This is a genomic window from Scytonema sp. PCC 10023 (assembly GCF_963920835.1).
In the GTDB taxonomy this organism is placed as follows: Bacteria; Cyanobacteriota; Cyanobacteriia; order Cyanobacteriales; family Nostocaceae; genus Kalymmatonema.
In genome coordinates this window covers 57672-154760 of record NZ_CAWUDP010000010.1, presented here as the reverse complement: position 1 = coordinate 154760, position 97089 = coordinate 57672, and the positions used below count along the sequence as shown (strand labels likewise).

The window sequence follows — 97089 nt, the reverse complement described above, 5'->3', positions numbered from 1 at the left end:
CTCCCCGTGAAGAAAGAAGTAAATGTCTAGACTTGTCTAGCTTTTATATAGCAGACTTGCATTGACTAGCAAACGTTGGACGGGGTGCGTCAGCAGGAATGATATAGCAATTACGAAGGCTACAAGCATTAATCTGACAACTACGAGACTTGTACCAGTCCTTGCGTTCAGCTAACGCGTGGTTGTAAACCCGTCTATGGGTTTCTAACCATTCCTCAAACATTCCTATTTGATTTTGCGTCGGCTTCAGCTTGAATTCGTAAGTCAGATTAAACACTTTTATCACCGTTCGGCTGAGGCTCACCTTGGCGTTGCCTCCTGACTATATTATACGTCTAATTCTAATAATCGTCAAAATGGTTTTTAGGACGGAGAATAAATTCCCCTGCCGCTACACCCCCATAGCTAGAAGCGCTTGGGCACTGCGGCGAATAATCTGGTAGAAGGGATGCTGTATGGAGGTAGGCGCAATGGCGAATGACCGACAAGACAAGTCTGGCTTAGGACAGCAGTTTGAGAAACTCAAGCAACAAGTCCCCATCAGTTTAACTCCAACAGCGATCGCCCCTTTGGATACTGTTGGGCGCGTTTTTGCAATTAAACGTATCGGTGTGATTAAGCAGTTAGAGTGCGATCGCTATCCTATACCAGACAGCAATGCTACTAGACCTTAAACTTCCACAATGGGGGTTTGAAGTTTTTGCTTGGATAAGACAAAAATCTCATGGAAAACATCTACCGATAGTGGTGTTAACTTCTTGAGAGCAGCTGAACATTAATCGAGCCTATACTCTTGGAGCAAACTCCTATTTATTTCAATCCATGACAGGACTTTTTTTGTAATATTTAATACAGAATTAAGTCAAAGAGTGTACAACAGATGACAAGGAGAGCTTTGCAACAGAAAACAATTTTAGTCGTTGACGACGAATCGTCCGACCAATTTCTGATTCAAAGGGCGTTTAGTCAACTTAGTCAAAAATTTGATCTACAAGTCGTCGAAACCGCAGAAGATGCGGTTCGTTATTTGGAAGGTAAGGAACCCTATCAGGATCGGGGAAAATACCCCTTACCCGTTTTGGTTCTGCTGGACTTAAAACTTCCTGGAATGTCAGGTTTGGATTTGCTCAAATGGATACGAAAACAATCGTATTTAGAGGAGTTAGCAATTATAGCTTTGACGGCTTACGGTAACCGTGAGTTACCGCGCGCGTATGACTTGGGTATCGATTTTTATTTGCTTAAACCAATACAAGCTAATAGTTTGGCTGAAATCTTATATGGACTTGGCTTATATGATAATGATGGTCAAACACAGTGAGCTTTCACCTTTCAACCCGTAAAGCTAAATTTCTACCGTCGATTTCACAACGACACCCAAAAGCCAATACCGTTCAGTTAAGGATTTTGGTGAGATTGGGCGATGTGTAGAGACGAGAGGTGGCGCGTCTCTACATTATCGTCCTCATAAGGGTTCTGGTCTACCAAGCGTATTGCACTATAGTTGCTTTATGCTTGTGCTGCAGAATCAGAATGATTCAGGGCATAACGACTATTCAATGACAGCATTACGCGTGAAACACCGGTGGAGAGAATGCTGACACCTACCAATGTCCCAATCACCCAGGGTGCATTGAAGGGCCACTGGAACCAAATCATTGCGCCTAAGAGCAGGGTAATAACGCCGTTACCGAGTGCCCAAGTCCAGTTCTGTTGCGGACGTAACCGGAATGCGAGAACAAGCTCAAATACACCTTCTGTAAGCAGAAAGCTACCTAACAATAGAGTCAGTGTGAGAACTCCTGTTAAGGGATAAACAAACAGCATCACGCCTGTTGCAAAGTAGAGGATACTGAGTAGGAGTTTCCAAACAAAGCCTCCTTCATGGCGGGTTTGAAACGCATAACTCAGCTTGGCTGCTGCAGAAGAAATCAGAATTAAAGCAATCCAAGTTTCAGCGAAAATTGTTGTAACTGTAGGCACAGCAAATGCTGCAATCCCTAAGACAGTCAGGAGAATGCCAATCAACAGCGAGTTATTCGTAGCCTTGTTGATATCACCCTTGTTGATATCACTCTTGTTGATATCACCAGAAACGTTGGTTGTCATAAAAATCTTTTCCTTGTAGTTTATTGAACTCTATGATTTAGGCTAGAAAATTTCTCAAGAACTTTATAGAACCCTAAGATATAAGCTGTACGAGCCTCTACCCCTCTAAAAACAGATGTATTAAAAGGCAAGAGGAAGTATGTTATCCCTCCACTCTCCTACCTAGCCATATTTCCAGGATGAATTCTCCCCATTCTTCTGATGTCATTTATAGGGACGAAACGGCACGATCGCAACATACAGGAAAACGACTCCTGTTTGATCTATCAAGAAGCGGAGGAATGGAATGTCTTCACCTGGATTGGATACGTCTAACGCCCTAGTGGCTTTGTCCAACAATTTAGCTGACACTGTAGAGCAAGTTGGGGGTGCTGTTGTTGCCGTGAATGCTGGTACGCGTATTTCTCCTAGTGGTATTCACTGGCGCAATGGTATCATCGTTACTTCTGACGAGTCACTCCAGCGCTATGACGAAATCACAGTCACTCTATCAAATGGTAGTACTGTACCTGTCACAGTTATAGGGCATGACTCTAGCACCGATGTCGCTGTCTTCAAAATAGAAAATGCAGACATCCCGGTGGCGAACATAGGCGATGCCAAAACACTAAAAGTTGGTCATTTGGTACTGGGCTTGGGAAGAAGTAGCGAAGGTGACATCCGAGCAGCTATGGGTGCAGTAAGTGTTGTCAGCGGTGCGTGGCGGAGTATGAGTGGTGGTAATATAGACCAGTTCATTCGTCCAGACATCAGGCTTTATCCTGGCTTTGCAGGTGGACCACTCATCGATGCTGCGGGTTCTGTGGTAGGTATGAACACATCGGGGCGACGTGGGACAGCTCTAACTATACCAGCCTCTACAGTCAATCGAGTGGTTGATCAGCTGTTCGCAAAAGGACGCATTGCACGCGGCTACCTTGGTTTAGGGATGCAACCCGTACGCTTACCAAAGAACCTGAAAACGTCACTCAATTTAACTTCTGCTGCTGGAGTGATTGTCGTTAATGTAGAGCCAAATGGACCTGCTGACAATGCTGGTGTGCTGATTGGTGATGTATTGGTAACTTTTGATGCAACTCCTGTAAATGATACAGGTGATGTGTTGGCGCTTTTGAACAGTGGCGATCGCGTTGGCAAAACTGTCAAAGTGCAGCTGCTCCGAGCTGGTGCGTTAGTTGAGTTAGCAATAGTAATTGGCGAAAGACCGATGCTTTGAAGAGTAGAAAGAGATGAGGGAGATGAGGGAGATGGGGAAGATGAGGTGATGATTTTTAACCTTTACTTCTCCAAAGTAAAAAATACCAGCTTAATGCACTTCAGCGGAATATGAGTATTGCAACAATGACACGCATAACTGATGAATTGGCTACACTGGCTGAAAATCTACGCAAAGTGACTGTGAAAGTCCAAAGTAGCTCTTATGGAGGTGGTTCCGGCGTTCTTTGGCAATCTTCCCTTCACCCCCTCCAACTCCCCCGCCAGCAGAGGACAGATAAGGATAAACTTTTATTGCCGGGGACTGAGGGGGGTAGTTTAATTATCACGAATGCTCATGTTGCTACCAACAATAAAGCAACTGTGGAACTGTGGGATGGACGGGTATTTGAGGCTGTACGTACCAATATAGACCCCACAAAAGATTTAGCTGCTCTTAAAATTGATGCGACTGACTTACCGACTGCAACTATCGGCAATTCGGATGCTTTGCGAGTGGGAGAATTCGTCTTGGCTGTCGGAAATCCTTTTGGTGATAGCGGTGCTGTGACAAGCGGAATTATCCACGCGAATCATCAACGTATGGTTATGGCTGATATTCGGCTGTTTCCTGGCAATTCTGGCGGTCCACTTGCTGACTGTCTTGGACGAGTCATCGGGATTAACACCATGATTGTAAACGGTTTGGGTGTGGCGATACCAAGCCTTGCTGTAGAAGGTTTTTTGCGTGGAAATCGTCAAAAGCTTGGTGTCACTGTGCAACCTGTATATGTAGAGACGCGACGCCAGTCGCCTGCGGAGGGAGACCCTCCTGCAGCGCTGGCTCGCCATGGCGCGTCTGTACAAAACAGCGGTGGGGCGTCTGTACAAAACAGCCATCGTGCATCTCTACAAAACAAACGCACCTTAGGTTTATTGGTGTTGTCTGTCAATTCTGGAAGTGCTGCTGAAGCTGCTGGTGTGCTTGTTGGTGATGTCCTTATGGGAGTCTCAGGACAAGATTTTACTAGGCTTGATGATTTAAGCAAGTATCTTGAGCGTACCGACAGCACCAAACCGCTACCGTTACAAATCCTACGCGGCGGACGACAGTTAGTTTGCCAGGTGGCGGAGGTGGTATGATTCGGGTGTTTGTAATTGCTGCTTCCCCAGTGGTGCGGGCTGGATTGTCAGCTGTAGTGGCAAGCAGTTCCAAACTCACAGTTGTGGGCAGTGCATCAGATTTGGATGCACTTACAAGGGAATTTGAGCAATTACAACCCGATGTTGTGCTGCTGGATATGACTGGCAACTTTCAGGAATTAGTCTGGGAATTGCTTTCCTCACAACAGCAGCAAGACCCAGTTGCAATGATTGTTCTTGCTGATGTCGATAGTATAGACGGGAAAGCAGCACTGCGTGCTGGTGTACGCGGCATATTGCCAAGTACTAGCACAGAGTCAGAAATTGTCGCTGCTGTTGAGGCGATCGCTCTTGGGTTAGTGGTGCTGCATTCTGATACTATCGAGTCTCTGCTTCCTTTAAAAGAGTCGAGTGTGCGGCAAAAAGAAACCGCAAATCCTGTGCAAGCACTGACACCACGAGAAATAGAGGTTTTAGATATGCTTGGTTCTGGATTGGGTAATAAGGCGATCGCCAAACGTTTAAACATCTCAGATCATACTGTTAAGTTTCATGTCTCATCTATTTTTCAAAAGTTGGGTGTCTCGACACGTACAGAGGCTGTTGCTGTTGGTGTAAGGCTGGGTTTGATTATGTTGTAAGACTACTTTAATCCCAACTTAAGCCAAGAAAATACTTGCCCAACTGTGAAGCGCAACGCCTGAAAATTCTGGCAGTGGCATCTTTGCATAAAAAATCAACAGATTTTTCTAAAGACATATGTTAATCCCCTATTGAGTAAGTCTTAAGGGGGATTTTCATAATATCTATTATTAACATAAGGTTAAGTATACTTCGGTTTTCATGGAGAAGAGTTCGTTTTTGAAAGTTGTGGGAGGAGCGCCATTGAGCCTAAAGTTGGAGAGAAAGTGGTGATTCTACGTCCAGCATATGTAGCTGGACGAGTTGGGAAAATCTGTGCCAAAGAAGTACTATCAGGCGCTCACCCTAGTGGACGCTGGCTGATTCAGGTAGATTCAGAAGACATTGTGGTGTCTTTGAGCCCAAAAGAATTTGAGCTAGTCAACGATGATTTTGAGATACTTTAGGTTATGTCTTTTGTTATGTCTGATGATCCGTTGCCAATTCCCAATTCTTTTTTGCTGCGTTTGAGCTGTTTCCAAAGTGCCTTAATCTTGTCATAAGCTTCTTGTGGTGCTAATTTCCCTGATGTTTCTAAACAAGTGATATAGCTCACCTTCTGAGAAAATTCTTGGAGATTGGCGTTAAACACTAGATTTTCTGGTTTGATTTGACCGTAGTAGCGAGCCTGAGGGTAGAGAAGTTTTTCCTTGTCTCTTTGATTAGAGTTTTCCATGAATCTACCTCCTATTTAGAATTTACTTTAATTGTATTTAATTTGAATTTAACTTAGGTAAAATTTATAACAAGCTAAAACAGTAATCATTACGTTGCATCCCCCTAAAGAAATACTTTTACCTACTTAGTAGGTAAAAGTATGAAAAATGAGAGCGACAAATAATTTCTTCTCTACATCTTGTTTTGATTAACCTGTATTCTAAATTAACCGTTTGTGTATAAGCTTTTCCGATTATTTCACCACAGGTTCGTTTTTTAACCTAAAGTTAACAATTAAATACAATAAGTCGGGAGATTAACCGTATTTTTGAAGGCTTATAAGACTATAAACAGGGGAAGCCTGATTTCTACTGGGATTCCAATCTCGACCGAGTGCAACGTAAACGCAACAATCAAATGCGCGACGCCATTAACAAAGCAGCGCGGTTCATTGTTAATCGATGCTTAAACGACAAGATTGGCAACATCATAATCGGCTGGAATGATGGTCACAAAGTTGGTTCTGATATGGGTAAGGTTAACAACCAAAACTTTGTCCCCATTCCTACGGGACAGCTGATTGCACGGTTAAAGCAACTGGCTAGTGAATATGGAATCGTGGTCACGATTACCGAGGAAGTGTACACAAGCAAAGCCTCATTCTTAGATGGCGATAGTCTCCACAAATTTGGTGAAAAACCCACATGTTGGAAGCCATTAGGAAGGAGAGTAGAGCGTGGTTTGTATAAAACAGCCACGGGCTTGTTAATCAACGCGGATTGCAATGGTGCAGCCAATATCGCACTATAAGGTGCAAAACACAGCTAGGTATCAACCTAGTCGAGGTAGTTAGGGCAGTTTTGACAATGCCACAACGATATGACTTGTTTGATCGCTTAAACAAATCATATCGTAGACGCAGCGTTCGCGAAGCGTGTCCCCTTGGGACTCAGTGGGTCTTATAGCCAGTGCTGCAACAGTCTAGAATCCCCCTTTTTCTAAAAGGGGGAGATGTCAAAACATGGCAGCGTTAAAGATAATCTAGCGACCTTTAGATTGTTTCCACCCAAGCCGCTGGTCAATTGAAAGAAAATATACCACCAAAGATAATTTGGAGAATAGGCTTTGTTAAGGGGTCACCTTGTGACAAACCGTAACCGAACTGTATTAGATGAACGTCACCCACTGGAGAGAATACCTGAGAAAATGGTAATCGCAACTGCTTTCAGTGATACCTCATCGTGAATCCTACAACTCCAGCAGCAACCCAGTCGCGCAAAGCCGACCATATCCGCATCTGTTTAGAAGAAGATGTACAATTCCAGCAAACCACAAATGGACTAGAACGCTATCGTTTCACCCATTGTTGCTTACCCGAACTCAGCCTAGATGAGATTGACATCAGTACTACCTTCTTGGGGAAACAGCTTCTTGCACCACTGCTGATTTCTTCTATGACAGGAGGAACCGAACAAGCGGGAATCATTAACCATCGTTTAGCGGAAGTTGCCCAGCACTATAAAATAGCGATGGGTGTTGGTTCTCAACGTGTGGCGGTGGAAAAACCTCAAGTTGCTGATACCTTTGCTGTTCGCAAGTACGCCCCTGATGTTCTGTTGTTTGCCAATTTGGGTGCAGTCCAACTGAATTACAGTTATGGTTTGGATCAGTGTTTGCGAATTATTGATATTTTAGAGGCTGATGCCTTGATTTTGCACCTTAACCCGCTACAAGAGTGTATTCAACCTAAAGGTGATAAAAATTTTAAAGGATTACTTGACAAAATAAATATTTTATGTTTAAAATTACCAGTACCCGTAATTGCTAAAGAAGTGGGCAATGGCATTTCTTGGGCAATGGCAGAGAAACTCATCGCTGCTGGAGTCAAGGCAATTGACGTGGCTGGTGCTGGTGGCACATCTTGGGCAAAGGTGGAAAGCGAACGGGCAGAAAATTCTTTGCAACGCCGTTTGGGAAGCACATTTGCAGACTGGGGTTTGCCAACGGCGGAGTGTATTACTAGTATTCGTGCGATCGCTCCTGATGTACCTTTGATAGCCTCGGGCGGATTACGTCATGGATTGGACATAGCAAAAGCCCTGGCACTGGGAGCAGACATTGCTGGGTTGGCAATGCCTTTTCTGCAAGCTGCTGCTGTTTCAGAAGCGGCTGTTTCGGACTTAGCTGAGGTGTTAATTGCCGAAATCACGACTGTGCTATTTTGCACTGGTAACGCTACACTAGAACAACTGAAGTGTTCCAAAAGTTTACAAAAAATAAAATAATAATAAGAACCCTTAGTTTTTAGGTTGTTGGGTGATAGATGTGAACAATTGAATCTAATAGAGTGGAAATATTAAAAAGATACAGGGTGAAGTCATTAGTTCTCAATTCCTAAGTCTAAGCACTAATGACAAAGATGTAGAGACGCGCCATGGCGCGTCTCTACAATAACAAATGACTAATGACTAACAACTATGCGTAATTTTCTCAAACAAACTTTTGCCAGCTTACTCGGAAGCCTACTGGGGCTGTTCATTTTCTGCGGTCTGGGAACGACTGGACTATTGTTGCTAATATTTGCAGCAGCTTCATCCAAAGATACGGGTCCTGTTGTCAAAGATAAGTCAGTGCTGGTTTTTGACTTGTCAACAAACATCACTGATGGGGAGCCAAATTCTAGCGAATTTCTTGAGAACGCATTATCAGGTGAAGAGAACAAAAGCATGTCACTCCGCAGTGTTTTGAACACGTTAGAAAAAGCACAACGTGACAAACGAATTGTGGGAATATATTTAGATGCTAGCCGCGCGACAGAAGGTATAAACACTGGCTTTGCCACTCTTAAGGAAGTTCGTCAGGCGTTGGAGAAGTGCCGCGCTGCTGGGAAAAAGATTGTGGCATATGGCATGGATTGGGGGGAAAGAGAATATTATTTAAGTTCGGTAGCTGATAATATTGTTGTTAATCCGTTAGGAGCAATAGAAATTAACGGTTTTAGCACGCAACCGTTATTTTTTGCAGGAGCATTAGAGAAGTACGGTATTGGGGTTCAGGTCGTACGAGTTGGCAAGTTTAAAGGAGCAGTTGAACCGTATTTACTTACAAAGCTGAGTCCAGAAAACCGTGCACAAACTCAGCAATTGTTGAATGATGTTTGGGGTGAGTGGCGTGCTACGGTAGGAGCAAGCCGCAAAATGAACCCGCAACAATTGCAGGCGATCGCCGATAAACAGGCTTTGTTGTTGGCAGATCAAGCCAAAACCAATCGCTTGGTGGATAAGGTCGGGTATTTCGATCAGGTGGTTGCTGAACTCAAGGAGTTAACCAACAGCGACAACGAAGATAAAACATTTCGTCAAATCAGCCTCAGGGAGTATGCAGCAGTTCCTGGCAAGTCGTTTGGTGTAGAACGCGACTCCAAAAATAAAATTGCAGTAGTTTATGCAGAAGGTGAGATTGTCGAGGGTCTAGGAGATGGTGGAGATGTAGGAGGCGATCGCTTTGCCAAAATTTTCCGGCGACTGCGACAGGATAAAGATGTTAAGGCTGTCGTCTTGCGGATCAACAGCCCAGGTGGTAGCGTCACGGGTTCTGAACAAATGCAACGGGAAGTCCGGCTGACGAATCAGGAAAAACCAGTTGTCGTGTCGATGGGTAATGTCGCCGCCTCTGGTGGCTACTGGATTGCAACAGACTCCAAACGCATTTTTGCTGAACCAAACACAATTACAGGTTCCATAGGTGTATTTGGACTACTCATGAATGCCCAAAAGCTAGCCAATAACAACGGTATCACCTGGGATTCAGTGAAAACAGCCCGTTATGCTGATAATCAAACAGTTGCTCGTCCCAAATCACCGGAAGAATTGGCACTATACCAGCGCAATGTTAACCGCATCTACAGTCTATTTTTGAATAAAGTAGCACAAGGTCGTAAACTCCCACAGCAAAAAGTGGCTGAAATTGCTCAAGGACGAGTTTGGTCTGGTGCAGCGGCGAAGCAAATAGGTTTGGTGGATGAAATTGGCGGTTTGGATGCTGCTATTAAATACGCTTCTAGTGCGGCGAATCTGGGAGAAAATTGGGAATTGCAGGAACATCCCAGAGGAGGCACTCTTAAAGAACGCCTGTTTGGACGAGTTAGTGAAGAAGCGCGAACTGCTTTAGGAGTGGATAAAGCGCAACTCAAAGCACCAGATCCGTTAATGGCTGAATTCCAAAAACTGCAACAGGAATTAGCAATATTGCAAAAGATGAACGATCCACAGGGTATGTATGTTCGCTTACCCTTTAACTTACGGATTGAGTGATATGTAGAGATTGGAGGGCAAGGGAACAAAAGGAAAAGGAGGAATTTTCTCCCTCATCCCCCTCATCTCCCTCATCTCCCTCATCTCCCTCATCTCTCTACTCTCGATAAAGAATGAACACCCAGCTGACAAGAGCCGCGTGGATGTGTAAAGTAGTTGTGGACTACTTACCATGCACAACAATTTATGCAACTGCCTAAAGACGTAAAAACTAGACGCCTTTTGCTTCTCGTTGTTTCCTGTAGTTTAGCTGGTGTGATTGTAGGAGGCACCACAAGTTGGGCAGAGAGCAATTCGTGTTTGCAAGCCAGTACAGTTACTAGTGAATGTCTGACCCAAGACCAAACGAGTAGAACTATAGAGGGAATGAGTACCGGTTTGATAGTTGGGGCTGGGGCGGCTTTTGGTGCAGCATGGCAACATCGGCATGAAGATTAAAAGCGCTGATTATACTTATTAACTTGTAGCTGCGCCCAAGCGCAACTACAAACTCATTACTTGAAGCAAATTAGATGCGTTTACCCTAGCGCTGAATATTGGCATCTTTTAATTCCAAGTCTTTGCGTAGCTTCTCGTTTTCTTTTACTAGCTGATTAATGAATACTTGGTCAATCAGGTCGATGTTAGCGGTGGTGTAGACGTTGACGCCGCGCTGTTGAGGTGGTTTCTCGTTATATCGGCTTACGTACAACTGCTCTAACTTGCGCCCGACGTCTAACAGCTTAGACTGAGTACAGTTTAACTGTAACTGCTGACACCTTTCACTAATAGTGATGCGAGGAGCTACAGTACTTACTTCTGCATAGGATTTTTCGGCTACAAAAGCTGATGTGCAGGTCATAAGCAAAGTTGCAAATATCACAATGACGGTTTTCATATCTCAGTGCAATGAGAAAACTTATTTCATCACCTACTGTAACTTACGAAAGCACCATAGCAATCCTCCGCAGATCCCCGACTTCGTAAAAGTTGTCGGGGATCTTGTTTCTCACGTTCAAAGCAGCAGGCAAGCTAGGGCTTATGATTTAAGATTGCTATAGCAACTGCCGTAATATTTATGCTGATCGTAGTCTATACCAGGCTCAGCATAGTCAGGACTTACGCAAAGTCGAGAATGTCATACTGAGCGAAACTGAGTGTAGCGTAAGCGCAAAGCGCACACTTCGTAAACGCGCAGCGTGTGCCCTTGGCACTCAGTATCTCGGAGATTATAATTCGGCGTTCTACATTTCTGTACTAATATTTGACATACTCCCCAACTATCACGGTATGGGGATTCTAGGCTCAAACAACAATTGCAGGCGTTGCCCGTCTTACCGAGTCTCACCTAACAGTTGATGCCCCAACTGCACAAATATTCGCGCGCTGCGTTCTCGTCCCTCCCGTTCACTGACTGACAGGAGGGACAACGCCACTCCCTAACGGACAAATCGAGACTTTCTAGAACGTATCCACAACTAGAACAAGTCTTACTAGACGGATACCATTGATCTATAAATACGACTTGCTTCCCTTTTTTCTTGGCAATCCACTCCAGAATTTGCAAAAACTCTCCCAAAGCCAAGTCTGATATCTTGCGTCCCCAAAGACGCTGCATTCCTTTGAGATTGAGTGTTTCAAAGCACAGCACATCAAACTTATTGGTTAGGTCGTGGGCTAACTTCCACTCACCTATCACGTCTACGTAGGGAAACATCCTCATGCTTGCGTACCAGATTCTTTCTGGCTCGCTCCCGATTGGATGTTCGCGTAGCGTCTCCGAAGGAGACACCTTTTAACTTTTTTGAGTGCTGTCTACTCGCTTTCTTGATACTGTTGAGAGACTGCTTGAGGAATTGAGGAGATTCAATGCTGGAGCCATCCGAGCAAGTGAGAAATACCCGCAAGCCAAAGTCAAAGCCCGCTATTCTACTAGTCGTGAATTTGATTTCTGGTTCAGGTGTGTCGTCAACTATAACAACCATAAACAATTCACCTAATGGTGTGCGCTTGATGGTTAGTGTTTTGACTTTTCCTTCTATCTCCCTAGATTTCCAAAATTGATAAACCTTCTGCCCAATCTTGACCCTATTACCACCTAAAAACTTGTACCCTGCTTGCTTTAAGGTGAATGATTTATACTTCTTAACTTTTTTGAACCCTGGTGGACGAACCCCCTTCTTATTGTGCTTAAAAAACAATTGGTATGCTTTCGAGTGGGCGTTGACAGATATCCTGGACTGCTTGAGAACCTACCAACTGCCAAAATGGGTTATGTTTCCGCAACTTGGCAATATGAGATTGAAGTTTCGTACAACAAAGAGTGTTTACCCCACATTCGGTAGTACCGTTTGTGAAGGGCAATGCAATGGTTATAAATTACCCCAGAAGCGTTAATTGACTGCTTGAGGTATCTATTGCGCTTGTGTGAGTACAACTTAAAATTCAGTGTTTTCATGATATTATTGTACACAATAAAGCTGTACAATAATATGAAAAAACGATGCTTATTTTAGAGTAGAAGAATACGAACTTCAAATTCTTGAAGACTACTGCTTATCCGTTGGTAGAACAAAAACTGATGTGCGCGCGAGAACTCATAACTAAGCCTAAAGACAAAGAGAAAGCCGCTCATGCGCGGACGGGGCTTTAAACCCAAATTTTCGGTAATAATGTTGAACCAGGAATGTTTCCTAGACATTCTAATGAAATAATATCACCAGCCTGAAATAGTAATTTTTCATAACGTAGTAATATTGATGGAATTAGCAGTTGCAGAATTATTACCAATGCAGTTATTAATACACCTAGAATTACTGTTCGGAGAAGTCGCGATCGTCGAGTCGGTACTCTACTGGGGAAATTCTTCATTTCTTGCCAAGTCAGCGTCTCAAAAGTAGGATTCTGGCAAATCACTGGTAACCAACTAGCACAAGGAAAGCCATTCTCCAACCCCTGAAGTCTTTCCCGCGCTTCTCGCACAGCCAGATAAAATGGTTTTCCACCCGCAAAAGCGACGAAAAAGTTTTTCAAAAACTCCTGTGCGACTAAATCAGGCACCCCTTCCCGCATCACAATCATTTGGGGAATATTCAAATCAGCTAAATTTCGCGCTAAACCAATGCCATCACAGGAGTTGAAAATTGCCAGTTTTAAACCGCGTGTAATTGCTGTCTTAAGTGCATTCTTTAATTGGGAGATTGTTAGACTCTCGTTTTGATTAATGTAAATTTCCCCTATCTCCCCATCTGCAATACTAGCGGTATGTCCTGCAAAAAACAGAATATCCCAATTCTGATTCCACAGTTGCTCGTCAAGTTCTTTTCGTGTAGGTTCGACAAGAAACGTAGTTTGAGTATCTGTTAAACCTTGCAACCAAGAACGGTCTTTATTAACGAACACGACACTTGTGACCGGACTGCTATGCCCCTTCCAAGTCTGGAGAACCTGCCCGTTTAGATTCCACAGTTTGACGCTCGTGTCCTCACTACCAGTGGCGATCGTCGAAGCATCCGGGCTGAACACGACACTTGTGACAGGACGGCTATGCCCCTTCCAAGTCTGGAGTTCCTGCCCGTTTAGATTCCACAGTTTCACTGTGTTGTCAGAACTACGAGTGGCAATCGTCGAAGCATCCGGGCTGAACACGACACTTTCGACCGAATTGCTATGCCCCTCCAATCGGTTGTGTTCTTTCAATCCGTAAACAACCTGTTGCAGAGTAGCAATTGTTTTTGTGCGGTTATCGGCATTGACAGCATCACCATATTTTTTCACATTTTTCCCTGCTTTCAAGCCGGATAATAAAGCTTCTAGTTCTACACCTGAGGTAAAAAGATTTTCTGTGGTCAGACTTTGAACTAAAACCTCTGCATTGACTCGCCGTTTTTCTGCTTCTGCTTGGGCGGTAATTGCTTTGCGTTCACTTTGTCTAGCATTGTTTCGCTGCTGCTCGGCTATCTGCCGTTGGAAAGTTTCAGCTTTTCGAGCAGTTTCTGCTTGCCTTTTACGTTGTTCAGCAATCTGTTGTGCCAGTTTAGCTTGGCTTTCTCCTTTTTCAGCTCTTTCACGCTGCTGTTGAGCATTCTTTTTTTGGTTTTGTGCCTCTTGGGTTTCTTGTTCTGCTCTACGCTGTTGTTTTTGAGCATTTTGAGCTTGCAGCTTTGCCTGTTGACGTTGCTTTTCTGCTTCTCGCAAAGCTGCTTGAGCTTGCTGACGCTGCTTTTCTGCTTCTTTCAAAGCAGCCTCAGCTTGTTGACGCTGCTTGTCTGCTTCTTAACGTTGCTTTTCTTCACCTTGGAGAGCTTTTTCAGTACTCAGGCGTTGTGTGTTAGCATATAGCGCCATCCCTGTCATTGAAATTGAAAATATCAATAATCCTACAATATAAGGAAGTACAGGCTTATAACGCTCCCAGAAATCCCGTAATTTCAACGGTAAATGCTGATTAACCCACTTTAAATTAAACACTCGTTGATAAATGGGATTTCGTACTTTCAACATCCCATTCTTCCTTTTAACGACACCCGATAATTTCAGGTGAGATTTGATGATTGACTGTTCTTCATCAGCAACAGCGCGTTTTCCTCGCCGAATTTCGCGATAAATAGTTAAAACAGCAGCTTTGTCTGGTGCGCGTTTGGTCAGCATATCACGCACAAACTGCAAGTTATTATCCTGCTCACTCATTGCACCGAAAAAGGTGCTACTCACTATGCGGTCAATATCAGCTTTTGACCAATTTTTCTGGGATTGCTGGCTAATAATATAAAAAAGACGCTGCGATAAGTATGGATGTCCTTTTGTCCAAGAGAGTACCCACTGCAACACCTGCTGTGCTTTAGGAGTTGACAAACCCAATCCCTCTGCCAGCGGTTTTGCTTCCACGAAGGTAAAATCTGTCAGGTCAACTCGCTGACCAATATTAAACGGTGTCCGCTTTGGAGCACGTATCAAATCACCGGGAGTTGCGACACCAAATAAGACAAAAGAAAGCCGCGAAAATTCTGAGAAAAAAGCACGAGAGACGTAGAGATAGCGAATCGCTGCATAAAAATCGTCTGTAAAATCTAGACTAAGAGTGGTATCTATTTCATCAATAAAAATTACCACTGGAGTAGTGATTTCAACTAACAACACCCGCTGAAAAAATTCTGTCAACCGTTGTGTAAAACCGAGATGCGCGTGTGCAAGCCACCATTGGTGTACATCGGTATCCAGCATCAATTGTTGTTCTATCTGAATGAGTAAACCTAGATACCACTGTTCCGGATTTGTGACTTGTGTCCCTATCCCCGTCAAGTCAATCATCACTGACTGAATCTTTTCAGTTCTCAGTTGACGTGCAGTCCGCACCATTAAACTAGATTTACCCATCTGGCGCGGTGTGAGAACATAAGCAAATTTTCCTTCTCGACACAGTGCTAACAGTTCCTCATCTGCACGTCTTTGAATGTAAACCCCACTCCGGTTTGTCTGCACTGTTCCACCAACAGTGTAAATGCTTGCATCAGCCATGCAGATTCTCCCGGAAATATTCGGCGTACAACTGACAACGTGGTAGGGCTGACTGTCCAGATGAACGTACCAATCCAGCACCCCGCAACCGCCAGAAAATTTGCATATCCGGACAGATATTTTGGCTGATGACAAGCTGCAAACCTTGTATCAATTCTTGCTTATCATATAAGAGTGATAGCAGCCGCCGCAGATGATCCCCAAAAGGTCCATTCGGGGCAGTAGCATTGGTAAATAACTCTGTTAAAGTGATTTGTCCACTTGCAACTAAGTACAGCGCCTTCCGCACCAAGTAAGGATGTCCACCAAGCAAGCGAAGCAATTGTTTCAGCGAGTTGGCGTCGAAGGGTAAATTATGACGACGATTGAGTTCGGCAACCTGTTCGGGTGTAAAATCTTCTAGTTCAATGATTTGCCCAACATTAAACGGAGATTGGTTCAGGTCATCAATTAACTGATAAGGTTCTGTAGAAGTGACCAGCACTAAATCTAATTTGTCTAAACTAGGATAAATCGCACGGCTATTATGCCAGCTACGCAACATCCCAAAGAAATCATTGCGTCCGTTGGTGTCAAAAACTCTATCGACTTCATCCATTGCCAATACCAATGGATGTCCCAATGGTTTTAAAATATGGCGTTGTAAGTAGCGATCGCAACGCTGAATTGTCGTTAAGTTGAGACGAAAATACTCGGACACTTTGTCTTCGAGTTCCAGCACATCGCTTATCCAACAACAGAAGTGACGGAAGAATCGTTCCTCATCGTTGAGTACAGAATTGTTCAACTGTTGAAAATCAAGATAAGCAACTCGCTTACCCGCATTTCTCGCCGCTTGAATTATCCGCATCAATAATGAACTTTTCCCAACTTGCCTGGGTCCTTTGATGGGAATCGTTACACCAAGCTGTACGATGGTTCTTAGTGCGATGGCACGGAGTGCCCGCCAAGGGCGATCGCGTCGGCGTTGCGTTCTACATAAAATGCCGATTCAGGTTTCATCGTCCCGGATGGCATTTCTAACACCACTGGCTGTGCAAATGGAGTTGGTGGAAGTAATTGCTCAGGTTCACTTTTCTTGAGTAAATTAGTCTTAGCTTGTTGGTCAATGCTTAGCGAACCACCATGAATTGCTTGCCTTAACTCTTCTATGAGACGCGATGTATCCTGCGGACTTTCCCAAAATGCCCAGTTGATATGGTTCAAGTAGATGCTGAGGGGATGGGGAAACGCTTCTTGATACGCTAAACGCACTGGGAGAATAACAGGTTTTCCTCCTTGCGATTGTGCTAATTCTACCGCAAGGGAGATTTCCCATTGCACCATTTCGCTATTAACAGACTGCTCAGACAGGAAAACGATGAGAAAATCAGTACTTCTTAATTCTGTTTCAATGCATTCTGCCCAGCGCTTGCCTATCAACGTTCTTTGGTCAATAAAGACATTGTGCTGTTGTGACAATTCCTGGTAAACTTGAATCGCGACAGGTTCATCCGGTTCAACATTGCGCTTGTAACTGATAAAGACGCGCTGTTTTGAAGGTGAAGAAATTGTGTATTGAGTGGGTTCATCTGATGTAACATTGTCGTTTAAGTTGTCATTTGAACTTGGTTGGTTAGGGAAATCTGCATAATCTCGCCAATTTAGACTTAATTTCTTACAAATCTGGATAAAAGTCTTACGGTCAACTGGTCTAAGATTAATAAAATTACTAACCGTCGATGCTGCGATACCTAAATCCTCGGCAAAATTCTGCTGACTGAAAAACTCCCCAAGCAGACGTTGTAGAACTTTTTGTTGTTTATCTTTCCGCAGAATGACCGAGCGTGGCATAGGTTGTTTGCGAAAGGCTATAAAACTATAGTTTATCGGATACTTATAAAATGAGAAGGAGTCAGAATTCAGAATACATTGGTCAGAATACCCCACGCTCTGTACCGGGGGTTTCAGATACGATGCGCCCCGCATTTCTATTCCTCCATACTTGAAAGCAGGGGCTTTAAACCCTCACCGTATCGCCAGTCGTACAGGAGTCATTCTGACGGATGACGACTGACACCTTCGTTCTTCTTCGGTAAGGTACAGTTAGCCTCAAGTCGAATCTAACTCGAATTTCTCATGGTTGAACTCAAATTCGGTCATGTTTTGAGCTAGGTATGTTAAATGATGTAGTGCATCAAGTAGTTCCTATGTAAAGGGAATCAATCATGACAGAAAATTATGAGTATAAAGTCGGAGGAAGTTTAGGAGAAAGTGCACCAAGTTACGTTGTTAGACAAGCTGATTATGACCTGTACCACAGCTTAAAAGCAGGGGAGTTCTGTTATATTTTTAACTGCCAAAAATGGGAAAAACCAGCTTGATAGTTCGGACAGTAAAAAAACTAGTTGCAGAAGGTTTCGCTTGTACTTCTCTTGATTTTTCGGTGCGAGGGAGTCGAAATGTTAACTCAGAACAGGAGATTCTTCGTTTCGCGCTGAGCGCAAAGCGCACGCTACGCGAACGCTACACTCAGAATGACAGTTTTTCGTTAAAATGCGTAAGTCCTGATAGTGATCACGAGTCGTCCAGATTCGGTACAATAAGCGCGCTAGCTTGTGCGCGGTAGCCGTAATCGCTTTGGGGACACCTTTATTAACTAAAAGACTATTAGGGCTATATTGACCAAGAAAGAACTCAGGAGTCAGAACTCAGAAGTCAGAATATTAAATGCGTTTTCTCGTGACGAATTAAGAGTTCTGGTTCCTAAGTATTGGTAGGCGTGCCCCCGGATTGATCCGTGGAGAAAAAGAAAATTTTTCCATTCTTAAATCCCCAGTCCTTCCATCCGTGGGGCTTCCGTGAGCGTCAGCCGAACGGATATTCTGAGTTCTGTGTTCTGTGTTCTGTGTTCTGCGTTCTTTTTAAAACATTTTATGGAGAAAGCTTCTAATTTATTACTTAAAGTTTCGCGCCGTTTATTTAAAAATCTAGATGAACAAGAGAAATTTGTTGAGGCTTTAATTCATCCTCAACCTTTCCATCCCTGCATTCTTTGGTGTCAAGAAAAGCCGGAAAAATCTCCCTTTTCTGTGGAAACGCCCACGGCTTGGCAACCAGAATTCATAGACCGTTTATCCTTTGGAGAAAAACCCGGTCAACATCCCCTGCACGCACAGGGATATTTTTATTGTCTAGATTTTTCTTCTGTATTTGCGGCTTCTATTTTGTTAACAATTCCTAGTCCTGTCAAGTTAGTTTTTGATATGTGTGCCGCACCTGGAGGAAAGAGTGTCTTTGCTTGGAAAAGCTTGCAGCCTGAATTGCTCATAAGTAATGAAGTCATTGGCAAACGCTTAGGAATGTTAATTTCTAATTTAAAGCGTTGTCATATTAACCCCTCTGCTGTGGTTAATAAAGATTCTAGTATTTTAGCTGAAAGGATACCTTTATCTAGTGATTTAGTTATAGTAGATGCGCCTTGTACTGGGCAATCTTTACTTGCTAAAGGGGAGAAAGCACCAGGATGTTTTCATCCAACAGCTATTAATAAGAGTGCAAATCGGCAAAAGAGGATTATAGCCAATTCTGCTCAAATTGTGGCACCGCAAGGGTATCTTGCTTATATGACTTGCACCTATTCTCCTGAGGAAAATGAGGAAGTTTGTGAATGGTTTTTGGAAAGGTTTCCTCAGTTTAAAGCGGTGGAGATTAGCCATTTACAAAGTTATCAATCGCATTTAACTTCTGTGCCTTGTTATCGGATGTTTCCTCAGGATAGGTTGGGCGCAGGTGCGTTTACAGTGCTGTTTAAAAATACTCAAGAGGGTGAGAGAAAGGAGATAGATGTAGAGGTTTTATCTACGATTTGGATGAACACAAACCGCGAGGACACCAAGGAGTAATATCATATCTGGAAGTTCGTAGTGAGGACTTTAGTCCTCTCCACTAAAGCAAGGACTAAAGTCCTTACTACAAAAATCAACCACAGATAAATACAGAAAAACACAGATATGTGAGATTTATCTGTGTCTATCTGTCAATACGGTTCAGTTAAGGATTTTTAGTGGGATTCGCTTATTTGTAGAGACGCGCCATGGCGCGTCTCTACATTATGTTCCTGATAAGGGTTCTGGTCTGATCACCAAGCGTATTGGTCTATCTGTCAGAAGCACTTTGCACGAGGCTTCTGCTAAATAAAATTTTTAGCTAGCTACAACTTGAATGTTGACTGTTGCTGTCACGTCAGCATACAGCTTAATTTCAGCCTCATAAGTACCTAACTGACCAATATCGGGTATGGTAATACCACGCCGATCTACTTCCAGTCCTGTGGTTTGTTGAATCACATCTGCCACGTCTTGGCTGGTGACAGTACCGAAAATAGCTTCGCCTTCACCAGCCTGCTTAGCAATTTTGAAGCTTTCAACTTTTTCCAAAGCTGCTTTTTGCTCTTGAGCCTGTTGCTTGAATTCTAATTGCCGCTGGCGTTCTAACTCGCGGCGACGTTCGACTTGCTTAAGAATACCAGGAGTGGCACGAGTTGCCAAACTTCTGGGAATGAGATAATTACGAGCATAGCCAGGAGCAACTTCTACTAAGTCGCCAGATTTGCCTAGCTTGATGATATCTTGAGTTAAAACTAACTGTACACGTTTCGCCATCGTTGTTCTTTTTTCTGTGCTTTCTCTAAAATCTTAATTGCTTGGGCAACAGCCGGATAGTTCACCTGAGTGTAGCTGTCTTCCAAGGAGCTTTGCGTATAGCCCGAAACTTACAAATCATAGCGAAATGCAGGGCGCGATCGCAACTCTTCCCTGCACGAAAAATCAATTTAGTGTCAGAACTCAGAAGTCAGAACTCAGAACTCAGGAGAAAAAACTTACATCACCAAGGTTTGAACCTATTTCTAACTGTATAGTTATTTCTGTCGTCCTATACTACTTTCTGAGCGTCCTTGTATTGTATTCTTTAGACAAATATGTAGAGACGCTTCAAACAGCGCGTCTGTACAATGACTAAAATTTATCTTTCATTCCTCGTATCCACGCAAAGGTTTGCACCGAGTCGCGATTGTTAGCAGCTGATTGTAATGCTGGTTGCTCCCAGCGTAAAAACGGATTTGTGCGTTTTTCCACCCCCAAAAGCGAGGGAACAGTCGCTTCTTTCCGACTCCGGGACGCCTTCACCTCATCGTAACGGGTTTGTAAGTCGGCGTTTTGTGCATCTACGGTGAGGGCGAATTTTAGATTGTTCAGAGTGTATTCGTGGGCGCACCAGACGCGGGTATCATCAGGTAATGAGCGGAGTTTGCTTAAGGAGTCTACCATTTGCGTTGGTGTCCCTTCAAACAAGCGACCACAACCACCAGCAAACAGAGTATCGCCGCAGAATAACTCACCTGTCTCACCTGGGTTTTCTGGAGGAAAATAATAGGCAATATGAGCGCGAGTATGTCCAGGAACGAAGATTACCTCAGCTGTTCTTTGTGCAAATTGGACGCGATCGCCTTGTTGTAAAAACACTTGCTGTCCTGGTATTCTCCCTTTATCTTCAGCCCCACCATAAACTGTCACATCAGGGAATTGTTGCATCAGTTCGCGGTTCCCTCCTACATGGTCATTATGATGGTGTGTGTTAAAAATCGCCACCAACGACGCCTTTAATTCGTTCAGTTTCTGCAAAACTGGTTTTGCTTCGGCTGGATCGACAACAGCAGCAATATTTTGGTTTGGATCGTGCAGCACAAAGATGTAATTATCTGAAAGTGCTGCTAAACGGATGACCTGCATTTCCTCTGCCTCCTTATTGAAACACTCGTCTTGCTGGTAAAGTCTCGTTCGGACGCAAATTCCATTCGCCTAGGCAATCTTGCACAAGTGTCATCTATCATATTTTTTCTTTGACGAGAGCTTGAACAGCCCATGATCCATCATAATTTATGACCATACTTTTACTGAAAACCTATTTATCCCTGGTACTAGTGCAGCGTAGTGGAAATAACTATCCACTTGAAAAAGCTTAAAAAGCTTACTGTACAAGCAATATTCCTACCCTACGGCAATAGCTCTGCCCTACAGCATAGCTGAGGAATTGCACTACTACCATCAATTTATGAGTAAAATTTCTCTGGGAGTAACAGCAAATACAAAGTTATAGTTATTTCGTTTATTTTGTCTTTTCAAGATACTAAAATTTTGCAGAATTAGGAACCAAATAGCAAAAAGCAATATGCAATGAATTATACTCTATAATAATGCAAAAATACTATGTTATACCTTGAATGTAGAAAAAAAGTTCATGAAATCTTAACTAAATAGGTTTCCGGTTAGAAATATGTTAGTCATATCTGCAAAATCTGGACAATTAGGCAATAGGCTGCTACTTTTTGCTAACTTTATAGCTTTCGCTAAAGAAAATAAATTCACAGTATTGAATCCAGCATTTGAAGAATATGCTGAGTTTTTTCAGTCAACAGCTAAAGATTTTCTCTGTTGCTATCCTGCTCCTCTATTGTCAATACCAGGAAATAAAAAAATACGCCAATACTACTATAATTTCAATCGTTCTCTAGCTGAAAGCGGACGCTTCAATACCATTGACATTAAGCGAGATAAACCATTTAATTGGAGTCGGTCTAATATAGTTGAACAGTTAAAACCGAAGTCACTCAACTTCTTCAAAGGTTGGCTATTTCGAGATGGATGGTTTGTCGATGAGACAGCAAATCTCCGGAAACACGGTGATGCTATTCGTGCATACTTCCAACCTCTAAAAAAATATCAAGAAAATATTGCAAAACTGATATCCAGTATTAGGAATGGAACGGATATCCTCATAGGAGTTCATATTCGTCAAGGAGATTATCGACAGCATCAAGATGGCAGGTATTTTTATCAAGCTCACCAGTATTTAAAGGTTATGGAGTCAGTGCGATCGCTATTTCCTCATAAAAAAGTCACTTTTTTGATTTGCTCTAATGAGAAGCAAGAGGCGGATTCTTTCCAACATTTATCTTATGTCTATGGAAATAATCATATTATTGAGGATATGTATGCCTTAGCAGAATGCGACTATATTATAGGTCCTCCCAGTAGTTATACTATGTGGGCGTCTTTTTATGGAGAACGACCACTTTACATGATTAGGGATGTGAATAAAGCTTTAGAACTTAAAGATTTTGTTCATTATTATCAATGGCAAGGGGTGTTTCACTATAACGATGACTGGAGCAAAAGTTTTTGGGAATGGACGCATTAATAATTCAAAAGTCAAAATTCAAAGTTCAAAATTATCTCGATACATATTAAATGTCTAAAGATTTTATGGCAAAAGAAAGGAGAGGGTTTATTACAATCTTGACAGGTCTTTACTCTTTTCAAGATTGTGTTCATTTTTTAGCTGCAGTCAGGAAGTTTCATCAAGAACCAATCATTATTTTAATTGACCGTGTACCCAAAGTTCTATATCCTTTGCTTCTCGCTTTTAAAAATATCATCTTGAAACCGGCTCCCACCAATGAAAATACAGTTTTGGCATCACGACTAGCAAAATTAGCTTTGTATGAATCTTCGGAATTTGACAAAACAATCTACTTAGATTCCGATATTTGCTTACTTACAGATATTAATGATGTCTTTGAGTATTTGGATGATTATGATTTTTTATTAACTGAAGATGTACAACCTTATATTGTTAAAGCTACAAATTTGTTAAGAGGTAATCAACAAGAAAATTTACCCAATGTTTTGCCAACCCTACAATCTGTTGGTCTACCGCTCAAGGAAGATAGCATTCAGTATAATGGCGGTTTTATGGCTTTTCGCAAAACAGAAACGACCAAGGTATTTTTTGAGGAATTTAAACGTTATTTTGAAATAGTGAAAAACAATCAAGAGAAATTGTTATTAAAAGACCAAGGGGCTTTTGCTTCAGCTATTGAAACTGTCCGCCCTAAAATGAAAATACTACCACCTACATACAATTATCTAAGTAAATGGAAGGATTATTATAAAATTGAAGGACAAATTAAGGTGCTTCACTGTACTTATCCTTACAGACCTCAGTACGCTAAAGACATTACTCGTTCTTTTTATACTAGAGTATTTGACAAATTGGCAAAAGTATTTTTACCCAATCAAGTGAGAAATCCTTGGCGTGTTAAATAAAAATAAGTATTGCCATGCAATATTTTTTTTGATTACATAAATATAATGAGAACAAAAGTTTCACTAGTTGTGAGCGACCTGTCCGGAGGCGGAAGTGTTCGGGCATTTTTACTAGCTCAAGTACTTAAAAGTCTTAATTATCAAGTAGAAATTGTCGGTTTTCTTTACGGAAAAGAATTGTATGCAATTCCTCCTTCTGGAATTGAGATTATTTCCATTCCTGGTACAAATTATCCTAAGTTTTTTGGCTCCATTCCGAAGCTTTTAGAAAAATTAGATGGAGATATTATTTATGCAGTAAAACCCAAGCCGACAAGTTTTGGTGTACCTTTACTTAAAAAATTCAGGACTCGTCGTCCTTTACTGTTAGATATGGATGACTGGGAACTGAGTTGGTATGGTGGTTTTGAATGGAAGTATCATCCTAGTCTTAAGCAATTTTATCGGGACATTTTCAAAAAAAATGGTGCATTGAGATTTCCCGATCATCCTTTGTATCTACAGTGGATGGAAGCAAGAGTGCAAAATGCAGATGCACTAACTATAGATACTGCGTTTCTTAAAGAACGTTTTGGCGGTGTTTATTTGCCTAATGGCAAAGATACTGCAATGTTTGATCCTGATAAATATAACCCAGAAGCAAGCAGAGAACGTTATGGTCTTTCTGATTATCGAGTTCTCATGTTTCCTGGCGCACCACGACCTCATAAGGGGGTTGAAGATGTTTTAATGGCGTTGGATCAGTTGAATCAGCCAGATATAAGACTCGTCATTGTCGGTGGTAGCCCTTACGATGATTATGACGATAAACTCATTCAAAAATGGGGACGTTGGATTATAAAATTACCAAAATTCCCTGTGGAGGTTATGCCTGAAATTGTAGCAGCTGCTCATATCGTGGTTGTTCCTCAGCGAGATACTCTGACTGCTCGCGCCCAGTTTCCGCTAAAGTTGACAGATGGAATGGCAATGGCTAAACCTGTATTGTCAACACGAGTAGGAGATATTCCAGAAATTTTAGGCGAAACAGGTTATTTGGTTGACCCCAGTTCTCCGGAACAAATTGCAGAGCAAATTCAGTGTATATTTCAGGATTTAGAGTCAGCTAACGAGCGAGGCTCAAAGGCGAGAGCAAGATGCATAGAAAAATATAGCATAGAGACTATGGGGTCTACCTTAAAGTCGGTGATTGCTAAGTTGTGAGCTAAAAGATAAGTTCTGTTTTTCATTTGAGATGAAATGATTGAAAATAAGTTCACAAATAATAAGTACATTGTGATAAACATTCCTGATGTCAACCAGTAAGCTACTACTAAGATTTGCTAAACCTTATCCAGTTGTAATTTTCCTAACAATTCTCTTAGGATTTTCTGGAGCTTTATTTAATGGTGTGAGTACGGCTCTGATTGTGCCTGTGATTCTCAGGATTGTAGGACAAGAAGTAGATTTAAGCGGTGCTCCTGACATTATCAAAAAAATCATGTATCCATTTGATAATATTCCAGAAGATTACCGCTTATTGGTCATGGCGGGGGCAATTATATTCACAATTTTATTGAAAAATTTAGCAAGTTACGCGAGTACGTTGGCTTCTAGTAGTTTAACGCGTCGGCTGACTTCTGATATGCGTGAAGCAGGCTTACAGTTATTGCTAGAAATCGATATAGATTATTACACCAAGATGAAAGTTGGTGATTTAATTAACAGCCTTGGTGGAGAAATTGGTCGTGCCGCCACTGCTATAGGTAGTATAGTTAAGTTAATTATTCTTGGAATAACAATTCTAGTTTTCGTTGGCTTACTGCTGTCAATTTCTTGGGAATTGACAATTGCTTCTACAATTTTGCTGTCTCTTGTAACGTTAGTCAACCAATATGCTATTTCCCGTTCTAAGAAGTTTGGCAAGCAGCTGAGCGATATGTCTAAAGCATATTCAATCTCTGTGCTAGAAACCCTCAACGGAATTCGTTTGGTGAAGGCAACGGGTAATGAACAAAAAGAATTTTATCGGATTAAGAAGCTGATTCGCGATCGCGAAAAAGCAGATTTTCAGTCTCAGATCAATTCTGAGGCAATAGCACCCGTGAGTGAAGTCATGGGTATTACAGCCATACTCCTGATTGTCTTTTTAAGTCGCACGTTCTTTGCACAGCAAATTACGTCGCTTTCCGCTGTCATGCTCACATATTTATTAGTCCTGTTGCGAGTACTACCTTTGATTTCTCAGCTTAATACCATTCGTAGTAGCTTTGCCAGTACCGCTAGCAGCGTGGAAGTTGTTGCTGACTTTTTACGTCTGGATAATAAGCCGTTGATGGGTAACGGTAAAATACCGTACACAAAATTACAAAAGGGAATACATTTCAAGTGGCTTTCCTTTGCCTACCCTGGTCATGATAAGTTAGTGATAAAAGATGTAAATTTATACATAGCGCGCGGTACGACACTGGCTTTGGTAGGAAGTTCTGGTGCAGGTAAATCGACACTGGTAGACCTTTTACCCAGATTTTATGATCCCACATCTGGCTGTATTACTATCGACGGCGTGGATTTACGCGATTTCGAGTTGAAATCGTTGCGAAAGGCAATGGGAATTGTCAGTCAAGATACCTTCCTGTTCAATGATACAGTGCGGAAAAACATTGGGTATGGACGACCGGAGGCGACAGACGAAGAAATCATGATTGCAGCCAAGCGGGCAAATGCTTATGAGTTTATTATCAAATTGCCCGAGGGATTTGATACCTTGATTGGCGATCGCGGTGTCATGTTGTCTGGAGGACAAAGACAACGCCTTGCTATAGCGCGTGCTTTGCTACAAGACCCAGAAATTTTGATTTTAGACGAAGCAACCAGCGCTTTAGATACCGTTTCCGAACGTTTAGTCCAAAGTGCGCTGGATGATTTGAGTCGCGATCGCACAACTTTAGTGATTGCTCACCGCCTTTCCACAGTGCAAAAAGCCGACCAAATCGCCGTACTCGATCAAGGACGCGTGGTAGAGGTGGGAAACCATAAAGAACTTTTACAAAAAGGTGGTTTCTACTCGCGCCTGTACGCAATGCAATTTGCTGACAAGTCAGAAACAACTAGCAAACGTAAGCAAAGCTTAATCCGCGTTTCTCACGAAATTCGTACACGGCTTAACTCAATGCTTGGCTTTTTACGCTTATTAATTGATGATATGGCAGACAATTCCCAAGAGCGGCAGGAATTAATTGAAGAATCCTACAAATCTGCCTTGAGAATTCTCAATACTCTAGATGTTTTTGATGATATTGTTAACCTACAGAAAAACTGGCAATTTTCAGCAACAGAAGAAAATAACGGCGTCGCTCCGGGACATGACACTTTGAAGGTTGTAACTGAGGAGCTGAGAACAAACCTTAATCCTATGCTTGGCTCTCTCCGCTCCCTTGCCGATAATTTAGTAGACACGCCCCAAAAACAAAATCAAATCCTTTCAGAAGCTTATCACTATGCTATGCATCTACTTGATAAATTAGAGCATTTTGAGGATAGTGTAAAAGTCTAAAATTATGAAAAATGCTGCTTTTAAAAAATATTATATTTTTTTTATTAGAGAAGAGTTACCAAAACCAGAAGCTCACTTAGTTCAGTCTACAAATTCGGCAAACGCTGCTGCAAACTTAGGTTACTTAACGATTTTGGTCTATCCCTACAAAGGATTAGCAGCATTCAACCCAATTGATTTAGTTCTGCCTTTTCGTCCTAGAAAAACACCAAAAAGTTTGGTGAAATATTACAACCTCCAAGACAAACTAAAAGTTGCTCCTCTACCGATGCCTTGGCCCATCGATTATTTGCCAAGCAAATTCACAGACTCTAACACCATCGCTTCCAAGTATTATTTGCCGTTTCACATATTGCCCCAAACCAAAATTGTCCACAGTCGGGACTGGAACTTTGTGAAAGCTGCTGTAAAAAATGGAGTTCCAGCAATTTACGAACACCACCACCACGAAGAAAAGTTATTTGAACCAGAAATAGTTAATAGTCCGCTGTTTCAAATTTCTATCACAGTTGCAGATACAATCCGGGAAACCATGATTCAAAATGGTATGCCACCGGAAAAAGTCATTAAGTTGCACAATGGCTTTAATCGCCTGTTTATGATTAGGCATCCGGAAAAAGCAACCCAGTGGCGTCAAAAACTTTTGGTTGATGGGCGCTCACATCTAATCGTGTATTCGGGAGCACTACAGCAATTTAAAGGCATCGAAATCCTGATTGATGTAGCTCGTCAAATGCCAAATGTTCAATTTGCTTGTGCAGGTGGCAAGGAAAACGAGGTAGTACACTATCAGCAATTAGCAAAAGAAAAGCAGGTGAACAACATTATATTCTTGGGCTACATCTTACAAGAAGATTTGGCATCTTTGCTCCAAGCAGCTGATGTTTTAGCTCACCCTCATTGTTCGGGAAAAGCAGCGACATTCACCTCTCCTCTAAAATTGTTTGACTACTTTGCCTCTGGAACTCCGATTGTGGCGACGGAAATTCCCTCGTTAATCGAGTTTAGAAATACGAAGGCGATCGCTGCTTGGTGCGAACCAGATAATCCCAGTAAATTTGCTCAAGCAGTGGCGCAGGTTTTAGAAACTTATCCTAGGAAAATAGAAGGTTACCAAGATAGTGTCAATTTTGTTAAGCAGTTTTCTTGGGAAAATCGAGCGGCAAAAATTTTGAGTTACGTTGATGAATCTTTTCGTCCACCTCTTGTTGCATAAGCAATTCGTAACAAATAACAGACGCGCTATGGCACGTCTCTACAACTAAGACGCGCCATGGCGCGTCTCTACAACTAACACCTAACAACTAAAAAAATGGCTATAAAAACTGTTGGCATGATGAGCAGCTATCAAAATCTTGATAAAAGATGCGATTGGCTGTGGCAACAAACGCCTCATCAATTTGGTGTATGGGGCAGTATACAAATGCAGACGCTTGCACCCAAGCCAGATTTTTTGCTAATGTATCAATTTGATTTTCCCCAACCTACACAACAGAAATCTTGGTTAAATTCGTTTCGTAAACAACAGCAAAAATCTCAATTAAACATCGATTCTTTACTACGCGGCGTCAGCAAAGAACGGGTGATTTATCTGCTCCGAGAACCACCATTAGATGAGGTTGTTGAAAGAAACAAACAGAATTATCAGCAGGCGCAGAAATATTGTGGCTACGTTTCCGGACCCGATGATTTTGCTCCCACACCTGATTATATGCCTGCAATTTGGTATCACAGCAACTCATTTCGTGAATTAAATGAAATGCCACCTCCAGAAAAGGTTGCATCTTGCAGTTGGATTACCTCTGGAATCAGCCGCACAGCTAACCATCGCCAACGATTACAGTTTTTGCAGTCCTTACAAGCCAGTGGAATTAAGTTTGATTTGTACGGGCGCGGCTTACCTGCATGGGCGACAACACCACGAGAGTTAGGTAACAAATGGTATGGCATGGCACCCTATTATTACAATCTGGCGATTGAAAACTATGCCGACAATAATTGGTATGTCAGTGAAAAACTTTGGGATGCAATTCTTGCATGGTGTCTGCCAATTTACTATGGTGGGCCAGCTGCTGATAAATTATTGCCACCAGGAAGTTTTCTGCGCTTACCCAGCTTGGATGAAAAAGGCATTGCCTACATACGAGAAGTAACTGCTACCCCTGATGCTTGGTATGCAGCAAAAGAAGCGATAAGCGAAGCCAGACAAATTATCCTCCACAAACTAAATCTTCTCAACTGGCTTTCAGAATTTGTTGCCAAATTCTCGTAATGAGTTTTCATATCATGTTCGTATTTGTAGTAAGGACTTTAGTCCTTGCATGACACCAAAGAGGACTAAAGTCCTCACTACGAATTTCCTTTGTCCCCTTCTCCAGAAAAATATGGATGGTATTTGTACCCTCGCTAATGACCGAGTTTACGACCAACTCGTTGCCCTACTTAATAGCATTGAGGCAATTTATGGGCAAAAAATGCCCGTTTGCGTCTATCCCTACGACGACAACACAGCCCGAATTGCTGCGGAAATTGCTCGCCGCCCTAATGTACAACTTTACGATCATCAAGATTCAATTCAGCAATGGGATGAGTTTGTCCGCAATATTTGGGATACTCATCCTACCGCGCAAGAGCATTGGCGGCAAATTGGTAGTGACAAATATTATCGAGTCGGCACCCATAGACGTTACTGTGCCTTTGATGCTCCTTTTGACCGCTTTGTATACATGGATGCTGATACTTTATTAATGAGTTCCTTAGAGCAAGTTTTTGCTCAACTCAATCAATATGACTGGGTGGTGTATGACTTCCAGTTTAAAGATTTATCTCATGTCTATAATACCTCATCGACTAAATTAAGGGAATTATTTACACCAGAAAGACTGCAAACAAAAATATTTTGTTCGGGCTTTTATGCCTCCAAAAAAGATATATTTGATACTCACAAGCGTTCATGGCTGCTGGAGAAATTGCGACAAGGAGAAGCAGAAATTCTTTATGATATGGCTCCTGACCAAACAATTCTTAACTACATGGTCATGCGGTCAGGCATCTCTAGCTATAATTTTGCTCACCAGCTTATTGAAAGTGAAAAAACTGGCTGTTGCGTTACTTCTTCTCATTTTCAAGCAAAAGACAATATCTTGTATGACAAAGGTAATCGGTTAACTTATATTCACTATATCGGTTTGTCGTCTAAGTTATTTAGTCGGGTTTGTGCTGGGGAAAATATTGATTTCCCTTACCGGGAAATTTTCTTGCACTATCGCTATCTGCACGAACCAGACAAGCGACCAAAGTTCAAGAGTAAGCCCAAAGCTTACAATGCACCTCCGAGTTTAGCTACGCGAATTTTAAGAAAGATAGGATTAGCAGGTTGAGGATTATTCAATGACTAGGGGAATTTATATTATTGCTAACGATAAGGTGACTGACCAGGCGATCGCACTACTTAATAGTATCCGGTTGCATGATGCAGAAACACCTATTGTCATGATTCCTTACGATGACAATTATCACAGCATTGCAGATACACTTAACCAGCATTATGGAGTAAAAATATACGAAGACTTAGATTTTATCGATAGATTATCAAAAAAATTACATGATGTTTTTGGAAATAAGTTTTTTGCCCGTCCCAATCAATTTCGCAAGCAAGCTTGTTGGTTTGGACCATTTGATGAGTTTTTGTACATAGATACAGATATAGTTGTCTTTGAAAAAATCATTGACAATCTTAACTATCTGGCTGAATATGATTTTATTTGTTGTGATTATCAACACGCAGGAGGCATTAAGAATGTCTTCACACAGAAAGTTTTAGAAGAAAAAGTATTTACTGAAACTGAAGTTAAAGATATTTTCAACGGTGGTTTCTGGGGTTCAAAGAAAAACACTATCTCAGAACAGGATTTGTATGAAACCTTTGCCGAGTGCGCCGCCCATCCAGAATACTTTGATTTTTCCCAAAAAACTTCCGACCAACCGATTATTAATTATATGCTCCTCAAACGGATTCCACGCCGCTTCAACATTGTCTGCCGGAAAGGGAAAGCACCAGGAAATTGGGGAGGAAGCCCTCATTTTCAGACTCAGGGAAATATACTGATTGACCCTTCAGTTAATCAACCCCTACAATACCTTCACTGGGCTGGTATTCGGATTGAACCTGGTTGTCCCTACTGGAATATTTGGGAATATTACCGCAATCTTAATCCTGCACTCCCACCTGCAGTTTTCCCACCAAAAGCAAAGAAAAGTCAGTGGCAGCAAACATTGGATAATCTAAAGAATCAATTAAGGCAAATCAAAGCTAAGTTATAGCTATTTCCATAGCTTATCAGTAGGATAGCCACTGCCCACCTTATCAAAGTGGCTGACTCAGATCTTGCACCCAACAAGAGCCAGAGGCTCTAATATCTCGTTACCAGGTTGAACCTGGTAACGAGGGTTTGGAGCCTCTGACGACTCACTGTTGCAACTCTTGCAAGATCTCAGCTGAAAAACTTGAAAAATTCTGCCTGGTTTTCGAGATTAAACAAGAGTGCAAAAGCCAATTCTATAAAAATGAAACCACCGATTAACACTAGTTATTCATCTGTGTCCACCCCCCTCATTCCCCCCTCTTGAGGGGGGAAGACAGAGGAAAAACTTTTATTTATTGTCCATCTGTGGTTCTAAAATCTAAATACGGACTTTTGCAAAAATTTTATTATATGTTGCTAGGGTTATCCCTACATGACTTGGTTTTTAAGGTCTTAAGCATTCTTTTAAGTGAGCTTTTCCTAACGCACCTGATTGCTTGAGGGACATCTAGCCACTGGCGTTTTCTTTGATTTGCTTCTGGATAATCTTCCAAAACATTTTCGACAGGCAACAAAAACATTCTGACTTGGTAAATATTGCCCCGTTTACGATACTTATAGATGCCAATTTCCTCAGTCTCCACCTGACCGACAACTCCAGCTTCTTCCCACGCCTCTTTTGCTGCTGATTCGGGTGGACTCATTCCATTGGAGATACCCCCTTTCGGAACGACCCATTCTTGACGGTTACGGGTTGTAATCAGCAAAACTTCAATTTTTCCCTTTGTGACTCGATATGGAATTACCCCAGATTGCTTAAGTACTTTATTATCTTTTTGGCTCATGCAATTCTGATTCCTTTGATATCAATGTTGTTTTTCTTAAAAAAGTACCTTTTTGCGGATGTCCTTGGCTTTCTATCAAAAGAAGAGTTTAATGTTAAGTTTTTATGTAATCATCTATACTAAATTTAAGACTTTATACTTAGCTAATGTCACGAAACTGATTTCTCAAACGTAATATATGCTTAAGATAACTGCTAAAACTACCAATGCTCAGCAAATATCTACCTTAAGGTAGTTTTTCTTACCCTATCCTCTTAGCTATAATCTCTACGATATGATGCTAGCAAGGATAATAAATGCAGAATGTTATGAGTCAAAAGCAAAAATCTTTTTGCTTCTGCACATTAGCCTTGGGCAAAAAGTATCGCCTGCTTGCTCAACAGTTAGCTAAGGATTTAGAAGAAAATTCGCCAGGCACTTCCATCGTAATTTACACAGATGAACCAGAAGATTTTAAAAGTTACGGTAATACTTTAGCCTATAAACATCAACAACAAGGCATTCTTCTTTGCTATCATGATAAACGTTTTGTTCTAGCCAAAGCTTTATCAAATTTTGATGCTGCTATTTATATTGATGCAGATACTAGAATATCATCTAAAGTTTCGGATAATGTAGACTGGCAACCTGGAATTACGGCAGGTCATTGCGAGAATTTAATTGAACATATCAGCAAATATAGCCCTGAGAGATTAGAAGCTTTCAAGAAGGTAGCATCAAAGTTAAATTTACCTTTAGAAAATACTCAATATATCGGAGAATCTTTATTTGTTATTGCTCGAGATGAGGGAAGAGAAAGCAAATTTTTCGAGCAATGGGGGATGATTGGCAGGTATTTGGAATTGAAAGGCATTCACTCTGGCGAAGGCAATGCTATGGGATTAGCTGCTGCTCAGGTAGGATGGACTGTTAAACAAGAAGGTTGGCAAGCAATTAAACAAGCTGTTAAGCATATAGGGGCTTCTATGACCTACACGCAGCAAACATCTTGGGATAAATGGAAAATGAGGCTTGGTTATCACTACCGACTCAATTTAGCTAGGCTAATGGCATTGAAAGATTATGACTTTTTCTATAAATAGATACAAAATTAATGACCATCTTTATTTCTTTCTTTATCACTGAGAGTTGATTTATAAAGTAAATTTTAAGTAGGGGAGGCAAAAAGCGGTGTGGATGTTCCTCCCGCTTTATTGCCGTTGCGTTACGGCTTTAGCAAGGGCGCACCATGTTACAGCAGAATTCAGAAGTCAGAACTCAGAAGTCAGAACTCAGAAGTCAGAAGTAAAAAGGGCTTAGAGTATGGCTTTTAGACCTCAGTATTGTACTTCAATTACTTGCAATGTACTGTATATGCTGGTGCGTTAGGCGCTCATGCCATGTTTTTCGTTACAAATTATATCGAAAGGGTGCGCCTAACACACCCTACAAAAATTTTATTTTTACTTTATAAATGACCTTTGACTATCGGTAGTAGAAATCAAAATTCTTTAATGCTTGAATTCTTAAATTCAAAATATTATAAGCAAAATTCATAGTTTTAGCGATTTTCTCTACAATTCGTTCAAACAAAGAGCGATTTGGGTGTTCCAGCATTTGCTGCTGCTCAAAATAGACCGACATTTCTTCCATGTTCGACTGTCCCTTTTGAATTTTAATGAATTCGGTTCTATCCTTAAAAAAGGTAATGCCCTCCATCGCACTCCATCTTACTGGCAAACCTGCCTTAGCAGCAGCCAAACCTATTGCATTTCCTTCTGCATCATACACTCCATTTAATTCATAATATAGTGCCATTTTTCCCCATTCCCTAAGAAACTCTATCTCCCTTCCAGAATCCTTTGTAACGGCAAACAAATACTCGTAAACAAATTTAACTTCTTCACTTTCTAGTTGTAAATTTAACTTTTTTGCAGCTTTATGAGTCACTTGAAACTCTTGATAAAGTTTGGAGTTAGCAGTTCCAGCAATAACTTTGGCATACTTTTTGGGTATACTCTCACACCCTCTTGCCGTTATTCCTGGTAATTGAAGCCATGTGATATTTTGTGGAACAACTGGTGCTAAAATTCTCATATCTGCATCCATAAAAATGCAGGAATGAAACATAAATAAAGATTTTTCTATAACAAATCTTTTATCATGATAAGATTTAACACCTTGTTGTCTATGTTTAAACGCAAGAACATTAGATTGCTTGCTAAAATCGTCGGGATGATCAGTTAAAACGACAAAAGAGGTGTGAGGTGAGTATTTCTCTATATCTTTTGCTAATAACAATGCAAGACCACGATATTTTTTACCCAATGCTAAGGTACAAAAGCAAAATTTTGGTTCTGCTTGAGTCATAATTTTTATTTAAAAAAAGTAAATGTTTTAAAAAATTATCTAATTATATTCTTTATTTGTATAGAATACACCTATCTAATTAGGTATTTTTGATTTTTAGTAATAAAATAATGATTATATAAAAATATTTTTAAATATAAATAGGGCAGGCACTGTCCACCCATAAATCAACTGGTTAGCAGCGCCCACCCTATATGTAGATAGTCATTCTACTAAGAATCTAAATCTAGAGCTTGTATTCCTTGGCGTTCTACGAAAGCCAGCATACTTCCCAACTGGAACCAAATGAGCAAGCAAGTCAGAATAGCGACTGGTACACCAACTGCATAGGCAAGTAAGGGCGGAAAGCCAAATATCTCAAAACCTGAACAGAGAAATAGACCAATACCAGCAGTTATTCCTAAAAATGGTACAGACAAATTTCTGCTTGCTATACGAGATCCAGAACTTTCTGCACCATCGTTTTGCCATTTCTGCACAATTGATTTAAGTGTTCCGGCTAACGCTGCACCCGAGGCTAATGCTGCAAACAATCCAACAACTAACAGAACATAAGGCGGTTGTTCAGGGTAATAGTACATGAAAACTCCAGATGGGTATTGGGTAAGGAATTATGAATTAGAAATTATGAAGATAAAGAAATTTTTTCATAATTCATGCCTGATAATTCATAATTATTTCAAGGCTCTCGGTAAAATAGCAGCGACTCCGTCTCTGGAAAAGTCTGTTAAAACTCCAATCGCTACGTTTAACAAGCGAGTTGGTTTTAAGTCATCTTTAACCAGATCCCACAAGCGTTGGACTTCTTCTGTATGAAGGCGATCGTCTTCAGTCAAAGCAAGCACCAACTGTCGCCGGAGAAATTTGCCTTCATCAGACAACAAATATTGCAATCCCAATTGAGCTGTGGGTAATACGTCAAAGTTACTATCAGTACGGGCGATCGCAATCAAATTCTCTAACCGATGCCACTGGAACTTACCATCTTTGAACAGCACATTGAGCAACCGTCGCCGTAGTGCTGGAGATTCTCCTGTTAGCAAGCGCCTTGCCACATAAGGATACGCCACTTCAACAAGCTTGAATTGGGGATTGAGGCTAAGAGCAATTCCTTCCTGCGTCACCACAGAACGAATAATCAAAGCAAACTGTGCGGGGATGCGGAAAGGATATTCATACATCAGTTCCGAGAAATGATCAGTAATCGTTTTGAGGTTAAAATCCCCGACGTTTTTGCCAATAGCATTATCCAGAACTGTTTCTAATGCTGGTATAATCGGGCGAATATCCGTATCTGGAGTCAGAAAACCTAGCTTGACAAAGTCTTGGGCTAATTCGTCGTATTCTTTATTAACTACGTGTACGAGTGCATCTACCAGAGTTTCTTTTGTGGTTTCATGCAACTGATCCATCATCCCAAAGTCTATGTAAGCCATACGACCGTCTGGCACAGCAAATAAATTGCCTGGATGGGGGTCAGCATGAAAGAAACCGTGTTCTAACAGCTGCTGCAATCCTGCGGTCACGCCAATTTGGATGATTCTCTCTGGATCTAAACCTGCTTCGCGGATACTGTTTGTTTGAGTGAGTTTGTAGCCGTTAATCCACTCTAGGGTTAAAACATGGGTATTGGTGTAACGCCAATATATACCTGGTACTTTCACCTGCAGATCGTCGCGGAAGTTATTAGCAAATTTTTCCGCGTTGCGGGCTTCGTTGATGTAATCTATTTCCTCAAATAACTTGGTGCCAAACTCGTCCACAATCATTGTCAGGTCATGACCTAAGTTTAAAGGCAACCAAGGACCTAACCAACCCGCCGCCCACCGCAAAAGATAAAGGTCAAGTGTGAGACTTGGGCGTAAGTTGGGGCGTTGTACCTTCACCGCTACTTCTTCGCCGCTGATCAAACGACCACGATAAACTTGACCTAAGCTAGCCGCAGCGACGGGAGATGGGGATAACTCGCTAAAAATTTCGTCAATTGAACGTTCTAGTTCGCTTTCGATAATTTTGTAGGCGAGTGCATTATCAAAAGGTGGTAACTGGTCTTGCAGCTTCACGAGTTCGTCTAAGTAATCTTTACGAACCAGATCTGGTCGCGTTGACAAGGCTTGACCAACTTTAATGAAGGTGGGACCGAGGCGGGTCAGCAACTGCCGCAATTGGATAGCTCGTTTGAACTTATTTTGCTCCTCTTGATTTTGCCATTCATCCCACTTGAGACTAAGAATAAATACCGCAAAAGACCAAATAATCTTGATTGCCCGCGCCCAAGCGAGCCAGGGACGGTAGCCGTAGTAACGGGCGATCGCCTTGGGGTCGTAGCGTCGATTCTCTTGTTGTGTAAGGGTCTTTTCATTCACTCCCTTATCTTCCTCTTATATTGAAAAAGGTTTTGCTTTTTTTGAGCCGAACAAGGGCATCCTTCAAGCTAAATAATTGCTTTGTAGCCATTTCCTGTGTTGTCCCTTGTCCGAACAGGCTAATCTTTACTTAACGTTACTTTTTATCTTTTATTTTATATTAGTACATAAAAGTATAAATACTTATTTTACCTTATAGAAAAAATGTTTATTTCAGTAAGATAATCATATAAATGTGCGCTTTTTATCTTAAATTCTGGCTATCAAAAGCTATAGAAAAACCTAACTTCAATTCTATTGACAGAAATAACCCTTTCTGTTAGAACAATAATAACGTTGAAAGGTAGTATACTTTTACACTCAGATAATCTTTACCTGGAGTGAGGTTGCCCCAAGGGTACGTAACAACAGAAAAAATAAAGCAAAAGTACCCAATCACTAAAATCTTGGCATTTCTATTCATCTTTTAAACAGGCAATGTGTCCGTTGCAAATAGAGAAAAGAAGTACACATCCATGAAACTTGTGGAGGTGGGATTGGTTTGTGTGGTTGCACTCTTTGTTGTAAACCACCTCAAACTAAAAGTTTTCTTTTTTGTGTAAATTTTTCTTTATAGGAATATAAAGAAAAATTTGCATTACGTTGTGTACGATGTTACGGACTCATTGACAGACATATTATTTGATGAGCCATGCCAAGAGGTAGCACTATTGCATTAAATCATTGAGGAATGGCTTTTTCATGAGCATTATTCAACCTCTGACAAGCCGTAAGTGGCTGCTTTACATAGTTGCATTTCTCACTAGTGTCATTGCCGCTCTAGTTATTGGCTGTTTTGCAACCCCTAGTTCCAGCCAAACCCCGACACGCGACAAATTTCTTTGGCCATTTGCATCCACATCACCTTGGAATATGCCAATTGGCTCAAAGGCACGTTACATTCCCGCAAACATTGGAAAAGCAGGCTACGCTGGGGCAGATAGGGAATATTTCTTCAAACTTAAGGATGGAGATCCGTTGCGTCCAGTTTATGCTCCTGGTGCTTGGGGTGAAGGACGCTGTACAGGTAAGAAATATTTGGATACCAAGCTACCAATTCCAGACGATCTCATCGTTCCAGACGCCACGAGCAAACCATATAGCACGCCTAACAACGCATCAGCCTTTCTGATGCCTAATGGAAGAACCCTAGTGCAGCTTGAACCTCTTGCTCGCTGTCAAAAGGCAGGTTCTATCTATGGTTGGCGTTTTCCAGATGTTGATATTTACGGCGATGGGATAGGGGGAGCACATTTTGGTTCTGGTCTTTCTTCGATTGGTGGTTCTATTCGCAAAGGTGAACTCACCAGCAACCAACCAATTCGTCACGCCTTAAAAGTTGTCATTTGGGGGAACAAATACCTCTACTACTCTGGGTCTAATCGTGGGTACCGCTGGCCCGCAGATCGGGCAGATGGCAATGCAGCCAAGCAATACCACGGTAAAAACCCCTCTTTAGTACAGGGGTCACTGCTGGCAATTCCCCCGAATGTAACCGAAAAAAATCTCAACTTGCAAACACCTGCTGGGAAAAAATTGTTTCGTGCGTTGCAAGATTATGGTGCTTACGTTGTTGATGACGCAGGCTGGGATGCTCACTACTTTGCAGTCGAAAAAGGAGTCACAGAAGAGTTTCGCAAATCTTTCGGCTACGATTTTGAGGGTTCAAGTGGTCCATTTTATGAAGACTTTATGAAGCTGTTTCAAGCATTTTCCATTGTTGATAACAACGGACCAAAGAGCATTGGTGGTGGTGGAACTCTCCGTGTCGCTCTTGCTCCGCCTATTGGCAACTAATGAGCGAGTGGACAAATCCATAAGGGGTGGCTGATGCCGTTTGATTAGAACCGGAAAAATCCGCGTTCCCTTATTACTGATTAACTGTTGATGCTCCCACGGCTACCACATTAGAGCGAACCTAAAATATGGTAGCTGTGGGATTCTTGGCTCATCGAGTCCAACCAATCATTTTCCTGAGAAATCAAACTTGTCTTTGAGTCCACCGAAAATATAACGACTTTTAGTGCTATGAAGAGTTTGAAAAAGGTCTAAAACAGATCGATTGCTCATAGTATAATGTTTTGCCTGAAGTTTAAAGCGATACTTCCAAAGATTTAGCTAGTTTAACCACGTCAAAACTTTATAATTCTATAAATCTATCTTTACTAAACTACAAATGTTTACAAGTTTGCACTACCTTGTGTACGATCTTACGGATTCATTGGCAGCGACATTATCTATCAGGCATGCCAAGAGCTAGCAGTACCACGGTAAATAATTGAGGAGGTAAATAGTTGAGGAGTGGCTTTTTCATGACCATTATTCAACCTTTGACAAGCCGTAAGCGCCTGTCTTATACAGTTGCATTTGTAGCTGGTGTCATTGCCGCTCTACTTATTGGTTGTCTGGCAACCCCTAGCCTAAGCGAAACCCCGACACGCGACAAATTTCTTTGGCCATTTGCATCCACATCGCCTTGGAATATGCCAATTGGCTCGGATGCTCATTACATAAGCGCAAACATAGGAAAAGCGCACTATGCTGGGGCAGATAACGAATACTTCTTTAAACTTAAGGATACAGATCCGTGGCGTCCAGTTTATGCTCCTGGTGCTTGGGGTGAAGGACGCTGTACAGGCACGAAACCTATGGACATCTGGCTGCCAGTTCCAGACGACATGATCATTCCAGACGCTACGAAGTATCCATATCACACCCCTAACAACGCATCAGCCTTTCTGATGCCTGATGGAAAAACCCTAATACAGCTTGAACCTCTTGCTCGCTGTCAAAATGCAGGCTCCATCTATGGTTGGCGTTTTCCAAATGTTGATATTTACAGCGATGGGATAGGGGGAGCACATTTTGGTTCTGGTCTTTCTTCGATTGGTGGTTCTATTCGCAAAGGTGAACTCACCAGCAATGAACCAATTCGTCACGCCTTAAAAGTTGTCATTTGGGGGGAAAAATACCTTCACTATTCTCACTCTAGTCCTAATCCTGGGTATCGCTGGCCTGCAGACCGGGCAGATGGCAATGCAGCCAACCAATACCACGGTAACAACCCCTCTCTTGTACAGGGGACACTACTGGCAATTCCCCCGAACGTAACCGAACAAAGCCTCAACTTGCAAACACCTGCTGCGAAAAAGTTGTTTCATGCCTTGCAAGATTATGGTGCTTACGTTGTTGACGACGCAGGCTGGGATGCTCACTACTTTGCAGTCGAGAAAGGAGTGACACAAGAGTTTCGCAACTCCTTCGGCTACGATTTTGAGGGTTCAAGTGGTCTGTTTTATGAAGACTTTATGAAGCTGTTTCAAGCATTTTCCATTGTTGATAACAATGGACCAAAAAGCGTCGGTGGTGGTGGAACTCCCCGTGTCGCTCTTGCTCCGCCTATTGGAAATTAATTAGCGAAAAAGACAAATCAATCAGGAGTGGGTTATGCTCACTCTAAAAATGCTACAACCAACAGGAATTTACCTATTGACACTCCCCTGCCGTCCATGCAAGGGGATTCTTAAGACATCACTACCTTAATATCCTGATTACTCAGGTTCCCAGGCTCAGTACGTTTGCCCTTCGGGTTCGCAGTCGCCTGGCTGTCGCGAAACCCTCCTGCAGCGCTGTCTCACCGCAAGGGCGTACTGATGTCTCATAGCCGTTGTTTCGGGCGTTTAAGTTCCGAGGAGTCCCCCCGTACTATAGAGAATGCTCTATCCCTGATGGTTTTTGCAGCACCAATGTCGGCATTTGTCATGTAACCACATTGAGTACAAATGAACTTCTCACCGTCACGATTTGACTCGTCGATGTGTCCACAATTACGGCATTTTTGGCTTGTGTGTTTTGGATTAATTTTAATTACAATTTTTCCTTGCTTTACAGCCAGATACTCAATCTTTAAAATTAATTCAGCCCAACTTGCATGACTAAATAGAACGGTTTAAGCCACCCAAGTGCGTCTTTGCTACTGACAAGGCGATGATCTACAGGAGCTGCCCTCCATGGCGATTGCGATTCGCTTCTGTGGCAAAGCCAATCGCGCTTTTCTCCCGCGCTCGCGATGCTCCCGTTCGGCGCAGCCGTGCCGTAGGCATAGGGAGCCTTTGCAAGGCGCGATCGCGCCTTGGCGGGGCTACGCCCATCGCCCTTTGTTCTACTCTGTATTCAGCACCGATAAAGGCAAACTAGACTCATTATGAGTTACATTAATCTCTAAGAAAGCGCCAGCCTCGTTATAAATTATTAATATCCCTGAACAACTGACTTACTCAGGCTTGGTTTCAAAAACAAAGGTTTAAAGATGTTGAATTCATCAGAAACACCTATTATTGCCACAATTGTGCTGGCCGCTTTCGGAATTTTAGGTTGGGGCTTTTATCGCGCTAGACCTTATGGCAAACTGGGAATTTTAGCCTGGTTACAGTCGGTGGTATTGATGGGTCCTTGGTTGTTATTTTTTGGCTTGTTTGCTGCAGGGGTTTACATCAATATAGTAGGCATATTGTTCTTGTTGGTGGCATCCACTGTTGTGTACATCTTTTTAGGAAGACAGTTGCGAGCCGCCGGACAGGATGCGATACTTAGGCAACGAGCAACTCAAAGGCTTGAGGCTGATGCCTCACTACAAGCCAGTCCCACAGATAATTCCACCGCTCCGGAAGGATCTGCACAATTAAAACTTGAAGTTCCGCCGATACCTGAAGAAGACTTAAATATCATTAAAGGTATTTTCGGCATTGATACATTTTTTACCACAGAAACCATTGCTTACCAAGAAGGAGCCATCTTTAAAGGAAATTTGCGAGGAGAGCCAGAAGCGGTTCATAACCGTCTCACTGCGAGTTTGCGAGAACGAGTAGGTGATAAATACCGTCTTTTTTTAGTGGAAAACACAGATGGTAGACCCGTGGTGATTGTTCTTCCTAGCCGCAATGACCCTCGTCCGATGACCTTACCACAGAAAGCCTTTGCTGTTATCCTGCTGGTGGGAACAATCGTCACGAGCTTGGAGACTGGGGGCTTACTCCTGAATTTTGATTTCTTTACCAATCCAGAACGCTTCCAAGAAGCTTTACCCATTGCTGCTGGTGTCTTAGTGGTTTTGGCAGCTCACGAAATCGGTCATTGGTTACTCGCCCAGCGTCACCAAATCCGCCTCAGCTTGCCTTACTTTCTCCCCGCTGTGCAAATCGGTTCCTTTGGTGCTATCACCCGCTTTGAATCTTTGCTACCTAATCGTAAAGTACTCTTTGATATTGCCTTAGCAGGACCTGCGGCTGGAGGAATTGTATCTTTATTAATGTTGGTGGCTGGATTACTGCTTTCTCATCAAGGTAGTCTATTTCAATTGCCAAATCAGTTTTTCTCTGGTTCAATTCTTGTAGGAACTTTGGCACGAGTTATCCTCGGTTCTGCAATACAATCACCTTTGGTAGATGTACATCCACTTGTGGTGATTGGTTGGTTGGGCTTGATCATTACTGCTTTAAATTTGATGCCAGCAGGTCAACTAGATGGTGGTCGCATTGTCCAAGCGATTTACGGACGCAAAACTGCAGGACGAACAACACTAGCCACACTCATTGTGCTGGGGTTAGTGTCTCTGGGTAATTCTTTTGCTATGTACTGGGCAATTGTGATTCTGTTTTTACAACGAGATTTAGAACGTCCCAGCTTAAATGAAATCAGTGAACCTGATGATGCACGCGCTGCTTTGGGTCTTTTGGCTTTGTTCTTGATGGTTGCTACTCTCCTTCCACTCACTCCCGGTTTAGCTAGGCGTTTGGGGATTGGCGGGTGATGCATAGGGTGGGCTGCAAGGCTCACCCTATAAAATTAAGGTTTCCAACCAGCGAGTAGATTCGGATAAGCAGCTGGTGCGGGGAAAATTTTCTGGAAACCAGATTGACGTTGCTGTGATGTTTCGCCAGTCATGTTCCACAGAGTTTCGTAAAAAAAGAAGGAGACTCCAGCAAACTTACGTTCTCGCACTTTTTGTACTTGTGTCTGTATTTGTTGCATAGGTACATATTTGCCTTTTAAGCCAGACATAATGCCTATGCTCACTGGAATATGACTTTGTGCTGCTTTCACTTCTGGGTTCTCTAGTTCTTTAACGAAGACATCTGGATCATCACGGTATAGTTGTATAATCAGTTCTTCAACAAGTCCCAACCGTTCCCACTGTTCCCAGTCTGCTAAAAAGGATTCGTAGGAAAAGCGCTGGGGATTAGGCGATACAGAGACAAGACAATTTTTTTTAGTCGCTTTGATGGCTTGGAAGACCCGCTTCATGTAGTCAGTTATTTTATTAGCTCTCCAGCGTACCCATTCTGGATCTTGAGGATTTGTTGCAGGAGCTTGACCACGGTGTTCTTTTTTGTACAATGCAACTGTGTAGGCGTCATATCCCAATTCGGCAGGCAAGCCAAAATGGTCGTCAAATTGAATGCCGTCGATGTCGTAGTTTCGGACGATTTCGACAATTAAATCTTGGATAAATTGTTGAACTTCAGGGTGAAAGGGATTGAGCCAAACTCGGTCGTGTGTGCCTTCTTTCCAGATTTTGCTACCGTCGCGGCGACTGGTTAGCCATTGCGGACGATTTTTGGCTAGTTGTGAGTCAGCTGGTGCCATAAAGCCAAACTCGAACCAGGGAATGACTGTTAAGCCTTTTTGATGTCCGACTGTGGCAATTTCTTTGAGTATATCTCGCCCTTGCAGTTTCGGGGCTGGGTCGAGCGATCGCCCGATCACTCTTTGTGCTACTTTGCTGGGGTACAGTGTCCAACCCCAATTCCATACTGTGGGATAGACAGTGTTAAAGTTAAGATTTTTCAGGCTTTGCAAAGAGCCTTGGAGACGATTGCGATCGAACAGCACATCGCTATCTATATTAGTTAGCCACACACCCCGTAACTCAGACATCTGCGGACGGTAAGGAGTATTTTTTTGAGCATATAAGGGAAACGACAGCAACACCGCAGCTACCATGCTTAGGGCTACCACAAGTGCAAAAAATCCCTGTTTTTTGATTGCTTGAGCTTCCCGAACTGGAAATATATTATACCATTTGAACAATCTTTTCATCATCTACTTGTTAGAAAAGTTAAATTTTGTATGAGAAAACGATCAGTAATGACTTAGGTCAGTGGGCAAAAGTTGCTCTTACGCCTGCGTATAGCATTCCCACTGAGGTCAAGCATGATTCATGATTGTTTATCTTTTTTTAAGATTCCTGGTTTTTGCGGTGAAGTTTCTCCTATTTATTGATTTATACTACTACTGTTAAATGCCGTCACTGTAAATATCTTGATAAAAGGCGGGCAAAAGGCTGACTCCACAACAAATGTATTTAAGTAAAAAAAATGACTACAAAACAACTCGCTAAGTAAGAATTGCTGCATAAATCCTTTACGGCTGGGTGAAGCAAAACGCTTGCGAAGTCATACGTGGAGACACAAAGAGTTCCCTTTTATGAATCAATACAGTTCAGTTAGTGGTGTTCGGTTACGGAAGATCCCCCAACCCCCGATGCATTAGGGGGCTTAATTCCCTCCTTTTTAAGGAGGGTTAGGAAGGTTTAACTTTTATCACCAACCGTATTGCTTTATGAATCCGCTTGATTTCTTCGTGGCTCCTTCTGGGTTCCTAGCTGCGGAATTCTGAGTTCTTTTCCATCCAAATCACCCACTCAGGTGATTCTCCTGGGCGAAGTATTTTCACCCAGCATAAATTTAGTATAGAGAAGAAGGAACAATAGACAATCATAGTAGCGTCTATCTTCACATCTGCCTCGTCAAACAGGCGCTTTAATTATCCCAAGTCCTTCTTATTATATGGGATGAGAAAACCATTTGTTCTTTTCATAGTTGCTAGTTATTAGTTTGTGTCCGTTTGCTCATACTAATATCTATTAACTCATGTACAAACGTTTAATATCATGTCCGGCTAATTAGTTATGATTCCCACGTTAATTGCACCCCACCCCTTAATCCCCTCCCCGCAAGCGGGTAGGGGAAGTGAAGCGCAGCTTTACTGTGGTGGGGTTCTTAGGGTAATAATAAGTATTTAACCGGACTTGATATAAGTTACTATTTTCGCTATAGCTAAAATTATTATATTGCTATGAAAAACACTCTAAAAAATTATTGTACTACGAAACAAGCGCGAATATTCACAGCGTTAGTTTTATCTGGAATGTTATCTATTGGTAGCAGTTTATCAGCGATAAAAAGCGCAACGGCTGCTCCAGCAAACTACTTTGCCCAAACAGGTAACGAAGTCCTAAAAGAAAACATTAAAACAAACAGCTTACCGAGCCGAGTTGCTTCTGCGGTACTGCGAGATTTATCTGACAGAGAGCAAATTTCCGACAGAAAAGTGGAAATCATTGATTACACTCAACGGACTTGGCGTGACGGATGCATGAATTTGCCAAAACCTGACGAATTTTGTACACAAGCATTAGTTCCTGGTTGGCGCGTTGTCCTTTCAAATGGTAGTCAAACATGGATTTATCACACTGATAATAACGGGCGTTCTGTACGTTTGGCAAATCCTTATATTCTGACAAGAAATCTGCCACAAAACTTTCCAAACTATATAGAGGATGCTGTTCTAGAAAATGCATCTGGGCGTTTGAATTTACCAACTTCTCGGCTAAATATTATTCAAGCTCAAGAACGGACTTGGGGGAATGGTTGTTTGAACTTACCAAGACCAGATGAAAGCTGTACCCAGGCTTTGGAAAAAGGTTGGCGGGTCGTTGTCAAAGCACCTGACCAAACCTTGGTTTATCACACCAATACAACTGGTTCCAAAATTAGGTTGAATAAAAAGGAAAGCGAAGTTAGTGAAGCCAGATTACCTGCAAAAGTCAGAGATGCGGTATTGCGTCGAGCAAGTGAAGAGTCGGGTTTACCTCAAAGGTCGCTGAGTATTGTTGAGTCTAAACCAACACAATCGACATATGGCTCGCTTTGGCAAGTTACAGTAGCTGCTGGGCTAAATCGTTGGGTGTTTGTCACTGATGACAAAGGTTCCCGAATTCAGCTTTCAAGCCAGTATGGTGAAACGCCTAATGCTAACTTACCCAGAGATATCGCTGAGAGAGTTTTGGTACGAGCCTCTAAGCGTTCACAAGTGCCAATTTCGCAATTACGGATAGCTGAGGTGGAACGGCGACAATGGCCCGATAGCTGTTTGGGTATAGCAGATCCGGTGGCTTTATGCGCCGCAGTTGTTGTACCAGGTTGGGAGGTGACTGTGAGCGATCGCCAACAACGCTTGGTTTATCGCGTTAGCGAATCAGGTACTGTTATTTTAGATGAAAAAGCTAGCTCAATTGCTGATAACAACACACCGCTCAAGCCAATTTCCATTCCTAGAAGTGAGTTACCACTACCTTTGGATAGCGGCATGATTTTTCGGCAAATCTCCAGTGGTGGCTTTGCTGGTAGAACCTACGAAACTGTTTTGCTCGACGACGGGCGTCTGATTCGTGTTCGGATTGGTGATAGCAATGATTCTGAACGTAGCGTTCGCCGCATTCCCTTAGAACAAGTCCAAAGGTTTCAGCGATTGCTAGAACAGCAAAGCGATGAATTCAACAATGTGAGTTATCCAGCACCAAGAGGCGCTGCTGATTACATCACCTACACCCTCACCAGCCGCGATGGTACGGTTAAATACAACGATGTTTCTCAAAAGAGCTTACCCGAGGATTTAGGTGTCATAGTCAACACTTGGAAGCGGATAAGCACAACCTATCAGTAGGTGTAATGTCGGGGCGCAAGGTAGCCCATACGTGTCAACTTAACGTTCAAACGTTTATTCCAGGTTGATTTACCCCACCCCTTAATCCCCTCCCCGCCTGCGGGGAGGGGCGGTTTTGGCATTAGCCAAAGCCGGGGTGGGGTGAAGCAGCTTCGGGGACAAGTATCAAGGCATGATGTTAGTTTATTCCAGGTTGATTTACCCCACCCCTTAATCCCCTCCCCAAGGCATCGGGGAGGGGCGGTTTTGGCGTTAGCCAAAGCCGGGGTGGGGTGAAGCAGCTTCGGGGACAAGTATCAAGGCATGATGTTACGTAATTACAAAGCTTTCAGCTTAAGTTGACACACATGGGCTACCTTGCGCCCCGATATTCTACACCCTGTCAAAACTACGGTTTATTCGTCGGAATAAGTTGCATTTGATTCTAGGATATAATATCATATGTTTCGTAGTCGATAATACTTGCAATCGATGAGCAATCAGACTGGACACGTACACCACACTTGGGTACAAACTCTTCATCCTGTAAACTCAGATTTGAGAGTGCAACAAGTACAAGAGAAAGAGCCGATGTTTTACTATTTTGCTTACGGCTCGTGTATGTGTCCTGTTGATTTGAAGCGCTCCCTTGGTGAAAATACGCACGCCTATGTCATCGGTCATGCGACACTCAAAGGTTATCGACTGGGATTTTATCGTCTTTCACCTAGTCGCAAATGTGGCGTTTTGGATGTGGTGAAAGACCCCAAAGCGAGTGTGAATGGTGTACTCTATCAGCTACCTTGGCGATTAAGCGAACACTTAGATAAACGAGAAGAAGTTCCGCATGGTGGTTACCGCCATGAATTTGTAGATATCCACTGCAAAGAACAAGTATATAAAAATGTGCGTACTTACGTGGTAGTAAACAAACTCTTAGAGGAAGCCGCCCCCAACGACTGGTACTTTAATGTTGTCCTGCGGGGCGCTGTCACTTGCGGATTGCCAGAGGAATATTGCTGGAGTTTGTTTAACCATATGTACAAATTGCAACAGCGCCATCAGGCACAACATTGGGTGCGATCGGCTTAGGAACGAGTTGAACTGGGGATTAGGGATTGGGAAGAGTATTGCCCAGTACCCAGTCCCCAGAGCAATTAAAGAATAATGTCCAATTGGAAGTAAGCGACATTTGGAGTGTTTTCCTGTTTCTTTGTGATATTTTATGGGGGATGTAGGGAATCGCTCAAACCCTTATTCTGTCGTTGTATCCCGCAAATGCCTGTCCTGGTAAGGATTTGAAGTGTCCGTGATGTTGATTTATTGAGAATTTTTATGAATTATTTGCTCTTAAATTTGACACCCACAAATTGGGGGGTGTAAAATGCTCTTGCCACAAGGCTTGTAGAAGCCAAGGGTTTGACTCTTGTTAAAGAGAAAAGGTGCTGAAACCAATGCTAATATTTGGTCAGCGTTTAACCGATTTCTTGTTTGACTCTTGTTAAAGAGAAAAGGTGCTGAAACGCACCGGAAAGAGTAATAAGAAGAGCGCCAACAGGTTTGACTCTTGTTAAAGAGAAAAGGTGCTGAAACAAGTGTGTCATCGCGAAATGTATTATCGATGACAAGTTTGACTCTTGTTAAAGAGAAAAGGTGCTGAAACAAAGCAGATGCTTGAGAAGCGGAAGAAGCTAAAGTAGTTTGACTCTTGTTAAAGAGAAAAGGTGCTGAAACAGTGATGGAATTCTTCTCTCTTGCTCATCTTTCTCTCGTTTGACTCTTGTTAAAGAGAAAAGGTGCTGAAACTAACTATTTCTCTAAACTCTTCGGTGAGTTGAATTAAAGTTTGACTCTTGTTAAAGAGAAAAGGTGCTGAATTCTGTCGCTTTTTTCAGCACCGAATTTTTATTAATCTTTGGTTATTTTTAATCACAAAAGCTATCAATTAAAACGCTATGTTTGAAGCTATTTACTCCAATATTTAAACCTTTTGAGTTAATCGGGAAAAATCATGTTGCCGTTACCAGAAACATTACCTAAGTGGTACACAGTTGAAGACACTCAAGAAAGAGGATGGACACCTGAAACTAAAGATATTATTGAAGGCAGTGGCAAGCCAGAGGTTATTAAGGCTTGGAAGAATGACCTGAATCTACAAAACTCGAAAAACTTCACTGTTCGGCTTGATAGATTGCAAATTATTAGTCCCATTCAGGTGGGAGGTGGCAGTGTTTTTGAAGGCGGTATACTACCTGCTCAAATCGGTGGTGTTCCCTGCATTCCTGGTTCAAGCATTAGAGGTGCTTTACTAAAGTGGATAAAAGCGAAATGGGAAGGTTTACTAAGCAATGAAAGGGATTTTTGGCAAAGTTTAATTACTGAGGATTTGAGTGGTTGGCGACCTCGCCAGATTCGTTTTGAAAGTATTTTTTTTCAAGACTCCCTCAAACCCTTTCCCTTACACGCTCAACAAAATTGGCAAGTTTTTAATGAAAAAAGTAAGCATTTAAGCATACAATGGCAGTTAGTACCCGAACATCCACCTAGACCTAATTCAAATAAATTCTCGCTGCAAGTTTTACTCAAAAATAATCACACAACTGCACAAAGCCAACAAAAACAATGGCTGGAAACTCGACTAAAAGAAATGCTGCAACATCAAGGGATAGGACGTGGCACAGCATCGGGTTTTGGTCGATTAGCGGCATCAATTCCATCAGGAAATTGGCAAATTAGACTAACAGGGATGAAACCTTGTGTGCAACAGCAAGATAACAAAAAAAATCAATGGGGGAAATATCGCTGGAGTCCACAAGTGTTGCGTGCTAACTTACGTGGCTATTTCACTCGTTTGGCTCTTTCTGTGTTAGGAAAGGAAAATGCGCTGGAGCTAACTAAGAAAATTTTTGGTGGACTGAATTCTCCCGCTAAGTTGATTTTGACTAGTTACTTGTTGCCGTTTCAGAGAGCACTAGTTGGACAGGATTTGCGTGATAAATACACTAATATTCCGGCTCAAGATGCTCACTCTACTTGGCTAATTAATGTCGATTGTCATAGCAATTTTCAAGCGTTAATTGGTGCATTGCTAAACTTAGCCAGCAGGTTGGGTGGACTTGGTGCTGGTTGGCGTAGACCTCCCCATGAGTTAGAACGTTTTCGGGGATTCCGGGGTAGTGAATTTACTGTTACACCAGCAAATTTAGAGGAACCTTTAAATCAGTTAATCAATCGCTTGCAAGAGATGATTCGGAATTTAGCCCAGGAATATGGCATATCTGTTTTGTCTAATCCTGTTAAAATTTCTGGTAGCATTATTAGTATCTGGCAAGGAAAAACAAACTTGTGGGAGAAATTGGTGCATGGTGTTTGCAGGAGTGCAGATAACCCAAAGAATCCCAATCCAAATCGACCTTGTTGGTGTGGTAATTCTGAAGACCGTCCATCTGGCTATGCAGTACGACAACATGAAGATTTTTGTTTAGTTACTGTATTTGATCCACAGGTGGAAGCGACATTGAACCGTTTGGGGTTTCAACCGATCTGGTGTTGATCATTGCTTTGCCAATGTTGCGCGGATCAGGAGAAATGGCTGAAATGACGAAACTTCGTTGTCATCCGCGACGTAGACCAGATAAGCGTTTCAGATAATTAGACCTGTGCAGTTCTGGCAGATTGTAGTGACAATTATGGGGTTCCGCGCAAATGGCGGCTGGACACTAGGTAGGATAAGGGTTTGAATCAGGGTAGTTGCGACCTCTTTTGAAGAGGAAAAGGTGCTGAAACTTGTAGTCTTAAAAGCGGCATTCCGAACAGTTGCTGATTGAAGTTGCGACCTCTGTTTAAGAGGAAAAGGTGCTGAAACTACAGTTCGTGTGTCATGATTAAGTTAACGTTATTTGTTGCGACCTCTGTTTAAGAGGAAAAGGTGCTGAAACCTACCTAATGCGTACTGTCGATTCTCAGTACATCGTTGCGACCTCTGTTTAAGAGGAAAAGGTGCTGAAACATTGTACGGCACTAGTAATGGATTTGGGTAAAACGGTTGCGACCTCTGTTTAAGAGGAAAAGGTGCTGAAACGATATCCGTCTGTTGCCGCCGAATTTCCAAAAAATAAGTTGCGACCTCTGTTTAAGAGGAAAAGGTGCTGAAACAACTTCGGTTGCGATCGCCCTACAACTTTACAAAGAAGTTGCGACCTCTGTTTAAGAGGAAAAGGTGCTGAAACAAAAATCTTTTGTTGAAAACTGCCAGGATAAATCGTTGCGACCTCTGTTTAAGAGGAAAAGGTGCTGAAACAGATAAAGCGTAATCGAGCGATCGCGGCTGCTTGTTGCGACCTCTGTTTAAAAGGAAAAGGTGCTGAAGAATTGCAGCACCAAAAATCAAGTCATACCAAAATAAAAAGAAGCGAAGTCTTTTACCCGCTTCGCTTCTCTAAATTCAATACGGTTCAGTTAAGGATTGTGGTAACAATTCCACACGTGTAGAGACGTTGCATCCGAGAGTTCTACATTACCATCCTGATAACAGTTTTGGTCTTATCTGAACTGTATTGTCTTTAAATTACTAATTGCCAACCTAAAATTACAGCGCATTTCGCATGATTAAGGTACACAAGGGCGGGCAAGATGCCCACCCCACAAGATTTGTAATCTTAAGTGTGTACTTCATTTACTTGCAAAGTACTGTATCAATACCTTAACATCAAAACTCCCAGCCATCTAAACCGAATCATTACTATCTTGAACATCTTTTAATCGCATCGTCCAAAACTGGATGGTATCAGCGATTTCAATCAATAAATCCGTTAATAATACCTGTTGATTAAAATTTAAATTCCTAAATCTATCCTGAAAATCAGCCGTTGTCATCTCCGGCTCAATTTTTAAATCATTACCTACAATCTTACACAAAACCACCCGTGCAACTCCCCAAGCAAAATAACGCCGTTGTTCGTCTGAACCCGCTTCTGCATCGGGTATTATTCCATCTTTTAAAACAGGGGAACGCGACATTGCCCAGAAGCGTTCCATTCCCCAAATTGACACATAATCAGCAATACCACTTGCTGCACCTTGCCAATCTTTTAATTTTTCAACTCCTGTTTTCAACAGTTGAAAAACTTCTCTATCTAATTCATAAGAGCTTACGGGCATAATTCACTCCTCGCCTGCAAATGGAGAAATACAAATTCGTCCATAACCAACGCTCCACAACCCACCAAGATAATGTTCATTCCTTAAAAATTGCTGCCACTTCTCCAAATCTTGAGCTTTATCTCCTCTGGTTGTCCAAGAAATCATAAACACTGCTTGTGGAGGAATTCCTTCAACAGCAAATAAATTTTCTACTAAACTTCCTTTCTCATTTTGCTCATCTAAAAGCTTGACTCTGGGCTGACGTACTAAACCCATATCTACAATTAAATTAATACAGTCATCTGGCACAACAATTCGTCGGTTTTGTGGTACTTCTGCATGATTAGGAGCAGGTAAATATTTGTCGCAATATTGCACATTGGTTAACTTGAGCCAGCGCAGATAAACAGTTTTATTCTTAAGTTGCGGCTCAGTGATATACACTTGATTATTTGCTAAATTAACAGGTGGCTTTTGGCATAATTGCTGAAATCTATTTAGCCAACTGGGGCAACTCACCCACCAATTGCCATAACCCAAAACATGAACGGGCCACCATACAGGCCATCCCCAACCCAGAGAAATATTGCCGCGAGTCATGTCATTCTTATCCCCCCCAAACCAATTAAGAACGAAAGGTTGGAATTCTTTTTCATTTTTGGCGTGTTCTCGCAATGCACCGCGCAGGGAACTACCTGGAATCGCCGGACTGCGGTCAGGAAGGCGAAATATAGGATTATTATTACCGCGACTGCTGCTATCTGCACCGCCAATATGAACTGGTTCTCGACAAATCAACCATTCAATTGTCATTTCGTTGAGTCCTCAAATAACCACAAATGTCCGTACCCCAAAACATGACGATTAAAGTTATCTGGTAAAGGAGCAGATTTTTGCAAAGGTGCAACTCCTTCCCACAGATAAACTGCACCTGCGGGGGTCATCCATTCACCAGGTGTTAACACTTGCACCCTTTTTTCTTGATCGTGGCGATCGCGTACCCGTTTCCATGACTGCCAAGGAACTCCTGTTTCAGCAGCATAAGCTTTAATACCTTCATGCGGAGGGGGGTAGGGAATAGAAACTTTATCATTACCTTTTTGCCACAATGCTGCGGTGAGTAAAATTGCTCCTGTGGCATTAGGACATTCTGCTTCTAACCAACTGTCCATAACTCGCACGGGTGTAATGACAACAGGCGTTCCCCCCGCACCCAAAAAACTCCAGTTGGAGTCGGGAGGCGTATAGTTGCCAATCACTTTTACCAAAATTGACCAACCTGGGTTCATGAGAGTGGTCATTTCTGCAAAAAAGCCACCCTCATCTTTAACTTGAAAATCTTCTCGGCTATTGTGACTTAAGGTCAGCGTTTTCCAAGGCGGTTCTTGTAATGGTGCATCCCTCAATTGCCCTGTTTTCCAAAAAGTCTTGAGACTGTTCCCCCGAATCAAATATCTCCCGCCAACAATTTCAATTTCTTTACCTTGATGTTCCGGACGCACCCGCCATTGTTCATCCCGCCATTGGATTCGGAAAATTTCTTTGGGAATCGGTTCTGGCGATACTAACCTGTAGACTAGCAGTGGTAAAGTCACATAAATATCTCGCCCAAAATACCAAAATGGTCCCCACAGTTGACAATCCTTCGGTAAACTTAAGCAAGCTGCTAATTGATGCCCGTTGGGAGGCCAACGGCAACCAACTTGTCCGCTATTTTGTCCAATGGGAGTGAGATTACCAATTGCCACCGTTCCCGCTGGGGTAATTGCATACCATCCTGTCATTGCTGTTCCCCGCTAATTTTTTCCAGCCATTTCTGGCGTTCCCGTTGTTGACGCGCTAAAAATGCTTTGAGGCTAATCCAATTTATCCACCACTGCCAATCTTTGATTTCTTTCTCAAACTCTTGCCTGTGTGCCAATACCTGTTCCCAAGTCAGAGGAATTCCCACACTCGCCCATAAAGTTTCAATCAATTCTCCTACAGTAAGGATAGAGACATCTCGCAAACGCGAACTTTCCAAGTAAAAGAGCAATTTTTCCCAACGGTTCAATTCAGTTTGGTCTGTGGTGATGGGTTCAATAGGCATTAATAAGTTCCACAAAGCCCAAGGACAAACCCACTCTAGCGACTGCCCACTATTAAATAACACCCTCAGGCAAACACGGTTTCGTCCTTGATTTTTGGCTTCCTTGTATGCCTGATTCAACCCTCGATGCCAAAGGGATTGAGGAATTCGCCGCTGGGCAATAACTATGCCCAAACTGAAATTCATTTGTTTCCCTGGCACAGGATAAATTTCATCATCCTGATAACGTACCCACCCATCTACAAACGGTTGCAATGGCTGTGTTAAAGGTGTAGTTTCTCCTGTCCACAGCCGATGTAAATTGCTAGTCAGTGCAATTGCTTCTGTCAGGGGACCTAAGAGTAAAAAATCGTCTCCTCCAGCAAAGATGACTTTGCCATGATGATGTTTTTCAGTGAGGGAATACAGCAGTTTATTCCACGAACTAAATAGCACTGACAAATCAAGTATATGTGGAAGTTCAATTTTCCTTGGTGAGTTGGCTGGCACAATGACAGGAGTCATTCCTAACTCATATTTGGCACTTATTTCTGGTGTGGGATGCCACTGCGACCAAAGTAACTTTAGGGTTTTATACTGTTCCCCGGATAACCATTTGCCCATATTGTCGCCATCGCCCCGCCAGCCTACCGTCCATTCAATTGTGCTTTCCCAACCTTTAGGAACCTCAGTCTCCCAATCTGAGAGTACGGTATCCTCAATGTTGCGCCGTTCTAAAACTCGCGGGTGAGCAAAAGCAGGCGATCGCTGATCGACTTTTGGCATTCCCCATTCATAACTGGGTTTGCTGCCCAAAAAGTATTCGTGCCACAATTCAACCTCTTGATTCCAAGTTTCAGCACCGATGTGCTGAGTTATCCAAGCAGCGGCTGCCGCAGTACGGTCGGGGAAGCGTCCCCAAGGACAAGGCGGCGGCGTTTTTCCCCACAAACGCTGTAAAGTTGGTTGGATAATTTCTGGAACTGACGCTAAACGCTTGACTAACTCAATGCTGTTAAGGCGATCGCTGCTAGAAAACAGCCCTGATAACCGAGTTTTTTCTGTCGCTTTTTCTTCCCACCATTCCTTGATTTGGTTATCCGGTAATCCCCAAGTTCCTCCCTGAGTAATCAACCGTAAGCCTGGATGCCAAATCGACAAACAGCCATCACTAGGACTGGTACGTCCTCCCCACCATGTACTTTGCCATTTTCGACCAATCTTTTCTGACTCAATATATTGATGTAAACTATCAATATCTTCAGCAATTCTGTCAACTTGTAGCTGTCCTGACTTGGCATAAACTGACCAAAAATACTGATGGTCATGATGGATGACACGCCATCCTTGACCATTCAGCAAGTTTGGGTATTTTTTAATAACTTCCTGTTCCAAGCCCTCTAGAAAACGTCCCCATTCTTGATTAATTACTAGCTGGACATTTTCTAGCCAATTTGGTTCTTCTGGGTGCAAACCTGTAATCACATTTGGCAGTTCAGCTTGCCAAAATCTTTCTGCATTTACCGAGTTTGAACCACCAAACCACTTTATCAAATCAGAAGAATTATGCAAGGGTAGCAAAACTTTACCACCATACTCTTCCCATCTGTAAATTAAGACTGCTGAGAGATAGTGACACAACCAGGAAGCTACAGCCCAATCTCTCAGTCGTTGTCCACCTCCCAAGAAGGTTTGAACAGGACCAAAAGTCAGGACTGCGACTTGAGTGAGTTCAGCTTTATTAGCAAATTCAATTTGATTGCAAGCTTCCTGAGTTGCTCCTCCTCCCCACCAAAACTGACTTTTCATGTATTGAGAATTCTGCCATTTTCCACTAGCAGGATGAATAGAAATAGTAGGAGTATCTTCAGTTAAAGTTTGGTTGGGATAGAGCTTTTGTTGTTGAGTTAACCAGTCTTTTAGATCCATGATTACAGTTGATTCATTATTTCTGAAACGCAAGCGCTATAAACTTTCGCTCTTGTATCCACTTCAACAGACACCCCTGCTAGCCCAATAATATAGTTCAACCAGTTAACCGCTATTTGAGAAGGATGATCTGGGTCAGTAACGCCGTTGTTAAGTTCCTTTGTCTTCTGGTCTAAAAGCTCGTCTATGCTATCCCCTATTAAACTGTGATAAAGCGAATTTCTTAATGTTATAAAACCCAACCTTTGTTTTGGTTTTTTCTCTAACCTCCAGTCATCAATATAAAAATTTTTAAATTCTTGCCAGTCTTTATCAGTGACTGGATTAGCAGTAAAATTACCTTTTAATTCTCCTTTCTTGGCAGTACAATCATCTTCCAATTCTCGTTTGATAGCAGTAAAAGTACCTTTAATTAAAAGTTCATTAACAATCTTGCTTATGCTGCAGTTAGAATTTACCGAAGAAAGGCAGAGGGCAGAGGGCAGAGGGCAGAAGGAAAGAAGGTAAGCTTTGATACAAAAATAAGTCCTCTGTTCTCTGCCATAAGGTTTAAAGCCCCTGAATTTATTTATGGAGAAAAATAAACGCGTAGCAACTTTATTAAATCCCCCGAATTCATTCGTGGGGACGCCTTCTGCCTTCTGCCTTCGTACTTCTGCCTTCTTAATTCCTTATCATTCTTAAAGATTAATTTGCGTTTATGCCATTGATAATCACCATTCCCTTGCTTTTCTACCAACAGGAGTAAAGCTAATTCTAAAGCCCCAGCTATTCTAAGAGACCAGTGCATCCACTGACTGCGATCGCGAAAAGCTTTTTCACTCCACAAGGCAATACTTATGCGTTCAATAATACTCTCTCTATCATGTAAAGAACGCCCCTCAAGATTCAGAGATACTGATTTATCTAAAAACTCAAGATTGTTTTTTAGCTGTTGATAGTTTGGATGTTGACTATCAAGTAATTTCAAAGCACCACTAAAATCCTGAATTTTCAATAACTCCCGAATTTGTGGGTCTTTTAACCGCCATTGCCAATGCTTTCCAGAATGCGGTGTACAATTTATGTCTTGCTCAGAGATATAAGCAAACTCAATCTTGTCTCCAACAGCAAGTTTTTTCTCAACACCCCAAAGATACAAAGCACCACTCAAAGCTGGAGTACCGCTGCTGTGCTGCACAATAATTTTTTCTAACTGAATCTTCTCTGATTCATTAGGCTGGAAATAAATTAAATTATTTTCAACAATATCAAAATACCGAGCTAGTAAAGAATCTACTGCATCCGCCATACCTTCCCAGTCAGCTACACCATAATTAACCTCTGGAGGGACATCAAGAACAATCGGATAGTGTTTAAGATTTTGTTGTTCACACCAAGCCGCTAGAATATTCTGCCACCAAATTCCATCTGATGTGACGAATGTGTTCCAAGCTTCACCAGAATCATTTCGTTCCTGCATCCACTTAACTTGATTAGTAAGGATAAAAGCAAATACAGTATCAGAATCAGAGGGTAGGCTATCCCTAACTTTTTTTATGAGAGGAAAATCAACTCTATCTAAATTGGGAATTAAATCCTCATCATTCCATGCTGCTTTTTGCTTAATTTCTTCTAACGAATAAATATCTAGTAGCTGGTGAAATCCTTCTCGTCCATCACATAAAACATCACTTTTACCTAAAACTTGCAGAATTAAATGAGTCATATCCAATCAAGAGGTTGTCCTTTATTTAGCCACCTTGGATTGCTTTTACAAGGATATATGTTAAAAAATATACATTAAAGATAGATGTCTTCAAGGGTCGCTGCCTCTTTCTTTATGACCGCTTCACTATTTTTTTACTTTTTGACTACAAAAAATTATTTATTTACTGATTATAAATATTACTAAAAGTTAGTAAGTACCATGTAGAGAGCGGGCGATCGCCTTGTCACAAAATTGAATGGCAGTTTAAGGTGACGCAGAAGTGCGCGAGCCATCATCTGCGATTACTGTCAGAATGTCCAAACTGTGGAGCAAGATTTAAGGTTCCTGCGCTGTGTGTGGATGGACATTGCCAGCGTTGTTTTATGACGTTTGCACAGATGACGAACTATCAAAAGTATTGTTCTTAATCGATGGAGTAACATTATGGTTTTTCAATTTTCTGTTCAAAACAATTTGGTCATAGAGCACAGCAACTCTTGCTGGATATGTGACTTTACCTGTTTAGATGTATTGCTTGCAGAGCAAAACGGTTCGGTTGTTGGTCGCCCTTGGTTGACTCTAGTTATAGACGTTTACTCTACCTCCTGCACCCGATGGGTTTACAAAGATCAAATTAAAATCTACACAAACTTAGGCATCCAATTATTAATGTAGTAATTTCCTAGCTTCTGGCAAGATTGAAATTACTTTATTGACATAGGCTTTATCCGGGCAATATCCACAACCAACGATAAATTTTAAATAATCTTCTGGGCTAGAATATTGCTCCCATCCCTGGTATGGTTTCCTGCCAATAAATAGCCAGTATCCCTTTACCGCATCTTCCAGAGTTTGAAATTTGCAATAATCATCAACTCCGTCATGGGCTTTATAGGAAACATTTTGAGCAATTTCGCTCATTTCCCTTCGCCATTTCAAACCGTAGGGGTTATTGTGCTCTAAAAATAATTCAGAAGTTCCCCTGCCTGATTCTAAAATTGCTTGCGCTAATTGTGCTGGCTTCAATTGCGGATAGGCTATATTAGCAGCTTTAAGCACATTGATAAATTCTTGCCACTTAGCCGCGCGATCTGGACTTTTGGCAGGAGTTGCGACACATTGCCCGGTTAATCCCTTAACAATAGCCGCTGCCATCGTGTCAGCATTTAATAAATTCATATCCGTTGCGGAATCTACAAAGCAGCACTCTACAAGAATCGCTGGCATACATGTATTTTTCAAAACATACAGATGAGATCCATCTTTTACCCCACGGTTGAAAAATCCCAGAGAGCAGATTTCGTTTATTACATTCTTAGCTAAAGTCTTCCCGCTGTTGCTCATTGCATAGACTTCAGTCCCGTAAGCTTTGCAATTAAAGGCATTGAAATGAATACTGACGAAAACATCCACTTTCTCGCTGTTGGCGATTTGGCAACGTTGCCTTAACGAATCACCGACGCTGCTAGCTTTTGTAGGAGTACAATTAACAACCTCATGCCCTAGCGATCTCAAGCCAGCCATAACTCGACTACCTACAGCTAGAGTCAATACATCTTCTTGCTTAATTCCAACAGCCCCAGTATCCGGGGTTGCGTTGTGTCCGCAATCAATTCCATATTTCATCTTTTTTACTTAATTAATTTTATTAAAATCGTGTTTTCTTAAACTTCAGTTAGCCAAACTTCGGCTGTTTCAGTTTCACATAAGATTGCGTATCTTGCCCACCTTTAGCGTTGTATGCCCTGATGATAAACTTAGGTCTAACACCCCTGGTACCGATGACATCACCTTTGAGCAAAGTGCAACTTTCGTTGATTCGGGTAGCACCATAGAGGCAGACACCGAACAGAGCGCGATCGCGTCCTTGTATTATTTACACAAGTACTAAGAGTTAATGAACAAGGTGATGACAAGTAGCGACATTTAGTGCAAAAGTTACTTTTATCAGATCACCGTATTTTCTGATAAACACAATTGCTTTGTAGGCGATCGCCCATATTTTAATTCAACAAATTTATAATTCTGGCACCTGTAAGTTACGTTTATTACCTGCGTAATGCTTGTAAATAATTTCTGGAGAGTTACCAACCCACTTTCCTACATCCTTCGCATCAATATCAGCTTCCAGGCAAAGAGTAATAAAAGTGTGCCTGCATTGGTAAGGTTTGCGATATTCGCTGACTACGCCCTGTTTTACAAGTTGAGTTACGATTCCATCTATATGTGTACCACGATGATTTTTGTAACCTTTCCAGGCATGATTGAGAAAATCTCCAAAGTCTACTATGCCGCCTTTCTTGCTTCTAAAGATAAAATCATCTGGGTTACAGTTCTCAGGCTTGATGGAGTCTAAAATTTCACGGTGCTGATGATTAATCGGAAAACGTCTTTGGCTTTGGGTTTTTAATCCATCTTTGAGGGCTAACCCTTTAGTACTGATGGTAATTGCTTGCTCAAAGGTAATGTATTTATCACTGATGTGCTTCCATTGTAGAGCGATCGCTTCTGATGGTCTGCACCCAGTAAAAAATAATAATTTTACTAAAGGAGCATAGTAGCTGTAGAGTTTGCTCTCCTCAAATGCTTGAATTATGTTATCCCGTTCTTCCTTCGTAAAGGGATTAATTTCATATTCTGTTGATTCTGACTTCGGAAGAAGAATGTCTTTTGCCATACTTTGAAAGGGATTGGATTCAATTAGCTGACTTTTAAGTGCCCAATCACAGCAAGCATTTATATTTGTCAAAGTACGTTTGGCGGCATTAGCACTGAGATTTGCAAGTAAATAGTCTCGAATTGCGATCGCATCATCTAAAGTTTTAGTTGGTAACTTAGCAATGTGATTGCGATACTTGCGGTAGTCAACCGCATAAGTAGAAGGACTAACCTGTGGTTTTTTAAACTCAGTGTATTTTTCCCATAATTCTCCCAAGTCTGGTTGGGGGTTACGTGAAGGTGTAATTGGGGTAATTGGGGTAACGGTGCTTAATGACGCTGCTGGTTTGTACTTAACTAAACTGGCATCAAACTCTCCATAGTCAATATCCCTCTGGATTTTTGTCGCCAAAGCCGATGCTTGATGTCTTCCAAAAGGTGTATCGTCGTGCCTTGTTGAAACATAGAAACGTTTGGTTTTTAGCTCTCCAGTGGGCGTAATAATAGGATGAGAAAAAACTAATTGGAGACTGCCGTTAGAGTTCTTTATCTGCACCGAACCCCGACTGGCAATACTTTGAGATTTTTTAGGCTCCATAAGCTTAATTAACTGGGGTAAACATTTTTACTTTTCCACTTTACCCCAGTTTTACCCCAGAAATGTGTATTGGGGTAAACACCTTTACCTTACATATCTACCCCAGTTTTACCCCAGTTGTTTCCCCAAACTACCCAAAATTACCCCAAAAATATTGGAAGGCTCTGGAAACAAGCCCTACAACTACCATTAAAAAAGGGCTTCAAAGCCCTGTAATGCTTATATTTCTTTGAAGGCGGCACCCGGATTTGAACCGGGGGATGGAGGTTTTGCAGACCTCTGCCTTACCACTTGGCTATGCCGCCAGTTGACTGCGTCAAGAGTAACCACTAGAGCTTTCTTGGTGGAGCCAAGTAGCCATTTTGGTAGCTAACCCTGCGAAGCAGTAGCCAACTCTTTAACTACTGTCCTAGTATAGCATGAGGTGTTCTGATAGCCAACACCTCAAAAAGTAGCCAACCACAGCCCTTGGCTAACGCCAAGAACATCTCCTAAGCCATCCTGGTTACTATTCTTGGCGCTAGCCAAATGATGTCAAAGACGACTATGCACATATCCATAACAAATGCCTGGATACCTGCCTGGATACCTTGGGGGAGATATCAGGACAATAAGTCATCATCTTCTAGCTCTTTATATAGAGAAGATAAAAAAGATGCTGACTTATCATCCAAACCTAAGCAGCAACAGGAAAGAGTCTACCATCTCTCTAGGACTCCTTGGCAGTTACGGCTAGTCTCCTGCTATGCCTCTGACTACTCTCAAGCCTTGCTAGGACTGACTCAGGAAGACTAAGACACACGCCACATACTCATAAGTTAGCCCAGTAGACCTATAGCTGGGCTTTTAAGGCGAGGGGGGAGCAACTTGGTTGCTGTGAGCGCATTCCACCATATTGTGGAGTCAGTTCCTGAGCTTGCAGGAGTTCACATGGGGTCAATACACTGCAATAAGCGCTCGTAGTTATCATCCTCTAAGTCATCCACATGGACTTCCTCAACAGTGCCATCGCGAAAGAAAATAGTAAACTCAGTCGCATCTAGATAACCTGTGATATCCTCCAGCGTGTCTCCTCTCCCCTCCCAGTCGATATCCTCAATATCCTGGACATCGTATTCAGTCCCGTTTAAGGTAATGGTCATGAGTCGTTAAGCTGTTCTTAGGTTTTCAGTCATGAGCTTACTTAATATACCTGTAACGACTAAGTACCCGCCATAGGTTGGGTATTTATGAAGCCAGTCGGAACGTAACCTAGGCGGCGGTCAGTCGAGCCAAACGCGCATCCGATAGATGGGAGCCAATGCCCGGTAAAGCTGCCGTTGACTCATTTTGGTTGTACCGGGTTCTAGCCTCATGAACTTAACTTTGGCAGAGGCTTGACCACAAGATATGGTTAGCTCATAGCCATGCTCATCTAATGCACCGTACATCTGACCAAGCGTTATGTAGAGCTTAGTAAAATATCGGAACTTAGCCAGCACGACTGATAGCGCTAACGCTGTTGTGGCTGGTCTAGTCAGCACATCTAGCCACTCTCTAACTATCTCTTGCTGTCCTTTCAGCATCCTGTTCCATTTTATTGGGTCGTTGTTACGCTTGTCCTTGGCTATCCACTCCAACAAAGCCTGGTCGCGTTTGTTTGCCACAGGTCTACCTAGAGCTACTACTAACTAGAGCTCTACTACATTAGTCGCTACATATCTATCCTCTAAGGGGAGAATATTTACTAAACCCACCTCACATCTGAGGTTAGGTATTTTTACTCTTTAACATTTTGTTAGTAAGTCGGAATACTCAGAAGGTAGTAACTGTGCGAACGCTCGTCAATACAGGTTAACCTAAAAGACCTCCTAGGATGAGCAGGAAGGTAGGTAAAAATAAGTCCTGGTATGGTTCCTACCTTCTCTAAATGTCCTCTCAGAGGTACCTAGAAGGGCATTCCCCAAATGGTACGATAGAATAAGCGTTTCAGCCGCTATTTTGTGGAAATGCTTAGAACGGCAATAAGCCCTCCTTTATTTCACGAGAGGGCTATTGCATCTTTTTCATGGAAAATATTCAACTTTCTTACCAGTTAACCTGCAAGAGATGCTATCGTAGATACAGCTATTCATAGACATAAGTTTAGCTCCCATCAACGCCAAGCCAATGGGAGGAATAGCCGTATAACTTTAGTTAAGGATATCACAAACATGATGACAATACTCGCCATATGCTGTGCTGTAATGGCAGCAGTATCGCAGCTTACTGTAGTTGCTTTACTGGTACTTTTCATTGCAGGCAAGTTCTAGAAGGTTTCCGAACCTGCTAGCACATCTACTATAGTACGTCAAGTCACCTCAAAGCTATTAGCAGTAGCTTTGGGGTTTTTCTTGTTGGTTAGATGGTTAGAGAAACTTTTCCATAACCATAGCTCCATATTAGCAGATGCAAAGGCGTTTAGCTCCTAAATATTTTAGCTCCTTAAACTTTTAAGGCTCTTTATCAACTTTTTCATTTACCAATGGTAACTCAAAGCCCCGTCGTCCTGGGCAGTCATCAGTATTGTACAATGCCGCTTGTCAGTTTAAATAGTAAACCAGTTTACATTAAGGCTTGTAAGTCATTTACAAGTTTAGTACTAAACATGAAAAAGAGTCTTGACTCAGATAAAAGTCATAACCTATTATTTTACTACTATTAACTTAGTCAAGTCAATACCTGGCTTACAAGCTGTAGGTATCCCTTCATCAACTTAAGTTGCTCTAAAGTTACCCTGTGATGTGCCGAGCATGGCTCAGGACTACCCTAGGTAGCTTGCTTACCCGCCCTGCTCAGCCCCTCACAGGTTCTGGGGTAAATGTCAGGACTGTTTGGGAAGGTTGGAACAGCATCTTCTAAAACTTTCTCTATATATAAGCTAAAAGATGCTGTTGCAGATACGTTAACTACTCCTACTCTGTTTTCTTAAGCATCCCTAATAAAGGTGTCTGTATCTACGCTTGTCGCACTCTCAGCACCAACCCCTACTACAAGTTCATGACAACGAGAGTCATTCTCAACATCTTAGCGGGTACCTTGAGAGGTGCATTTGATAGCATCCTGTTTAGTACTGTAGATGGTCAAGGTATGCTGTTTAGTCGCACCAAGTCCACAGCCGTGGCAGTCTGTGAAGACTTGAGGACAGCAGGAGCGCTCTATGGGGCAACTCCGGAAGATGCTTACTTGGTGGTTTGTGATGCGACCAATAACCAACCAGGAGACTTAGATAATGGTCAAGTTTCTCTAGATGTCATTGTCAAACCTTCACCTGTTAATGAGGTGATGGTGGTCAGACTATCCCGTGCCAGCTTGGGTACTGTACTAGCTTCTGTACTATCCAACAGCGCTAACGTTGCAGCACCTATCGTCCAACCTGGAGTTAACACCACAGCTAGTACGGTTAAATAAACACGCTAAAGCCCTCATTTGGAAGGTTGTCTCTCCCGCCTAAAAATGAGGGTACTAACTCGTACAGAATATGTTGCCCTTGTTGCCTTTGGGGTGGTGGAGTCGTCGGCTACTTTATCACCAGTTTCTCTCTCCACCATCTGGAACGTGCCATTGTCCCCTCAGGTCTTTCTGGGTATATCTACTATTGTAGCATAACTACCAGTCGGAACGCTACCTTGGTATAAGGTAAAACCCGTCAGGAGTTGCCCAACGGGGTTTAGGTGGAGATATAGAAGTTATAAGCGGTGTCACATCTTGGCAATAACTTGGTTAAAGCCATGTACCCAACCTGGTGTAGCTACCTTCTGTTTCTCGATGTAGACGTGTTGCTCTTCCTCTGTCATGTCCTCCCAGAGTTGACCTTGCTCTGCTATAGCTGCCTGAAACTCCTGACTCGCGTATGGTCGCTCCCAGATGATATGTTGCTTCTCCAGCATCCGGTCTATCAGTTCCATGCGGATGGTAGCGCGTCTATCCTCATGCTGTGCCGCTGTAACTGACTGCCCATGAGCCTCTTTAATAGAGCGCTCTAAGTCGGCACGGAAGGTCGCAGAATACAACGCTAGAGCTTTCTTGTCCCCTAACTCAACTCTGTAGTCTAAGTAGTCTCCAATATCTGATATCAGATATGCTTTAGCTGCTTTCTTAAACTTACCGACTTTCACATCTAACGTTTCTAGGTTCCCTTTACGGGCAACCCAGTCAACCATATTCTGACGGCTACCACCACAAGCTTGAGCCAATGGAGTAAGAGTTGCCCAATGACGACCATCTTCAGTAATAAAGGAGTCTATTTGGATACCAGCAAACGGATGAGTCGAGTAGGTATAGTCCTGAGTCATTGGTTAACCCGCTTGGTTTACTTGCTTGATATTATCATGTTAGCTTATCAAGACTAAGCTTGTCAAGAGGTTAGCGTAAGATAACGGAGTTTTAAGCCTTTGAGCTACGCAAGATGGAGCTACTAAAACGGCTCAAATGCTTATTATAAAAAGCTTTGAGCTACGCAAGATGAAGCTGGTCAACCTACTCAAGTTATTGATAACGTCCGGTTGTATTCTGGAATGCGTGAAGATGTTACCGTTGACCAGCTATTAAGTCCATTTGAGCTAGTCAACTAAGCTAGTCAAAAACGACCTCAACCGCTTATGTAGACCTAGTTTGAGCTAGTCAACTTGAGACCCCAAAAGAGACCCTCTACAATGGGCAGGAAGGCTATTAAAATAAAGTCCCGGTATGTTCCTACCTAACATAAAAACCCCATGAGAGAGGTTTAGGTTAACCTACAAGGTGTAGGTCGAAACGTATGCTAGCTAAGAATGCTGGCTAAATAGCTGGCATTCACTCCATGTAAGGATGCTGGCAACTTAGCTGGCATCCTTATCTAGGGTACATTCCGACCTACAAGATGTAGGTTAACCAACTATATCAACCCATAAGCACAAGAAAACCATCAGACATCTGATGGTTTGGTAATGTTGTTATAGAGTTTAGTCTATATCTGTATTAGAAGTCGTAGACAGGTATATCACCATATAACGTATCTTGAATAGCGGCTCTTACGTTCTTGGCGGCTGCATAAGCACAGGATGCAGTTTCACTATCTCCTTGAGCATCTACCAACTTCATCTTTTCCACTGCCAGATACTCTGCCAGACGCACCCCTGCTAGCTCCATATCTGTTAAGTTATCTCTTAAGTTGTCTTTCTTAGTCAACCCTCTTGCCGCTTTAGCTTGTTGAGCGCTTGTACCTAATAACCCTCTATAAGTGGCGTTCGTGACTGTGCCGTAGTTGGTTACATCTCTGCACTGGCACTCATCAGTTAACACTCTACGCATTACTTTGGACTCAGCCCTGAGTTGTACACGTTTGAGTGCTTCAGTGTCTTCAATACGGTCTATAGCCTTGTTGGCTAACTCTTCAGGGTTTTCTAGGAAGGCTAGGACTAACTTAGCCGCTTCCTCTCTGTAAGTCTTACCAACAGCGCCAGGTAACAGACTAATGATATATAGCGCACCTTCTTTATCAGTTACTGGTGTATTTCTTTGCCTAGCTCCTGGGAACTTCCAGTCCTCGCATTTTCCGAGGACTTCCGGATATTGCTCTGTGAGCCGCTTCAAAGCGTCCCAAGGTTGTTTCTTACCACCCACTACTGAGATAAGGTCATAAACTGATACCTTACCGTCTTCTGTCTTACGGATAGAGCCAAAAGTACTTAGAGACATAGACAGGTTAGCGGTGTTAGAATGTGACATATAATAAGCTCCTCTGTGAGCGAATAGTTAATAAAGTTGAAACATAGGGGTAGTGGGTGCAACCATTGCCCCTATTTGGTATTGGTTAGTCTGTTTAGTAGCCATTAGCTAGTGCCTGTTTCAGTACCATTCTAGTTAAGTCTGATACGCTTATACCTAAGCCCTTAGCTGTCTCTTTCAGTTTGATACTCTCCTCAGGTGTTATCCAAACCTGTAGCTTGACTGACCTTTTCTCCTCTGACATCCTCTACCCTCCTGTTTGACTCCCTACTACTATATTATACCTGCTACTTCCTACATATTCCGGAAAGGAGTACTGTATTTATATCTAACTTTTTTACTATAAGCTACGTATTAATAACTAGTGCTTATACTAAAGGATAGTGGTCAGGTAATAGGTACTTCTGCCTGGTTAAGGATGCCTGCATAATGCTTCAGAATGACCTCAGGGGAGTTCCCAACCCACTTGGCTACTTGAGTTATCGGTACACCCGCCTCAATAGCCATAGTGATGAAGGTATGGCGACAGTTGTAGGGACATCGGTATCGCTTTAAGAACCCATCCCTAACTAGCTGACCAACTATACCCTGATAAGTCTTTTGACCACTCTTGCAGCCTTTCCAAACTTGGCTAGCAAACTTTGAGGCATTGATAGGTAGCCCTGTGGGGCTAGCAAAGACTAACCCGTCTGGCTGGTAGTCCTTTGGCTTGATACTAAGTAGTAGACCCCTCAGTACTTGGTTACAAGGAAACTTCCTAGTCTGGTGCGTCTTAGTATCTTTTCTAACCTTTAGTCCACTGTCAAAGGACTCACTGAAAGTTATTTGGCTACAGTCAGTGCTAATGTGTTGCCACTGTAGCGCTATGGCTTCCCCTGGTCTGCAACCAGTTAGGAATAGGAACCTAACAAATGGTAGGTAGTGTTTATGTTGGGGATGCTCAGAAAATGCCTTTAGGATAGCTTCTCTCTCTGCTAGCGTGAACGGGTCTATATCAGCCCCAGCTTTGGCTACCTTGATGCTCTTAGCCATACCCTCAAATGGGTTATGACTGACCAGCCCTGAGGAAACGCCCCAGCTACAGCAGGCATTGATATAAGTTAGCACTCTCTTAGCTGTATCTGCTGACAGCGTAGCTACCAAGTGGTCTCTTATCGCAATAGCTTTCCTCAAGTCCCTAGTTGGCAACCTTTGGATGTGGTTGGCATACTTCCTTGTGTAGTCTCTCTGGTAGGTAGTGACTGCTAACTGTGGCTTCATGTACTGACAGTACCTACCCCATAGCTCCCCTAGGTCTGTCCCTCTCACTATCTTCTGTGGTTGCGTCTTGAACTGCCCCAAATAACGCTCAAAGGACAAGTCAAACTGACCTGCCCTAATGTCTTCCTCTATTTCTAGTGCTACCCTTTGGGCTTTTCTGTGGTTGTCTAGGGTTGCATCCATACCAGTTGACAGGTATCTGGCGCTATCTGTGGCTACTGACCTAGGCAACCTGAGTCTTAACTTACCTTTCTTATTCTCTATGCCTACTATGCCTTTCATTAGCTACCTTATCGTGGTATCCAAAATGGTAGCCAAAGGGTTGGGTGCAACTATTGGGTTAACGTAATATCAAGGGTTACAGCTTGTTTACCTGCATTTTCTGTGTTTTGCAGACCTCTGCCTTACCACTTGGCTATGCCGCCAGTTATGCGCTTGTGCCGTCACACAACTGAATATTTCCTGAAATTTAGCTTATAACTTGCTCGATTTACAGGCGTGTTTCTCATTGTACGCAAAAAGTAGACTGATTACAACCATGTGGAATTTCGGATTTGTTGGCTAAAGCTTACAGCTATTTTCAGGTAAATAGACCACATTTGCCGTAGGGGCACAGCATTGCTGTGCCCTTACAGTGTGGTTCAAATACGTGAAAACTGCTGTAAGAACAGTCTCTTAGGGACTTGCAATTAAAAAAATCTGCAATTTGTAGTGACGCAAGCAATGGTGGGTTACGGCGCAATGCAAGTCTTGCATGTAAAACCTCAACTGTCGTACGCCTAACCCACCCTACATAATGGATAATTTATTTTTTGGGCGTTGCTGAATCCATGTATGAAAAAGATGTCGTGTGATTCCAAACCCTTGTAGAGACGTACCATGGTGAGCCAGCGCTGCAGGAGGGTTTCCCGACCTAGGCGACTGGCGTCACGTCTCTACACTAGGATTCTACTTCAAATCAGCAACGCCATTTTTTGGTACTCCCTTAGGGCTCTGGAAGTCACGATTCAGAACTTAGTTTTACTTCATCTGCAAAACTAGCCCAGCGGACAAAGTAAAATGGTCCAGCGACAGACCCCCAGATATGCTCATCGGTTTCTGGATCGCGTCCGCGATCGCGACTGATAAATTTGTCTTCATCAATCTCAAAGTCGCTATCCAGGTAGGTCTTTTGTCCTTTGCGAACCACAATGCAGCCTTTACCTGGTTCTACCGTGCCTTTAAAGTTGTGACCTGTCCACTCTACAATCATATTGCAGCCTGGTAGTTTTTCCAGATCATCAGCAGTTAGGGTTTTGAGGCGTTCAACGTTACGGGATGCACCGTAAAACTTTTTTTCTTCCTTAACGCTGTAGTTCTCGATTTCAATGTGCTTTCCTGTGTTCACCAGCTTCAAAACCCTTAAGCGATAAGGATCATTAAGCGAATAGTCATAAGCTTGTTCAACAAAAAAACCTACCCCAGATAAAACTTCCAAGGGTAGAGGACGCATACAAACGCGAATGTGAGCAAAAAAAGGCGGGTTTTCAAAAGCTTGTTCTTGATTGCTGAAATCTGCCGCCATCCAGCGGGCTAATGTTGCTATGTCCGTAGAATGAGTCATTATATCAAAATATCAAATTTAGATTCTGCATTCGAGATTTGGTCAAGAAAGCTACCAGTATGTAGCCAGACAAAATAGAAATTGTATTATGGAATATTTTATAGCTTGTGGTTGTTCTTAGGAGAATTTTTTGCTGAGTCTCGTCAGATAGGTAATAGGTTTGTAGTTGCGCTTAAGCGCAACAGTTGAGCAACTTAGTAATGCAACAAAAAGGTAAAATGTCCATGCTACGGCGCTTAAGTGTTACCATGACAGCCACTGCTACATTGTGTCTCCTTTGCAGTTCGCCGACACTAGCAGCGAGCAAAAAGCCTACACAGCCAGATAAATTCCCTCCTAATCCACTGGAGCTCACCACACCCGATCCACTGTTACCACGTTCGCCAAAAGATAAACAGCCGCTGACTCCGCAAGAGAGTCAAAAGTTGGAGGCGGCGCTGGATGAACTCAATCAACAAGCTACAACTACACTACAAGCAGGGGATAGGATAACAGCGTTTGATATCTGGAACCGCGAACTGCGCTTACGCCGTTATTTAGGTCCATTGGCAGAGGTACAAGCACTGTCGCGAGTCGGCGACATCGCTTGGAGAGAAAACGAGCGCCAAGAAGTGCAATATATCACACAGCGATTGCAAGCAATCCAAAAACAGGCTCAATCGAAAAAAACAACACCAGATTTACAACTTTTGCAAGCGTTAGGTCAAGCTTACCAAGGAGTGCGATCGCCTAAAGAAGCACTGCAAGTTTACGATCAAGTTTTGGCAGCAGTGCGACAGCAAAAAGATACCACAGCAGAAGTAAACACCCTGAGGATTATTGGAGAATTGCATCTGAATTGGTTTGATTACGCATCAGCAGCGGCTACTTATGAGCAATTGCTAACTTTCGCTTCTTCTAGAGGCGATCGCGCTAACGAAATAGCATATCTACAACAACTCGCTTACATTTACAAACAAGCAAACCAACCAGAAAAATCAGTAAAGATACGTAATAAATTAGCAGAAGTTTATCAGCAAGAAAACAACCAGATCCAGTTAGTAGCATTAAAGCAGGCTATTGGCTCAGATTATGAAGCTTTGGCACGGGAAAATCCCAGCTTACTGCAAGAAGCTTTCAAGAACTATGAAGAAGCTTACACCACAGCTTGGCAATCAGAGCAATTTGTCCGTGCTGGGGAGATTTTGCAAAAATTAATTGTACTGTACCGTTCTCAAGGACAAGTGGAGGAGGCTTTGCAAGCAAGCCAAATTCTCTTGCAAGCACAGGAGCGATCTGCCAACTTTTACGGTTTAATGAATGCTTATGACCAAATTGGGCAACTTCATTTGCAACGTAAAGACTATCCCCAAGCACGAACAGCTTTTCAAAAAGGGCTGGAGATAGCGCAACAGTTGAACTATGACGAAGCATACTTCACCCAGCAAATTCAAAAAACGTCTGGGCAAAGTTCCCAATAGAGAGGATGAGGGAGTGAGGGAGTGAGTGAGGGAAAATTCTCCTTCCATCCCTCTTTCCCTCCCTCCTTCTTCTTCCTCCCCTGCTTCCATTGCTCAAACAGGCATAACTTCCAAATTTTTGGATGCTCGAACAACCTCATAAAGTTTATCTTCAAACTTTTCCGTACATACTGACCAATCAAATTCAAGTATCGAGAGGCGAGCCTGTAAAGACATTTCTTCTTTGAGATCAGGATTTTCCAGAATTGAAATCACTTTGTGAGCAAGATCAGTTGGGTTGTTGGGTTCAGCTAAAAAGCCATTGCGACCAGGTATAACCTGCTCTGAGGTTGAGGGTGCAACAGCAGCGACAACAGGGGTTCCAGAAGCCAGCGCTTCGTTATTTGCCGTGCAAAAGTTTTCAGTCAACGAGGGATTGACAAAAACATCTGCACGAGCGTACCAGCCTAACAGTTCTGTTCCGTGAGACTCACCCCACACAGTCACACCGGATTTAAACTTTTCAGCACGCCTACGGAGTTCCTCATCTTGGGGACCACTGCCAATGATAACCAAATGGACGTCAGGAATTTTGGCAGCGATCGCTGAATATGCATCTAGGAGTTGGAAGACATTCTTTTCTGCGGTAATGCGTCCGACAAAAAGGAGGGTCGGTCTGTGGTCGTCGGGAATAGGGTTGTAGGAGATGTTTGCGGGATTAAATTTTTGACAATCAATTCCTTGAAAGGCGAGATATTCGCTGCGTTGCGATTTCATCTGTTTGTACTTAACAAGCTGTTCTCGAGAAGGAAACAAATTGACATCATAAACTTCACTGAACTGCTTAATCAAAAAGGGAATGATGGGACGAATAAGGTTGAAAAACTGATTTCCTAAGTAATATTGGATATAGGCAACGATATCAGTATGGAACAGAGATATGATTGGAGTGCGTGTTCGCTTTGCGTATTCAATGCCAATCGGGCGACCGTAACCTTGCAAATAAAGCGAGTAAAATCCTCTCATTTGCGCCGCTTCTTCAACCACTATAATGTCGGGCTGGAACTTTTCGAGTAACTTAGTATCGCTCCAATGCCGATAGTGCAATGGTTGAGGAAGAGACTTATAAAATATCAGTGGCTGTGTTGGGAATGCATAGTCGGAAAAATTGGGGAAAGGCTTTAACTCATCCAGCCCTGGCATAGGTCGATTGCTAACACGTTTGGGGTACTGGTCGTTGATTTCAGGGTGAATCAGAAAAACTTCATGCCCCTGCTGTAACAACCAGCGAACCCGTTGGTGTACTGCTACGGAGACCCCTGCTAAGAACGGAGCATACAAGCTTGTAAAAATTGCAATGCGAAGAGGTTGCTTGTTCATAATTTTTGTGCAGTATTGTCTATTTTTCTGAGCTAAAAATTGATGTCCTTTTGTTTCAGAACACCAGCAAAATATGATACATTGGAATTTAGGATTTACGCATTAAGTAAAATTGTTGATTGTGTGCAAAATATTTTTTGTCTTAGTTCGTAGTTATACCAATGCTCTAAGAAACCGCACATCATCGGAGAAATCAAAAGCATACAATGCAAGGTTTTTCTGAATTATGATGTGCATTACAGACAAGTGGTATTAGTAGTTAGTGATTAATAACTCACTACTATCAACTAATAAATAGGGCTAAGCAATTATCCAACAATAACAAAAACCACTCAGATGAAGTTTCCTAGTAAAAAAATTACCCAAGCCTTTTTGTTACTACAAACTTAGATTTTTGTTACCATCGTTACTGATTAGGTTTTGATGAATGTTCTGGCTTATTTAGTGCTATTTTACATTTTGTCGCAAGACACAACTGCTTAATTTGCAACCAAATCATCAACGATTTAGGCATCGCGATTTAATTGCTTTTTTGGAATGGCCGAAACGATCCGTCTCTTGCATTTATGGCGCATCTCATGTTGCCTACCCTACAAGAATAATTCTTCAATTATGAGACACAAATTGTAAGTATATAGGTAGAAATAAACCGATATCCATTAAGAAATGTCAAAAAATATGAAACTTTTAGCAATGACTAATGACTAATGACGGTCCTAAGGAATTAACTTTATTTGTGCCGACCTACTTAGATTGCCTAAAAAAGTGTACAGTGTACCAAAATTGTTGCTTACTTGGGTTAAATTAGCAATTAATTAATTGAAGAAACAGTGTTTCTTGATATTATCCAGGAATCTGCGTAACATCCGCCAAACAAAAAAAGTAGAAACCTTTCTACTTTGACAAGAATTAAAATACAGGCGGCTAATTATGAAAACCATAGCAGGTAAGACAGTGGTTTTGACTGGTGCATCAGGCGGCATTGGAGTATTTCTTGCCCGTGCTCTAGCAAGAGAACAGGCAACTGTAGTTGGAGTTTCTCGTTCAAAGGAAAGGTTAGAGGAAATATGTAGAGAGGTCGAAATTGCAGGTGGTAGAGGAATAAGCATTCCATTTGACATTAGTAAATTAGAAGAATTATCATTTCTAGTACGGCAAATTCATGAGCTTGCAGGTCCAATTGATATCTTGATTAACAATGCTGCAATAGAAAAATATCGACCTTTCCAAAATTACAGTTTAGAGGATATTCAATCGATATTGACGACTAATTTACTGGCACCAATGGAATTATCCCGTTTGATACTATCAAGCATGGTAGATCGTAATAGTGGTCACATCGTGAATATTTCATCTGGTTCTGGTAAAAAGGGAGCGCCTTACAACAGCATTTACTCAGCTAGTAAAGCGGGTATGATTATGTGGACAGATGCAATGCGGCAGGAATTAGCTAATACCAATGTAGGAGTTTCCGTGGTTTGTCCTGGGTATACGTCAGCAGGAATGTTTCTCAAATTTGGCTTACCAGCGCCAAGTTTAGCACGTGTTCACAAACCAACTGATGTGGCGATCGCCGTCATCAATGCGATCAAGAAAAACCAGGGAGAAGTCATACTCGATGGAATTTTAACAAAGCTCCTATTTTCTGAAATCCAACTTTTTCCCAAGTTTGGAGATGCAGTTTATCGCTGGATTGGTTTGACCAAACTGAATCGAACTTGTGCAGAAAATCAAATGCGTGACGAAAATTCTGCACAAAACTAAGTTATCTCATTTCTCTACTCACAAAAAAACAAAGTAAGCATGGCTGAGGCTCATTACGATGTCATCATAATTGGCACGGGTGCTGGTGGTGGAACTTTAGCTAATTTACTCGCACCCAGTGGGAAGAAAATTTTAGTCTTAGAACGAGGAAGTTTCTTACCCAAAGAAAAAGCCAATTGGGATTCGGAGCAAGTTCATAAAAAAGAACGCTACCTAAATTCTGAGGTTTGGTACAAAAAAGACGGCAAACCATTGCGTCCAGTCACACACTATTATGTTGGCGGGAACACCAAATTTTATGGCGGTGCTTTATTCAGATTTCGCGAGCAGGACTTTGAAAAAATCATTCATAAAGGTGGCATTTCTCCTGAATGGCCATTGAAGTATCGGGACTTTGCCCCCTACTACGCCAAGGCTGAAAAACTGTACGAAGTACATGGAAAGCGTGGTTTAGACCCTACTGAACCCCCAACCAGTGAAGACTATCCCTTTCCACCAGTCAGCCACGAACCCTACATTCAAGAAATCCACTATGCCTTAAAGGATAAAGGCTGCCATCCATTTTATCAACCGCTTGCTATCAAGCTAAATCAAGTCAATCGTTTTTTGAGTGCTTGTATTCGTTGTGATACTTGCGACAGCTTCCCGTGTTTTCTTGATGCCAAAGCTGACGCTGACATTAACGGTGTACGTCCAGCACTTGTCTATCCTAATTTAACTTTAATGACCAATGCAAAAGTGCTGCGTTTGCATACGAGTGCATCTGGTCGGGAAGTGACTGGAGTTGAAGCAGAAATTGCAGGTAAGCGTCATATATTTTCTGGGGATATTGTTGTTGTCGCTTGTGGCGCAGTCAACTCAGCAGTCTTGTTACTCAAATCAGCCAATGACCAACACCCAAATGGATTAGCAAATAGTTCTCATCTTGTAGGGCGCAATTACATGGCGCACAAATTTGCAGTGGTTATGGCTTTGACTGCAAAACAAAATCCGACAATTTTTCAAAAGACACTTGCTATCAATGATTTTTATTGGGGAGAGAAAGATTTTCCTTACCCAATGGGAAGTGTACAATTACTAGGCAATCTTAACAAAGATAAAATTGCGGCTAATGGACCACCTTTTATGCCTCGTATATTCTCTGAAGCGGTGGCGAATCATTCTGTTAGTTGGTTGCTCATAACTGAAGACTTGCCAGACCCCAATAATCGCGTGCGTGTTGAGGGTGAGAAAATCTTTCTCGACTATACAAATAACAATGAAGAAGCATTGAATCGCTTAATCAAACGCTGGAATCAAATTTTGAAATCAATTGAGAATCGTCAGCGAGATGGGGCATTTTCACTATATGCTAACCTCAAAATGTCTTTGAGAGAAGTTCCACATCAGTGTGGGACTTGCCGTTTTGGTGAAGACCCCAAAACTTCTGTGCTTGACCTCAATTGTCGTACACACGATGTTAATAATCTTTATGTTGTTGATGGTAGCTTTTTCCCGTCAAGTACTGCTTTGAATCCATCACTAACGATTATGGCAAATGCTCTGCGTGTGGGAGAGCATCTGCTGGAAAGACTGGGATGTCATCTGAAATCCGGTTACTCAGATCTTGCACTCATTCGGGTGTGAACTACCCCAACGCGCGCTGACACTATAGTTGGGGCTTCTGTACTCATAGGCGAGTGCCAAGAGATGAGACTTTCGCCCCATCTTTGGTCTTATACTAAATCCGGTTTTCAAACCCCCCAAAAAAGTGTATGGTGTAATCACAACAGAAAAGCGACTGATAATGAGTGGTTGAAAAACCATGCCAAAGAAAGCACATCTAGAAAACCATTTCTATAAAGACTTTAGCTTAGAGAATTTAGGCAAGTACTCCTGGAGCAAATCATTAAGCCCACTTACATGAGCAGCGCGATTGAATCCTTTAAGCGCTGCCAAAAAATTTAGTGCTTCTATCTTTGTCTGTGCTAATTCTTTTTCTAAGTCAGTAATTTTTTGTTCGTATTCTAGCTCTGACATGGTTTGACTCCTATATTTTTTATGTAAAAACCCCTTTTCGGGGATAGACTTGGCACGCCAAGTCCATCTAGTTTTTATTAGCGTTAAAGAAAAAGAATTATGCAGCCGCTTGACCTAGTACCCAAGCCTTAGAGGGTGTTTGAAAAGTTTTTAGGGATAAAATTTTATGCTAATCGCCTCACCTTAGGAGGAATCATGGCAAGATAGATAAAAGTCTCAGATGTTTTGGGCAATAACTCAACGTCTGTTGACCAATCGCCGACACCCCATCAGCTTTCCCATAAGTGCGCTCTACAACCCAACGTTTTTTGAGCAAGACAAAGCTCGAGGGAGCGCTGCGATCGCAGAACCACCTGCACAATCCAACGGCAAAAGTCCATATACGAAGGACAAGCTTTGGAGGGGATATAAGGCATTTGTAACTCACCCTGGCTGCGCCACCCCTCTCCGAACTTCGGAGAGGGGAAGGGGTGAGGTTTCCTGTGAATTACGTATTACTAATGATCAACTATATAGAAACCTTACGATCGCCAGGTTGATCTAATAATTCATAAGGGCGGTATTCGACTAAACGAACGCCCCAAGGACCTTTGATTTGATAACTCACGCCGCGCCAGTTGACTCTTCGCATCCCCAAGGATAATACCATCGCTATCCCATAAACCCACTGTGTCAAGGGAATTGCTATTAGCATTTTCACTACTGTTACAGGTGACAATTTTGTCATCGGTTCATCATGTTTGCGAATGATTTGCTGTACCCCTTGCTCTAATGCCAGCATCATAAAGAGTAATCCCAGCGTATAAATGCCAAAGTAGCCAAACGACAAAGCGGCAACATTCCATTCTCCAGTCAACAATGCCGCTAGAAACAACACTATGACAAGAGTCGGTATCAGTATGCTTGAAATAGCATCACTCACTACAGCCAACCACAAAGGGTGATAAAGTCGAGCACTAAGTAGTTGGCGCATTAGCGAGTATTTTAAGTTAGGTAATTCGCATTCTTCGCGATTGAGCATTATTAGAGAAGGGACAAACTTAACCTGCATCCCATGTTTTTGCAAGACCTTGCAGATCATGGTATCTTCGTTGAAGGCTTGCCCCCACTTATCTAGCAGTCCTGTTTGGCGAAGTAGTTCTGTTTTCACCGCCAAACTCCCACCCCAAGGAATCCGGAACAGATACATCTGCACCACTGTAGAGACGTTGCCTACGTACCGCACCAAAGACCCCCAATATCTACCTGTGGGGAGATACCAACGGTTACCTGTTGTTGCCCCGACTTTAGGATGTGCCAGAGGGCTGACTAATTCACGCAGCCAATTGCGATGGACTACTGTATCGGCATCAACAAGGGCAACGACTTTGTAGGAATCATCCAACTCCGAGACAGCTTGCAGTAGGGAACTGCATTTAAGACTACAATTTTGGCGCGCTATCCTCAAAGGGCTGATTTCGACGTTGGTTGCTCTTTGCTCTTGAATGGTATCAGTGGCAATTTTCCAAGCCGGGTCTTCCTGGCTATCAACGATCAGCTTTAAATCATAGCATGGGTAGTTTTGGTTCAAGAGCGATCGCAAGCAGTTAGTCAAAAACGGATCAGCGCCGCGTAAACACAGAATCACCGCAGTTTTGGGCAACTGGTCGTCTGGTAATGACTTTTTTTGGGATAAGCGCAGGTACAACAAAAAAACAACTGCTAAACACGCCTGAATAGCCAACCAGCTTAGCAAAGACTTAGACAGGAATATCACCAACTCTTTCATAATTCAGCCTAGTCTTTTATTAAGTGAAGAGTTTGTCAGTAGACTTCTTGAAAAAATGCGTGCGTTCGTGGGTATGAAAGCGCAGATAAACGCAGATGAAAACAGACAATTATTGACTTATGCAAAAGGTTAAGTAAACAGTTAACAGTATTAGATACAGATAACTGTTCACTGATAACTGATAACTGATAACTGTTTACTGTTTTAAGGGTCGAGCGAATATTTCATCACAATTTTGATGGTTGTATTTTTCCTCACCACAAAACTGGCGTCACGAAACTTTGGTGTACCCGTTGTTATTGATACAGTTGGATTTTTGGAAATACCAAAACCTTCTTGTGGAATACCTAAAAAGTCTTTGTTTAGTTTGTGGTCTCCGTTTTGGTCGTCAACTACGGCGACAGCATAAGTTCCCGGTTTCAAACCTAAGAACTGCTTTTTTACAGAACTTCCTGTTATCTGAGTGCAGCCACTTTGTACTTCACTAGTATTACTATTAGGAAATCCTTTTTCACTGGAGTAAATTCTCAGGCAAACTTCACCGTTTTTATGACGTAGCCCATCTACTACGACAGTGAGTGTTGCACTAGGTTCTGCATTTACGGTTCTAGCTAAGCTGAGGCTTGCTAAAGTAGCGAGTAAATAGAAACTGAATTTAGAGAGATTCAGCATAATCTTGCAGTGACTAAGAGGTGAGTTTTGCTAATGTTGGGAAATTGAGAAAAATTATCTGAGATAATTAACTCAAAATCTTCAAAGGTCTGAGCCAAAACTGAATCTATCGCTTCTTTGATAAATTTCTCGCCATTATATACAGGTAGTCCGATGCTCAATCTTGGATGATGATTGATCATAAGAAAAAATGGTACAGAGATTCCGTGAAATGTGATTGTTGTTTGAGAATTTAACGCAGGTAACTTTTTGTTGCTGAGAGTCCAGGGTTACAGCGCTTTTCTGTACGGTGGGCATTGCTCACTAATATCTCAAATGTGAACGACATAGGCTTTTATGGGCAATGTCCACCCTACGATTTGTGGCCTAATTATAAGAATAAGCGCTGTAACCTGTACTTCATAAGCTTGCATAATTCTTCGTGAAGACAGTCAAGAGTCCAAAGTCATGCATTCCAATAACTATTGACAATTGACTGTTAACTACCATCACGTAAAAATCTGCAACTTAGATGCGCATTAACTTAAGAGCAGGGTATGAAGCGACAACTCTATTGCATAAATTTTTGGATGTCTGTTTTTTTCACCCATTCCTGGGTGCGTCGCATGCCTTCTTCCAAGTCAACTGTTGGTTGATAACTTAACAGCTTTTGTGCTTTGGTGATTGAATAAGCATAGGGGCGAGTCATAAAATCTACGACTTCTGGGAGAATATCAGCTTGTTTGCGAAAAAGTTTTTGTCCTTGATAGCGCAGCTGGAGAAACAATTTAAGTTCATCTTTTGGTAGAGAAAAGGGAGCGGGTAAACCAGCTATATCAGCTAAGCGTGTAAAATAATCTTTCCAAGTTGTTTCTTGTCCATCAGTCACATTGAAGATTTCTCCGTATGTTTCTTTTTCTATGGCGAGAAAGATAGCATCGATTAAGTTATCGATATATGTGTGGTTGATGACTCCCCGCCCCTCATTTGCATAAGCAAATAATCTTTGCCGCATCATTAACAGAGGTCGAACTATCCAGGGGATGCTTCCAGGTCCGTAAACATCTCCTGGTCTGAGGATGATGATGCCAAAATTTGCTGGATCGTTCAGTTCTAAAAGTGCTTTTTCGGCTTCTATTTTTGTCTGACAGTAGGCATTCTTCTCACCACACAATGGTCCGTCTTCTGTGACACGATCAGGATAGTTGAAGCCGTATACCAAAACACTGGAAATATGGACGAAGGTTTTGACACCAGCATTCTTGGCAGCTTGAGCCATGTTAATGGTTCCGCTAACATTTATCTCACGAAATTGGTCGAGCGAACCACCTTCTTTGGCAATTTCTGCTGTGTGCAAAACTATATCTACTCCTTGACAAGCCTTTTGGGCGGTTGCTGGATCAGTGACGTTGCCATAAATCACTTTAGCGCCCAAGTTTTGCGCTTTTTTGTTCTTATCTGAAGAATCTTGCAGTCCACAAACCTTGATTCCCTTTGCTATAGCTAACTCTGCTGTACGCGAGCCGATAAATCCGCCAATTCCAGTGATGAGGAGAGTTTTGTTGTTGAGGTTCATAGAAGATTGTAATGAAGAATTGAAGCTAAGTTATTTGTGAGAAATTTTCCTTTTTGATGAGTTATTAGTTCTTTGTATTTACAAAGGACTAATGACTCATGCTAGAAAATATCTGCTGGATCTGTAGACCGGAGTTGGTTAATAGCCAGCGCTCCAGAAGTCATACACATTAATATTGTTGAGATTAAGACAATTATCGCGTTGTGCAAAGACATCATGATGGGTAATTTAGTGGCTTGCATAGCAAAATCATATAAACCTAAAGAAAAAGCATATGCAGGTATGTAACTTAAAACTGCTAAAATAAAAGCTTGTTGAAAGACAACATTATATAGATAATTATTTCCATAACCTATGGCTTTTAAAGTTGCATAAGCAACTAATTGATTGGAAATATTACTGTAAAGAATTTGATAAACAATGACTATACCAACTACAGAAGCCATTGATAACATGAGATTGAGTATAAAACCAATTGGCGTTCTGGTAGCCCAATATTCTTTTTCAAAATTGATAAATCCTTCACGGGTAAAAACTACGACATCATTAGGTAAGTTAGCTTCTAACTCTCGCTGAATCTTTTGCGAATTGGCACCAGGCTTAAGGGTTATTGCACCTACATCTATCATTTCTGCTGAACGGTTGTTTATTATTCTGATGAAAGTTGAGTCACTGACAATTAAATTACCATCTACTCCAAACGAGGAACCTAAGCTAAATAAACCACCCACTCTCACTCTATAACCAGTTAATGAGTTAAAAGGAAAAATTTCAATGAATTGCTCCGTCTTTTCTTTTTCAAATTTTTGAGCAATATTCCCAAATTCTGGTCGAGAATTACGGTCAAAAAGGACAACATCAGGAATTTTAATTTTATCTAAATTTGCCTCAATTTCTGGCATATTCATAACAGGCTTTCCCGGTTCAAAGCCAATAACATATATTGAGTATTTTTGACCGTTAACAGGATTTTTAAATTTGGCAAATCCTATATACATAGGACTCACAGACTCGACACCATCAAACCCCAAAGCTTGATACAAGCGAGTCCGGAAAAAGCTTTGATTTGCTGTTAATGCTTTATATTGAGAACTGATTAAAAATAAATCACCTTGGAGATGTCGATGCACTTGGGTGGCGCTGGAATAAAGAGCATCTTGGAAACCAAGTTGCATAAACATCAAAATGACAATAAAAGCAATACCAGCCACAGCCACAAGAGAACGAACTTTGTTTCGCAGAAGTTGCAGCCATGCCAAAGGAGTTTTAAAAACCATGATTCCAGCCTATTAAAAAGGTGTGTAATGCCAATGTAAGACGTCAGTAGGGGCCACCCCCTTTGGGGAAATTTAAAATTCAAAGTTCAAAATTTAAAACTATTTTTTTACTTTGAACTTTGAATTTTTGAGTGCTCGTGGGTTAAATGTGAATGGCGACATCCACTTGTAAGTTGGTTAAACCTGCGACCCTTTGACTATCTGCTGGATCATCAATGCGGATTTTCACTTGAATGATTCTGCGGTCTGTGTCTGCTGCTGGATTAACGCTGAGGATATTTTGTCTGTCAACTTGCAAACCAATCTCTGTTACGGTTCCTTTTATTTTTTTAGGAAACGCAGTGCTGGTAATGGTGGCTTTTTGACCGATACGGATTTTGCCAATGTCAGTTTGATAAATTTCCGCCACCACATACATTTGAGATGTTTTACCTATCTCAACAATCCCTTGATTACTGCTCACCTCTCCAGTTTTGGCGTGAACTTCCAAAATTCTGCCATCTATGGGAGATTTGAGGTAGGTTAAATTATAGTCTGCTTTTGCTTGTTGAACAGCAGTGATAGCACTTTGAACTTCGGCTTCTGCCAACTTCACATCTACGACACGTACCTCTTTAAGACTTCCTAATTTGGCTTTTGCCTCATTAAGCTGGTCGCTTATGGTGTTAACAGTACTGTTGAGGTTAGCTTTGGCTTCTGTCAGTTGCTGCTGCACTGTCTGCTGTTGCAAACGCTTACTATCTGCTGTGGAAGCAGAAATGGCACCTTCTCTATAAAGTTGCTGATATCGATTGTTTTCAGTTTGAGCATTTTCTAACTCAGCCTGCAAACGGGCAATTGTCGCTTGCTTAGTCGCCACTTCTCCTGTTAACTGCGATTCTAAGCGAGCGATCGCCGCTTTTTGAGCGTTTATGTCTCCTGGTTTAGCTCCAGCTTTAACCTGCGCCAGTTGAGCTTGAGCAATTTGAACTTTGTCTAAAGCTTGTTGTAAAGCCGCCCGACTGCGAGCATAACCTTCCAGCAAAGCCACGACTTGCCCAGCCCGAACTTCATCTCCTTCATTGACCAGCTGTTTTTCAACTCGGACACCGCTCTGTGAACTGGGAGCAAACAACTTGGTCACTTCACCTTGAGGCTGCAAACGTCCCAAGCCAGTAACAGCAACTTTAGTTGGGGCAGCCTTCGGGGCTTTTGCTGGCTGAGTTTGAACGTTAGACCTTCGTGAAACATTTTGAAAAAATAAGAGCCCGGTAGCTGAAGCAATAAGAACTGCTAAGATAATTTGCCACCGAGACGGAGGTTTCGTGTATAACTCGCTTTGCTTTTCTGCTGCCATATTTTCATCTCAATTGTGTTATGCCGAAGGGTAGCCTAGATGGCTATATCAGTTGATGACTGTGGATGCATCTGAAAATTCATTGCAAGAACTTTTCCTATATGGATTTGAAATTCGTATAGGAACCTGATAAGTTTTAGAAACTTTTGTACGTAATTACTTAGAACAAAGCCACCACGAATAACTATGTCGGTGGGAAAACAGATTGTGATGTGACACAAAAATCTACTAATTTTTATCCTAATGTAAACATTCGATAAGTTACTTTAAAACCATAGAAATGCTGTCAAAAAAACCTCAGTCTCAAGCAAAACGAAGCGTCGTAGATAATTTGCGAAAACTTGTCTTCCATACTGCCAAAAAACTTTGATTTTGTCAAGCAGTGACTCTACAGAAGTTTTCTCCTAATTTATTGTTGACTAGTTCCAATTTTGAAAGAACGAAATGTAGAAAAAATGTTGCAGAAACTACAAACAATTGCAGAGAAACCTTAGATAAACTTGGTTTCTTTAAAAAAGGGTTTTCTGTGAGCAGAACTATTGTGATTGGGCATGACAACAACTCATCTTTTACAGTTACCAGTTATCAGTTATCAGTTATCAGTTATCAGTTTTTGGCCACTGTTCACTGTTCACTGGTCACTGTTTTAAAACCTAAATGTCGAAACCGGGAACTTTCTGATGGCGATTGACTTCCAAGGTTCTAAGTCAATACCTGCAAGCATAGCTGTAAAAGAATGAAGAAGGTTTAAGGGTGAAGTGAGAAGAAATATACAGATTCAAGCCCCAAAAATAAAACGTGGAGCTAAGATACTGGTTCAACAGCTTTATTTCATGCTTTGGAGGTATCCGCAACAAAGAACTGCTGGCTTCATACTTCATACTTTATACTTCATATTTTCAATGGCTTTTAGCACAATGGCGAGTTATAAACGATTTTTATCAGAATTATCATGAAATTTCTGTTTTTGATAGTACTGATGAAATAAACTAGCTATATCTTATTGTTGGTATTTTCGCTGACAACACTAAAAAGCAGCAATTATGCCTATAAAATCAGTGCCCATAGACCAAATTAAAATTGGTAGTAACCGCCGTCCCATAAGCGGCGACAAGGTTGAAGAGCTGAAGGAATCAATTCAAGCTAATGGTCTGTTGAACCCAATCACAGTAGACCGAAAGCTGAACTTGATTGCTGGGCTACACCGCCTGACAGCTTGCCAGCTACTTGGTTTAGAAAAAATCCAGTGTAATATTGTTGATTACGAAGATGCTGATCAAGCTCGTTTGGCGGAGATTGACGAGAATTTTATCCGCAATGAGTTAAAACCCCTAGAGCGAGCAGAACTGCTATTGGAGCGCCAGAAAATTCTGGACAGACTGGGACTGATGGCTAAAGCTGGGGATAACCAGCATACGCTCAAAGGTGGTGAAATGATTTCACCACCTCCTAAGACCAATTTAGAATTTGCCAAAGAAATCGGATACAGCGAGCGTAGCTTGCAGCACGATAAGCAAATTGCTAAAGATATTCATCAGGAAGTCAAACAGAAAATCAAGAGTACGCCCATCGCTGGCATAAAAACGGAGCTGATCAGGATAGCTAGAACAGGGAGTAAAGAACGCGCCTTAGCAGAACAGGCGGAACAAGCTCTAGAGTTAGCTCAGGCGAAAAGAGACGAACAAGAAGCCCAAAAGCAAGCTAAAATAGCAGTGCAATGGCGGCTGAGGCAACAAGAGTTACAGTTGCAAGCTTTCAAAATTGCTATGGCAAAACGAGAAGCTAAGTCAGCTGCCAAGAAAGCCCAACCTCTGCTTGAGCAACCTCAAGCCGGTCAACCAACAGTTGCTGCTCACAAACCTTCGGTCAATGTTGGTGACGAATGGATGCTCAACCAACAGCATTTAGTTTATTGTGGAGATACTGCTAGTAAACAGTTCATGGATCTGCTTCCTGGTGATGCATCTCTGGCGATCGCTACCCTTTCCCCAACCTGGAATCATGATTACTTAGTAAATGAAGCTCGCCTTGTCGCTGTACTACGCTCTGAGGGCAACATTTATGACTTTTGCAGCCGCACTCGGATGCCATTTCAATATGAATTAGTCCTTGGTAATTTGTATGTAGGTATTTTTTCGCGCCAATCAATATCCAAGCCACAGATACCTATTCATATAGAAGGAGTGGAGGGAATAGTCGCTTACTTATTAAATATGTATACCAATCAAAATAATTTTGTCATTGCCCCGTTTATGGGACACGGTGAAATCCTGATTGCTTGCGAAAGGATGGGACGTACCTGTTTTATTGGGGGTGAGAATCCGGAGTTGGTGAGTCGCGGAATTATGCGATGGCAAGAGTGGACTGGTAAGCAAGCAGAGAAAACAGGGTCATTTGACGTATAAAGTTGAGTTGGTTTGGATCACCTCAAATTAACCTACATATAGCAATCCTATTTGATTGGTGAAAATTATTTTAAGTATGAACCACGTAGACACGAAGTGGCGTGCCGAAGGCTAGGACGCAAAGAACACAAAGAGCAAAAACAGAGGTTTTCATAAATCATTTAGGACTGCTATGGATTAATTTTGTCTTCAAAGCATCAAAATTTAGCTTTTTAGTGTTGGTTTCTTCAACTCTGACAGCGCTTTCCTGTAAGTAGGGCTATACCACACAATACCTTAAGTGTCGATATTACGGGCTTTTGATGGGAGATATCCACCCGACAATTTGTGGTCTAATCCTTTTAAAATAGCTGTAATATTGTATCTATAATTAAGACTAAAAATCACAAGTTCATGTTTTTATAAAAAACACACTGATACCTATTCTGTTAGTATATGTATTTGTTAAAACAGTGAACAGTGACCAGTGAACAGTGAACAAAAAAAACTAATCCCTGTTGACTGATAACTGGTAACTGATAACTGATAACTGATAACTGATAACTGATAACTGGTAAGTGGTAAATAGTCGGCGAATTTACAAAAAACACACTGATTTCTTTATGAGAACCAATTTTACAGGGCTTTCAAAAGCAAACTATAAACCATATGGTAGAGGCACAGCAATTCCCTGTATTCTACCTAATTGAAAATTGCTGTATCTTACAAGCCTAATAAAGAATTTGAGAGGACGCTAAATAATAGTAAACACATATACTTTTTTATTTTTGAAAAAAGTTCATATCTGCGAACAATATTTCCTTTCAAAATTGCTAAAAACGAACTATTCAGTTTTCATCATTTATGCTAGTCTTTTTATTAATTCTCATGTTTCAAGGCAGCCAGGTACATTATTTAGTTAATTGAGAGCGAAAAACTAAAAAAAAACCTGCTTGCGTTTCCCCAAGTAATTCTTCGATTATTTGTTCGTTTTTTTCCATGTATTCAGGTATAGAGGGGTGTTTTTTCTGTAACTGATTTGTCAAACTCTGTTTGTCAAATTCCATAGAATATATTATCTTGGACGTTGAAACTTCCCATGGCATTTATCAAGATACAGAACGTTGTTATTAACACCAGCTACGTTGCCGCAGTTAAGCTAAATCATCAAACAAGCTCTGGAGAAAAAAGCGTTTCTGTCCTCATAGCTACTCCCAAGTTTCCAGCGTTCCAGGGGGAAACAATTGCTCAAAATCCTCAGAATTTATGTCATTCGGAATGGATTGAATTTAGTGGTCAAGCAGCGATCGCCCTGCAAGACTATTTTACGAGTTTCAACAATGTCATCGACCTACTACCACAACATCAGGAGTCGAGCATTGTATAGCATTTTTGGCAAAAATTGCTGTGATATTGCCAAAACCTTTTAGAAACGCGGTTGAGCATGAACTCACCAGGGTGGTATTTCTTATGTGGTGTGGATTTGAACAGAATCTTTTACTCTTTGCAGATAGGATAGCTGCTTTAAATAGGAAATAGTCCTGTCTTGAACTCGCCACAAAAGTCACCGCAGCATCCTCTTAAGCGCTACTCACGATTAGTCTATGTCCTATGTCTGCTCATTCAATTGATACTGCCTTGGCGGAATTGTCAGCCCAGATAAATAACTTTGAGAAGGCTGTGTATAAGTTTATTGAGGAGAAAAAAATGACGTCTGATAAATCCTTGTCGGTTAACAAAATTAACAGAAAATTACAAGATAACCCTATAGCCATCGTTGGTATGGCTTCTCTTTTTGCAAAATCTCGAAACTTGCGAGAATACTGGCAAAACATCATTAACAAAGTTGACGGGATTACTGATGTTCCCTCGACACACTGGAACATAGAAGATTACTATGACCCGAATCCGAGAACACCAGAAGAAAAAACCTACTGCAAACGAGGCGGGTTTATCCCATATGTTGATTTTAACCCGATGGAATTTGGGATTCCCCCCAGCATCTTGGAAGTGACAGATGTTGCGCAACTATTAAGTTTAGTAGTTGCAAAAGAGGCAATGGAAGATGCAGGGTATGATACATCGCGCGAATTTAACCGTGAGACTGTTGGGGTGATTTTAGGCGTGGCTGGAAGCCAACTGGGATTACCACTTGCAGCTAGGTTGCAATATCCCGTTTGGGAAAAGGTGCTGAAAAGTAGTGGTTTATCTGATGAGGATACGCAAAAAATCATCAAGAAAATCAAAAGCGCTTACGTGAACTGGGATGAGAATGCTTTCCCTGGGATGTTAGGTAACGTCGTTGCTGGCAGAATTGCTAACCGTTTAAATTTAGGCGGGATAAACTGCGTCGTCGATGCTGCTTGTGCCAGTTCATTAGCTGCTCTAAAAATGGCAATTAGCGAACTCGTAGAACACCGCTGCGACCTGATGCTGACTGGTGGTGTTGATACTGACAACACCATCATGGCTTTTATGTGTTTCAGCAAAACGCCTGCTGTCTCTCCTAGTGACAACGTCAAACCCTTCGACGCCAAGTCTGATGGAATGATGCTAGGTGAAGGTGTCGGTATGGTTGTACTCAAGCGCCTAGAAGACGCTGTACGAGACAACGACAAAATTTACGCTGTTATTAAAGGAATTGGCACCTCCAGCGATGGGCGGTATAAAAGCATCTATGCACCCCGACAAGAAGGACAAGTCAAAGCCTTGGAACGTGCTTATGAAGATGCAGGCTTTGCACCTAAGAGTGTCGGTTTGATTGAAGCTCATGGCACAGGTACCATGGCTGGTGACCCCACAGAATTTGCCTCTATAAAAGAATTTTTTGGGGAACAAAACTCAAAAAGGCAGTACATTGCCCTTGGCAGTGTTAAATCCCAAATTGGACATACGAAAGCTGCAGCGGGTGCCGCAAGCTTAATCAAAACGGCTTTGGCTTTGCATCACAAGATACTACCACCCACAATTAACGTTACTCAACCCAACCCCAAATTCAACATTCAAAACTCGCCGTTTTACTTAAATACCGAAACTAGACCCTGGATTCGTGCCGAAGGGGAAGCGCCAAGACGTGCGGGTGTGAGTTCTTTTGGGTTCGGCGGTACAAACTATCACGTTGTCTTGGAAGAATACGAAGCCGAACAAGAGCGCGCTTACCGTATACACAATACTGCCAGTGAGGTGTTGCTGTTTGCTCAAACTCCTGCACAGTTATTAGCAAACTGTCAAGAGATTTTGGGTAAATTGCAATCTGAGGACGGAAATAGAAATTATGTAGAACTTGTAGAGGCGTGTAAATCACAAGACATTCCTCTCAACGTTGCAAGAGTCGGCTTTGTTGCAGCTTCTTGTGAGTCGGCTTGCAAATTGCTGCAAATCAGTATTGAGTTACTAAAAACTAGAGCCTCAGACTCCTCATGGGAGCATCCCCAAGGAATTTACTACCGCTCTTCTGGTCTTGAGTTAGGTGGAAAAGTTGTTGCTTTATTCTCTGGGCAAGGTTCTCAATACTTGGATATGGGTCGGGAACTGGTGATGAATTTCCCCACCTTGCGCCGTCTTTTTGGCTACATGGATAGCCTTTTGCTTAAGGATAATTTGCAGCCCCTGTCGGAAATCGTTTTTCCTCATCCCGTGTTTGAGGAGATGGAAAAAAATGCTCAAATTGCTGCATTGCAGCGTACAGAATATGCTCAACCAGCAATTGGGATGTTGAGCGCTGGGCAATATAAAATACTGCAACAAGCTGGGTTTAAGGCAGATTTCACCGCAGGGCACAGCTTTGGAGAACTCACAGCTTTATGGGCTGCGGGTGTTGTGAGTGATGAAGATTACTGCTTCTTGGTGAAAGCCAGGGGTCAAGCAATGGCAGCTCCCCAAGATCCAGATTACGATGCAGGGGCTATGCTTGCTGTCAAAGAAGAAGTCGGCAAGATAGAAGTAGTGCTCAAGCAGTTCCCTCGGGTGACAATTGCTAATCTCAATTCTCCTCGTCAAGTGGTGCTAGCAGGACCTGCGGTGGAAATAGCGAAAGTGCGCCAGAGTCTACAAGAACAAGGATATGCAGCCGTTTTGTTACCTGTGTCAGCAGCTTTCCATACACCGCTGATTGCTTTTGCTCAGAAAGCCTTTGCCCAAGCAATCAAGAGTGTCAGTTTCCAAAATCCGAAAATCCCTGTTTACACGAATGTGACAGGAAAGCAGTATTCCAAGGAAGCAGCAGATATTCAAAGAATTCTGGAAACTCACCTGTCTAACGCGGTGCTGTTTAAGCAGGAAATTGAAAATATTTATGCAGCGGGTGGTTCTTGTTTTGTTGAATTTGGTCCGAAGAAAATTCTCACAGGTTTGGTGAAAGATATTTTAGGCGATCGCCCCCACCTAACTGTGGCTTTGAACCCCAGCACCTCAAAAGACAGCGATCGCTCCTTAAGGGAAGCCGTCGTGCAGTTACGCGTAGCTGGTTTGTCCTTGAAAAATCTCGACCCCTACCAACTGCCACAAACTATTCCTGCAACCGAGAAAAGCAAAGGGTTGAGAGTGCCTTTAAATGGCATTAACTACGTGTCAGAAAAAACAAAAATGGCATTTGAGCAAGCTTTGCAGGATGGTCACAAAGTGAAATTACCTGCAAGCACATCTGAGAATAACACTCCCACCGACTCAAAGCTACCCTCAGTCACTTTAACCACGATCACCGCCACTCCCACAGCAACAGTTACAGAGAGCAACGGGCATACAAATAAATCCCTACTCCCTACTAACCAGAAGATTGAGGACAAGGCAACAAATGGAAAAGGACACGGAGATGCGGGAACGCGGGGACGCGGCGAAGTTCACCCCATAACTCCAACTGTGGAACCCCCCACCTCCTCATCTCCCTCACTCCCCTCATCTCCCTCATCCCCCTCTCCCTCATCCCCCTCATCTCCCTCATCCCCCTCACTCCCTCTCTCCCTCTCTCCCTCTCTCCCTCTCTCCCCCTCATCTCCCTCATCCCCCTCATCTCCCTCATCTCCTTCACCTCAACCCATTCCACAGCCGAAAATGCAAACAAGTCCAGATAAACCCGTGAATTACCAACAGGTTTTAGCAAGCTTAGAATACGTCCTAGCACAATTTCAGCAAAATCAAAGCGAGAATTTACAAGTTCACGGGCACTATCTCAACCATCAGAAGGAATATGCTAAAACCTTTTTCCAACTGATGCAGCAGCAAAATTCTTTGTTTGCCAACAGCACATCTTCACAAGAAGCTGCAAAGCTCAAGCCAGTTCTCATGGAAAGGTTAGAGCGTAGTATGATGCAGTTTCACGCTCAACAAAGTGAAACTTTACACATCCACGAGCAATATCTTAACTCTCAGGTAGAATACACCAAAAACTTTTTCCAACTCATACAGCAAGAGTACTCACAGATCATCAATGGTAAGCTGGCGATAACTCAACCCGTAGTATCCTCTGAAGTAATAACTGAACTAACGACAGATCCAAATAAAGAACAAAACCATCTCATTGCTTTAGAAACAACGGCTACCAAACAAGACAGCCTAGTTCCTCCCACTCACCAGATAGCAGCAACTGAAGCACAGCCCGTAGTCAAAATGGATGCTCAGTTGCATTCATTTCTAGAAGTTGGCACTCAAACGCAAATACACAAAGCAACAGATTTTGTAGCGGATACTGATGGTTTCGCTGTTAGTCCCACAAATAACTTATCCGTTACATCTGTTACTCCATCTGTAGCTCCATCTGTTACTCCATCTGTTACCCCATCGGTTGCTCCCCTCCCCATCTCCTCACCGGTAGTTACCGAAACTGTAGCAGTCAGGACAGAAGTCGCTCCCACAGATTCTTCTACAACCACCTCTGGTGTTAGTGTAAATGTGGCTGATTTGGGTACAAACCTGTTGGCAATCATCAGTGAGAAAACAGGCTACCCAGTAGAAATGTTGGATATGAACATGGATATGGAGGCAGACTTAGGGATTGACTCCATTAAGCGTGTAGAAATTCTGGGGGCAATGCAGGAAATGTACCCAGACTTGCCCAAACCAAACGTAGAAGAACTGGGAGAACTACGCACCATTGGTCAAATTGTTCAATGTCTGCAATCCACTGCTTCTCCATCGATTGCTGTTCAATCTACCGTTCAATCTACTGTAGAAACTACTCTTTCCGTACAAGAAGACGCAAGAATACACGAGCAAGTTGAGACACAGAACTATTCCGTTCCAAACTCTTTTGTAGAAGCTGAACCAACACCTCACCTCCTCATTTCAGACTCAACTCCATTCACCGAAAGTGCCACAGTCAACGTTGAAACAGAATCAGCAGACACAGATTTGACAGACTTGGGTCAAACTTTGTTGGCAATCACGAGTGAAAAAACAGGTTACCCAGTAGAGATGCTGGATTTGAACATGGATATGGAGGCAGATTTAGGGATTGACTCGATTAAGCGAGTGGAAATTTTGGGGACAATGCAGGAAATGTACCCCAATTTGCCCAAACCGAATGTGGAAGAACTGGGAGAACTACGTACCATCGGTCAAATTGTCGAGTATTTGCAAAAGTTAGTTGGTACGGAAAAAAAAAAGCCTCTGAACAACTCCTCCAACCCATCAGCTAACTTAAATAACAATCCTTTGCGTCGTCAAGTCAAACTAAAAGTCCTGCCTCAACCGGATTTTTTAGATTTCACCTTACCAGAGGGGCACATCGGTTTACTCACCGATGATGGCTCCCTCACCACTTCCCAATTAGCTCAAATTCTCACAGAGCAAGGCTGGAAAATTGTTGTTTTAAGTTTCCCCCTATCGCTTGTTCCACAACATTCACCTTTACCTGCAGGCGTGAATCGCGTAAATCTCACAGATTTAAGTGAGGAACATCTACAACAACAATTAGCCACCATCTCCACTAAATACGGTTCAATTGGTGCTTTCATCCATCTAAATCCAGTATTTGAGGTCATCCGCAACGGCAAAATTCCTTATCTTGAACAGGAAAAGGCGATTGTCAAGCACGTCTTTCTCATGGCTAAACACCTGAAAAAATCTCTCAATGAAGCCACACATTATGGACGCAGTTGTTTCTGCACCGTTGCTCGTCTTGATGGAGCCTTTGGATTAGGACAAAATGTCCACTTTGGTCCCATCAGCGCTGGTCTATTTGGATTAACTAAGACTCTCAACTGGGAATGGCAACAAGTATTTTGCCGAGCAATTGACTTGAGTCCTGATATTAATGCCCAAGAGTCAGCACGTCACATTTTTGCCGAGCTACACGACCCCAATCGTTACATTACGGAAGTCGCTTACGGTTCCCACGGACGAGTCACCCTGATTAGTACTCCCAAGAGTTAACCAGATAGGGAAGATGACGGAGTAGGGGGAGAAATCAATTCAAAATTCAAAATTCAAAATGAGGAGTTTGTTCCTGATCCTCCTCATCTCCCTCATCCTCCTGATTCCCCTCATCCCCCTCCCTCACTCCCTCACCTAAAAGTATGGCAGCAATCAATTATATTGGTCGCGTTCTTGATAGAGAGAAACAAGCTCCTATAAGTGGAGCTAAAGTCTCAATTAATTTGCCCGGTTCTTCAGTTGTTGTGTACAGTGACTTGGAAGGAATTTATAAATTTCAAGTTCCATTTGATGACAGTAATGTACTTGAAGGAGAAATAACAATAGAAGCCAAGGGCTACAAAACGTATTCTTCCTTCATCAGGCTATTACCTGATGATAGAGATATTGGTGATATTCGACTCGTCTACCCTCATAATGTCTCTCCTCATAATGTCTCTCCTCATAATGTCTCTCCTCATAATGTCTCTCCTCATGCTCAAGAGGTAGAAAATCAGGATAATTTACTACCAATTCTAGCAGGTATTATGGTAGTATTAGCTTTAATTGTAGCGGCACTAACTTTACCTCCGCCTCAAGAAACGCCGCCTCTAGAAACACCAGACAATCTTATCAACCTTCAACAAGTATTGCCTCTTTCTGTGAATTCAGTTTATGAAGGTTTAACTTCATCAATCTTTTCTTAAAAATATGAAGAATAAATAGCCTCTCAATTTGAGTTTTGAAAGAGGTTAAGACATCAATTTACCCTAAAAAGAAAACAAGGTAAACACAAAATTTATGACACTAACAACCAACATTCGTTCCACATCAGTTTTTCTCGTGAGTGGTGGTGCAAAAGGTATTACAGCGAAATGCACTATCAAATTAGCACAGCATTCTCCTTGCAAATTTATCCTTCTAGGTCGCTCAGAACTCCTAGATAAAGAACCAGATTGGGCGAAAGATTGTTTGGAAGAACCAGTGTTAAAAAAAAGCATCATGGAATACTTGATATCACTGGGAGAGAAGCCCCTACCTGTCAACGTACAAAAGCTTTATAACAAAATTATCTCTACTCGAGAGATTAAACAGACTTTACAAGCCATTCAACAAGCAGGAAGTCATGCTGAATATTTGAGTGTTGATGTCACTAATGCAGATGACTTAAAGGAGAAACTTGCTGCTATAGTTGAGCGTACTGGACCGATTACTGGCATCATACATGGTGCTGGCAATTTAGCTGATAAATTGATTGAAAAGAAAACAGAACAGGATTTTGAGAAGGTTTATACAGCTAAAGTTAAGGGGCTGGAAAATCTTCTATCTTGCATAAAACCTAATCAACTTGAATATTTGGTTTTGTTTTCTTCTGTAACAGGTTTTTACGGTAATATCGGTCAGACTGACTACGCGATCGCCAACGAAATTCTCAACAAATCAGCCCATCTCGTCAAGCAACGCTACCCCGAATGTCATGTTGTAGCTATCAATTGGGGTGGCTGGGATAGCGGTATGGTGACACCGCAATTGAAAAAAGAGTTTGCCCGACGGGGTATCGATATTCTTCCCGTCGAAGTCGGAACGCAAATGCTTGTCAACGAACTTCATCCTGCAAATCAGGGAACCGCACAAGTAGTTATCGGTAGCCCTATAGTTCCGCCTCCTGCACCCCTAGATTCCCAACTGCGAACCTACAGCATCCGTCGTCAACTCTCACTAGAAGCCAATCCGTTTTTACTGGATCATACCATTGCTGGTAAGCCAGTTTTGCCAGCCACTTGTGCAGTGTCATGGATTGTCGATTCCTGCGAACAACTTTATCCGGGTTATCGATTTTTTAGTAACACAGATTTCAAAGTTTTGAAGGGAATAACTTTCAATGAAACTCTTGCAAAGGAATATATTTTAGAACTGCAAGAAATTTCTAAAACTGACTCTCAAGAAATCATCTTTCAAGCAAAAATATGGAGCAAAACCCCAGAAGGTAAAATCAATTATCATTTCAGCATTTCTCAGGTTAAGTTAGTGCACCAACTACCGGAACAACCCACTTATGAACCCTTGAATCTTGAAGAAGATAATCTCATCACCATGGCTGGCAAAGATTTTTATCAAGCAAAGACAGAAACATTCTTTCCCTTATTTCATGGAGATTCTTTTCAAGAACTCAAAAGGGTTTTGAACATTAGCCCTGAAAAAATCACAGCTGAGTGTATTTGGCATGAAATTCCAGATAAACAACAAGGACAATTTCCAGTTAAGTGGGTGAATCCTTATGCCATTGACTTGAGTACCCATCCTTTATGGATTTGGATGCAGCATTTTCATCAGGAAATATGCTTACCTGCAGGGCAACAACAATATGAACAGTATACGCAGATTCCCTGCAATACACCTTTTTATGTGTCTTGTGAAGTTAAGTCAAAGACTGCAACTAGCATAGTTGCCGATTTCATCGTACACGATTCCCAAGGAAAAATCTGCTCGCGTCTCTTGGGAGGCAAGGGAACTATTATACCTACAAAATCACTCAATGGCTAAATCAAGAATAGGGCTCACGCAATCCATCTCGTTCTCAGAGTCTTTTGACCTGTATGTTTGAATTACAGCGCTAATTCTATCATTAGACAACAAATCTTCGGGTGGAGAGAAGTCCTGCAGGCGGGTTTCCCACGCCCAGGGAACTTCGGGGCATTGCCGCATAATATTTCAAAGCTTCATAAGATAAGCTTTTATGGGTAATGCCCACCCTACAGAAAACCGCTGTAAGGCAAGGTAGAACCTCGCAGAATACATTAGACCTCTTGCATAAATGTTATTATGTCTCGCGCAAAGGCGCAAAGACGAGCCAGCGCGAATGATGGCTTTCCCGACAGCCAGGCGACTGGCGTCGCAAAGAAGTACACCAAGAAAATGGCTTTTGCAAGAAGTCTATTAAACCTGCCTTGAAACTCTACTTTCATAGTTCGTTGTGTACCCCTAGCGGGGGCGCTTTGCGCTCACGCAGCTCATGGAGTAAGATTGCAAAAGTCAAAATTATGAAAATAAAACCACAGATGTAGACGCCGGAGGGGGCTTCCGGGAGGGTACACAGATACGCATAGATAAATTATCTGTGTCCATCTGTGTCCATCTGTGGTTCTAAATATCCTTAGATCATACTTTTGCAAGAAGTCTCTTTTCAACCAAAGCCTGGAAGTTCATACAAGATACTTTTTTCAATCACTTAGGATAAGGAAATCAGCCGTGGAAAAGATAGCAATAATTGGATTCTCATGCCTCTTTCCTGATGCCAAAAATCCGGAAGAATTTTGGCAGAATCTTATCCAGCAGAAGGATTCAACATCATCAATTACTGCTGAAGAAATTGGAGTAGACCCACAAGTTTTTTATGACCCAGTCAAAGGTAAACCAGACAAAATCTATTCTTTGAAGGGAGCATTCATCCGCGACTTTCAGTTTGACCCAAATGGTTACAAGCTACCAGCGAACTTCCTACAAAGCTTAGATAATACCTTTCAATGGTCACTTGATGCTGCTAAACAAGCTTTGCAACATAGTGGTTATTTAAGCAATCAATCTGTTCTCTCAAAATGTGGAGTGATATTAGGCTCTCTCTCGTTGCCTACAAAATTATCTAATCAATTATTCGCTCCTATATATGAACAGGTGCTAACACCTGCAATTAGAGAACTTTTGCAGTGTGAAGAATTCGATTTAGCTTCAATGAGCGCATCTGCAAAAGCTTCCACATACAATGCAATGATTTCTGGTTTGCCAGCTGCCGTCATCGCCCAAGCCCTGGCTCTATCCAATATTCATTTGTGCATTGATGCAGCCTGTTCATCACCACTATATGCAGCGAAGCTTGCGTCTCATTATTTGTGGACGCATAAAGCAGATTTGATGTTGGCTGGGGGAATTAGCTGTTCTGATCCTCTGTTTTTGCGGATGTTATTTTCCGGTATCCAAGGATACCCGGAAGACAACGACCTGAGCCGTCCTTTGGACAAATCCTCTAGAGGACTCATGACTGCCGATGGAGTTGGGATGGTGGTGCTGAAACGATATAGTGATGCACTCAGAGATGGCGATCGCATTTATGCCACCATCGCTGGTAATGGACTCTCGAACGATGGTCGAGGGAAACACTTACTTAGCCCCAATTCCAAAGGGCAAATTCTCGCCTTTGAACGCGCTTACAAAGAGGCACAAATCAGTCCAAAAGATATTGATTACATGGAGTGCCACGCGACTGGCACATTGTTGGGAGATACTACCGAATTCAACTCAGTAGAAACGTTTTTTGGTCAGCATCAAGCAACCCCTCTAGTAGGTTCTGTCAAGGCTAACGTTGGTCACCTACTTGTCGCTGCTGGCTCAGTAAGCTTGATTAAGGTGCTTTTAAGTATGTCCAAGGGTGTCATCCCACCGACAATTCATGTTACTGACCCCATAGGATGCGACAACAACGTCATTTCGCCTCAACGAATTGTCACAAGTACCGCCAAGTGGTCCCAAAAAGCA

At 42.1% G+C, this 97089-nt stretch carries 76 protein-coding genes, 1 tRNA gene, 6 pseudogenes and 2 CRISPR repeat arrays (1 of these 85 cut by a window edge); of the genes and pseudogenes, 40 read left to right on the top strand and 43 right to left on the bottom strand.

Annotated elements, in window-relative coordinates; all coding sequences use genetic code 11:
- Positions 1–43: 43 nt before the first annotated feature.
- On the bottom strand, positions 44–304 hold the full coding sequence (locus ACM0OZ_RS08975; protein WP_414582442.1) for a helix-turn-helix domain-containing protein: 261 nt from the start codon (positions 302–304) through the stop codon (positions 44–46).
- A gap of 166 nt (positions 305–470) precedes the next feature.
- Here ACM0OZ_RS08975 and ACM0OZ_RS08970 point away from each other — a divergent pair, with 166 nt between their 5' ends.
- Together ACM0OZ_RS08970 and ACM0OZ_RS08965 are read left to right on the top strand one after the other, a co-directional pair.
- Complete coding sequence (locus tag ACM0OZ_RS08970) at positions 471–674, top strand: hypothetical protein (RefSeq protein WP_414582441.1); 204 nt, start codon at positions 471–473, stop codon at positions 672–674.
- A gap of 206 nt (positions 675–880) precedes the next feature.
- Entirely contained in the window at positions 881–1321 is a 441-nt protein-coding gene (locus ACM0OZ_RS08965; RefSeq protein WP_414582440.1) for a response regulator, read from the top strand.
- Between the two features lie 188 nt (positions 1322–1509).
- Here the strand turns inward: ACM0OZ_RS08965 and ACM0OZ_RS08960 are convergent, their stop codons facing one another.
- Entirely contained in the window at positions 1510–2109 is a 600-nt protein-coding gene (locus ACM0OZ_RS08960; RefSeq protein WP_414582439.1) for an HdeD family acid-resistance protein, read from the bottom strand.
- 286 nt (positions 2110–2395) lie between these two features.
- Here ACM0OZ_RS08960 and ACM0OZ_RS08955 point away from each other — a divergent pair, with 286 nt between their 5' ends.
- The 4 genes from ACM0OZ_RS08955 to ACM0OZ_RS08940 all read left to right on the top strand — a co-directional run bounded on the left by ACM0OZ_RS08955 (position 2396) and on the right by ACM0OZ_RS08940 (position 5534).
- Positions 2396–3325: a S1C family serine protease gene (locus ACM0OZ_RS08955; protein WP_414582438.1), complete on the top strand. Its 930-nt coding sequence runs from the start codon at positions 2396–2398 to the stop codon at positions 3323–3325.
- Between the two features lie 125 nt (positions 3326–3450).
- A complete protein-coding gene (locus ACM0OZ_RS08950; RefSeq protein ID WP_414582437.1) occupies positions 3451–4446 on the top strand; it encodes a S1C family serine protease in 996 nt (331 codons plus the stop codon).
- Entirely contained in the window at positions 4443–5087 is a 645-nt protein-coding gene (locus ACM0OZ_RS08945; protein ID WP_414582436.1) for a response regulator transcription factor, read from the top strand. The genes ACM0OZ_RS08950 and ACM0OZ_RS08945 overlap by 4 nt, the downstream gene beginning before the upstream one ends.
- A 270-nt stretch (positions 5088–5357) precedes the next feature.
- On the top strand, positions 5358–5534 hold the full coding sequence (locus ACM0OZ_RS08940; protein WP_414582435.1) for a hypothetical protein: 177 nt from the start codon (positions 5358–5360) through the stop codon (positions 5532–5534).
- Here ACM0OZ_RS08940 and ACM0OZ_RS08935 read toward each other — a convergent pair.
- Positions 5531–5803 carry a hypothetical protein gene (locus tag ACM0OZ_RS08935; RefSeq protein WP_414582434.1) on the bottom strand — a complete coding sequence of 91 codons (273 nt, stop codon included), beginning with the start codon at positions 5801–5803 and terminating at the stop codon, positions 5531–5533. The genes ACM0OZ_RS08940 and ACM0OZ_RS08935 overlap by 4 nt on opposite strands.
- A 326-nt stretch (positions 5804–6129) precedes the next feature.
- Here ACM0OZ_RS08935 and ACM0OZ_RS08930 point away from each other — a divergent pair.
- The 4 genes and pseudogenes from ACM0OZ_RS08930 to ACM0OZ_RS08915 all read left to right on the top strand — a co-directional run.
- Positions 6130–6749, top strand: a pseudogene (locus tag ACM0OZ_RS08930) (IS200/IS605 family accessory protein TnpB-related protein); the annotation flags it as partial.
- Positions 6750–7025: 276 nt separating this feature from the next.
- Complete coding sequence (gene fni / locus ACM0OZ_RS08925) at positions 7026–8069, top strand: type 2 isopentenyl-diphosphate Delta-isomerase (protein ID WP_414582433.1); 1044 nt, start codon at positions 7026–7028, stop codon at positions 8067–8069.
- Positions 8070–8261: 192 nt separating this feature from the next.
- Positions 8262–10097 carry a signal peptide peptidase SppA gene (sppA, locus tag ACM0OZ_RS08920; RefSeq protein WP_414582432.1) on the top strand — a complete coding sequence of 612 codons (1836 nt, stop codon included), beginning with the start codon at positions 8262–8264 and terminating at the stop codon, positions 10095–10097.
- Positions 10098–10283: 186 nt separating this feature from the next.
- Positions 10284–10535 (top strand): hypothetical protein, encoded by a 252-nt coding sequence (locus tag ACM0OZ_RS08915; protein ID WP_414582431.1) that lies wholly within the window; start codon positions 10284–10286, stop codon positions 10533–10535.
- An 85-nt stretch (positions 10536–10620) separates the two neighbouring features.
- Here the strand turns inward: ACM0OZ_RS08915 and ACM0OZ_RS08910 are convergent, their stop codons facing one another.
- The 6 genes and pseudogenes from ACM0OZ_RS08910 to ACM0OZ_RS08885 form a co-directional block, all read right to left on the bottom strand.
- On the bottom strand, positions 10621–10938 hold the full coding sequence (locus ACM0OZ_RS08910; protein ID WP_414582430.1) for a hypothetical protein: 318 nt from the start codon (positions 10936–10938) through the stop codon (positions 10621–10623).
- Between the two features lie 482 nt (positions 10939–11420).
- Positions 11421–12534, bottom strand: a pseudogene (locus ACM0OZ_RS08905) (RNA-guided endonuclease InsQ/TnpB family protein).
- Between the two features lie 427 nt (positions 12535–12961).
- Positions 12962–13853 (bottom strand): annotated as a pseudogene (locus tag ACM0OZ_RS08900) (CHAT domain-containing protein); the annotation flags it as partial.
- A 498-nt stretch (positions 13854–14351) separates the two neighbouring features.
- The gene (locus tag ACM0OZ_RS08895) at positions 14352–15593 is read right to left on the bottom strand and encodes an AAA-like domain-containing protein (RefSeq protein WP_414582429.1); all 1242 of its coding nucleotides are present in this window, start codon (positions 15591–15593) and stop codon (positions 14352–14354) included.
- Positions 15586–16482, bottom strand: a complete 897-nt coding sequence (locus ACM0OZ_RS08890; RefSeq protein WP_414582447.1) for an AAA-like domain-containing protein — start codon at positions 16480–16482, stop codon at positions 15586–15588. Before ACM0OZ_RS08890 ends, ACM0OZ_RS08895 begins: the two co-directional genes overlap by 8 nt.
- A gap of 32 nt (positions 16483–16514) precedes the next feature.
- Complete coding sequence (locus ACM0OZ_RS08885; protein WP_414582428.1) at positions 16515–17426, bottom strand: toll/interleukin-1 receptor domain-containing protein; 912 nt, start codon at positions 17424–17426, stop codon at positions 16515–16517.
- Positions 17427–17800: 374 nt separating this feature from the next.
- Here ACM0OZ_RS08885 and ACM0OZ_RS08880 point away from each other — a divergent pair, with 374 nt between their 5' ends.
- Positions 17801–17956, top strand: a complete 156-nt coding sequence (locus ACM0OZ_RS08880; protein ID WP_414582427.1) for a hypothetical protein — start codon at positions 17801–17803, stop codon at positions 17954–17956.
- Positions 17957–18508: 552 nt separating this feature from the next.
- Positions 18509–19477 carry an RsmB/NOP family class I SAM-dependent RNA methyltransferase gene (locus ACM0OZ_RS08875; protein WP_414582426.1) on the top strand — a complete coding sequence of 323 codons (969 nt, stop codon included), beginning with the start codon at positions 18509–18511 and terminating at the stop codon, positions 19475–19477.
- A gap of 300 nt (positions 19478–19777) precedes the next feature.
- Here ACM0OZ_RS08875 and rplI read toward each other — a convergent pair whose 3' ends face one another.
- Both rplI and gloB read right to left on the bottom strand, forming a co-directional pair.
- Positions 19778–20236 carry a 50S ribosomal protein L9 gene (gene rplI, locus ACM0OZ_RS08870; protein WP_414582425.1) on the bottom strand — a complete coding sequence of 153 codons (459 nt, stop codon included), beginning with the start codon at positions 20234–20236 and terminating at the stop codon, positions 19778–19780.
- A 354-nt stretch (positions 20237–20590) separates the two neighbouring features.
- Entirely contained in the window at positions 20591–21364 is a 774-nt protein-coding gene (gene gloB, locus ACM0OZ_RS08865; RefSeq protein ID WP_414582424.1) for a hydroxyacylglutathione hydrolase, read from the bottom strand.
- Positions 21365–21908: 544 nt separating this feature from the next.
- Here gloB and ACM0OZ_RS08860 point away from each other — a divergent pair.
- From ACM0OZ_RS08860 to ACM0OZ_RS08825, 8 genes are all read left to right on the top strand, one after another.
- Positions 21909–22832, top strand: a complete 924-nt coding sequence (locus ACM0OZ_RS08860) for an alpha-1,2-fucosyltransferase (RefSeq protein ID WP_414582423.1) — start codon at positions 21909–21911, stop codon at positions 22830–22832.
- A gap of 65 nt (positions 22833–22897) precedes the next feature.
- Positions 22898–23740, top strand: a complete 843-nt coding sequence (locus tag ACM0OZ_RS08855; RefSeq protein ID WP_414582446.1) for a putative nucleotide-diphospho-sugar transferase — start codon at positions 22898–22900, stop codon at positions 23738–23740.
- 45 nt (positions 23741–23785) lie between these two features.
- Positions 23786–24943, top strand: coding sequence for a glycosyltransferase family 4 protein (locus ACM0OZ_RS08850; protein WP_414582421.1), 1158 nt, complete (start codon positions 23786–23788; stop codon positions 24941–24943).
- 88 nt (positions 24944–25031) lie between these two features.
- The gene (locus ACM0OZ_RS08845; protein WP_414582419.1) at positions 25032–27275 is read left to right on the top strand and encodes an ATP-binding cassette domain-containing protein; all 2244 of its coding nucleotides are present in this window, start codon (positions 25032–25034) and stop codon (positions 27273–27275) included.
- 4 nt (positions 27276–27279) lie between these two features.
- The gene (locus tag ACM0OZ_RS08840) at positions 27280–28491 is read left to right on the top strand and encodes a glycosyltransferase family 4 protein (RefSeq protein WP_414582418.1); all 1212 of its coding nucleotides are present in this window, start codon (positions 27280–27282) and stop codon (positions 28489–28491) included.
- 96 nt (positions 28492–28587) lie between these two features.
- Positions 28588–29547 (top strand): glycosyltransferase family 10 domain-containing protein, encoded by a 960-nt coding sequence (locus tag ACM0OZ_RS08835; RefSeq protein ID WP_414582417.1) that lies wholly within the window; start codon positions 28588–28590, stop codon positions 29545–29547.
- Positions 29548–29659: 112 nt separating this feature from the next.
- The gene (locus ACM0OZ_RS08830) at positions 29660–30655 is read left to right on the top strand and encodes an Npun_R2821/Npun_R2822 family protein (RefSeq protein WP_414582416.1); all 996 of its coding nucleotides are present in this window, start codon (positions 29660–29662) and stop codon (positions 30653–30655) included.
- A gap of 10 nt (positions 30656–30665) precedes the next feature.
- Positions 30666–31598 carry an Npun_R2821/Npun_R2822 family protein gene (locus tag ACM0OZ_RS08825; RefSeq protein WP_414582415.1) on the top strand — a complete coding sequence of 311 codons (933 nt, stop codon included), beginning with the start codon at positions 30666–30668 and terminating at the stop codon, positions 31596–31598.
- Between the two features lie 388 nt (positions 31599–31986).
- On the opposite strand, the gene ACM0OZ_RS08820 is transcribed toward ACM0OZ_RS08825, so the two are convergent.
- Positions 31987–32424, bottom strand: a complete 438-nt coding sequence (locus ACM0OZ_RS08820; protein ID WP_414582414.1) for an NUDIX hydrolase — start codon at positions 32422–32424, stop codon at positions 31987–31989.
- 308 nt (positions 32425–32732) lie between these two features.
- Here ACM0OZ_RS08820 and ACM0OZ_RS08815 point away from each other — a divergent pair, with 308 nt between their 5' ends.
- Entirely contained in the window at positions 32733–33506 is a 774-nt protein-coding gene (locus tag ACM0OZ_RS08815) for a hypothetical protein (protein WP_414582413.1), read from the top strand.
- Positions 33507–33888: 382 nt separating this feature from the next.
- Here ACM0OZ_RS08815 and ACM0OZ_RS08810 read toward each other — a convergent pair whose 3' ends face one another.
- From ACM0OZ_RS08810 to ACM0OZ_RS08800, 3 genes are all read right to left on the bottom strand, one after another.
- Complete coding sequence (locus ACM0OZ_RS08810) at positions 33889–34773, bottom strand: hypothetical protein (protein ID WP_414582412.1); 885 nt, start codon at positions 34771–34773, stop codon at positions 33889–33891.
- 212 nt (positions 34774–34985) lie between these two features.
- Entirely contained in the window at positions 34986–35354 is a 369-nt protein-coding gene (locus tag ACM0OZ_RS08805; protein ID WP_414582411.1) for a hypothetical protein, read from the bottom strand.
- 93 nt (positions 35355–35447) lie between these two features.
- Positions 35448–37139 (bottom strand): ABC1 kinase family protein, encoded by a 1692-nt coding sequence (locus ACM0OZ_RS08800; protein ID WP_414582410.1) that lies wholly within the window; start codon positions 37137–37139, stop codon positions 35448–35450.
- 741 nt (positions 37140–37880) lie between these two features.
- Here ACM0OZ_RS08800 and ACM0OZ_RS08795 point away from each other — a divergent pair.
- Together ACM0OZ_RS08795 and ACM0OZ_RS08790 are read left to right on the top strand one after the other, a co-directional pair.
- On the top strand, positions 37881–38975 hold the full coding sequence (locus ACM0OZ_RS08795) for a hypothetical protein (RefSeq protein ID WP_414582409.1): 1095 nt from the start codon (positions 37881–37883) through the stop codon (positions 38973–38975).
- A gap of 515 nt (positions 38976–39490) precedes the next feature.
- Positions 39491–40591: a hypothetical protein gene (locus ACM0OZ_RS08790; protein ID WP_414582408.1), complete on the top strand. Its 1101-nt coding sequence runs from the start codon at positions 39491–39493 to the stop codon at positions 40589–40591.
- A gap of 245 nt (positions 40592–40836) precedes the next feature.
- On the opposite strand, the gene ACM0OZ_RS08785 is transcribed toward ACM0OZ_RS08790, so the two are convergent.
- Positions 40837–41091, bottom strand: a complete 255-nt coding sequence (locus ACM0OZ_RS08785; RefSeq protein WP_414582445.1) for a zinc ribbon domain-containing protein — start codon at positions 41089–41091, stop codon at positions 40837–40839.
- A 79-nt stretch (positions 41092–41170) separates the two neighbouring features.
- A complete protein-coding gene (locus ACM0OZ_RS08780; RefSeq protein WP_414582407.1) occupies positions 41171–41329 on the bottom strand; it encodes a hypothetical protein in 159 nt (52 codons plus the stop codon).
- Positions 41330–41487: 158 nt separating this feature from the next.
- Here ACM0OZ_RS08780 and ACM0OZ_RS08775 point away from each other — a divergent pair, with 158 nt between their 5' ends.
- On the top strand, positions 41488–42987 hold the full coding sequence (locus ACM0OZ_RS08775; RefSeq protein ID WP_414582406.1) for a site-2 protease family protein: 1500 nt from the start codon (positions 41488–41490) through the stop codon (positions 42985–42987).
- 35 nt (positions 42988–43022) lie between these two features.
- On the opposite strand, the gene ACM0OZ_RS08770 is transcribed toward ACM0OZ_RS08775, so the two are convergent.
- Complete coding sequence (locus ACM0OZ_RS08770; RefSeq protein WP_414582444.1) at positions 43023–44276, bottom strand: glycoside hydrolase family 10 protein; 1254 nt, start codon at positions 44274–44276, stop codon at positions 43023–43025.
- Between the two features lie 1038 nt (positions 44277–45314).
- Here ACM0OZ_RS08770 and ACM0OZ_RS08765 point away from each other — a divergent pair.
- The 3 genes from ACM0OZ_RS08765 to ACM0OZ_RS08755 all read left to right on the top strand — a co-directional run bounded on the left by ACM0OZ_RS08765 (position 45315) and on the right by ACM0OZ_RS08755 (position 50496).
- The gene (locus tag ACM0OZ_RS08765) at positions 45315–46964 is read left to right on the top strand and encodes a hypothetical protein (RefSeq protein ID WP_414582405.1); all 1650 of its coding nucleotides are present in this window, start codon (positions 45315–45317) and stop codon (positions 46962–46964) included.
- Between the two features lie 471 nt (positions 46965–47435).
- Entirely contained in the window at positions 47436–48035 is a 600-nt protein-coding gene (locus ACM0OZ_RS08760) for a gamma-glutamylcyclotransferase (protein ID WP_414582404.1), read from the top strand.
- A 325-nt stretch (positions 48036–48360) separates the two neighbouring features.
- A CRISPR array of direct repeats spans positions 48361–48822; the repeat unit is 35 nt; unit sequence GTTTGACTCTTGTTAAAGAGAAAAGGTGCTGAAAC.
- Between the two features lie 132 nt (positions 48823–48954).
- Complete coding sequence (locus ACM0OZ_RS08755) at positions 48955–50496, top strand: RAMP superfamily CRISPR-associated protein (protein ID WP_414582403.1); 1542 nt, start codon at positions 48955–48957, stop codon at positions 50494–50496.
- A 196-nt stretch (positions 50497–50692) separates the two neighbouring features.
- Positions 50693–51313: direct repeats of the CRISPR family, unit length 37 nt; unit sequence GTTGCGACCTCTGTTTAAGAGGAAAAGGTGCTGAAAC.
- 355 nt (positions 51314–51668) lie between these two features.
- Here the strand turns inward: ACM0OZ_RS08755 and ACM0OZ_RS08750 are convergent.
- The 6 genes from ACM0OZ_RS08750 to ACM0OZ_RS08725 form a co-directional block, all read right to left on the bottom strand.
- Positions 51669–52103: a hypothetical protein gene (locus ACM0OZ_RS08750; protein WP_414582402.1), complete on the bottom strand. Its 435-nt coding sequence runs from the start codon at positions 52101–52103 to the stop codon at positions 51669–51671.
- Positions 52104–52106: 3 nt separating this feature from the next.
- A complete protein-coding gene (locus tag ACM0OZ_RS08745; protein WP_414582401.1) occupies positions 52107–52898 on the bottom strand; it encodes an RAMP superfamily CRISPR-associated protein in 792 nt (263 codons plus the stop codon).
- A complete protein-coding gene (locus ACM0OZ_RS08740) occupies positions 52895–53869 on the bottom strand; it encodes a hypothetical protein (protein ID WP_414582400.1) in 975 nt (324 codons plus the stop codon). The genes ACM0OZ_RS08745 and ACM0OZ_RS08740 overlap by 4 nt, the downstream gene beginning before the upstream one ends.
- Entirely contained in the window at positions 53866–56082 is a 2217-nt protein-coding gene (locus ACM0OZ_RS08735; RefSeq protein WP_414582399.1) for a Cas10/Cmr2 second palm domain-containing protein, read from the bottom strand. The genes ACM0OZ_RS08740 and ACM0OZ_RS08735 overlap by 4 nt, the downstream gene beginning before the upstream one ends.
- 2 nt (positions 56083–56084) lie before the next feature.
- Positions 56085–56462 carry a hypothetical protein gene (locus ACM0OZ_RS08730; protein ID WP_414582398.1) on the bottom strand — a complete coding sequence of 126 codons (378 nt, stop codon included), beginning with the start codon at positions 56460–56462 and terminating at the stop codon, positions 56085–56087.
- A 188-nt stretch (positions 56463–56650) separates the two neighbouring features.
- Positions 56651–57790, bottom strand: a complete 1140-nt coding sequence (locus ACM0OZ_RS08725; protein ID WP_414582397.1) for a hypothetical protein — start codon at positions 57788–57790, stop codon at positions 56651–56653.
- Positions 57791–58216: 426 nt separating this feature from the next.
- Here ACM0OZ_RS08725 and ACM0OZ_RS08720 point away from each other — a divergent pair, with 426 nt between their 5' ends.
- Positions 58217–58447: a hypothetical protein gene (locus ACM0OZ_RS08720; RefSeq protein WP_414582396.1), complete on the top strand. Its 231-nt coding sequence runs from the start codon at positions 58217–58219 to the stop codon at positions 58445–58447.
- Here ACM0OZ_RS08720 and ACM0OZ_RS08715 read toward each other — a convergent pair.
- From ACM0OZ_RS08715 to ACM0OZ_RS08705, 3 genes are all read right to left on the bottom strand, one after another.
- Positions 58439–59398 carry an N-acetylmuramoyl-L-alanine amidase gene (locus tag ACM0OZ_RS08715; RefSeq protein WP_414582395.1) on the bottom strand — a complete coding sequence of 320 codons (960 nt, stop codon included), beginning with the start codon at positions 59396–59398 and terminating at the stop codon, positions 58439–58441. The genes ACM0OZ_RS08720 and ACM0OZ_RS08715 overlap by 9 nt on opposite strands.
- A gap of 391 nt (positions 59399–59789) precedes the next feature.
- Positions 59790–61028 (bottom strand): tyrosine-type recombinase/integrase, encoded by a 1239-nt coding sequence (locus ACM0OZ_RS08710; protein WP_414582394.1) that lies wholly within the window; start codon positions 61026–61028, stop codon positions 59790–59792.
- Positions 61029–61261: 233 nt separating this feature from the next.
- A tRNA-Cys gene (locus ACM0OZ_RS08705) sits at positions 61262–61333 on the bottom strand.
- 241 nt (positions 61334–61574) lie between these two features.
- Here ACM0OZ_RS08705 and ACM0OZ_RS08700 point away from each other — a divergent pair.
- Positions 61575–61823 carry a hypothetical protein gene (locus tag ACM0OZ_RS08700; protein ID WP_414582393.1) on the top strand — a complete coding sequence of 83 codons (249 nt, stop codon included), beginning with the start codon at positions 61575–61577 and terminating at the stop codon, positions 61821–61823.
- Between the two features lie 131 nt (positions 61824–61954).
- On the opposite strand, the gene ACM0OZ_RS08695 is transcribed toward ACM0OZ_RS08700, so the two are convergent.
- Both ACM0OZ_RS08695 and ACM0OZ_RS08690 read right to left on the bottom strand, forming a co-directional pair.
- Complete coding sequence (locus ACM0OZ_RS08695) at positions 61955–62170, bottom strand: hypothetical protein (RefSeq protein ID WP_414582392.1); 216 nt, start codon at positions 62168–62170, stop codon at positions 61955–61957.
- 120 nt (positions 62171–62290) lie between these two features.
- Positions 62291–62674: a hypothetical protein gene (locus tag ACM0OZ_RS08690; protein ID WP_414582391.1), complete on the bottom strand. Its 384-nt coding sequence runs from the start codon at positions 62672–62674 to the stop codon at positions 62291–62293.
- A gap of 1372 nt (positions 62675–64046) precedes the next feature.
- On the opposite strand from ACM0OZ_RS08690, the gene ACM0OZ_RS08685 reads away from it, so the two are divergent.
- Positions 64047–64457, top strand: a complete 411-nt coding sequence (locus ACM0OZ_RS08685) for a hypothetical protein (protein ID WP_414582390.1) — start codon at positions 64047–64049, stop codon at positions 64455–64457.
- Between the two features lie 290 nt (positions 64458–64747).
- On the opposite strand, the gene ACM0OZ_RS08680 is transcribed toward ACM0OZ_RS08685, so the two are convergent.
- The 5 genes from ACM0OZ_RS08680 to ACM0OZ_RS08660 all read right to left on the bottom strand — a co-directional run bounded on the left by ACM0OZ_RS08680 (position 64748) and on the right by ACM0OZ_RS08660 (position 69618).
- Complete coding sequence (locus ACM0OZ_RS08680; RefSeq protein ID WP_414582389.1) at positions 64748–65341, bottom strand: hypothetical protein; 594 nt, start codon at positions 65339–65341, stop codon at positions 64748–64750.
- A 664-nt stretch (positions 65342–66005) separates the two neighbouring features.
- Positions 66006–66755, bottom strand: a complete 750-nt coding sequence (locus tag ACM0OZ_RS08675) for a hypothetical protein (RefSeq protein ID WP_414582388.1) — start codon at positions 66753–66755, stop codon at positions 66006–66008.
- Between the two features lie 94 nt (positions 66756–66849).
- Entirely contained in the window at positions 66850–66999 is a 150-nt protein-coding gene (locus ACM0OZ_RS08670) for a plasmid mobilization protein (RefSeq protein ID WP_414582387.1), read from the bottom strand.
- A gap of 143 nt (positions 67000–67142) precedes the next feature.
- Positions 67143–68297, bottom strand: coding sequence for a site-specific integrase (gene xerC / locus ACM0OZ_RS08665; protein WP_414582386.1), 1155 nt, complete (start codon positions 68295–68297; stop codon positions 67143–67145).
- Between the two features lie 718 nt (positions 68298–69015).
- The gene (locus ACM0OZ_RS08660; protein WP_414582385.1) at positions 69016–69618 is read right to left on the bottom strand and encodes a chromophore lyase CpcT/CpeT; all 603 of its coding nucleotides are present in this window, start codon (positions 69616–69618) and stop codon (positions 69016–69018) included.
- A gap of 224 nt (positions 69619–69842) precedes the next feature.
- Between ACM0OZ_RS08660 and ACM0OZ_RS08655 the strand changes: the two genes are divergently transcribed.
- Positions 69843–71078: a tetratricopeptide repeat protein gene (locus ACM0OZ_RS08655; protein ID WP_414582384.1), complete on the top strand. Its 1236-nt coding sequence runs from the start codon at positions 69843–69845 to the stop codon at positions 71076–71078.
- 93 nt (positions 71079–71171) lie between these two features.
- Here ACM0OZ_RS08655 and ACM0OZ_RS08650 read toward each other — a convergent pair whose 3' ends face one another.
- Entirely contained in the window at positions 71172–72437 is a 1266-nt protein-coding gene (locus tag ACM0OZ_RS08650; protein WP_414582383.1) for a glycosyltransferase, read from the bottom strand.
- Positions 72438–73367: 930 nt separating this feature from the next.
- Between ACM0OZ_RS08650 and ACM0OZ_RS08645 the strand changes: the two genes are divergently transcribed.
- Complete coding sequence (locus ACM0OZ_RS08645) at positions 73368–74201, top strand: SDR family NAD(P)-dependent oxidoreductase (protein WP_414582382.1); 834 nt, start codon at positions 73368–73370, stop codon at positions 74199–74201.
- Between the two features lie 39 nt (positions 74202–74240).
- Positions 74241–75827: a GMC oxidoreductase gene (locus ACM0OZ_RS08640; RefSeq protein ID WP_414582381.1), complete on the top strand. Its 1587-nt coding sequence runs from the start codon at positions 74241–74243 to the stop codon at positions 75825–75827.
- A gap of 210 nt (positions 75828–76037) precedes the next feature.
- Here ACM0OZ_RS08640 and ACM0OZ_RS08635 read toward each other — a convergent pair whose 3' ends face one another.
- The 7 genes and pseudogenes from ACM0OZ_RS08635 to ACM0OZ_RS08605 form a co-directional block, all read right to left on the bottom strand.
- Positions 76038–76220 carry a hypothetical protein gene (locus ACM0OZ_RS08635; protein WP_414582380.1) on the bottom strand — a complete coding sequence of 61 codons (183 nt, stop codon included), beginning with the start codon at positions 76218–76220 and terminating at the stop codon, positions 76038–76040.
- A gap of 508 nt (positions 76221–76728) precedes the next feature.
- On the bottom strand, positions 76729–77988 hold the full coding sequence (locus ACM0OZ_RS08630; RefSeq protein ID WP_414582379.1) for a glycosyltransferase: 1260 nt from the start codon (positions 77986–77988) through the stop codon (positions 76729–76731).
- Positions 77989–78192: 204 nt separating this feature from the next.
- Entirely contained in the window at positions 78193–78660 is a 468-nt protein-coding gene (locus ACM0OZ_RS08625; protein ID WP_414582378.1) for a DUF2141 domain-containing protein, read from the bottom strand.
- Positions 78661–78707: 47 nt separating this feature from the next.
- Positions 78708–78842: pseudogene (locus ACM0OZ_RS08620) on the bottom strand (glycosyltransferase family 2 protein); the annotation flags it as partial.
- Positions 78843–79210: 368 nt separating this feature from the next.
- Entirely contained in the window at positions 79211–80215 is a 1005-nt protein-coding gene (locus ACM0OZ_RS08615; RefSeq protein WP_414582377.1) for an NAD-dependent epimerase/dehydratase family protein, read from the bottom strand.
- Positions 80216–80316: 101 nt separating this feature from the next.
- Positions 80317–81492, bottom strand: coding sequence for an ABC transporter permease DevC (gene devC, locus ACM0OZ_RS08610; RefSeq protein ID WP_414582376.1), 1176 nt, complete (start codon positions 81490–81492; stop codon positions 80317–80319).
- Between the two features lie 142 nt (positions 81493–81634).
- Positions 81635–82828 carry an ABC exporter membrane fusion protein gene (locus ACM0OZ_RS08605; protein WP_414582375.1) on the bottom strand — a complete coding sequence of 398 codons (1194 nt, stop codon included), beginning with the start codon at positions 82826–82828 and terminating at the stop codon, positions 81635–81637.
- 1043 nt (positions 82829–83871) lie between these two features.
- On the opposite strand from ACM0OZ_RS08605, the gene ACM0OZ_RS08600 reads away from it, so the two are divergent.
- Positions 83872–85233, top strand: a complete 1362-nt coding sequence (locus tag ACM0OZ_RS08600; protein ID WP_414582374.1) for a ParB N-terminal domain-containing protein — start codon at positions 83872–83874, stop codon at positions 85231–85233.
- Positions 85234–86123: 890 nt separating this feature from the next.
- On the opposite strand, the gene ACM0OZ_RS08595 is transcribed toward ACM0OZ_RS08600, so the two are convergent.
- Positions 86124–86279, bottom strand: a complete 156-nt coding sequence (locus ACM0OZ_RS08595) for a hypothetical protein (protein ID WP_414582373.1) — start codon at positions 86277–86279, stop codon at positions 86124–86126.
- A gap of 32 nt (positions 86280–86311) precedes the next feature.
- Here ACM0OZ_RS08595 and ACM0OZ_RS08590 point away from each other — a divergent pair, with 32 nt between their 5' ends.
- The 6 genes and pseudogenes from ACM0OZ_RS08590 to ACM0OZ_RS08565 form a co-directional block, all read left to right on the top strand.
- Complete coding sequence (locus ACM0OZ_RS08590; protein WP_073630933.1) at positions 86312–86599, top strand: hypothetical protein; 288 nt, start codon at positions 86312–86314, stop codon at positions 86597–86599.
- 224 nt (positions 86600–86823) lie between these two features.
- Positions 86824–89781, top strand: a pseudogene (locus ACM0OZ_RS08585) (beta-ketoacyl synthase N-terminal-like domain-containing protein); the annotation flags it as partial.
- Positions 89782–90639: 858 nt separating this feature from the next.
- Positions 90640–92580: pseudogene (locus tag ACM0OZ_RS08580) on the top strand (phosphopantetheine-binding protein); the annotation flags it as partial.
- A 143-nt stretch (positions 92581–92723) separates the two neighbouring features.
- Positions 92724–93266 (top strand): carboxypeptidase-like regulatory domain-containing protein, encoded by a 543-nt coding sequence (locus ACM0OZ_RS08575; protein WP_414582372.1) that lies wholly within the window; start codon positions 92724–92726, stop codon positions 93264–93266.
- Between the two features lie 94 nt (positions 93267–93360).
- Positions 93361–95103, top strand: coding sequence for an SDR family NAD(P)-dependent oxidoreductase (locus tag ACM0OZ_RS08570; protein WP_414582371.1), 1743 nt, complete (start codon positions 93361–93363; stop codon positions 95101–95103).
- A 705-nt stretch (positions 95104–95808) separates the two neighbouring features.
- Positions 95809–97089, top strand: partial view of a PfaB family protein gene (locus ACM0OZ_RS08565; protein WP_414582370.1) — the 5' portion only. 3567 nt of this gene lie beyond the right edge of the window; only the first 1281 of its 4848 coding nucleotides appear in the window; it begins with the start codon at positions 95809–95811; the stop codon falls past the right edge of the window.

Coding starts and splice junctions, on each gene's coding strand:
- ACM0OZ_RS08970 (WP_414582441.1), top strand. CDS start 471: ATGGCGAATGACCGACAAGACAAGTCTGGCTTAGGACAGCAGTTTGAG.
- ACM0OZ_RS08965 (WP_414582440.1), top strand. CDS start 881: ATGACAAGGAGAGCTTTGCAACAGAAAACAATTTTAGTCGTTGACGAC.
- ACM0OZ_RS08960 (WP_414582439.1), bottom strand. CDS start 2,109: ATGACAACCAACGTTTCTGGTGATATCAACAAGAGTGATATCAACAAG.
- ACM0OZ_RS08955 (WP_414582438.1), top strand. CDS start 2,396: ATGTCTTCACCTGGATTGGATACGTCTAACGCCCTAGTGGCTTTGTCC.
- ACM0OZ_RS08950 (WP_414582437.1), top strand. CDS start 3,451: ATGACACGCATAACTGATGAATTGGCTACACTGGCTGAAAATCTACGC.
- ACM0OZ_RS08945 (WP_414582436.1), top strand. CDS start 4,443: ATGATTCGGGTGTTTGTAATTGCTGCTTCCCCAGTGGTGCGGGCTGGA.
- ACM0OZ_RS08935 (WP_414582434.1), bottom strand. CDS start 5,803: ATGGAAAACTCTAATCAAAGAGACAAGGAAAAACTTCTCTACCCTCAG.
- sppA (WP_414582432.1), top strand. CDS start 8,262: ATGCGTAATTTTCTCAAACAAACTTTTGCCAGCTTACTCGGAAGCCTA.
- ACM0OZ_RS08915 (WP_414582431.1), top strand. CDS start 10,284: ATGCAACTGCCTAAAGACGTAAAAACTAGACGCCTTTTGCTTCTCGTT.
- ACM0OZ_RS08910 (WP_414582430.1), bottom strand. CDS start 10,938: ATGACCTGCACATCAGCTTTTGTAGCCGAAAAATCCTATGCAGAAGTA.
- ACM0OZ_RS08895 (WP_414582429.1), bottom strand. CDS start 15,593: ATGGCTGATGCAAGCATTTACACTGTTGGTGGAACAGTGCAGACAAAC.
- ACM0OZ_RS08885 (WP_414582428.1), bottom strand. CDS start 17,426: ATGCCACGCTCGGTCATTCTGCGGAAAGATAAACAACAAAAAGTTCTA.
- ACM0OZ_RS08880 (WP_414582427.1), top strand. CDS start 17,801: ATGACAGAAAATTATGAGTATAAAGTCGGAGGAAGTTTAGGAGAAAGT.
- ACM0OZ_RS08875 (WP_414582426.1), top strand. CDS start 18,509: ATGGAGAAAGCTTCTAATTTATTACTTAAAGTTTCGCGCCGTTTATTT.
- rplI (WP_414582425.1), bottom strand. CDS start 20,236: ATGGCGAAACGTGTACAGTTAGTTTTAACTCAAGATATCATCAAGCTA.
- gloB (WP_414582424.1), bottom strand. CDS start 21,364: ATGCAGGTCATCCGTTTAGCAGCACTTTCAGATAATTACATCTTTGTG.
- ACM0OZ_RS08860 (WP_414582423.1), top strand. CDS start 21,909: ATGTTAGTCATATCTGCAAAATCTGGACAATTAGGCAATAGGCTGCTA.
- ACM0OZ_RS08855 (WP_414582446.1), top strand. CDS start 22,898: ATGGCAAAAGAAAGGAGAGGGTTTATTACAATCTTGACAGGTCTTTAC.
- ACM0OZ_RS08850 (WP_414582421.1), top strand. CDS start 23,786: ATGAGAACAAAAGTTTCACTAGTTGTGAGCGACCTGTCCGGAGGCGGA.
- ACM0OZ_RS08845 (WP_414582419.1), top strand. CDS start 25,032: ATGTCAACCAGTAAGCTACTACTAAGATTTGCTAAACCTTATCCAGTT.
- ACM0OZ_RS08840 (WP_414582418.1), top strand. CDS start 27,280: ATGAAAAATGCTGCTTTTAAAAAATATTATATTTTTTTTATTAGAGAA.
- ACM0OZ_RS08835 (WP_414582417.1), top strand. CDS start 28,588: ATGGCTATAAAAACTGTTGGCATGATGAGCAGCTATCAAAATCTTGAT.
- ACM0OZ_RS08830 (WP_414582416.1), top strand. CDS start 29,660: ATGGATGGTATTTGTACCCTCGCTAATGACCGAGTTTACGACCAACTC.
- ACM0OZ_RS08825 (WP_414582415.1), top strand. CDS start 30,666: ATGACTAGGGGAATTTATATTATTGCTAACGATAAGGTGACTGACCAG.
- ACM0OZ_RS08820 (WP_414582414.1), bottom strand. CDS start 32,424: ATGAGCCAAAAAGATAATAAAGTACTTAAGCAATCTGGGGTAATTCCA.
- ACM0OZ_RS08815 (WP_414582413.1), top strand. CDS start 32,733: ATGAGTCAAAAGCAAAAATCTTTTTGCTTCTGCACATTAGCCTTGGGC.
- ACM0OZ_RS08810 (WP_414582412.1), bottom strand. CDS start 34,773: ATGACTCAAGCAGAACCAAAATTTTGCTTTTGTACCTTAGCATTGGGT.
- ACM0OZ_RS08805 (WP_414582411.1), bottom strand. CDS start 35,354: ATGTACTATTACCCTGAACAACCGCCTTATGTTCTGTTAGTTGTTGGA.
- ACM0OZ_RS08795 (WP_414582409.1), top strand. CDS start 37,881: ATGAGCATTATTCAACCTCTGACAAGCCGTAAGTGGCTGCTTTACATA.
- ACM0OZ_RS08790 (WP_414582408.1), top strand. CDS start 39,491: ATGACCATTATTCAACCTTTGACAAGCCGTAAGCGCCTGTCTTATACA.
- ACM0OZ_RS08780 (WP_414582407.1), bottom strand. CDS start 41,329: ATGGGCGTAGCCCCGCCAAGGCGCGATCGCGCCTTGCAAAGGCTCCCT.
- ACM0OZ_RS08775 (WP_414582406.1), top strand. CDS start 41,488: ATGTTGAATTCATCAGAAACACCTATTATTGCCACAATTGTGCTGGCC.
- ACM0OZ_RS08770 (WP_414582444.1), bottom strand. CDS start 44,276: ATGAAAAGATTGTTCAAATGGTATAATATATTTCCAGTTCGGGAAGCT.
- ACM0OZ_RS08765 (WP_414582405.1), top strand. CDS start 45,315: ATGAAAAACACTCTAAAAAATTATTGTACTACGAAACAAGCGCGAATA.
- ACM0OZ_RS08760 (WP_414582404.1), top strand. CDS start 47,436: ATGAGCAATCAGACTGGACACGTACACCACACTTGGGTACAAACTCTT.
- ACM0OZ_RS08755 (WP_414582403.1), top strand. CDS start 48,955: ATGTTGCCGTTACCAGAAACATTACCTAAGTGGTACACAGTTGAAGAC.
- ACM0OZ_RS08750 (WP_414582402.1), bottom strand. CDS start 52,103: ATGCCCGTAAGCTCTTATGAATTAGATAGAGAAGTTTTTCAACTGTTG.
- ACM0OZ_RS08745 (WP_414582401.1), bottom strand. CDS start 52,898: ATGACAATTGAATGGTTGATTTGTCGAGAACCAGTTCATATTGGCGGT.
- ACM0OZ_RS08740 (WP_414582400.1), bottom strand. CDS start 53,869: ATGACAGGATGGTATGCAATTACCCCAGCGGGAACGGTGGCAATTGGT.
- ACM0OZ_RS08735 (WP_414582399.1), bottom strand. CDS start 56,082: ATGGATCTAAAAGACTGGTTAACTCAACAACAAAAGCTCTATCCCAAC.
- ACM0OZ_RS08725 (WP_414582397.1), bottom strand. CDS start 57,790: ATGACTCATTTAATTCTGCAAGTTTTAGGTAAAAGTGATGTTTTATGT.
- ACM0OZ_RS08720 (WP_414582396.1), top strand. CDS start 58,217: ATGGTTTTTCAATTTTCTGTTCAAAACAATTTGGTCATAGAGCACAGC.
- ACM0OZ_RS08715 (WP_414582395.1), bottom strand. CDS start 59,398: ATGAAATATGGAATTGATTGCGGACACAACGCAACCCCGGATACTGGG.
- ACM0OZ_RS08710 (WP_414582394.1), bottom strand. CDS start 61,028: ATGGAGCCTAAAAAATCTCAAAGTATTGCCAGTCGGGGTTCGGTGCAG.
- ACM0OZ_RS08700 (WP_414582393.1), top strand. CDS start 61,575: ATGCACATATCCATAACAAATGCCTGGATACCTGCCTGGATACCTTGG.
- ACM0OZ_RS08695 (WP_414582392.1), bottom strand. CDS start 62,170: ATGACCATTACCTTAAACGGGACTGAATACGATGTCCAGGATATTGAG.
- ACM0OZ_RS08685 (WP_414582390.1), top strand. CDS start 64,047: ATGACAACGAGAGTCATTCTCAACATCTTAGCGGGTACCTTGAGAGGT.
- ACM0OZ_RS08680 (WP_414582389.1), bottom strand. CDS start 65,341: ATGACTCAGGACTATACCTACTCGACTCATCCGTTTGCTGGTATCCAA.
- ACM0OZ_RS08675 (WP_414582388.1), bottom strand. CDS start 66,755: ATGTCACATTCTAACACCGCTAACCTGTCTATGTCTCTAAGTACTTTT.
- ACM0OZ_RS08670 (WP_414582387.1), bottom strand. CDS start 66,999: ATGTCAGAGGAGAAAAGGTCAGTCAAGCTACAGGTTTGGATAACACCT.
- xerC (WP_414582386.1), bottom strand. CDS start 68,297: ATGAAAGGCATAGTAGGCATAGAGAATAAGAAAGGTAAGTTAAGACTC.
- ACM0OZ_RS08660 (WP_414582385.1), bottom strand. CDS start 69,618: ATGACTCATTCTACGGACATAGCAACATTAGCCCGCTGGATGGCGGCA.
- ACM0OZ_RS08655 (WP_414582384.1), top strand. CDS start 69,843: ATGCTACGGCGCTTAAGTGTTACCATGACAGCCACTGCTACATTGTGT.
- ACM0OZ_RS08650 (WP_414582383.1), bottom strand. CDS start 72,437: ATGAACAAGCAACCTCTTCGCATTGCAATTTTTACAAGCTTGTATGCT.
- ACM0OZ_RS08645 (WP_414582382.1), top strand. CDS start 73,368: ATGAAAACCATAGCAGGTAAGACAGTGGTTTTGACTGGTGCATCAGGC.
- ACM0OZ_RS08640 (WP_414582381.1), top strand. CDS start 74,241: ATGGCTGAGGCTCATTACGATGTCATCATAATTGGCACGGGTGCTGGT.
- ACM0OZ_RS08635 (WP_414582380.1), bottom strand. CDS start 76,220: ATGTCAGAGCTAGAATACGAACAAAAAATTACTGACTTAGAAAAAGAA.
- ACM0OZ_RS08630 (WP_414582379.1), bottom strand. CDS start 77,988: ATGAAAGAGTTGGTGATATTCCTGTCTAAGTCTTTGCTAAGCTGGTTG.
- ACM0OZ_RS08625 (WP_414582378.1), bottom strand. CDS start 78,660: ATGCTGAATCTCTCTAAATTCAGTTTCTATTTACTCGCTACTTTAGCA.
- ACM0OZ_RS08615 (WP_414582377.1), bottom strand. CDS start 80,215: ATGAACCTCAACAACAAAACTCTCCTCATCACTGGAATTGGCGGATTT.
- devC (WP_414582376.1), bottom strand. CDS start 81,492: ATGGTTTTTAAAACTCCTTTGGCATGGCTGCAACTTCTGCGAAACAAA.
- ACM0OZ_RS08605 (WP_414582375.1), bottom strand. CDS start 82,828: ATGGCAGCAGAAAAGCAAAGCGAGTTATACACGAAACCTCCGTCTCGG.
- ACM0OZ_RS08600 (WP_414582374.1), top strand. CDS start 83,872: ATGCCTATAAAATCAGTGCCCATAGACCAAATTAAAATTGGTAGTAAC.
- ACM0OZ_RS08595 (WP_414582373.1), bottom strand. CDS start 86,279: ATGGAATTTGACAAACAGAGTTTGACAAATCAGTTACAGAAAAAACAC.
- ACM0OZ_RS08590 (WP_073630933.1), top strand. CDS start 86,312: ATGGCATTTATCAAGATACAGAACGTTGTTATTAACACCAGCTACGTT.
- ACM0OZ_RS08575 (WP_414582372.1), top strand. CDS start 92,724: ATGGCAGCAATCAATTATATTGGTCGCGTTCTTGATAGAGAGAAACAA.
- ACM0OZ_RS08570 (WP_414582371.1), top strand. CDS start 93,361: ATGACACTAACAACCAACATTCGTTCCACATCAGTTTTTCTCGTGAGT.